We start from the raw sequence: 112,558 nt of genomic DNA, 5'->3' as shown, positions 1-112,558 counted from the left end.
GCGCGGCTCCATCACGGCGTCGCCCATGGTCTGCGCCACCAGAAGCACGTTGCCGGCGTTCCACGAGGCCTGGCGCGCGCCCTCGATGGCGACGACGGCTTCCGGGCTGGTGGCGAGCTGGTCGACGGCGAAGCCGATCACCCCGTCCAGCCCGTCGAAGGCGCTGGCCGGCGCCTTCAGTGCCGAAAAGGCCGGCGCACTATAGCCCAGCGCGCGCGCCGCCTCGATCACCCGCTCGCGCGTCTGCCGCGACAGTTTTATGCCAGGCGAATTGTTGAGCACGAAGGAAACAGTCGCCTGCGAGCAGCCGGCGGCGCGCGCAATGTCGGTCATGGTGACCCGGCCCTTGGGCTTCACCGGCGCCTTGCGGCGCCTTGCCGTCGCGATATCGGTGGTCTCACTCATGCTGTTCGTGTTCCCCGGCCTGTCCGGCCTGCCCGGCGACCATCAAGGCCGCGCCGGTTTATAGAAGTATCGGCTGACTTATATCTATTAGCAGGCGACCGGTCTACTGGCTAAGGGGCTCGGGCAGCTTAAAATCACAGCATATGAGCCGATTATCCCTTTTGCGCCAAACCCTTGCGTTCTCGGCAAAGCCAACGGCGTCACCGCCGGCGCGGTCGCCATCGAACGCAACTAATACCGTTTACTAATACGAAAATGCGCTGTAACGTCGGTCCGTCGCGTCCGTTTTCCCTGGGGCGCGGTGCATGCGAATGGCCCGATGGCAAGCGGATAGTACCCCCGCGAAGCCTTGTCGCGGACATGTGATATGTCTGACAAATCGGACTATTTACGAACGGGGGATGAGTCTCTAAAGTCCGTCGCCGTGGCTGGAACGACGCCATCTTCAGTGCCGGGAACCCTTGAGGAGGAGGGCGTCCAAGCCGCGAACGGCAAATCAGACAAGTGCAGGATCGGCCGGTCCGACGACCGGCCAAAACGGGAGGTTGAACATGAAATCCTTGATACGCAATGCATCCGTGGCCACCGCGGCGCTGCTGCTTGGCCTGACGGCGAGCACGATCGCGCGCGCCGACGACAAGCCGACGCTGGCCTTCGTCGTCAACGGCGCTTCCGACTTCTGGAAGGCGGCCGAAGCCGGCGTCAAGAAGGCGCAGGGCGAACTGCCCGACTACAATCTCGAGCTGAAATATCCCGAGCAGTCCTCGGTCGCCATCCAGCAGCGGCTGATGGACGATCTGGTCACCGCCGGCGTCAAGGGCATCATGGTTTCGGCCGTCGATCCCAAGACCTCGACCGACGGGCTGAACAAGATCGCCTCGGAAACGGCGCTGTTCACCACCGACAGCGACGCTCCGCAGACCAAGCGCGTCGCCTATATCGGCTCGTCCAATGTCGATGCCGGCAAGCAGGCGGCCGAAATCGCCAAGAAGGCGATGCCAGACGGCGGCAAGTGCCTCGGCTTCGTCGGCCTGCTCGGCGCCGACAATGCCAAGGAGCGCATCCAGGGCATGAAGGATGGCCTGGCCGGCACCAAGATCGAGCTCGTCGACGTGCGCGGCGACGACATCGACCAGGCCCGCGCCAAGAAGAATGTCGAGGACGCGCTGGTCGCCAGCCCCGACGTCACCTGCATGGTCGGCTTCTACTCCTACAACACGCCGCGCATCTATGAAGCGCTGCGCGATGCCGGCAAGCTCGGCTCGATCACCGTCGTCGGCTTCGATGACGATCCGATCACGCTGGGCGGCGTCAAGGAAGGCACCATTGCCGCCACCGTCGTGCAGCAGCCCTTCGAGTGGGCCTATCAGGGCATGAAGCTGATGGCATCCTATCTCAAGGGCGACAAGTCGGGCATCCCGGCCGACGGCCTCATCATCATCCCGACCAAGATCATCGGCAAGGATGACGTCGACGCCTACGCCGCCAATCTGAAGGCGATGGCTGGAAACTAAGACCGAAGGCAGTTCAGCCGGCTCAACGTCGCTTGAGCCGGCTGCTCTCGCATTGACGAACCCTTCGAGGCCAGTCAGTCTACCAAGAGGTCGGCCCGCCAACGCTGTCAGGCATGATGAATTATTCCGACACATCCATCGCCGCGACCACCCCGTTCCTCAGTCTCGAGAACGTGCGCAAGACCTATCCGGGCGTCGTCGCGCTCGACGGCTTCTCGATGGAGGTCAGGCCGGGCGAGGTCATCGGTCTCGTCGGCGAGAACGGCGCCGGCAAATCCACCTTGATGAAGATCCTCGGCGGCGTGACGCGGCCCGACAGCGGCACCGTCACCGTCGACGGCACCGCCCATGACGGCCTGAGCGTCGAGGGCAGCCTGGGCTCCGGCATCGCCTTCGTCCACCAGGAACTCAACCTCTTCGAGAACCTCGACGTCGCAGCCAACATCTTCTTCGGCCGCGAACCGCTGCGCGCCGGGCCGCTCAGGCTCGTCGACCGCGCCAGGCTGCGCGCCATGGTGGCGCCGCTCCTAAAGCGCGTCGGCGCCAATTTCTCCGCCGACACGCCCGTCGCCGAACTGTCGCTCGCTCAGCAACAGATGGTCGAGATCGCCAAGGCGCTGTCGATCAAGGCAAGGCTGGTCATCCTCGACGAACCGACGTCGAGCCTGCCGATCGCCGAGACCGACAAATTGCTCGACGTCATCAGGGCGCTGAAGGCGGACGGCATCAGCGTCATTTTCATTTCGCATCGCCTGCACGAGGTCGAGCGCGTCGCCGACCGCGTCATCGTGCTGCGCGACGGCATGCTGGCCGGCACCTTGCCCAAGCGCGACATCAACCACGACCAGATGGTCAAGCTGATGATCGGCCGCATGCTGAAGGAGCGCGAGAAGGCTTCCGAGGCGGCCCGCGCCCCCGGCGCCGTCGCCCTGTCGGCCAAGGCCATCCGCACCCCGACCTATCCCGGCCGCCCGGTAGATCTCGACGTCAGGCGCGGTGAAATCCTCGGCCTTGCCGGCCTTGTCGGTTCCGGCCGCACCGAGCTGGCGCGGGTGTTCTTCGGCATCGAAAGCAGCCTTGGCGGCACGCTCGAGCTCGCCGGCAAGCCGCTCGCCCTGGGCTCGGCGGCCGATGCCGTCGCGCACGGCATCTTCCTAGTGCCGGAGGACCGCAAGCTGACCGGCATCCTGCTCGACCTTTCGATCGCCCAGAACATTTCGCTGCCCAACCTGCCAGCGCATGCCAAGCGCTCCTTGGTGTCGACCAGCGCCGAAACGGCAACCGCCGAGAAGCAGAAAAAAGATCTCGGCATCAAGGCGCCCTCGGTGCAGACGCGCACCGGCACGCTGTCGGGCGGCAACCAGCAGAAGGTCGTGCTGGCCAAATGGCTGGCGATGAACCCCAAGGTGATGATCCTCGATGAGCCGACGCGCGGCATCGACATCGGCGCCAAGGCGGAGATCTACGGGCTGATGCGTGCGCTGGCCGACGCCGGCGTCGCCGTGCTGATGATCTCCAGCGACATGGAGGAGGTGATCGGCGTGTCCGACCGCATCGCCGTCATGCATGAGGGCCAGATCTCGGGCATTCTGGACAAGGACCAGTTCAGCCAGGAAAACGTGCTGCTGCTGGCGGTAGGCAAGCAGCCGAAATAATTCTGCCGCCGCGCCGCGGAAGCGCTCGGGCCGGCATTGGGGAGAAGATGATGAGCAAGAAAGATCTCGGCCTGCTGATCCTGATCCTGGTGGTCGGCGCCATCGTCGCCATCATCAATCCGCGCTTCCTGCTGCCGATCAATCTCGCCAACACCTCGAACCTGATCGGACTGTTCGGCATCCTGTCGATCGGCCAGGCCTTCGTCATCATCACCGGCGGCATCGAATTGTCGGTCGGCTCGCTGGTGGCGCTGCTGGGAACGCTTTTCATCGACTTCATCGCCGTGCGCGGCATGGAATGGCCGCTGGCCTTCGTGCTCATCCTGGTGCTCGGTGCCATCATCGGCCTGGCGCATGGCTGGCTGATCACGCGGCTCAAATTGCAGCCCTTCGTGGTGACCTTGTGCGGCCTTTTGATCTATCGCGGCGTCGCCCGCTTCTACACCGCCGACGGCACCGCCGGCTTCGCCTTCGGCCAGAATTTCCCGGAGCTCGAATTCTTGACCGCCGGCCGCTCCTGGGGCGTGCCGAACTCCTTCTTCGCCCTGATCGTCATCGCCATCGTCATGTGGGTGGTGCTGCACCGCTCGGTGTTCGGCCGCTATCTCTACGCCATCGGCAAGAACGAGGAGGCGGCGAAATATTCCGGCATCCGCACCGGGCGTGTCGTCATGGCCGCCTACGTCATCTGCGGGGTACTGACGGCGCTGTCGGCGATCTATTTCGCCATGTACACGCGCTCCATCTCGCCAGCCAGCCACGGCCAGTTCTACGAGCTCTACGCCATTGCCGCGGCCGTGCTCGGCGGCTTCTCGCTGCGCGGCGGCGAGGGCTCGCTGATTGGTGTCATCCTCGGCACCGTGCTGTTGCAGGAGCTGCAGAACCTCGTCAATCTGCTCGGCATCCCGTCCTCGCTCAACTTCGCGGTGATGGGCGGCGTCATCCTCATCGGCGTGCTGATCGACCAGCAATGGGGTGTGTTCCGCGCGCGGCGGCGCATGGTCGACGCCAGCCGCAAGAGCATCGCCGGCGCAGCGGCGGAATAGTCAGGGGCAAAAAGCCACCATCCGCCGTGGCCGTCGAAAGATAACGCCGCTCTATCTCGCCCGCCCCGCAATTCCGCTCGATCTGTTGTCGGCCGTATCTGTGCGGCCCCAAGTGACTTGAGTGCAAAAGGGGGGCGGCATCGCGAAAACGGTCTTGCGAGCTTCCATCCGGATTGGAACGAAACCCTTGTCTGGGCGTTGTTCAAAGCTTTTCTATTCGGAGGCATTGTCATGGCCGCGAATCCGCTAAGCACCGCCAAGGTGGGAGGTCATCCCATCCATCCGATGCTCATTCCCTTTCCTGTCGCGTTCCTTGTCGGCGCGTTTCTCACCGATTTGATGTTCTGGGGGACTGCCGACGCCTTTTGGGCACGCGCGTCGATGTGGCTGATTGGAGCAGCCATCGTCATGGCTCTCCTGGCGGCGATTGCCGGCTTTATCGATTTCCTGAGCGAGCCGCGCATCCGCGCGCTGACGGACGCCTGGTACCATATGGTCGGCAATTTGACCGCCGTCGTTCTGGCGCTGATCAATTTCTATCTTCGCTACAGCCAAGGCGCCGAAGCGGCAGTTCGCCCATGGGGAGTGCTGCTTTCATTGATCGTTGTCTGCATCCTGCTGTTTACCGGCTGGAAAGGCTGGGAAATGGTGTACCGCCATCACGTCGCGGTTCTGGACGCGCCGACACAACCTTCGGCAACGCCGTCGGCCGGCACGCGTCGTGCCGACCACGACCGGCACGCGGCATAGAACGAAGGTGCATTCGATATTCAGGTCAGGCGGGCGCCACCTGACCATCAACACCTTTAGTCGATCAGCCCCGACATGTCGGAGAACGCCATCGCCTTGCGCAGCACCTCGGCAAAGCGCTCGCCTGCCGCTTCGCGCGAACCGCTATTGTCGATCGAGGTGACGCCGGGTCCGGAGAGCGTCACAGGCGCGCTTCGCGCCAGGCGTGCCAGAACCTCCCCGCGCGACTCGCGGCCACGCATCGCCAGCCGCCCGGCCAGCACATCGGGCGAAGCGGTGATCTCGACGATGACCAGATTGGCATAGCGCTTTCGCAAGGCAGGGATGATCGAGCGCGATACATTGGCGACAGCGACATGGCCGTTGGCCACTGCCCAATCGACCTCGGCCGGCAGGCCGTAGCGCAGGCCGTGCGCCTCCCAGGAGACGGCGAAGGCGCCGTCGGCTTCGGCCTCGATGAAGGCGGCATCGGCCAGCGTGTCGTGATCCTCGCTTGCCGTGTCGCTCGGTCTGGTGATGACGCGGCGCACGAACTCCAGCCGCGTCTCGTCGGCGAAAAGCGCCTTGGCATGGCCGATGATCGTATCCTTGCCGGCGCCGCTCGGGCCCACCACGGCAACGAAGACGCCGTCGCGTATCGGAAACGCCTCGGCCGACAGTTCACGCTCGATCAATGCCGAAGCCATCACGCGACCCGCCGCCCCTGCCGCCAGACCGTGCGCACCACTGGAACGTGGTCGTCGAGGCGCACGCGCACCAGGTCGGCCCGGCGGCCCTCTTCGATGACGCCGCGATCGGAAAGACCGACGGCCTCGGCCGGGTTCTTGGACACCATCGCCACCGCCTGCGGCAGGGAAATGCCGTCGACGACGTCGCCAAGAAAGAAGGCGGACTGGATCAGGCTGAAGGGGATGTAGTCGGACGACAATATGTCGAGCAGGCCGTCGCTGGCCAGCGTGCGCGCCGAGACATTGCCCGAATGCGAGGCGCCGCGCATGACATTGGGCGCGCCCATCAGCACGCCGAGCCCGGCATCCTTCGAAGCTCTGGCGGCCTCCTCGGTGGTCGGGAATTCGGCAACGCGCACGCCTTGCTCGATGGCTTCGTCGACATGGCCCGTCGTCGCATCGTCATGGCTCGCAAGCACGATGCCGCGCTCGTGGCAGGCGGCGGCGATGAAGACGCGGTTCGTGGCCGAATTCCGGGCCGATTCGCCCATCCGTTTCTCGCAGAATTTCTGGAAATTGTGATCGGTCAGCTTCAGCTTGCGCTGATAGTAGTAGGCGTAGGTTTCGAGGTTGACGAACTGGCGCTGGCCTGGCGCATGGTCCATCAGCGAGGCGAGCTTCACCCGTTCGTCCGTCTCGAAATTGGCGAAGGCCCTGAGGCAATCCGGCGCCGAGACCTCGCAGCGTAGATGGATGAAATGATCGGCCCGCAATCGATCCATCCGCACGCTGTCCTCGATCGCGTCGGCGAGCTTGCGGATGTCAGCGGCGTTGAGATCGGCATCCTCGTCCATGCCGACACGCAAGGCATCGAGCACGGTGGTAATGCCGGCGGTCGCCACTTGCGCGTCATGGGCGAGCACGGCGGCGATCGGATTCCAACGCACCTTGGGCCGCGGCGCATAGTGGCCTTCCAGGTGATCGGTGTGCAGCTCGACCAGTCCCGGAATGATGAAGTCGCCAGCCATGTCCTCGCCGGCTCGCACGGCGCCGGCGGATATGTCGGCGATCAGACCGTCACGCATCACGAGCGAGCCGTCGATGATCTCGTCGGCAAGAATGATGCGGGCGTTGCTCAGAATGGTCTCGGCGGTCATTTCAGGCAGTCCTTGGTTTTTTCTGGCCTTTACGGCTTGTTGCTTCAGGCGGTTTTTCTGGCCGGACGGCGCCCGAGCGCGTGCTGGGAAAGCACCATGAACGGGGCGCCGGGTTCGGGCTCGATGAACAACGTCAGCGCGTCCACCGGAACCGGCTGGCGCAGCACCTCGGCGAACAGGCCCTCGATTGCCAGGCGAAGACGAGGGCTTTCCTGTGGCCCGGCCCTGCCGGACAGCGTCATGTGAAAGCGGAAGCTCTCGAAGACGTAAGGATAGCCCCATTGGCAGAGATTGCGGAATTCGCCCGGCTTCAGCGAGTCCGGGCTGCGCCGCTCGATCTCGGCCTCCGTCAACGGCGCGCGAAAGCGGTCGAAATCGCGCACCACGTCATCGGCGAAGCGACTGAGCGGAGGCAATGGCGCCTCCGGCACCAGTGCGAAGAAACCGTCGATCTGGCTGACGACGAGACGCGGGATCATCACAACGGGCGTCGCCTCGGCAAAGGCGTCGAGCGCTGCGCGCAACGAGGCTTCGGTTTCGTTGGCCGCTAACCGGAAAGGGGCTTTCAGCGTTGCGTGAAAACCATAGCGCCGTGCCGATGCGGTGTGGAAGGCGACTTCCGCCGCCGACAAATCGCCCACCGCCTCCACCGGTCGCGTCGCGGCGCCGAACGGGTCACGGCCCAGCCAGTTGGCGGCGATCCGCGCCAATTTTTCGTCCTGTTGGGGGGTGAAGTAGATGGCGTAGCGCATCGAAGATCCTCGTCAGCCCGTTGCCATAGGTGATTTCCATGACGGATTGACGAAGCTTTGAAGGGTTTTCGAAGGCAAATCGACCCCGCCGGTCCTTAGCCGACGATTTTCCTGATCTGGACCAACAGGTTCAGCCGTGAACGCGCAACGGTCAGGCCTTCATCAGCCATTCGTGCTCGGGCGCATTGTGGAATTTCCACGTCCGCTTCGGGCCGGCCATGACGTTGAGGTAGTAGAGGTCGTAGCCATGACAAGCCGCGCAGGGGTGATAGCCCCTGGGCACCAGCACGACATCGCCGTCCTCGATCGCCATCGCCTCGTCCAGATCGCGGGAGCCGTCCTTGTCGGCGTCGGTATAGACCCGCTGGAAAGCAAAGCCCTGCGGCGGGTTGAGGCGGTGGTAATAGGTCTCCTCGAGATAGGACTCGGCAGGCAGATTGTCCTGGTCGTGCTTGTGCGGCGGATAGCTCGACGTGTGGCCGCCGGGCGTGATGACCTCGACCACCAGCAGCGAATCGGCCGGCTTGCCCTCGGGCAGGATGTTGGTGACGTAGCGTGTATTGGTGCCCTTGCCGCGTACCTCCTGGCCGAGGTCGTCAGGCCCGATGACGCGAACTGGCAGGCCGCCGCTCAATCCCGGCGCCGAGCAGACCGCCAGTTCCAGTCCGCTATCAGCCGTCACCGACCAGTCCGATCCCTGCGGCACATAGACCGACCATGGTTTGCCTTCGAAGGGCGACATGCGCTGGCCAAGCAGGCCGAGATCCTTGCCGCCGGCCGTGACCGTGCCCTTGCCGGTGACGAACACCAGGCAGACTTCGCGATCGTCCGTTGTTCCCGAAGCCGTTTGCCCTGATTTCAGCCGATGCAGGTCGAACCCGACATAGGTCCACCCGGCGCTTTGCGGGGTGACATGCGCGACACGGCCATGGCCCTTGTCGGCTTTGACCAGCAGCTTCGACATCCGGTTACTCCTTCGGTTCGACTTCGGCGGGCGCCTTGTTCTCGTCGGCCGGCTTGTAGAGATAAAAAAACTGCCAGACGCCATAGCCGGCGAAGCCCAGCGCGATCACGCCCCAGAACGGCGTGCCGCTCGCGAATTCGATGATCGACCAGATGACGCACACCGCGACGACGGCGACACGCCGCCACAATGGCCGGAAGAAGGGGTGCTCGGAATCTTTCATCGCGGCAACCTACAGCAAGCCCGGCCTGGCGAGAACCCGATCAGACATCGGGGAAGCCCTGCGTCTCGACCGTATAGCCGGCCGCCGTCATCACCCGCATCAACTCCTTGTGGCCCACCTGCGCCATCTTGAGCGGCGGGTTCTTCTTCGGGTCCTGTTCGGCCTCGACCACGAACCAGCCTTCATAGCCATGGTCGGCGAAACGCTGCACGATGGCGCCGAAATCCAGCGAGCCGTCGCCCGGCACGGTGAAGGCGCCGAGAGCCACCGCATCGAGGAAGGACTGCCTCGTGCGGTCGAGCTTCTCGATCACACCCATGCGTACATCCTTCACATGCACATGGCTGATGCGCTTGTGGTGATTGTCGATGGCGCGCAGCACATCGCCGCCGGCAAAGGCCAGATGTCCAGCGTCGAGCAGCAGCGGAATGCCCGCTCCGGAATGGCGCATGAAGGCGTCGAGCTCCGCCTCGGTCTCGACCACCGCCGCCATATGGTGATGATAGGAAAGCGGCATGCCTTGCTCGGCGCACCATTCGCCGAATTCGGTCAGGCGCCTGGCATAGGCCTTCATCTCGTCGCTCGAGAGTTTCGGCTTGGTGGCGAGCGGCTTCGAGCGGTCGCCCTGGATCGAACGGCCAACCTCGCCATAGACGATGCAAGGCGCGTTGACCGCCTTGAACAGGTCGATCATCGGCTGGATGCGATCCTTGTTCTTGCTCATCTCCTCGTCGACCAGCGTGCCCGAGAACCAGCCGCCGCACAGTGTGACGTCAGCCGCCTTCAGGATCGGCAGCATCACCTTGGGGTCCTTGGGAAAGCGCCGTCCCATCTCCATGCCGGTGAAGCCGGCCGAACGCGACTGGCGTAGGCACTCCTCCAACGACACGTCGTCGCTGAGTTCCGCAAGATCGTCGTTCCACCACGCGATGGGGGACATGCCCAGTTTGGCTTTCAAGTCGTCACTCCGGTTCTTGTTCACCCTCCCCCTTGTGGGGAGGGTCGCTGCGAAGCAGCGGGGTGGGGGTGCGGCGCCAGACCCCACCCGGACCTTCGGTCCGACCTCCCCACAAGGAGAGGTAGGGGGTGGGCAGCGCCGAGATCAATCGCCGACGCTCTGCATCCGCCGCTTCTCGTCATAGACCTTGCGCGCCGCGTTCACTTGGCTGCGCTCGGAGACTTCCGGCACCGCCACGTCCCACCAGTGGCCGCCGGCATCGGTGGAGACCAGCGGATCGGTGTCGATGACCAGTACCGTGGTGCGGTCGTTGCCTTTCGCCTGAGCCAGCGCCGTCTCCAGCCCTGCGATCGACGAAACCTTCTCGGCGATCGCCCCCATGCTCGCGGCGTGCGCGGCAAAGTCGACGTCGGGCAGCACCTCGTGGCGCGCATCCTTCAGGAGATTGTTGAAGTTGGCGCCGCCGGTCGCCATCTGCAGCCGGTTGATGCAGCCAAAACCCCTGTTGTCGAGCAGCACGATGGTCAGCTTCAGGCCGAGCATCACCGAGGTGGCGATCTCGGAATTGAGCATCAGGTAGGAGCCGTCGCCGATCATGACGACGACCTCTTCCCCGGGCTTGGCCATCTTGGTGCCGAGCCCGCCGGCAATCTCGTAACCCATGGTCGAGAAGCCGTATTCGGCATGATACGAGCCGGGCGCGCCGGCCTGCCAAAGCTTGTGCAATTCGCCCGGCAGCCCGCCGGCGGCGTTGAGCAGCGTCACGCCGGAGCCCATGGCGCGTTGCACGGCGCCGATCACCTGCGCGTCGGAAGGGTAGGCGGCATTGGTCGACGCCGTCACCTTGGCGGCTTCGGCCTGCCATTCCTTCTTGCCGGCTGCCGCATTGTCGGTCCAGGCGGATGGCACCTTCCAACCCTTCAGCGCGGCACCGAGTTCGGCCAAGCCTTCGGCCGCGTCGGCGACCAGCGTCGATGCCCGATGCTTGCCGGCATCGAAAGGCTGCACATTCAAGCCGATGATGGTCTTGCCCGAATTCTTGAACAGCGCCCATGAGCCGGTGGTGAAATCCTGCAGGCGCGTGCCGATGGCGAGCACGACATCGGCCTCTTCCGCCAGCCGGTTGGCGGCCGACGTGCCGGTGACGCCGACCGCCGCCATGTTGAGCGGATGATCGTCCGGCAGCGAGGATTTGCCGCCCTGCGTTTCGCAGACCGGAATGCCGGCGACTTCAACGAATTTCGCCAGTTCGTTCGAGGCCTGAGAATAGAGCACGCCGCCGCCGGCGATCACCAGCGGCTTGCGTGCGCTCTTCAGCGCTGCAACCGCAGCCGCCAATTCAGCCCGATCCGGGCGCGGCCGGCGCTGGCGCCAGACCCGTTCGGCAAAGAAGCTCTCGGGATAGTCATAGGCCTCGGCCTGCACGTCCTGGCAGAGCGACAAGGTCACCGGCCCGCATTCGGCCGGGTCGGTCAGCACGGCCATGGCGCGGTTCAGCGCCGGGATGATCTGCTCTGGCCGCGTGATACGGTCGAAATAGCGCGACACCGGACGAAAACAGTCATTGACCGTCGCCGTGCCGTCGGAAAAATCCTCGGCCTGCTGCAGCACCGGGTCGGGAATGCGGTTGGCGAAGACGTCGCCCGGGAGAAACAGGACAGGCAACCTGTTTACATGCGCAAGTGCCGCCGCCGTCACCATGTTGAGCGCGCCGGGTCCGATCGAGGAGGTGGCGGCCATGAAGCGGCGGCGGAAATTGGCCTTGCCATAGGCGATCGCCGCATGCGCCATCGCCTGTTCGTTGTGGGCGCGGAAGGTCGGCAGTTCGTCGCGCACCTGGTAGAGCGCCTCGCCGATGCCGGCAACATTGCCGTGGCCGAAGATGGCCCAGACGCCGCCGAAGATCGGTACCTTTGCGCCGTCGATCTCGGTCTTCTGTTTGCTCAGGAAACGGGTCAGCGCCTGCGCCATCGTCAGGCGGATTGTCTTGCTCATTGGTTTCCTCCGCAGTCCCTGTGCCCGTGCCTTCTTATGCTGCTTTACCGCCGCGCGCGGCAAGCCATGCCTCGGTCAGTTGCTCGAAGCGCGATGCCATATCGGCAATCGCTTCGTCGTCCGACATCCTGCCGGAAAGCCATTGTTCGGCGGCATTGATGAAGATGGTGCGGCCGACCGCGAAACCCTTGACGATAGGCGCCTTGGCCGTCGCTGCGAAGGCGGCCTCCAACTCGTCCTGCGGGGCTTCCAGGCCGAGCAGCACGACGCCGCGGCACCAGGGGTCGTTCTTCAGGATCACGGCCTCGATCTTCGTCCACGCGCCTGCGGATGCCTGCGGTTCGAGCTTCCACCAATCCGGCTTGATGCCGAGCGCATAGAGTTCCTCAAGCGCACGCGGGATGGTCGTGTCGTCGAGCTTGCCGTGCTTGCCGGCGATGATCTCGATGAGAAGCTCCCTGCCCACTTTCCGCGCGGCCTCGAACAGTGCGCGCAATTTCTGCTGCTGTTCCTCCTTCAAGCCCGGCGGATCGTCGGGATGATAGAAGCAAAGGCATTTGATGCAGTGGTCGACCGGCCATTCGGTGAGCTGGGAGCCGATGTCCTGCGAGAATTCGAAGCGCAGCGGCCGCGAGCCCGGCAGCTCCACCGGCCGCCCGAGCCAGGCAAAGGAATGCCTGGCGAATTCGAACATCGCCTCGCGGCCATGCCTCTCGTCGAGCAACATGCCGTATCCGTCGCGCCCGGCGGCGACCTTGGCCGCCGCTTTCACCGTCAGCACCTTGAAATCCTCGATGCGCGACGCGTCAGCGCCAGTCTTGGCCGCCACGTCCTCGAGCTGCACCCGGTGGTCGCAGGCGAATGCCATCAGCGAGGGAATGTCGTGCCGGCGCGTCGTTGCCCAATGGATGTGGTTGATCGCCTCGTCCTTGCGCAACGCCAGATGCCTGCTGCCGAGTTTGAGGAAGAACTGCAATTCCTCGAAGGTCGGATATTCCGGCGCACACAACAGCCGCGACACGGCGAAGGCGCCGCAGGCATTGGCCCAGGTCGCCGCCGTGGCAAGGCTTTCGCCGCCGAGCCAGCCGCGCAGGAAGCCCGACATGAAGGCATCGCCGGCGCCAAGCACGTTGTAGATCTCGATCGGAAAACCCTTGCCGACCACGCCGTCCTCGAGATCGTCGCTGATCGGCCCGTCATAGACGATGCAGCCCATGGCGCCGCGCTTCAAGACGATGGTGGCCGAGGACAGCGAACGGATCGTCTTTAGCGCGCTCAGGCAGTCGTCCGCGCCCGAGGCGATCATGATCTCTTCCTCGGTACCCACGACGAGGTCGCAATCGGGCAGCACCGTCTTCAACTGCGCCGAGACGCGGTCGGACTTGACGTAGCGCTCAAAACCCTCGGCGTGGCCGCCCAGGCCCCAGAGGTTCGGCCGGTAGTCGATGTCGAACACGACCTTGCCGCCCTTGGCCTTCATGATGCGGATCGCCTTGCGCTGGGCGGCATCGCTGTTGGGCCGGGAAAAATGTGTGCCGGTGACGACGACCGCGCGAGCCGAGGAAATAAACGCCTCGTCGATGTCCTCCTCGGCCAGCGCCATGTCGGCGCAGTCGGAGCGGTAGAAGATCATCGGCGAAACGCCTTCGCTCTCGACCGAAAGCAGCACCAGCGCGGTCAATCGCTCCTTGTCGGTCTTCAGCCCGTCGGTGTTGACGCCTTCGCGCTTCAATTGTTCACGGATGAAGCGCCCCATCTGCTCGTCGCCGACGCGCGTCAGGAGCGCCGAACGCAGGCCGAGCCTGGCCGTGCCGACCGAGATATTGGCGGGGCAGCCGCCGACCGACTTGGCGAAGGAGGTGATGTCCTCCAGCCGCGAGCCGATCTGCTGGCCATAGAGGTCGACGGAAGCCCGGCCGATGGTGATGACGTCGAGCGCAGCGTATTTCGCGTCCACGGCTTCGCTCATTGGAACCTCCCGTCGGGCCTGTTATGTTGGGGTACACGCGCGAGCGGCAGCGTGGCGCCGAAAAATATGAAATAATAATTCCAATCCATAGTCAATATGGAATGAGCATTCCCCGATCTAAAATCGCCTTTTGCCTTCCGCTCAGGCCTTGCGCCCTTTGCCGGGGTTGCGCCGCTTCTCGCCGACGCCAACGGTCAGCGCCATGGCCAGCGCCATCGTCGCCGATAGCGAGCGGAAGCCGGCAAAATCCGCCTCGGCAACCTCGAACCAGACGCTGGCGAACTGAGCAAGCGGTGAAAACGAGCTGTCGGTGATGGCAATGATCGGCACGCCCTGTTCCGAAATCGTGCGCGCCTCCTCGATCGTGGCCGGCGCATAGGGCGAGAAGGAAATGGCGACGACGGCATCCGCGGGCGTCGCAAAGCTGACCATCTCGGCGTTGAGGCCGGCGGCTGATTCGATCAGCTGGTTGCGGATCTTCAGCTTGCCAAGCGCATAGGCGATGTAGGACGCCACCGGATAGGAGCGCCGCTTGGCCAGCACATAGATGGTCTGTGCCTTGGCCAGCAGGGAAATCGCTTCTTCCAGATGCGCGTCGTCCAGCGTGCGCGAAATGTCGTTGAGCGAGGTGCTGGCGGCGGCGACGAAGCCGTCGAAGATCGCCCGGTGGCCGGCGCCGCCCTCGGCCTTGGCGCGCAGCGCCTGCAGCCGTTCGTCATAGGAGGAGTTGCGCTCGCGCAGCCGTTCGCGAAACACCTGCTGCAGGCTGGTGAAGCCGTCAAAGCCGAGCTGCTGGGCAAAGCGGATCAGCGTCGAGGGCTGCACGCCGGCCGAGGCGGCGATGCTGGCGGCGGTGCCGAAGGCGATATCGTCGGGATTGTCGAGCGCATAAGCGGCGATCTGGGCGATGCGCTTGGGCAGGCTTTCGCGCCGATCGAGGATCGTGGCGCGCAGCGTCTCGAAGTCGCGAGGTACCCGTTCGTCCATCGTCGGCCCGTCCAAGCTCATCGGTGAAGCGTCCTCTCTGCCCCATCATAGCGAGGCTGCGCAAGAACACCATAAAAAATGAGGCAGACATTCCATTCCGAACAAAAATGGACTAATTCATCCACGTAGCATCTATGACGGTGGAGGAACGGAAAATGGTCGGCGTCGGTCTTATCGGCACGGGATTTATGGGCAAGTGCCACGCCATCGCGTGGAGTGCCGTCGGCGCCGTCTTTCCAGACATGACCAAACCGCGGCTTGTCCATCTCGGCGAGGTCAATGAGGATCTCGCCAGGCGCAAGGCCGGCGAGTTCGGTTTCGCCAGGGCGTCCGGCGACTGGCGCGCCGTCGTCAACGATCCCGAAGTGGACGTCGTCTCGCTCACCACGCCCAACCAGTTCCATCCGGAAATGGCCATCGCAGTTCTCGAGGCCGGCAAGCATTTGTGGTGCGAAAAGCCGATGGCGCCGAGCTTCGCCGAAGCCGAGGCGATGGCGGCCGCGGCGAAGAAATCCGGCAAGGTCGCGGCGCTCGGTTACAATTACATCCAGAGCCCGGCCATCCGCCACATCGGCGCGCTGCTCGACGAAAACATCATCGGCGAGGTCAACCATCTGCGCATCGAGATGGACGAGGATTTCATGGCCGATCCCGAGGCGCTGTTCTTCTGGAAGCACGAGGCATCTTCCGGCTATGGCGCGCTTGATGATTTCGCCGTGCATCCGCTGTCGCTGGTGTCGACCCTGTTCGGCCGCGTCGCCAGCGTCATCTGCGACATGGCCAAGCCCTATGCCGACCGCAAGCTGGCCGCCGGCGGCCGCCGCGCGGTCGAGACCTACGACATTGCCTCCGTGCTGATGCATCTGGAGAACGGCATCGCCGGCACGCTTCTGGTCAACCGTTCGGCCTGGGGCCGCAAGGGCCGCATCGCCGTCCAGATCTTCGGCTCCAAGGGCTCGATCCTGTTCGACCAGGAGCGGATGAATGAGTTCCAGCTCTACCTCACATCGGATCGCCCGACCGAACAGGGCTATCGCACCATCCTCGTGTCGCCACAGCACAAGCCCTACGACCTGTTCGTCCCCGCGCCCGGGCATAGTCTTGGCTTCAATGATCTCAAGATCATCGAATGCCATGAACTGCTGACCCGGCTCGCCGGCAGACCGGCGCGGCTCATCGAATTCGACGAAGGTCTGGAGATCGAGCGCACCGTGCATGCGATGGCGCGATCGTTCGAGGAGAAGCGCTGGGTGGATGTAAGGTAAGGTTCGCTCCGCTGGTCGGTTTAGCCGGCGGCCGCTGCGTTGACTTCCCACCCATTGACCCAGATCTGCCGCAACCGATCGCCTTCGCCCTTGAAGCGCAGTCCGGTCGGCCGGCAATCCTCGATGCGGTCGCTGCGGAAATTGCGGATCGCCTGGCGTAGCTCGCACCAGGCGACGATGTTGGCGGTCTCGGCATAATAGATCAGCGCGATCGGGCGGATGAGGCGCTCGGAAGCGCGGCCAAGCTCGTCGCGATAGGAGAGGTCGAGCTTCTCCTCGTCGCGTATGGCGCGGCGCACCAGCGCCAGGTCGATCGCACCTGCAGAGGGCGCGGCGAATCCCCACGCATGCAGCGCATTGGCGTCGAGCGTCTGGCGCAAAGGCGGCGGTACCGCGCCGGCGATCTTGGCGCCGACGCGCTTGGCTGCCTGCTTGAGCTCGTCGTCGCCCGTGCGCTCCAGCAGCGCCAGTGACAGCACGATCGCCTCCATCTCCTCGATCGAAAACATCAGAGGCGGCAAGTCGAAGCCGGGGCGCAGGATATAGCCGATGCCCCTCCCGCCCTCGATCGGCACGCGCATGGCCTGAAGCGCTGCGATGTCGCGATAGATCGAGCGTATCGTCACCTCCAGCTGCGCGGCTATCATTGCCGCCGTCACCGGCTGCCGCGCCAGCCGCAGGATCTGGATGATCTCGAACAGGCGCGACGCCTTGCGCATTTCTCACCCGTTGCCGATCACAACTGACACATCATCGTCAGTTGGTTCGGCCTATAGGATCGTCTATCGGATTGAAAATCAACAGGTTCCGCTGCGGCTGGGCCGAGCGAGGCGACAGGCTACTGACATGAGCTATGCTGAAAATCTCTGGCTGTTCTTTATCCTGCTGTTCGGCATCATCGCCGTTCCGGGCATGGACATGCTGTTCGTGCTGGCCAATGCGCTGACGGGCGGGCGCGACAGGGGCCTTGCCGCGACCGGCGGCATCATGGTCGGCGGCATGGTGCACACGCTGAACGGCGCGATCGGCGTCGGCCTGCTGATGCATTTTTTGCCGATCCTGTTCAAGCCGCTGTTGATTGCAGGCGCCGCCTACATGGGCTTCATCGGCATCACGCTGATGCGCAGCTCCATCACTGTCGGTCGCGACGGGCCCGCCGGCAGCCGCTCGGCATGGAAGGCGTTTCGCCAAGGCCTTGTGACCTGCCTGATCAACCCGAAGGCCTACCTGTTCGTCCTTGCCGTCTATCCGCAGTTCCTGAAAACGGACTACGGCCCGATCTGGATGCAGGCGACGGTGATGGGCCTGCTGACCGTGCTGACGCAGGCCGCGATCTATGGCGGGATCGCAATATCGGCCGGCCGCAGCCGCAAGCTGCTGATCGCTAATCCGCGAGCGACCATCCTTGCCGGCCGGGCGGCCGGGCTGCTGCTCTTCGCGGTGTCCGTGTTCACCGCATGGGAAGGGCTGAGGGCGGCGTAATGCCGGGCTAGACCGGACCGCCGCCCTTCTGGCGCCGGCCGGATCAGGCGGCGCCCTGCTGCGTGGCGAGAAGCTCGTCCAGCTGCTCGAACGTCTCGGACATCGCATCCGCCGCCCCGGCGCCGGCGTCGAGGGCTTCCTTCGAGGGATAGAGCTCGCGCATGACCAGCAGCGTCTTGCCGCCTTTTTCCTCGAAGGTCACCGTGGTGACGGGTCCACCCTCACCCCCTTCGTCATTGGTCCAGACGAGGCGCGAGTGCGGTGTCACTTCGAGATACCTGCCGAAGAACTCGGCAGGGTTCGAGCCGTCATGCCCGAACACCAAACGGTACCCGCCTCCCACACGAACATCCATCTCGCAGGAACGCAGGAACATGCCCATCGACTTCGGCACCCACCACTGCTTGAACAGCTCAGGCTTGGTCCACGCCTCGAACACGATGCGCGCAGGCGCGTCGAAGCTTCGCGTAACGACCAACTCCCGGTCGGACCTCCGTTCCACCGTCGTGCGTTTGGCCTCACTCGCTCTTCCTGCGTCCATCGACTTCCTCCTTGCGTTTCAATTCCTCGATAACCTTGTCCAACTCGTCGAAGCGTGCGGCCCAGAGCTGCCGGTATCTCTCGATCCATTCCGCCTCATCCTCCAGGCGACGCAGGCCCAGCTTGCAGGTCCGCACGCGCCCGACCTTCCGCGTCGTGACGAGTCCCGCCTGCTCCAGGACGCCGACATGCTTCTTCATGCCCGTGAGGGTCATGTGGAATTTCTGGGCCAAGTCCGTGATCGAAGCGTCCGCACGGCCGAGCTGCTCCAGAACGCCGCGCCGGGTGGCGTCCGAAAGCGCGGCGAACGAGGCATCCAGGCGGGTCGCGGAATACTGAACCATTTGGTTCAGTATGTAGCACGCGGGTCGGAGGCGTGCAAGTGAGGTGGAGCGCTGCGGGCCCTAGGGCGGCGTGGTCCTGGGCTGAAACCGGAAACGCCGCCCTTATGCTCCAACCGGATCAGGCGGCGCCCTGCCGGCTCTCCACCAAGGCGCGGCGCGCCGACCGGCGCCATTCCACGGCGCCGGCAAGGCCGTGCAGCACCGTCTCCGTGGCCGCCCAGTCGATGCAGCCATCGGTGATGCTCTGGCCGTAGACGAGCTGCTTGCCCGGCACGACATCCTGCCGGCCGGCGACGAGATTGCTCTCGATCATGACGCCGATAATGCGCTCGTCCCCCGCCGCGACCTGTCCTGCCACGTCAGCCGCGACCTTGGGCTGGTTCTCCGGCTTCTTGGCTGAGTTGGCATGGCTGACATCGATCATCAGGCGGGGCGCGATACCGATGCGGGCGAGTTCGACCGAGGCGGCCTCGACGCTTGCCGCGTCATAGTTGGGCTGAACGCCGCCACGCAGGATGACATGGCAATCCTCGTTTCCGGTCGTTGCCGCGATCGCACTGCGTCCGCCCTTGGTCACCGCCATGAAATGATGCGGCTGGGCGGCGGATTTCACCGCCTCGGCAGCGATCCTGAGATTGCCGTCGGTGCCGTTCTTGAAGCCGACCGGACAGGACAGGCCCGAGGCCAGCTCGCGATGGATCTGGCTCTCGGTCGTGCGCGCGCCGATCGCGCCCCAGGCGACGAGGTCGGCAATGTATTGCGGCGTGGTCATGTCGAGGAATTCGGTCGCCGCCGGCAGGCCCAGATTGTTGACGGCCGACAGCACATTGCGGGCCATCCGCAGCCCCTTGTCGATGTTGAAACTGCCGTCGAGGTCGGGGTCGTTGATCAGGCCCTTCCAGCCGACCGTCGTGCGCGGCTTTTCGAAATAGACCCGCATCACGATCTCGAGCCGGTCGGACAGAGCTTCGCGCAGCGCCGCCAGACGGCTGGCATAGTCAACGGCCGCGACCGGATCGTGGATGGAACAAGGGCCGACGATGACAACAAGTCGGTCGTCGGCCCCGGTCAGGATGGAGTGGATGGCGTTGCGCGAGGCGGCAACGGTGCGCGTCGCCGTGAGTGAGCGCGGTATCTCGCGCATCACCTCTTCCGGCGTGCTCAGCAGTCTCAGTTCCTTGACCCGAAGGTCGTCTGTGGTGGTCAACACGGCTTCTGCTCCTGGTTGGGAGACCTGCCGGCTGAAAACAAAAAAGCCGCCAGGTCTGGCGGCTTGTCGGACTGTTTGCTGCAATCTTCAGATCGAGCGCAATCCTCCCGCCGCCAGCGAGCTGCTAAAGTACCAATAGGTGGCGGTCAGGTGGATCATGCGGCTCATATAGTCGAAGCGGCGGCGTTTGTCACGTACCCTGGTAGCAAGCAATTTCAGGTGAGGGCCGAGCCTTTGCGATTTCGTCATTCTAGAGCGAAGCTCCGTCGCGGAGACCCTGGGATCCATGCCGCGACCTAGATGGGAGAGTGCTGCGGTGCAGAATCTTGCGCCGTAGCGACGGCCCGGAAGTCGCGGCATGGATCCTCGGGTCTGCGCCGCGTCGCTGCGCTCCTTGCTCCGCCCGTGGATGACGACCTGGTTAACGGTTTCGCTTACGCGGTCGCTATTCCGGCGACGCCCCAGCGATGCTCTGGTCGTAGTCGACCAGCGAGCCGGTCATCACGCCGGATTGCGGGCTGACCATGTAGCTGATCAGTCGGGCAAGCTGGTCCGGCTTCACCAGCTGCCCCATCGGCTGCGCAGCCTCGGCCTTCTCGAGCCAGTCGTCGGGTGCGTCGTGCCATTTCTTCTGCACGATATCCTCGCCCTCGGTGTCCATCCAGCCGGGCAGCACGGCGTTGCAGCGGATGCGATTGAAGCGATAGGCGTTGGCGACATTCTTGGTCAGCGTCATCAGCGCGCCTTTGCTGGTCGAATAGGGCGTCAGGAACGACTGGCCGGTATGCGCCGACATCGACAGCACGTTGACGATCGATCCGGGGGCCTTTTTTTCAAGCAGATGCGCCACCACGCCCTGCATCAGGAAGAAGGGTCCTCGCACATTGGTGTCGAAGATGGTGTCGAAGAGCTCCTCGCTGGTCTCCACCAGCGAGCCGCGCGCGGATGTGGCGGCGGCGTTGACCAGGGCGTTGATGGTGCCGAAATGCGAAAGCGCGGTGGCGACGGCGCGCTTGCAGTCGGCCACCTTGGAGACATCGGCGCTGATGAAGATCGCGTCGACGCCCGACTTCTTGAGGCTGGCGACTGCCTTGTCGCCCTTTTCCTGCGAGCGGCCGATCAGGGCCAGCGCCCGGCAGCCTTCGTCCGCCAATGCCTCGGCGACCGCGAAGCCTATGCCTTGTGCGCCGCCGGTGACGATGGCGCGCGTTTGTGAATTGCGATCGGCTGATGCGCTCATCGCTCTGCTCCTGTGCTTTAAGTCGTTACTTGTCGAGGCGGACGGTCTGGCCTGATGTCGCCGATTTCAGCGCCGCATCCGCCAGCCGAAGTGCGATGAGCCCGTCCGTCCCGCTCGGTGCTGCCTTCTTGCCCGACGTCGCGGCGGCGATGAAGGACGCAATCTCAATGGCATAGGCATCGAGATAGCGGGTCATGAAGAAGTCGTGCAGCGGCGGGCGCGTATAGCCCTTCTCATTGGCCAGTTCGATCGACACCGGCCGCTGGTTCTCGGCCGCGACCATGCCTTTCGAGCCATGCACCTCGATGCGCTGGTCGTAGCCATAGGTGGCGCGGCGCGAATTGGAGATGACGGCCTGCTTGCCGGAAGCCGTTTCGAGGATAACGCTGACCGAGTCGAAATCGCCGGCCTCGCCGATCTTCTTGTCGACCAGCACCGAGGCATGCGCACTGACCGCCACCGGCTCTTCGCCGAGCAGGAAGCGCGCCATGTCGAAATCATGGATGGTCATGTCGCGAAAGATTCCGCCGGAGCGCGCGATGTAGTCGATCGGCGGTGCGCCCGGATCGCGCGACGTGATGGTCACCATCTCGACCGTGCCGATGGCGCCGTCATCGATTGCCTTGCGCACCGCAGCGAAGTGCGGGTCGAAGCGCCTGTTGAAGCCGACCATCAGCGTCGCCTTGGCCTTCTCGACCACGGCCAGGCACTGCTCGACCCGCTTGACGTCGAGGTCGATCGGTTTCTCGCAGAAGATCGCCTTGCCGGCCTTGGCGAAGCGCTCGATCAGGTCGGCATGGGTGTCGGTCGGCGTGCAGATCACGACCGCGTCGATGTCCCCGGATTTCTCGATGGCATCAATGGTGCGCACCTCGGCGCCGTAGGCCGTGGCGAGTTCGCTCGCCGCCTTCTCGAAAGCGTCGGCAACGGCGACCAGTTTGGCCTGCGGATTGGAGCCGACGGCGCGGGCGTGGACCTTGCCGATGCGGCCGGCACCGAGGAGGGCGAAGCGGAGAGTCATGGAAATTTCCTCTGGGGAATGGTTCGAAGGTTGGCGGGGCGCCGGTCATGCGCGCAGGTGTTTTTCCGGTCAAGACAAGATCGACAGGGAGGCGATTACCGCCGCCTCCGCGCCCGGCCTAGGCCGCGAGTTCGGCCTCTCCGGTCTTGGCGCCGGTGATGTAGGAAACGATATCGTTTCCGTCGGTGTTCTCCTTGCGCAAATTGGCGACGATGCGGCCGCGCCGGAAGACGACGATGCGGTCGCAAAGGTCGAACACCTGGCGCATATTGTGGCTGATCAGGATCAGCGGCTCGCCATTGTCCTTCAGCGTGCGGATGATGTTCTCGACCTGCGCGGTCTCCTGCACGCCGAGTGCTGCCGTCGGCTCGTCCATGATGATCAGCTTGGAGGCGAAGGTCGCGGTTCTGGCGATCGCCACGCATTGCCGCTGGCCGCCCGACATATGGCGGATGGTGTTCGACAGGTTTGGGATTTTCACCGCCGTGCGCACCAGCGCCGCTTCGGTCGCCTTGCGCATCCCCCGGCGGTCCAGGATCGAAAACGGTCCCAGATTGAACAGCACTTTTTCTCGGCCAAGGAACAGGTTCGACGGCACGTCGAGGTCGTCGGCCAGCGCCAGGTTCTGGAACACGGTCTCGATGCCGGCCTCGCGCGCCTCGATAGGGCCCGAAAAATTGACTTGCTTGCCGTCGAACCAGATCTGGCCGCTGGTCGGTTGCTCGACGGCGGTGATCTGGCGCACGAAGGTCGACTTGCCGGCGCCATTGTCGCCCATGATGGCGACGTGTTCGCCCTTGCGCAGCTCGAAATTCGCGCCTTCCAGCGCCTGCACGCCGCCATAGCGCTTGGTCAGGTTTTCGGTCTTCAGGACGATGTCTGCCATGGTCAAGCCCTCAATGCCCGCAGGCGTTGGCGCCACTGGTCGAGAACGACGGCGCCGACGATGATCACGCCCTTGACCATCTCCTGGTAGTAGGCGTCGAGGCGCAGGAAGGTGAAGCCGGAGATGATGACGCCGAAGATCAGCGCGCCGATCACCGTGCCGATGATCGAGCCGCGGCCGCCCGACAGCGATACGCCGCCGATGACCGCCATGGCGATGGCGTCGAGTTCGTACATCACGCCCATGCCGGCCTGGGCGGTGAGGTTCTTGGAAGACAGCACCACCGCGGCGAGCGCCGCGAGTATGCCGGCGATGACGTAGACCAGGATCTTGTGGTTGGCGATCTTGATGCCGGACATGCGTGCGGCGTCCTCGTTGGAGCCGATCGCGTAGCAATGCTTGCCGTATCGTGTGTAGGTCATGATCAGCTGGAACAGCACGGCCAGCGACAGGAAGATGATGACGGGCATCAGGCCCTTGCCGATGGCGGCGAAGCTCTCGGTCGGGAACGAGATGGGCTGCCCCTTGGACCACCATTTGGCGATGCCGCGCGCGGTCACCATCATGCCCAGCGTGGCGATGAAGGGCGGAATGCGCGTGTAGGCGATCAGGGCGCCGTTGACCAGGCCTGCCAGCAGCCCGCAGCCGATGGCGACCAGCAACGGCACGATCACCGGCAGGTCGGTCCAGCCCTGAGCCAGGAACATCGCCTTGGGATTGGGGTTGCCGTTGACCGTCGCCACCTGGGCGAAGCTCATGGCGATCATGGCGGTGGCGCCGACGATCGAGCCCGACGACAGGTCGATGCCGCCCGATATGATAACCTGCGTCACGCCGATGGCGATGATGCCGACGATCGATACTTGCAGGATGATGATCTGTAACCGCGCCTCGTTGAAGAGGCCGCCGACATTGCTGCGGGTGTTGAACAGGAAGCTGTCGCCGAGAAAGACGCGGCCGATCAATTCGAAGATGACGACAAGAATGACGAGCGCCAGGAAGACGTTGAATTCCGCCGGCCATATGCGCTTCTTCGCATCATAGCTGACCCCGCCGACGCCATGAGATGTCTGTGCCACTCGTCTATCCTCCGTCAGCCGCGGTCGCTCCTGGCGCCATGAAAGCGCCGAGAGGAGGAGCGGCGCCCGGTCCTTTGAGCGCCGCCCCGAGGTGAACCGTTCCGCCGCTCAGTTCTTCTTCAGGAACTTGTCGATGTTGGCCGGCGTCACCAGTTGGAAGGGCACGTAGACCTTGTGTTCGACCTTCTCGCCCTTGGACAGTTTCAGTGCCGCGTCGAGCGCGCCGGCGCCCTGGCCAGCCGCGTCCTGGAACACGGTGGCGTCGAGGTCGCCTGCCTGCATGGCGGCGAGCGCGTCCTGCGTGGCGTCGACACCGCCGACGACAACCGTCTTCATGTCGACATTGGCGGCCTTCATTGCCTGGATGGCGCCGATGGCGCTTTCGTCATTGTTGGCGATGACGCCGTCGAACGGCTTGCCGGTCGACAGCCAGTTGGTCACCAGGTTCTGGGCCTCATCGCGGTTCCAGTTCGACGTCTGCTTGTCGATGATCTTGATGAAGCTGCAATCCGGCGTTGCGATCACCTCCTCGATGTCCTTGGTGCGCTGCACGGCTGCCTGGTTGGAAAGCTCGCCCATGATCACATAGACATTGGCTTCCTTCTTGCCGGCTTCCTTGAACAGGCGGCAGACCTCCTTGGTTTCGAGCGTGCCGGAGTCGGCCTCGTTCGAAGCGACGAAGGCCTGGTTGTCAGGCAGCGTGTCGACATTGACCGGTTCGCGGTTGACATAGACCAGCGGGATCTTGGCGGCGGCCGCGGCATCCGACATCGCCTGCGTGGCCGAGGTGTCGACCGGATTGACGATGATGGCGTCGACGCCCGATGCGGCGAAGTTCTTGATCTGGTCGAGCTGTTTGGCGACGTCGTTCTGCGCGTCCTCGACCTGCAGCTCCACGCCGCTCATGCCCTTGGCCTGCTCGATCATGCCGTTGCGCAGCACGGTCAGGAAATTGTCGTCGAACTTGGCCATCGACACGCCGATCTTGGCGGCCATGGCGGACGAACTCATCAGCGCCGCGAAAGCGACGCCCAAAATCATTTTCTTCATTGTATCTCTCCTCCACTTTGGGTGTCCGGTCGCACCGATCTATCCGGAATCCCCGATCTCCCCGGGGAATCTCTCCCTGATATCATTTCGTTCCAACGCGGTTCACCCCTGGCTGGAACGCCGAACTGCCTGCTCGAACCAGATGTTGTCGGAACGAAAGAACCAAAATGCACAGTCAGTGAAATATTTATTCCATTTCGAATCGGGGCGTCAAGGGAAATTCCGAATTCGGGCGTGCGATTTTCGGCTGTCTCTGATGGATTCTATCATTTCAGGCGGCTGGTTTGCGGCAGACCGGGCTGCCCGAGGGTTTTATCGTTTCAATGAAACGCCCTACCTTCCGCCCTGACGCGACCTGGACGGAAAACCGCTGCGCGCATTCCTGAAATGGCTTCAGATGTTTTCCGGCAAATAGATGTCGAAGGGGAGGAATGTCTGGCCCGGCGCATTGGCCGCGCCGGTTTCGATGGCGTGCGCCATCCGATCGACGAGCTCGCGACAGAGCGCAGCAAGGGGCGTCGAGATCACCATCGTCAGGATGTTGTCGGCAAGCGCGGCGCGCGATTCGGCGTTGATCTCGTTGCAGACGACCACCGGCATGCTTGCGGGCTTCGCTGTCCGCAGCGCCGAGACGGCGCCTTCCATGCCGCCGCCGGCGACGTAGCAGCCGACAAGATCCGGATATCGCGCCAGAAGATCGATCATCGCATCATGGGTCACCTGGTTGGCCTCCAGATTGACCAGCGTCTCCAGCACGTTGAAGTCCGGCGCATGCTCGCGAAAGAAGGAGCGGAAGCCGATCTCACGCAGCTCATGGCCGTGGAAGCGATGGCTGCCGACAAAAAGGGCGACCTTGCCGGGCTTCCTCGCAGCCTTCGAGATCATCCAGGCGGCGGTGCGGCCGACCTTGCGGTTGTCGAGCCCGACATAGCCTTCGCGGATGCCGGCGGCGAAGTCGGACAGCAGGGAGAAGACCGGCTGCCCCCTGGCCTTTAGCGCCTCCACGACCGCCGTCAACGTCGGATGATCAGGGCCGACCACGGCGATCGCCCGCGATTTCGCCGCCAGCCTGCGCATCTGGGCGGCGATCTCATCCGGGGCCAGGGAACTGGCGAAATCGATGGTTGCGACGCCACGGAAGCGCTGCGATTGTGCGACCGCGAGTTCGAGTTCCCGCGCGAAATCGCCATAGAAAACGTCATTGCCCCGAAGCAGCAGGAAACCCAGCCGATACTCGGGCAATTCCTGGCGCATACGCTGCTTGATCAGGCCTGCGGCGTGATAGCCGATCTCGGTCGCGGCGTCATAGACGCGGCGCGCCGTTTCCTCGCGCACAGGCAGGCGGCTGTTGAGCACCCGGTCCACCGTGGCGACGCTGACGCCGGAGATGCGCGCCAGATCTGATATGGTCGGCCGTTTCGCCATGTCTGTCCTCATTTGACCGTGCATCTTTCCTACATCTTGATGATAGGAAATGATAGAAACTATCTTTATGATGTTGAGTCTATCATGAGCTAGCGTTATTTTCAGCCTCGAAGTCAGGAGATGTCGGGCATTCGCGTGGCGGATGCCCTTGCCGAGGGAGGCAACCGTGCATGCTGCGCCGTCCCGGCGTGACTACAGCCTGATCGGCCGCGACGCCAGGCTGGCCGTCGAGACCGGCCTGTCGGCGGCCGAATGGTATCACACCGACATTCCCCGCAAGCAGATGAAGGAGCTGATGCAGCGCTCCGACGCGCCCGCGCTCCGCGACACGGCGATCTGGATCGCCGCGCTCATCGTCAGCGGCGCCGGCGGTGCCTGGTTCTGGGGCACCTGGTGGTGCGTGCCGTTCTTCTTCGCCTATGGCGTGCTCTACGGCTCGTCCACGGATTCCCGCTGGCACGAATGCGGCCATGGTACGGCCTTCCGCACGCAGTGGATGAATGATTGGGTCTATCAGGTCGCCTGCTTCATGATCATGCGCAACCCGGTGACCTGGCGCTGGAGCCACACGCGCCATCACACCGACACCATCATCGTCGGCCGCGACCCGGAAATCTCGGTTATGCGGCCGCCGGACCTGGTGCGCGCCATCCTCGGCTTTGTCGGCGTGCTCGACGCCTGGCATGCGATGTCAGACATGCTGCGCAACGCCGCCGGCAACATCAGCGCGGCCGAAAAGACCTTTATTCCCGAGCAGGAACAGCCGAAAGCGATCCGCATCGCCCGCATCTGGACCGCGATCTATGCCGCAACCATCGCGCTGGCGCTCTATACCGGCTCGTTCCTGCCCTTGATGCTGGTCGGCCTGCCCAGGCTCTATGGCGCCTGGCACCACGTCATGGTCGGCCTGCTGCAGCATGGCGGTCTTGCCGACAACGTCACCGACCATCGGCTGAACAGCCGCACCGTCTACATGAACCCGATCAGCCGTTTCATCTACTGGAACATGAACTACCACGTCGAGCATCATATGTTCCCGATGGTGCCCTACCATGCGCTGCCGAAGCTGCATGAACTGATCAAGCATGATTTGCCGGCGCCGACGCCGTCGATCCTGGCCGGCTATCGCGAGATGCTGCCTGTCTTCTGGCGCCAGTTGCGCAACGAGGATTATTTCCTCAAGCGCGAGCTGCCGCCAACGGCCAGGCCGTATCGCGAGGATCTGCACAACGACAATGCTGCCTTCAACGCCGCGGCGGAGTGATATCCGCCCGTGAGGCGCGATCGGGAAATTTCGCGGGAGAAATGTATGAGCGACTGGGTCGAGGCCTGTGCTGTGGGAGACATCGACGAAGAAGATGTGATGCGGTTCGATCACGGCGGCCGCAGCTACGCCATCTATCGCAGCCCCGATGACGAGTATTTCGCCACCGACGGCCTGTGTACGCACGAAAAGGTGCATCTCGCCGACGGGCTTGTCATGGACGACATCATCGAATGTCCCAAGCACAATGGCCGCTTCAACTACAAGACAGGCCAGGCCAAGGGCGCGCCGGTCTGCGTCAATCTCAGGACCTATCCGGTCAAGGTCGACGCCGGCAGCGTCCTCGTCCAGATCGGATGACCGGTATGACGCGCGGAATGGTCATCATCGGCGCCGGGGAATGCGGCGGCCGGGCAGCGCTTGCATTGCGTGACCTCGGCTATGAGGGACCGGTGACGCTGGTCGGCGACGAGCCGCATCTGCCCTATGAACGGCCGCCTCTGTCCAAGGACGCCATGGCCGGCGGCGTGCCCGAGATCAAGGCGATCGCCAGCGACGAGATCCTCGCCGAAAAGTCCATCCGGCATATCCATTCCATTCAGGCTGCAGCGATCGATCGCGCCGCGCATACTGTGCGCCTGTCGGACGGTTCCGTCCTGCCCTACGACAAGCTGCTGCTGGCGACCGGCTCGACGCCGCGCAAACTGCCGATGCCCGGCCTTGGCGGGCGCTGCGTCTACCTCAGGACCTTCGCCGATGCGCTGGCTATCCGCGCCCATCTCAAGGCGGGTAACCGCATTGCCGTCATCGGCGGCGGCTTCATCGGCCTCGAGCTCGCCGCGGCGGCCCGCAAACTCGGTGCTGCGGTCGCCGTCATCGAGGCGCAGCTGCGCATCCTGATGCGCGGCGTACCGGCCGAGATCGCCAAGGTCGTCCATGACACCCACGTCGCCGAAGGCGTCGACATAGCGTGCGGCGAAGGCATTGCCTTGATCGCCGACGACGGCAGGCAGGTGCGCATCGCGCTTGCCGGCGGCCGCGAAATCCTCGCCGATCTCGCCATCATCGGCATCGGCGCCGTGCCGGTGACGGCTCTTGCCGCCGAAGCGGGACTGGCCATCGACAACGGCATATCAGTCGACGCCGAACTGCGCAGCAGCGACCCCGACATCTTCGCTGCCGGCGACTGCTGTTCGTTCCCGCTTGCCGTCTATGGCGGCCGTCGCGTGCGGCTGGAGGCCTGGCGCAACGCCCAGGAACAAGGCGCGCTGGCGGCAAAAAACATGCTCGGCGCCGGCGAAGCACATGCGGCGGTGCCGTGGTTCTGGTCGGATCAATATGGCCTGTCCCTGCAGATCGCGGGGCTTTCCGACGAAGGCCGCAGCACGGTGCGCCGCGATCTCGGCGAGGACGCCTTCATCCTCTTTCACCTTGCCGAGGACGGCAGGCTGGTGGCCGCCAGCGGCATCGGGCCGGGCAATGCGGTCGCCCGCGATATCAGGCTGGCGGAGATGCTGATCGGCAAACGGGCGAGGCCGGCGCCGGAAGCGCTCGGTTCGCAGGCGGTGAAATTGAAGTCGCTGCTGGCGGCGTAGGATGCAACGCCAATTGTCAGGGTCTGCGGCGCAGGCGTTGGCAAATTAACGTCAGCGCGCCTGAGCTCCCTAAAACAGCGCCTTCAGCTCCGGTAGTTTGTCATTGACCAGCCAGCCGTAATAATTCTCCTCCGGCAGCTTCACCGGCTCGCCGGCGGCGCTGCGCTTGTCGTTCTCCGCCTTCAGCGCATAGGCGCGCTGCTCGGGATTGCCGACATTGTAGAGCGTGGCGGTCAGGCCCGGATTGCTCGAAATGTCGAAGCCGGCGATGCTCTTGTAGGCGTCGATCGATTTCCGGATCGTCGCGGCGACGTAGGGCAGCGTCAGGTCGGGATCCATGATGGTCTTGTAGACCGCATTGGGATCGCCGACGTCGAGCTTGGGCAGGCCGGAAACCTTGTGCACGAGATCGCTCATCTGGAGCGCGGTCAGCGGATTGAGCTGGCCGAGACCAAAGGTCTGGCCGGCATAGTAGGGCTGGAAGAAAGTGGCGCCGAAACGGTCGTTGGGGAAATCCTCGCCGCCCACCGTCTTTCCGCGAAACGAACGGTTCCACACCTGCTCGCGGCATTCCCATAAATCGTAACTGTCGGACATTCCGGCGCATTTCCTGAATTCCGGCCGCTGCACGAAATCCGTGATGTCCTCGCCGTCATAGGCGAAGGACAGCTTGCTGGAGAGATAGGAGATCGCCTTGACGTAGTAGGTCTGCAGCCGGTCGTAGGCGTCGACATTGTAGGTGTGCTCGCCGACGATGGCGCCGACAATGTGCATTGGATCGATGCCGTAGACGCTTGCCGCCTTCTTGATCTTGCCGCGCAGGTCGGCGTCGTTCTGCAGCAGCGCATAGACCTTGCGGTATTTTGCCTGGAACGTGGTGTTGGTGGCCTGCGTGCGCCGGCTCGAGGCTCCCGGAATGCTGGGCTGCTCGGCATTGCGGTTTCCCGGCGGCACCAGGGTTGCCGCGTCGGCGCCGAACAGCGTTGCCGCCAGCGTCAAGCCGAGAATGACTGGGATGAGTTTTTTCATGCGCCCCGCCGCCTAGAGAATTGCCGCGCAAACTAGGTAAAGCTCCTGGTCGAGTCGAGAGCGGCCCTGCGCTCGGCAGAACGAAAGGTGGCCGAATGATACCATCCGGCCACACATGATCCATTCGCCCGACAGGCGCCGGAACGATCCGGCGCGCGCCTGCTCAAAGAATGAAGCGCGACAGATCGGTGTTCCTCGACAAGTCGCCGACATGTTTCTCCACATAGGCGGCGTCGATGGTCACCGCAGTGCCGTTGCGGTCCGGCGCGTCGTAGGAGATCTCGTCCAGCACGCGCTCCATCACCGTCTGCAAACGCCTCGCGCCGATGTTCTCGACGCTGGCGTTGAGGTCGACGGCGATGCCGGCCAGGGAATCGATGGCGTCGTCGGTGAAGTTCAGGTCGACGCCTTCGGTCTTCATCAGCGCGATATACTGCTTGATGAGGCTCGCTTCCGTCTCGGTCAGGATGCGGACGAAGTCCTCTTTCTCCAGCGCGCGCAATTCGACGCGGATCGGCAGGCGGCCCTGCAGCTCCGGCAAGAGGTCGGACGGCTTCGAGACGTGGAACGCACCCGATGCGATGAACAGGATGTGATCCGTCTTCAACGGCCCATATTTGGTCGCCACCGTGGTGCCTTCGACCAGCGGCAGCAAGTCGCGCTGCACGCCTTCGCGCGAAGGGCCGCCGGAGATGTCCGACCGGGCCGCAATCTTGTCGATCTCGTCGAGGAAGACGATGCCGTCATTTTCCGCGGCGTCCAGCGCCCGGCGAACCACCTCGTCCTGGTCGAGCAGCTTGTCGGACTCGTCGTTGACCAGCAGGTCGTAGGATTCCTTCACCGTCGTCTTGCGCAATTTGGTCTTCTTGCCGCCCATTGCCTTGGACAGCATGTCGTTGATATTGAGCACGCCGATATTGGCGCCCGGCATGCCGGGAATCTCGAAGCCGGGCATGCCGCCATTGCCGGTGTCGGCCACTTCGATCTCGATCTCCTTGTCGTCGAGTTCGCCCTCGCGCAGCTTCTTGCGGAAAGAATCGCGCGTCGCAGGGCTGGCAGTCTTGCCGACCAGCGCCTCCAGCACGCGTTCCTCGGCGTTGACATGGGCGCGCGCCTTGACGTCCTCACGCATCTTCTCGCGCACCAGGCCGATGGCGACCTCGACGAGGTCGCGCACGATCTGCTCGACATCGCGGCCGACATAGCCGACCTCGGTGAATTTGGTTGCCTCGACCTTGACGAAGGGCGCACCGGCCAGCCGCGCCAGGCGGCGCGAGATTTCGGTCTTGCCGACGCCGGTCGGCCCGATCATGAGAATGTTCTTCGGCATCACCTCTTCGCGCATCTGGCCTTCCAGCTGCTGGCGGCGCCAGCGGTTGCGCAAGGCGATGGCCACGGCACGCTTGGCGTCCTTCTGGCCGATGATGAAGCGGTCGAGTTCCGAAACGATTTCGCGGGGAGAAAATGTGCTCATATCACTAAATTCCACTTTGCCACTGCTTGATGGCCTCGAACGGATGCAGCAGCATGATCACGTTGAGTGTCAGATTGTCCCGGATAAGGTAGCCCGTACCCAGTTCGAAAAGGATGGCGAGGCTGACGATCACCCATATAGGTAGCCTTCGCGCCATCACAAATCCCAGCACCATGGCCAGCGTGTCCGACACCGAATTGATGATGCTGTCGCCGTAATAGTCGAGCGAGATGGTGCCGGCGCGGTAGCGCTCTATGATGAACGGGCTGTTCTCGATCAGCTCCCAGCCGCCTTCTATGAAGACGGCGAAAGCCAGCCGCAAGCCGACCGGCGAACGCGGAAACAGGAACCTGGCCAGCGCATAGAACAGGAAGCCGTGGATGATATGCGAGAACGTGTACCAGTCCGATATATGCTGGGAATTTTCGGAACTGTTCACCACGCCGTGCCAGAGCTTGACATAGCCACAGGTGCAGATCGGCGGATGCCCCATGCCATAGAGGGCTCCAGCCTGGAAGATGATCAGGGCGAGCACGAGCAGAAGCCCCATCCGCCAGCTGTCTTCATAGGCCGAGAGCGTTCTGTCCTCGCCAACTGCGTTCATCCGTCAGTTCCCCGCTTCCGTGTCGCCCGCTTGCCTCTCGTGCGCATCGATTGCCATCAGCAAGACGTCGCCATATCTGGATTGCCGGCGATCAATTGCGCGGAATCCCGCCTTTTCATAGGCGCGGATGGCGCGGCCATTGGATGGGTCGGGATCGATGATGACGCGCGGCACGCCTTCCTCGAATAACTGCTCGACGAACTGGCGCACCATCGCCGAGCCATGGCCGATGCCGACCAGTTCCGGCCGGCCGATCGACAGGTCGATGCCGAGCGTCCCGAACGGCTGGTCGGCATAAGGGTGGTCTTCTTCCAGGTGTGGATCGTAGCTTTGCAGGTAAGCGATCGGCGTGCCGTCGAGTTCCACGATCAGCGGCTCGACGGAAATCGAATCGATATGATCGCGAATCTCGGCGATTTCCGTCTCTGGATCGTCCCACCACTGAGCGACATGCGGTTCGGCGAGCCAGCCGGCGATCATCGGCAGGTCCTTCTGGGTCACCGGCCGAAAATCGTAGCTATGTTCGTGTCTTTCCATGATCTTCTCCGAAGCCGGCCTCCATTTTTCGCTTGCGCGGTCTTTCGGATCGGGATCATGGACGCCGGCCTGTTTCAGGCGGCATCGAGTGTTTCGACGACGAAATTGTTGTTGGTGTAGACGCAGATGTCGGAGGCGATCTGCATCGCCTTGCGCGCGATCTCCTCGGCATCCTTGTCGCTGTCCATCAAGGCGCGGGCCGCAGCCAGCGCATAGTTGCCGCCTGAACCGATGGCCATGACGCCATGCTCGGGTTCGAGCACGTCGCCGGTGCCGGTCAGCGCCAGCGAGACCGACTTGTCGGCCACCAGCATCATCGCTTCCAGCCGGCGCAGATAGCGGTCGGTGCGCCAGTCCTTGGCGAGTTCGACGCAGGCGCGCGTCAACTGGTCGGGATATTGTTCGAGCTTGGCTTCGAGCCGCTCCAGAAGCGTGAAGGCGTCCGCCGTGGCACCGGCGAAACCGGCGATCACGTTTCCGCCCTTGCCGATGCGGCGCACCTTTCTCGCGTTGCCCTTCATGATGGTCTGGCCAAGGCTGACCTGGCCGTCGCCGGCGATCACCACCTTGTTGCCCTTGCGCACCGTCACGATAGTCGTGGCGTGCATGGTCAGTTCATTGGACATTTGCTGCTCCGATTCGCGCCATCCCTCAAAAGGCGATCGGCGCGGTACGAGTGACTTTGATCGGCCCATATGTATGCATGGGGGCGGTGATTGCAAACGCTCGATACCGACCCGGATGGCAACTGGCAATCGCCGGATCATGCTGCTAGAAGGCTTTCGTTTTCAAGCAGGCGAACGCCTGAAGCGCTTAAACTCACGGACAAGGACAAGGCCATGTCGCCCCGTTCCGCCGAAATCAGCCGCAAGACCAGGGAAACCGACATTGCCGTGTCGGTCCATGTCGACGGCTCCGGCAAATCGGACATCGTGACCGGCGTCGGCTTCTTCGATCATATGCTCGACCAGCTTGCGCGCCATTCGCTGATCGACATGACCGTTCGGGCCACGGGCGACCTGCACATAGACGACCACCACACGGTCGAGGACACCGGCATCGCGCTCGGCCAGGCGCTGGCCAAGGCGCTGGGCGAGCGGCGCGGCATCATGCGCTATGCCTCGATCGATCTTGCCATGGACGAGACGCTGACGCGCGCGGCAATCGATGTCTCCGGCCGTCCCTTCCTGGTGTGGAACGTTTCGTTTTCCTCGCCCAAGATCGGCACCTTCGACACCGAACTCGTGCGCGAGTTCTTCCAGGCGCTGGCACAGAACGCCGGCATCACGCTGCATGTCACCAATCACTATGGCGCCAACAACCACCACATCGCCGAAACCTGCTTCAAGGCGGTGGCGCGTGCGCTGCGGACAGCACTGGAGCGCGATCCGCGCCAGCCGGACGCGGTTCCCTCCACCAAGGGATCGTTGAAGGGATAGGTCATGGCCAGCTATGTCGTGATGGAACCGCCGGCCCCTGGCGAAAAGGCCGATGCGACGGCGCTTGTCCGCGACGGCTTCACCTGGCTCGGCCTGCTGGTGCCGCCGCTGTGGTTCGCCTGGCATCGGCTGTGGATCGAAGCGGCACTCACCTTCATTGTCATGGCGGTGCTTTCGATGCTTGGCGAAAGGCTCGGTCTCGGGTTGGCCGGTTCGCTGCTGTCCCTGCTTGTCTCGCTCTATGTCGGCTTGGAAGGGCAGGCGCTGCGCATCGCGGCGCTCCGCCGCCGCGGCTGGCGCGAATGCGGGGTGGTCGAAGCCGGTTGGCTCGACGATGCCGATGCGCGCTTTGCCCTGGAGGCCGAGCGGCATGCGGATGAAGCCGAGCCTGCGCCGCGCATGGTGCCGGACGCCGCCCTGGCGCGCCCGGCGCAGCCGGGCATGGCGCTGGGGCTGACCCACATTCCGGGAAGGCGCTGACATGCGCGTTGCGATCATCGATTACGGCTCGGGCAATTTGCGCTCGGCCACCAAAGCCTTCGAGCGCGCGGCGCGCGAGGCGGGCATCGCCGCCGGCATCGACCTGACCGCCGACGCCGAGCGGGTGCGCACGGCCGACCGCATCGTGCTGCCCGGCGTCGGCGCCTATGCCGATTGCGCCGCCGGCCTGCGTGCCGTCCCCGGCATGTGGGAAGCTGTCGAGGAAGTCGCCATCGCCAAGGGGCGTCCTTTCCTCGGCATCTGCGTCGGCATGCAGCTGATGTCGCAGCGCGGCCTCGAAAAGACGATCACCGATGGCTTTGGCTGGATATCAGGTGACGTGAAGGAGATCACGCCGGCCGATCCGGCACTGAAGATCCCGCAGATCGGCTGGAACACGATCGAGCTGATGCGCAAGCATCCGCTGTTCTCCGGCGTTCCAACCGGGCCAACCGGCCTGCACGCCTATTTCGTCCATTCCTATCATCTCGATGCGCGCAAGCCCGACGAGGTGCTGGCGATCGCCGACTATGGCGGCCCGGTAACGGCGACCGTCGCCCGCGACAATCTCGTCGGCACGCAGTTCCACCCAGAGAAGAGCCAGGCGCTGGGCCTCGCCCTGATCACCAATTTCCTGCGCTGGAGGCCTTGAGGAGCCATGAGCAAGAAGGGCTATTGGATGGCGATGATCGATGTTCGCGATCCCGATCTGTACAAGCGGTATATCGAGGCGAATGCCGTTGCCTTCGCCAAGTACGGCGCGAAATTCGTCGTGCGGGCGGGACGCCACGAGAGCCCGGAAGGGCCAACCGGCAACCGCCACGTCCTGGTCGAATTCGAATCCTACGCCAAGGCCGTCGAATGCTATCATTCGCCGGAATATCAGCAGGCCTCTAAATTCCGGCTTGCCGCCTCGACCGGCCATTTTGTCATTGTCGAAGGCGCCTGAGAAAATGATCCTGTTTCCGGCAATCGACCTCAAGGACGGCCAGTGCGTGCGCCTCAGGCACGGCGACATGGCGACCGCGACCATCTACAACGACGACCCGGCCGCCCAGGCAAAGGCATTTGAAGAGCAGGGCTTCGAATGGCTGCATGTCGTCGACCTCAATGGCGCCTTCCAGGGTCAGAGCGTCAACAGCGCCGCGGTCGGCGCCATCCTCAAGGCGACCAAGAACCCGGTGCAGCTCGGCGGCGGCATCCGCACGCTCGAGCAGATCGAGGATTGGCTCGACCGCGGGCTTGCCCGTGTCATTCTCGGCACCGTGGCCGTGCGCGATCCGGACCTGGTCAGGCAGGCCTGCAAGGCCTTTCCGGGCAAGGTCGCCGTCGGCATCGACGCCAAGGGCGGCAAGGTGGCGGTCGAGGGCTGGGCCGAAGCGTCGAGCCTCGGCGTCGTTGAGCTAGCCAGGAAATTCGAAGGCGCCGGCGTCGCCGCCATCATCTACACCGACATCGACCGCGATGGCGTGCTGACCGGCATCAACTGGGATTCCACGATCAGCCTCGCCGACGCCGTGTCGATCCCCGTCATCGCCTCTGGCGGCCTCGCCTCGGTCGCCGACATCGTGCGCATGACCATGCCCGACGCGCAAAAGCTCGAAGGCGCGATCTCCGGCCGCGCGCTTTACGACGGCCGCATCGATCCGGCCGAAGCATTGGCGATCCTGAAAGGCGCGCCCCCGGTGGAGATGCGATCTTGAAAGTCTCGATCATCCTGGCCTCCTATGACAGCGGCCATTATCATGGCGGCATGGGCCAGGGGCCGGACGCGCTGATTGCGGGCGGATTGGTCGAAGCCCTGACCATGGCCGGCCACGATGTCGCGGTCGAGGACATCGGCAAGGTCGGCGATGCCCAGGAGCGTGAGATCGCCACCGGTTTCGCCGTCTGCAACGCCGTTTCAGGCGAGGTCCGCATCGCCCGCGACAGGGGACGTTTTCCCATCGTGCTGGCCGGAAACTGCCTGACATCAGCCGGCGCCGTCGCCGGCGAGGGCGCGGACGCGATTATCTGGGCCGACCAGCATGGCGACCTCAACACGCCCGAGACATCCACATATGGCTTTCTCGACGGCATGGCGCTGGCCACCGTGCTTGGCCTGTGCTGGCGCCCGATGGCGGCGGCAATTCCCGGCTTCCAGCCGATCGATCCGTCGCGCTGCGTGCTCGTCAACGCTCGCGATCTCGACCCGGACGAGAAACAGCTTCTGGAGGCATTGCCGGTGATCCGCACGGAATGTCCGGGAGCGGCAGCGGCAACCGCAAAACTCAAGGTCGCCGGCGCTAAACGCGTGCACTTGCATCTCGATCTCGACGTGCACGACCCTGAGGCGCTGCAGGCCAACCGCTATGTAGCGCCGGGCGGGCCGAACCCGGAACAATTGCGCGACGCGACCTGCGCTATGGCGCTTGCGGTGCCGATCGTCGGCATCACCGTTTCCGCCTACGATCCGGCTTTCGATGCGCAGGCCGATGTGCCGCCGCTGGTCGGGCAGCTGCTCAACGATCTCATAGCCACGATAGAAGGCCGCTGATGCTGAAAGCCCGCGTCATCCCCTGTCTCGACGTCAAGGGCGGCCGCGTCGTCAAGGGCGTCAACTTCGTCGATCTCGTCGATGCCGGCGACCCGGTCGAGGCCGCCAAGGCCTATGACGCGGCCGGCGCCGACGAGCTTTGCTTCCTCGACATCACCGCGTCATCGGACAATCGCGAGACCATCTTCGATGTCGTCGCCCGCACGGCCGAGCAATGCTTCATGCCGCTCACCGTCGGCGGCGGGGTGCGCCAGGTTGCCGATATCCGGAAATTGCTCCTGGCCGGCGCCGACAAGGTGTCGATCAACACGGCGGCGGTGAAGAACCCGGATTTCGTCGCCGAGGCCGCCGACAAGTTCGGCAACCAGTGTATCGTCGTCGCCATCGACGCCAAGAAAGTGTCAGGCGCCGGCGAGGCCGACCGCTGGGAGATCTTCACCCACGGCGGACGGGAAAAAACCGGCATGGATGCGGTCGAATTCGCCCACAAAATGGTCGATCGCGGTGCCGGCGAGATCCTGTTGACCTCAATGGATCGCGACGGCACCAAGGCCGGTTACGACATCGCGCTGACCCGCGCGGTATCGGACGCGGTGCGCGCCCCGGTGATCGCTTCGGGCGGTGTCGGCACGCTCGACCATATGGTCGAAGGCATTCGCGACGGTCATGCAGGTGCCGTGCTGGCGGCCTCCATCTTCCATTTCGGTACCTATACGATCGCCGAGGCCAAGGCCCATATGGCGCAAGCCGGCCTGCCGATGCGGCTGGACTCCTCGGGCGATCGGCCCTAGAGGCTTGCGGCTAAGAAACAGGGCCAAGGCGCCATGACTGAGTTTTCACTCTCCGACCTGGAGACAATCATCAGCGAACGCGCCCATTCCGGCGATCCGGACTCGTGGACCGCCAAGCTTTACGCGCGCGGCATCGAGAAGGCGGCGCAGAAGCTCGGCGAAGAGGCGGTCGAGACGGTGATTGCCGCCATCAAGGGCGACAAACAGGCGCTCGTTTCGGAAAGTGCCGATCTTATATATCATTGGCTCGTCGTTCTCGGCATTTCGGGTGTGCCGTTGGACGACGTGCTTAGGGAGCTCGAAAGCCGCACCGGGCGTTCGGGTATCGCCGAGAAGGCGTCACGGTCCAAGCGCTGACCGCGAGGAGGGCAGGAATCTCGATGGATCAGCTCGCACCGACCGAGAAATATTCCCCTTTTCGTTTCTTCTCGGCCGAGCAATGGTCGCAATTCCGCGCCGACACGCCGCTGACGCTGAGCGAGGATGAATTCCGCCGCCTGCGGTCGCTGAACGATCCAATCGATCTCGAAGAGGTCAAGCGCATCTATCTGTCGCTGTCGCGGCTTCTGTCGGCGCATGTCGAGGCCAGCCAACTGCTGTTCCGGCAGCGCCAGGCTTTCTTCAACGCCTCGGACGTGGTCAAGACGCCCTTCATCATCGGCATCGCCGGTTCGGTCGCGGTCGGCAAATCGACCACGGCGCGCGTGCTGAAGGAGCTGCTCGCGCGCTGGCCGTCCAGCCCCAAGGTCGATCTCATCACCACCGACGGTTTCCTGTTGCCCAACGAGGTGCTGCGCCGCGAAAACCTGATGGAGCGCAAGGGCTTTCCCGACAGCTACGACGTCGGCGCGCTGCTGCGCTTCCTCTCGGGCATCAAGTCGGCGCTGCCGGATATCCGCGCGCCGGTCTATTCGCACCTCACCTATGACGTCATCCCCGGCGAGTTCGTCACCATCGACCGGCCCGACATCCTGATCTTCGAGGGCATCAATGTGCTGCAGCCGGGCAAGCTGCCGCAGGACGGCAAGATCGTGCCTTTCCTGTCCGACTTCTTCGACTTCGCCATCTACATCGATGCCGACGAGAAGCTGATCCACGAATGGTACATTTCCCGCTTCATGCGGCTGCGCGAGACCGCTTTCCGCAATCCGGAATCGTTCTTCCATCGCTATTCGCAACTGTCGGAGGATTCGGCACGGGCGATTGCCGAAGGCCTGTGGACCAACATCAACCTGAAGAACCTGCGCGAAAACATCCTGCCGACACGCGCCCGCGCCGACTTGATCCTACGCAAAGGCGCCGACCACCTCGTCGAGGAAGTGGCGCTGCGCAAGCTTTAGCTGGCGCGATTAACGGCACTTTAGGCTATCCGAGCTAGTTTCCGATGCAATCTTAATGGGATCGCAAGCAGCTATGCCTCTGTCCCAGTTTCGATCATGACCTTTAATCTTTTGCGGAGGCTCGTCCTTTTAGAGGCAATCATATGAGCTTGTCGGGCGCAAGAACGTTCGATGCGATGGTCGCATCCCAGTACCGTATCGGCAGTCTGCGGCAATTCTCGCTCGTTGGACTGGTCGTCGTGATCTCCTTTTTCATGCCTTGGACAGCGGGTGACAACACCGATGTGAGTTGGATAATCATTATCTGCGAGAAGATTTTTTCTGGTCAGAAACTCTATGTCGACATTTTAGAAACCAACCCGCCTTTTTCGGTCGCTCTGTATATCGGACCAGTGTGGTTGTCCCATAGGTTGGGAATTTCGCCGGAATTGGCGATCGAATATTTCATCTATCTTATCTTCGTCGTTTCGATTTTGTTGTCGGCCCTTGTGATCGAGAAAGGCAGGATCTTTGTCGATCTCAGAACCCAGTGGGTCTATCCCATGCTCGCGGTTCTGCTTCTGATCATGCCAGGGAATATTTTCGGACAACGCGAGCATATCGGTATGATGCTGTTCATGCCGATGCTGTTCCTGATGATGTGGCGTTCCAACGATAGTCCAGGCCAGCATATACCAGTTGCACTTGCATTCACCGTTGGGCTGGCGGCAAGCGTGTTGCTGCTCGTTAAGCCCCACTGGGCACTTGGCATCGCACTGCCTTATCTTGTCATCGCCTGGCGAAGGCGGTCGCTTCTGGCCTGCCTGACTGTTGAGAATATCGTCATAGGCGCGATCTGCACGGGGTATCTCGCCAGCGTGCGAATATGGTTCCCAGAATTTCTTGATACATTCTTGCCTTTGCTGATGCGCTACTATGTCAGTCTGCGGGCCAACATAAATATTCTGTTGGCGCTGCCGACCTTTGCGGTGTTCGTCGTTTTTATAGCCTTCCAGATGCGGAAATCTGCTTGGCGAAGTGATGTGGCAATTGCGGTAACAAGTGGCGCAGGCTTCTTTGTCTCAATGGCATATCTTGGCAAATATTGGCCCAATCACCAGTATCCGTATCAGCTTGCGTTGCTGGTCGCGATGCTGTTGGCTGTTGCATCGCGACGGCAAAAAGTGCTCGCGCTTTCAGGAGAAGAAGCGGCCTCGGAGCGCGCCAATGCGAGACTTCATTCTAGCGCCGCCTTTGCTGTGGTTGTCGCTCTCACGGTAACGCACCACCAGTTTTACCAGATGCCGGAAAAGAGCCTGGTCGATGCAATCAAGGCCCGATACTCCTCGCCGTCCATTGTTCAGGTCAGTTCGGATCTTTCCGTCGGGAATCCGCTGGCGAGGATGGTCAATGGCCGTTGGCTTTCAGCCTACGCTCATGATTGGGTTGGCGCCCATGCGCTTTGGGGTTTGATGAAAGGCAACTATCACGGCGAAGACGAACGAATAGCGCGGCACGACCTCGACAACTATACGCTTTATGTCAACTCCTTGATCCGCGACAACAAGCCGGACATCATCCTTGTCGATCGCTTGGACAAGAAGAAATCCGTGTTGTCGTTGGCGGCGAATTATCCTCCAATATGGACTACCTGGATGCGTCAGAACGCTGACTTCCAGGCCTTGATGAGCAATTACGAAGAGATCGCGCTAGGAGACTACATCGAGGTCTATGCGCGGCGCAGCAGTGCTCACTGACCCCTCGTCACCCGCCGCAGCGTCAGATTGATCCTGCCGCCATTTTTCAGCAGCGCCGAGGTCGAGGGGTAGATGCGGTCGACGCCGTGAAAGCAGAGGCGTCCTTCGCCGCCGAGCACGACGACGTCGCCGCTCTTCAGCCGGAACGACCGGGTCGCCCCCTCGCGCGTCGTCTGGCCGACCCTGAACAGGCAGTCGTCGCCCAGCGAGACCGAGACGACGGGTGCTGAGAAATCCTCCTCGTCGCGGTCCTGATGCACACCCATCTTCGCATCCGGCGCGTAGAAATTGACCAGGCATGCCTGCGGCGGATGCGGGTAGGCCGAGACCTCTCGCCACAACCGCATCAGCACATCCGGGATCGGCGGCCACGGCGTCCCTGTCACGGGGTGCGTCGGCTGGTAGCGATAGCCGCGTTCCTTGTCGGTGACCCAGCCGAGCGGGCCGCAATTGGTCATGCGCACGCTCATTTCCTTGCCGGTGCGCGGCATGGCCGGCACGAATAGCGGCGCCTGCTGGACGATGCCTCTCACATCCTCCACCAGCGCCTCCTGCACGTCGCGGGACAGATAGGCCGGCATGTGGCGGACGCCCTTGGGCAGAACGAGCATGAGGTCGGTCGCTAGCTCCGTTTCGTCGGTTCGAGCATGCCATCTGAAAATGAAAACGGCGACCCGAAAGCCGCCGTTCCCGAAAAATTCGCGTCTCCCTTGATCAGGTGAGGTCTGGAATGCGCAGGACCTGCCCCGGATAGATCTTGTCGGGATGGGTCAGCATCGGCTTGTTGGCCTCGAAGATGACCGTGTTCTTGGCGCCCTTGCCCTTGCCATAGCTTTTCTCGGCGATCTTCCAGAGATTGTCGCCCTTCTGGACGGTGTAGAAAGTCGGCTCCTTGGCCGCGGCCGCCGCCGAACCGGAGGCCGGCGCGACCTGCAACTCGTCCGCCTGCACCTTGGAGACGCCTAGCGTGTTGCCGACGGCGATGACCGCCTTTTCGAAAACCGACTGGTCCTTGACCACGCCCTTCAGCACCGCCGTGTCGCCCTGGACGACGACCTGCACGCCGTCGGTACCGAGCTTGTGCGAATCGAGTTCTTTCTTGAGCGTATCGGCGCTGGGTGCCGCTTCCTCGTCACCGCCTATGCCGAGCTTTTTGCCGACGCTCTTGACGAAATCGAACATACCCATCTCCAGGTCTCCTTGCTGTGGCAATGAGTAAACCTTGCATCTGCAAAGCGAAATTGAAAGCGGGTTCACGCGCGCGATTGGTGTGTTGCTTAATCGTTCTCTACCCGGCCGCGCAGTTTCTTGATGGTGCCGCGTCCGGCCTTGCTCTTCAGCCGCCGTTCGACCGCGCCTTTCGACGGTCTCGTCTTCTTGCGCGGCGGCGGTGGCGGCTCGGCCGCCTTGGCGACCAGCGCCGTCAGCCGCGCCCGTGCATCCGCCCGGTTCTGCTCCTGCGTGCGGAAGCGTCCGGCTTCGATGACGATGACGCCGTCCTTGGTGGCGCGCTGGCCGGCAAGCCTGATCGTGCGTTCGCGCACGCGCTCCGACAGGCCGGGTGCGTTGCGTGCATCGAAGCGCAGCTGCACCGCCGTCGCCACCTTGTTGACGTTCTGCCCGCCGGGGCCGGAGGAGCGGATGAAATCCTCGTGGAGATCACCCGGATGGATCACGGCATCGTCGGCAATGATGATTGTGTCGTCGCTCGTCATGCCGCAGTCATGGCGCGGCGCACGAAAAAAGAAAAGGCCCGATCGGGACCGGGCCTTGCGAGGATGGCTGAGCCTGGCGGGCGATTATTCCGCCGCTTCCCGCATGTGCGGCGCCGCGCCGAGGACGGAGGCGTCGACATGGTTTTCGAACTTCTCGAAATTGACGGCGAACATGCCGACCAGCCTTGCCGCTTGCCGGTCATAAGCGGATTTGTCGGCCCAGGTCGATCGCGGGTCGAGGATGGCGGCGTCGACGCCCGACACCGCCACCGGCACCTCGAAACCGAAATTGGCGTCGGTACGGAAACCGGTCGTCTTCAGAGAGCCGTCGAGTGCCGCGGCAAGCAGCGCGCGCGTCGCTTTGATCGGCATCCGCCTGCCTGTGCCGTAGGCGCCGCCAGTCCAGCCGGTGTTGACCAGCCAGCAATCGGCACCGTGCTGCGCGATCAGCTCGCGCAGCAGATTGCCATATTCCGAGGGATGGCGTGGCATGAACGGCGCGCCGAAACAGGTCGAGAACGTCGCTTCGGGCTCGGTCACGCCCTTCTCCGTTCCGGCCACCTTGGCCGTGTAGCCGGACAGGAAATGATACATCGCCTGCGCCGGGGTCAGTCGTGCGATCGGCGGCATCACGCCGAAAGCGTCGGCGGTCAGCATGATGATGTTCCGGGGATGGCCGGCGCGCCCCGTCTTGCTGGCATTGGGTATGAAGTCGAGCGGATAGGCGCAGCGCGTGTTCTCGGTGAGCCGGCCGTCGTCGAAATCCGGCACGCCATGGGCGTCGAGAACGACGTTCTCCAGCACCGTGCCGAAGCGCTGCGTGGTGGCGAAAATCTCAGGCTCCGCTTCCGCCGACAGCTTGATGGTCTTGGCATAGCAGCCGCCTTCGAAATTGAAGATGCCGTGCGGCCCCCAGCCGTGCTCGTCGTCGCCGATCAGCGTGCGCGACGGATCGGCCGACAGCGTCGTCTTGCCGGTGCCCGACAGGCCGAAGAAAATCGCGGCGTCGCCGCCAGGGCCCTCATTGGCCGAGCAGTGCATCGGCATCACGCCCTTGGCCGGCAGCAGGTAGTTCAGCATTGTGAACACCGATTTCTTCATCTCGCCGGCATAGGAAGTGCCCCCGATCAGGACGATCTTGCGGGTGAGGTCGACGGCGATCACGGTTTCGGTGCGGGTGCCGTGGCGGGCGGGGTCGGCGCGGAAGGAGGGCAGGTCGATGATCGTCATCTCGGGCACGAAATGGTCGAGCTCCGCAGCTTCCGGACGGATCAGCAGGTTGCGGATGAACAGCGAATGCCAGGCAAACTCGGTGATGACCCTGGTGGGCAGCTTCAGCTCATGGTCTGCGCCGCCGACAAGGTCCTGCACGCAGAGATCCTTGTCCGCGGCGTGCGCCCGGAACTCTTCGAGCAGCGTCTCGAACTGGTCCGGCGAGATCGCCTTGTTGTTGTCCCACCAGATGTCATTCTCGGTGGCGCCGTCGCGGACGACGAACTTGTCCTTGGGCGAACGGCCGGTGTGCTGGCCTGTTTCGGCGACCAGCGCGCCATGTGCGGTCAGCCGCGCTTCGCCGCGCCTGATTGATTCCTCGTAGAGGGCGGGCGCCCCGAAATTGTAGCGCACCAGGCCAGAGGTTCTGAGACCGATACGATCGATCGCGCAGGCAGGATTGCGTTTGCCGACTTCCGACATGGATGACCCTTCTCCGATTTGCGCATCTTTGCCGGCGCCTTTCCGGCACGCCCACTACGCGAGCTTAGATGGTCAGAACCAGAAAAGCCGAATGATATCAAATCATTAATCGATTTAAATATTTTGAAAGTTGTTTAAATCGTTTATATGTGCAAAAAGTTTCGTGGTTGCCCAAAGGATTGGCGGCGCTGGTTCGTCCAATCCATATCGAGGTGCGATCGTGGCCGCCGGCATGCCGCCCGTGACAGCGGCGAAGGCCTATGCCACATTTTGTACCTAATTTGTCCTGCAAAAGCCCCTTCTCTACCAAAGAAGGGACAGCTCATGAGGGAGCCGCTTGAAATGGCAACAATCGCGCTTGTCGATGACGACCGCAACATTCTGACCTCGGTGTCGATCGCCCTCGAATCGGAAGGCTATCGCGTCGAAACCTACACGGATGGTGCGTCCGCGCTGGAAGGCCTGGCGGCGCGCCCGCCGAATCTCGCCATCCTCGACATCAAGATGCCGCGCATGGACGGCATGGAACTCTTGCGCCGGATGCGCCAGAAATCCGACCTGCCGGTCATCTTCCTGACCTCCAAGGACGACGAGATCGACGAGCTGTTCGGCCTCAAGATGGGCGCCGACGACTTCATCCGCAAACCCTTCTCGCAGCGTTTGCTGGTCGAGCGGGTGCGCGCGGTGTTGCGTCGTGCCAGCGCCCGTGAGGCCGCGGCAAAAGCGCCCAGCCAGCAGGCGCGCTCGCTCGAGCGCGGCCAGCTCGTCATGGACCAGGAACGCCACACGTGCACCTGGAAAGGCGAACCGGTGACGCTCACCGTCACCGAATTCCTGATCCTGCATTCGCTGGCACAGCGCCCCGGCGTCGTAAAAAGTCGTGATGCGCTGATGGATTCGGCTTATGATGAGCAGGTCTATGTTGACGACCGTACCATCGACAGCCACATCAAGCGGCTGCGCAAGAAGTTCAAGGCCGTCGACGACGACTTCGAGATGATCGAAACCCTTTACGGAGTCGGATACCGGTTCCGCGAGGCGTGAATAGGCGGGTAGACAATAGGGAATAGTCGGTAGTCAGTTTTGAATGGTGCGAGCGGCCACCCGTGCATCGCCGCGATCTCAGCCAACCATTTCTCTATTCGCTACCCGCTACTCACTAATACTAAGCAGGGAACTGCTGTTCGATGGCAGTGGAAGCACAGCGGAGCAGATCGGCGGGCGTTGCAAGGCGGCCGGCGCGCATCATGCCCGCGTTCCTGTCGAAGCTCACCGTGCCCATGCGCCGCTTCCTCGGCCATCACATCTTTTCCAGCCTGACGCGGCGTATCCTCTTCCTCAATCTCGCCGGCCTCGCAGTCCTGGTCACCGGCATTCTCTATCTCAACACCTTCCGCGACGGGCTGATCGACGCCCGCGTCGAAAGCCTCATGACCCAGGGCGAGATCATCGCCGGCGCGATCGCCGCCTCGGCGACGGTCGAGACCGATTCGATCAGCATCGATCCGGAAAAGCTGCTTGAGCTGCAGGCCGGCGAAAGCCTGGGACCGGGCTCCGACCAGCTCGACAATCTGGATTTCCCGATCAATCCCGAGCGCGTCGCCCCGGTGCTGCGCCGGCTGATCTCGCCGACCCGCACCCGCGCCCGCATCTACGACCGCGACGCCAATTTGCTGCTCGATTCGCGCCATCTCTATTCGCGCGGCCAGATCCTTCGGTACGATCTGCCCCCGGTCGACGAGGAAGAGCCCGACCTTGTCGAACGCATCCAGAAGTTCATCTTCGACTTCTTCCGCAACACCGATCTGCCGGTCTATCACGAGCAGCCCGGCGGCAATGGCGCCGCCTTCCCGGAAGTGGTCAAGGCGCTGACCGGCAGCCCGTCGACCATCGTCCGGATCAGCGAACAGGGCGAGCAGATCGTTTCCGTCGCGGTGCCGATCCAGCGCTTCCGCGCCGTTCTCGGCGTGTTGATGCTGTCGACCGAAGGCGGCGACATCGACAAGATCGTCGCCGCCGAACGCAAGGCGATCCTGCGCGTCTTTGGCATCGCGGCGCTCGTCACCGCCATCCTGTCGATGCTTCTGGCCTCCACCATCGCCAATCCGCTGCGCCGGCTGTCGGCGGCGGCCGTGCGGGTACGGCGCGGCGTCAAGAGCCGCGAGGAAATTCCTGATTTCTCCGACCGTCAGGACGAGATCGGCAATCTGTCGATTGCCGTGCGCGACATGACGAACGCGCTCTATGCGCGCATCGAGGCGATCGAGAGCTTCGCCGCCGATGTTTCCCATGAATTGAAGAACCCGCTGACCTCGCTGCGCAGCGCGGTGGAGACCTTGCCGCTGGCCAAGAACGACAATTCGCGCAGCCGGCTGATGGAGATCATCCAGCACGACGTCAGGCGGCTGGACCGTCTCATCACCGACATTTCGGATGCCTCCCGTCTCGACGCCGAGCTGGCGCGGGATGACGCGGGGACCGTGGACCTGAAGAAGTTCATCACCGACCTCGTCGCCGTCTCGCGTGAAACGACGCGCAACAAGAAGGCGGTCGAGATCGAGCTCAGGGTCGCCAAGCTGCCGCAGGGCGTCAAAGGCTATTTCGTCGTCGGCCACGACCTGCGCATCGGCCAGGTCATCACCAACCTGATCGAGAACGCCCGCTCCTTCGTGCCAGAGGAGCGCGGCCACATCATCCTGTCGCTGGCGCGCACCGGCAAGTTCAACATCCTCACCGTCGATGACAATGGTCCCGGCATCCGTGCCGACAACATCGACCGCATCTTCGAACGTTTCTACACCGACCGGCCCGCCGGCGAGGCGTTCGGCCAGAATTCAGGCCTTGGCCTGTCGATATCCAGGCAGATCGTCGAGGCCCATGGCGGCACGCTGACCGCCGAGAACATCCCCGGCACCAAGCCAGGCGAGATCAAGGGCGCCCGCTTCGTGGTTACGCTGCCGGCCGAAGCATGATCCCGAAAAGTGGGAACCGGTTTTCGGATCAGATCATGCCTCATGCAAAAATGATCCCGGATATCGCGGCCTTACGGCCGTCATCCTCGGGCTTGTCCCGTGGATCCGCCGCACAGCGGGACTATGGTGCGAACACTATTGAAAGGCCTGCAGATTCTCGAGATGACGGGGTTGGATCAGGATTTCCGAAATGCATAAGCGGGCACGCTCATGCAGCCTGAAAACATCCACGCAACGGCCATCCTGATCGGCGAGCGCGGCGTTCTCGTCAGCGGCGCATCCGGTTCGGGCAAGACGACACTGGCGCTGGCGCTCATTGACCATTGCCACCCGCGAGGCTTGTTCTCACGGCTCGTCGGCGACGACCAGCTTTTCGTCATGGCACATGCGGGACGGCTGGTGTGCCGCGCGCCCGCCGCGATCGAGGGCCTGGTCGAGGTGCCCGGGCGTGGTCCGCGACCCGTGCCGTTTGAGGCGGGCGCCGTCATCGATCTGCATGTCAGGCTTTTGCCGGCCGGCGAAGTGGCACGCTTTCAGGAGGATGCCGACGACAACATCGCCGGCTGCCTGGTGCCGCGGATTGACGTGGCGGAACGCAATATTGCCGCTGCCTTGCCCGCCGTGATGGCGCATCTGTCGATCGCGCCTTTTCTATGATGCGACCGGGGTTTTTTGCTGCAATGCGTCAAAATGGCATGGGCCGGCGCAATTTTGGGCTTGTCAACGAGCCGCGCGTCGACAAGATAGCGCTCCCGCCGCCTGGAATGGCTGGCGAGCATAAAATGCGCCTGTGAAGCGGCGATGACGGGAGCCACCAAAGAATGATCGGACTCGTGCTTGTAACGCACGGTCAACTGGCCACCGAGTTCCGACATGCCGTGGAACATGTCGTCGGGCCACAAGACAATTTCGAAACCGTGGCGATCGGGGCTGACGACGATATGGAGCAGCGCCGGCGCGACATCGTCGATGCCGTCGCCCGTGTCGACACCGGGACGGGCGTGATCGTGTTGACCGACATGTTCGGCGGCACGCCTTCGAACCTTGCCATTTCCGTGATGGAGTCCGGCCGCACCGAAGTCATCGCCGGCATGAATTTGCCGATGCTGATCAAGCTCTCCTCGATTCGCAAGGGCGACAACATGGCGGCGGCCCTCGACGAGGCGCAGGCGGCGGGGCGCAAATACATCAATGTCGCCAGCCAGCTCCTGAGCAGCAAATGAGCACGATGTCGTCGGAAAAGGACCAGATCGTCCGTGAATTTCCGATCGTCAACCAGCGCGGCCTGCACGCGCGCGCCTCGGCCAAGTTCGTACAGCTCGCCAGCGGCTACAACGCATCGGTCCATGTCGAGAAGGACGGCGTCAAGGTCGGCGGCACCTCGATCATGGGCCTGATGATGCTGGCGGCAAGTCCGGGCTATTCGATTCGCGTCACCGCCAGCGGTCCCGAAGCGCTTGAGGTCATGAATGCGCTGGAGCAGCTGGTCGCGTCCCGCTTCGGCGAGGAATGCTGATCCTTTACCTCCGCATGAAAGACATGCAGGGATAAAGATTTCTTTATATCCCATTGTCGTCTTGACGCCGATCTGCTAGTCAGGCGGGCAATTCGCGCCCTTCGACGCGCCTGCCGGCGCGGGCGCATCCGCAAACAATTCAATAGCGTAACAATTCGCATCGGAGCACTGCCATGACGGGTAGCAAGGATTATGTGGTCGCCGACATCTCGCTTGCCGGCTGGGGCCGCAAGGAAATCGAGATCGCCGAAACCGAAATGCCGGGCCTGATGGCCTGCCGCGAGGAATTCGGCTCCAAGAAGCCGCTCAAGGGCGCGCGCATCACCGGCTCGCTGCACATGACCATCCAGACCGCGGTGTTGATCGAGACGCTGAAGGCGCTCGGTGCCGATATACGCTGGGCTTCCTGCAACATCTTCTCGACCCAGGACCATGCCGCTGCTGCCGTCGCCGAGGCCGGCATCCCGGTCTTCGCCGTCAAGGGCGAGACGCTTGAGCAGTACTGGGACTACACCGACAGGATTTTCCAGTGGGCCGACGGCGGCACCTCCAACATGATCCTCGATGATGGCGGCGACGCCACCATGTACATCCTGATCGGCGCGCGCGCTGAGGCCGGCGAGGACGTGCTGTCCAATCCGCACAGCGAGGAGGAGGAATATTTCTATGCCCAGGTCAAGAAGCGCATGAAGGCTTCGCCCGGCTTCTTCACCAAGCAGAAGGAAGCGATCCGAGGCGTCACCGAAGAGACGACCACCGGCGTCAACAGGCTCTACCAGCTGCAGAAGAAGGGCTTGTTGCCTTTCCCGGCCATCAATGTCAACGACTCCGTCACCAAGTCGAAATTCGACAATAAATATGGCTGCAAGGAATCGCTGGTCGACGGCATCCGCCGCGGCACCGACACCATGATGGCCGGCAAGGTCGCCGTCGTCTGCGGCTATGGCGACGTCGGCAAGGGCTCGTCCGCCTCGCTGAAGGGCGCCGGCGCCCGCGTCAAGGTCACCGAGGTCGATCCGATCTGCGCCCTGCAGGCGGCGATGGACGGCTTCGAGGTCGTCACGCTCGAAGATGCCGCACCCACCGCCGACATCGTCATCACCACCACCGGCAACAAGGATGTCGTCACCCTCGACCACATGCGTTCGATGAAGGACATGGTGATCGTCGGCAACATCGGTCACTTCGACAACGAGATCCAGGTGGCATCGCTGCGCAACCTGAAATGGACCAACGTCAAGCCTCAGGTCGACATGATCACCTTCCCCGATGGCAAGCGCATGATCTTGCTGTCGGAAGGCCGCCTGCTCAACCTCGGCAACGCCACCGGCCATCCGAGCTTCGTCATGTCGGCGTCCTTCACCAACCAGGTGCTGGCGCAGATCGAGCTATTCACCAAGGGCGAGCAGTACCAGAACCAGGTCTACGTGCTGCCCAAGCATCTCGACGAGAAGGTCGCGCGCCTGCATCTCGACAAGCTCGGCGCTCGCCTGACCGAACTGTCGGGCGAACAGGCAGCCTATATCGGCGTGACCCCGCAGGGTCCGTTCAAGCCGGAACACTACCGCTATTAACCAAAGCTGAATTTACTACCAGATATTGACGCCGGGCGATTGACTTTTCGCCCGGCTTTATTTTTGCGCCGAATGATTCTTCACGCCGATTCCAGCAGGCGCTATTGTTGTGATTCGCGGTCCGGGGACGAGGACCGGCGTACGCATCAGGGCGGTCTTGCATTCAGGCGGCGAAGAGGACCAAGACATGCCGGGGGATAACCCGCTTTGCGCGGGACGGGCCGTTTCCGGCGGCCATGACGATTCGAGGATTACCGGCACCGCCACGCGAGGCGGGCGCCCTTCATGGCGCGCGCGCGCCGGACTTTTCCTTGCCGGCTCCGCACTTGGCTGGCCTTTGGCCGGCACGGTGGCCCACGCCCAGGCTGCTGCTGCGGAGGCTGCAAGCCTATCGGTGAGCACGGTCGAGGTCGTGCAGCTTGCCGTCTTTGTCGGAGTGATGGGAGCGGCATTCCTGTCGGCCATCGTTCTGATCCGGGAGAGAGCGCGCACCTCGGCCGAAAATGTCGAGCTCAGGAGCCGCATCGCGGACATCAACGCGGCGCTGCGCCGTTCGGAGGCGCTGCTCAACTTGCGCGACCAGCGTGTCGTCGTCTGGGCCTCGGAGAACAAGAAACCCGAGCTCATCGGCACGCTGCCGGTCGAAAGCGGCGCGCCCGAGGAGCGGGCCGCCTTCCTTGCCTTCGGCCGCTGGCTGATGCCGCGCTCGGCTGCGGCACTCGAGCATGCCGTCGCGGGGCTGCGCGAAAGAGCCGTGTCCTTCGACCTCGTCATCGAAACGCAGACCGGCGCTCCGCTGGAAGTGCATGGCCGCAAGAGCGCGGCGCATGTGCTGGTGCGGTTCGTTTCCCTTTCCGAGACGCAACGCAGCCAGGCCCGGCTGAAGATCGAAAACCAGCGGCTGGCCGCCGATCATGATACGATGATCGGCCTGCTCGAGGCGCTGAAGATGCCGGCATGGCTGCGCGGCGAGGACGGCCGCCTGAGATGGGTGAACCGGGCCTATGCCGAAGCGGTCGAGGCCGAAAGCGCGGAGATGGCCGTCCGCGACGCCAAGGAATTCCTCGGCGGCCAGGCGCGCGAAGCGATCGCTGCCCAGCACAAGTCCCATCCTGTCTTCGAACAGACGCTTTCCACGGTGATCGAGGGCGACCGCCGCGTCTTCGCGGTGACCGATTTCGCCGGCGCCGACGGTTCGGCCGGGCTTGCCTGCGACACCAGCGCCATCGAAACGATCCGCAGCGAATATGAGCGCACCGTGCGCAGCCACGCCGACACGCTCGACCAGCTCAACACGGCGGTCGCGATCTTCGACACCGACGAGAAGCTGCGCTTCTTCAACCAGGCTTTCCAGAAGCTCTGGGGCCTCGATGCAGGCTTCCTGCACAGCGCGCCCGATAACGCTTTGCTGCTGGATCGGCTGCGCAGCGAGGGCAAGATCGCCGAGCAGCCGGAGTGGCGCCGCTGGAAGGAAGGCCTGCTCGGCGCCTACCGCGCGGTGGAATCGCAGGAGCATTGGTGGCACCTGCCCGACGGCAAGACCATCCGCGTCGTCGCCAACCCGCAGCCCAAGGGCGGCGTCACCTGGGTGTTCGAGAACCTGACCGAGAAGATGGACCTCGAAAGCCGCTACCGCACCGCGGTGCGGGTCCAGGGCGAAACACTCGACAACCTCGCCGAAGGCGTGGCGGTGTTCGGTCCCGACGGCAGGCTGCGCCTGTCGAACCCGGCATTTGCTACTTTGTGGGGCCTGGACGCCGAAACCGCCCGGCCCAATGTCCATGTTTCCGCAATCCGTAAGCTTTGCGACCTGCAAGCGATCGACAGCCCGTGGGGCAGCTTCGTCGCCGCCATCACCGGCTTCGACGACGAGCGCCGCGACCGCCACGGTCAGACCGAGCTCAACAACGGCACCGTGCTGCGCTACGCCGTGATCCCCCTGCCCAACGGGCAGGTGATGATGACCTTCGTCGACGTTACCGACAGCGTCCGTGTCGAACGCGCGCTCAAGGACAAGAACGAGGCGCTGGAGAAATCCGACCAGCTCAAGAACGAATTCGTCCAGCACGTGTCCTACGAACTGCGCTCGCCGCTGACCAACATCATCGGCTTCACCGAACTGCTGTCGCTGCCGGCCACCGGTCCGCTGACGCAGAAGCAGCGCGAATATGTCGAGCATGTCGGCTCGTCGTCCTCGGTGCTTTTGACCATCGTCAACGACATACTCGACCTGGCCACGGTCGATGCCGGCATCATGCAGCTCGACATTTCCGAGGTCCATGTCGACCGCACGATCGCCGCCGCCGCCGAGCTGGTTGCCGACCGGCTGGAAGAGCATTCAATCAGGCTCGAGGTCGATGCCGCCGCGGCGCCGAAGACCTTCCACGGTGACGAAATCCGCATTCGCCAGATCCTCTACAACCTGCTCAGCAACGCCGCCAACTACGCGCCGGAGGCCAGCGCCATCCGGCTCGCCTGCCGTCAGTTGGCGGACGGGGTGGAATTCTCGGTCCATGACGATGGACCCGGCATGCCGCCCGACGTGCTTGACTCGGTGTTCCGCCGCTTCGAGCCGCGCGCCAATGGCGGCCGCCGGCGCGGCGCCGGGCTCGGACTGTCGATCGTCAAGAGCTTCGTCGAGCTGCATGGCGGCAGCGTCCGCATCGAAACCGGCAAGGACAAGGGCACGACCGTCATCTGCACCTTTCCCGACATGCCGGGCATCCGCGCCGCGGCCGAGTAGCGCACTCGATGGCCGCATTGATGCTCGAGCGTTTACTCGCCGACGAAACACAGACAGCGCGGCTGGGTGAGGATCTGGCGCTGGCGTTGCGCGCCGGCGACGTCCTGGCGCTGAAGGGCGATCTCGGCGCGGGCAAATCGACGCTGGCGCGGGCGCTGATCAGGGCCTTGGCTGACGATGCCGGTCTCGACGTGCCGAGTCCTACCTTCACCCTTGTGCAAAGCTACGATACGCGCATCCCGGTCCATCATTTCGACCTCTACCGCCTGTCCTCGGCAGCCGAGCTCGATGAACTGGGCTTCGACGAGGCGTTGGCGCAAGGCGCGGCCCTTGTCGAATGGCCGGAACGGGCCGAGGGTTATTTGCCCGGGACCGCCGTGTTGATCGAACTCGTCCAGCATGGCGATGGCCGATTGGCGAGACTGTCCGGGCAAGGCGCTGCCTACGATCGGGTGGCGCGGTCGCTCGCCATGCGTGATTTCCTCGAAGGCGCTGGATGGGGCGAGGCCAGCCGCCGCCATTTCATCGGCGATGCCTCTGCCCGCTCCTACGAAATTGTCTCGCTTCCAGGCCACGCCGCGAGGGTGCTGATGAACTCGCCGCGGCTGGTGCTGGGCCCGCCGGTGCGCGACGGCAAGCCCTATGGCGTCATCGCCCACACCGCCCAGTCGGTGTCAGCCTTCGCCGCCATCGACCGCGCGCTGCTCGCCGCCGGGGTCAGCGTTCCCGAAATCCATGCGCAGGATCTCGACCAGGGATTCCTGCTGCTCGAACATCTGGGCTCCGAAGGTTTCCTGGACGGGCATGGCAGGCCGGTCGCCGGGCGCTATGAGGCGGCGGCCGAACTGCTCGCCATGATGCATGGCAAGACCTGGCCCCACCGGATGGAGGCCGCGCCCGGCCTGTTTCACGATGTGCCGCCCTTCGACCGCGACGCCATGCTGATCGAGGCGGACCTGCTGGTCGATTGGTACGTGCCGATGCTGACGGGCGCTCCGGCGGGCGATGCCTTGCGCGTCGGCTACCACAAGGAGTGGAACGCGGTTCTCGACCGCCTCGCTGACAGCCAATACACGCTGATGCTGCGTGACTTTCATTCGCCGAACATCATCTGGCGCGCTGAGCGCTCCGGCCATGACCGGCTCGGTATCGTCGATATCCAGGACGCGTTGATCGGCCCCGCCGCTTACGACGTGGCCTCGCTGGCCATGGACGCGCGCGTCACCATCCCGCCAGGCATCGAGAAACGCACGCTCGATGCCTATGTCGCCGCCCGCCACGCGGCCGGCCCATTTGACGAGGCGGCATTCCTCGAGGCCTATGCGATCATGGCGGCGCAGCGCAATTCCAAGATCCTCGGCATCTTCGTCCGGCTCGAAAAACGCGACGGCAAGCCCTATTATCTGAAGCACTTGCCGCGTATCCGCGACTATCTGCGCCGGGCGCTGTCTCATCCTGCCTTGGCCGGCCTTCGCGAGTTCTATACCGCTCACGGTCTGCTGGAGGAGCAAACGCCGTGACATCGATACCGGACGCAGCGAGCGTGCCCAAAACTGCGATCGTGCCCAAAACTGCGATAGTGCTTGCCGCAGGGCTCGGCAAGCGCATGCGGCCGATCACCGACACGATCCCCAAGCCGCTGGTCAGGATCGCCGGCAAGACGCTGCTCGACTGGGGCCTCGACAGTCTCGCCGCGGCCGGCATCGGCAAGGCCGTCGTCAACGTGCACTATCTTCCCGAACAGATCGTCGCCCATCTCGGCGCGCGCCATGCGCCGCGGATCGTCATTTCGAACGAGAGCGAGCGGTTGCTCGATTCCGCCGGCGGCATCGTCAAGGCGCTGCCGGAGCTCGGCCAACAGCCCTTCTACATCCTCAACGCCGACACCTTCTGGATCGACCAAGGAACGCTCAATCTCAACCGTCTCGCCCTTGCATGGGACGCCGCGAAAATGGATATTCTGCTGATGCTGGCGGATCTCCATCAGGCGACCGGACACTGCGGCAGCACCGATTTCCTGGTGGCGCCGGACGGCACCCTGCGGCGTTCCAAGGGCGATCCGGCGGGCCTGATCTATGCCGGGGCGGCGATCGTCCATCCGCGCATCTTCAAGGGTGCCCTGCCGGAACCTCATTCGCTTAACGCCTACTTCGACAAGGCGATCGCCGCCGGCCGGCTGTCCGGCATGCCGATGCATGGCCATTGGATCACCGTCGGCACGCCTGACGCTATTGCCAGCGCGGAAGCGGCGGTCGCGGGCGCGCTAGCCGAGTTGCAATGAGCGGCCCGGGCCGCGTTTTCTCCATTCCGCCCGGTGCGCCGTTTCTGCCGACGCTTGCCGAGGCGCTGCTGGCCGGGCGTCTTGTTCCGGGCTTTCGCTTCGATGGCGACCCGCTCGCTTTGGCCGATGTCATCATCTATGTGCCGACGCGCCGCGCCGCGCGCGCCTTGCGTGGCGTCTTCGTCGACAGCCTGTCGGCGAGGGGCGGCGGCGGTTCGGCGATTCTGCCAGTCATCCGGCCGCTCGGCGAGTTCGATGAGGACGAGGCCGCGTTCGAGACGGAAGCGTCGGCCGCCATCGACCTCGCGCCGCCGATCGCGGCAACCGAACGCCTGTTGCTGCTGGCGCCGCTGGTGCGTGCCTGGAAACGCCGGCTGCCGGCGCATGTGGCGGCGCTTTTCGACGAGGAGATCGTCATTCCGGCCTCCGCCGCCGATGCGATCTGGCTGGCGCGCGATCTCGCCCGGCTTATGGATGAGATCGAGACGGAAGGCACGGACTGGACGCGGCTCGCCGATCTGGTGAGCGGCAATCTCGCGGGATGGTGGCAGGTCACGCTCGATTTCCTAGGCATCGTCACCGAAGCCTGGCCGAAATTCCTTGGGGAACGGAACCTCTCCAACCCGGCCGCGCATCGCAGCGCCCTGATCCGGCTGGAAGCGGCGCGGCTGCGGCGCAATCCGCCCGCCGGGCCGGTTATCGCCGCCGGTTCCACCGGCTCCATCCCCGCCACGGCAGAGCTGCTGGCCGCAATCGCCCGCTTGGCGGGAGGAGCCATCGTGCTGCCAGGCCTCGACCGGACGATGGATGAGCCGTCTTTCCAGGCCATCACGGCGCCGGGCGCACGTCCGGCCGTGCTCGGCCATCCGCAATACGGCCTCGCCAAGCTGATCGGCACCATCGGTGTGCTGCGCGGCGATGTCGAGGAGATCGGCGCGGCCGGACATGAACTCGCGCTTCGCGCCGCCCTCGTCGGCGAAGCGCTGCGGCCGGCCGAGACCACCGAATTGTGGGCCGAGACGCGCAGCGGCTTTTCCCCCTCCGACATCGAGCAGGCGTTCTCCGGCGTGAGCCTGCTGGAGGCAGCCAGCGAACGCGATGAAGCCGTGGGGATCGCCGTCGCGCTCAAGCGCGCAGTCGAGCAGCCCGGCCAAAGAGCGGCCCTCGTTACCGGTGACCGTGCGCTGGCGCGCCGCGTCTCGGTCGAGCTCGCTCGCTTCGGCGTCGTCGCCGACGATTCCGGTGGTGTGCCGCTTTCCAACACGCCCGCCGCCGGCCTGCTTGGCCTGGCGTTGCAGGCGGTGTTCCGTCCCGGTGACCCGGTCGGCCTGCTGTCGCTGCTCAAGCATCCCCTGCTTGCCCTTGGCCTGGACCGGACGAGCGTTCGCCATGCGGCGGAACTGATCGAACTGGTGGCGCTGCGCGGCGGCACCGGCCGCCCCGACATCGCGTCGCTGCCGGACCTGTTCGAAGCCCGCCTGGTTGACCTCGGCGCCGACAGCAGGCGGCCTTTCTGGTTTACCCGGCTGACCGTGCGCGCCATCGAAGGCGCGCGGAATTTGCTCGGACGTCTCAACGAAGCGCTGGCGCCGCTTGCCGCCTTTCGCGGCCAGGCCGACGCCGGTCTTGTGGCGCTGGTCGAGGCCAGCGTCGTGGTGCTGGAAAATCTAGGCCGTGCGGCCGATGGCGGGCTTGGCGCACTCTATGCCGGCGATGCCGGAGAGAAACTGGCCGACCTGTTGCGTGGACTGGTCGCGGCGTCCGTGCCGCTGTCGTTTGCCGCCGACGAATGGCCAGATGTCATGGCGGCGCTGATCGCGCCCGAGACGGTCAAGCCGGCGCAAGGCACAGACAGGAACATCGCCATCTGGGGGGCGCTGGAAGCCCGCTTGCAGAATGTCGACACGCTGGTCATCGGCGGCATGAACGAAGGCGTGTGGCCGCGCAAACCCGAAAGCGATCGCTTCATGTCGCGGCTGATGAAGACCGGCATCGACCTGGAGCCGCCCGAACGGCGCATTGGGCTTGCCGCGCATGATTTCCAGATGGCCATGGGGGCGGCGAAGGTGGTGCTGTCGCGCTCCGCACGCGCCGGTGACGCGCCCGCCGTGCCCTCGCGCTGGCTGCAGCGCATTCTCACTTATATCGGCAAGGACCAGGCAGCCAGGCTTGCCGAACGCGGCGACGAACTCATCGCCTGGGCGCGCGCGCTCGATACCGGCCCGCGGCGGGACTTCGCGCCGCGCCCGCAGCCGAAGCCGCCGGTCGCGCTGCGTCCAACCCATTTCTCGGTCACCGAGATCGAGACGCTGCGTCGCGATCCCTACGCCATCTATGCCAGGCGCATCCTCGGCCTGCTGCCGCTCGACCCGGTCATCCGCGACCCGGGTGCGGCCGAGCGCGGCACGCTGTTCCACGCCATCCTGCATCTGTTCTCGGGCAGCGTGGCCGATCCGCGTGCTCCCGATGCGCTGGCCGGCCTGCTCGCCGCCGGCCGGACCTGCTTCGCCGAGGCAGCACTTCCCACCGATGTCGAGGCGGTCTGGTGGCCGCGTTTCGAAAAACTCGCCGCCAGCATCATCGAATGGGAACGCGGCCGCGCTGGGGCCGTGGCCCGGCGCCACGCCGAGGCGCGAGCGGGCAAGACCATGGTCGGCCAATCCGGGATCACCCTGTCGGGCTATGCCGACCGGGTCGATCTTCTCCATGGCGGCATGGCCGACATATTGGACTACAAGACCGGCTCCTCGCCTTCCAAGGCCCAGGCGCACACGCTGCTGTCGCCGCAACTGGCGCTGGAGGGCGCGTTGCTCAGGCGCGGCGCTTTCCAGGAACTCGGCGCGCGCGAGCCCTCGCAATTGGCTTTCGTCAGGCTGAAGCCGAATGGCGAGGTTTTCGAGGAATCGATCCTCGAATACAACCGGCAGCCACGCACCGCCACGGACCTCGCCGAGGAGGCCTGGGCGCGGCTGGAGAAATTGCTCATCCACTATGCCGATCCGGCGGCCGGCTATCTGTCGCGGGCACTGCCGTTCCGCGAAGGCGAGACCGACGGCGACTACGACCATCTCGCCCGCGTGCTCGAATGGTCGGCGGGCGGCGATGCGGACGATGAGGGAGGGGAGGCATGAAGAAAGCCTATCCCATCCCCGGCGAAACCGCCGCTAGGCAGGCCAGCGCCTCGGATCCGAGGAATTCCGCCTGGGTGTCGGCCAATGCCGGGTCCGGCAAGACCCATGTGCTGGCCCAGCGCGTCATCCGGCTCCTGCTTCGCGGCACCGATCCGTCGAAGATACTGTGCCTGACCTATACGCGCGCCGCCGCCGCCAACATGTCGAACCGGGTTTTCTCGACATTGTCGGAATGGACCGCGCTCGGCGATGCCGAATTGGCGGTGAGGGTCGAGGCGCTCGATGGCCGCCGGCCCGACCGCGAAACCATGCGCCGCGCCCGCCGCCTGTTTGCCGAGGCGCTGGAAACGCCCGGCGGCCTGAAGATCCAGACCATTCATGCCTTCTGCGAATCGGTGCTGCACCAGTTCCCGCTGGAAGCCAACATCCCCGCGCATTTCGAGATGCTCGACCCGCAGATGGAGGCATCGTTGTTCGCCGCCGCGCGCCGTGAAATGATTTCGGGCAGCGCGGCGGATCGGCCGAACCTCGCCGAAGCTTTCGCCGCCGTGCTCGAGCGCGGTGGCGAGGCCGGGCTCGACGCTTTGCTGGGTGAGATCGTCCGCAAGCGCGACGAACTGGGCGCCTTCATCGGTGAAATCGATCGAGGCGGCCCGAACTTCCAGACGCTGTTCGACGAATTCCAATTCCGCCCCGGCCAGACCGCCGAAGGCATAGCGGCCGCCATCTGGCCGCTGCCCGGCTTCCTGCCGGATTATTTTGCCGGCTTCGCCCAGGCGGCGGAGGCCGCCGACGCCAGGACGGTGCTCAACAACATCTTGCCTCATGCGCGCCTGGCTTTCGCGGAAACCGACCCCGTGCGCCGCCTGCAGCTGCTTTCGCGGGCTTTCCTGAAGGCCGACGGCGACGTCTACGATCCAGCCAAGGCCTTCAAGAAGGCGCTGCTCGACCGGCTGCCGGACCTGGCGGAGCGCTATCTCTCGGCGACCACCGCAATCGTCGAGACGGTCGACCGGCTCGCCCTGTTCCGGATGCTGGAGGGCACGCGCGCCGCGCTGACGCTGGCCGACTGGCTGATCGCCCGCTACGAGCAGTTGAAGCGTGGCCGCGGGTTCCTCGACTTCAACGACCTGATCACCCGCACCGTCAGTCTCCTGGCCAGGCCCGATGCCGGCCCGTGGGTGCAATACAAGCTCGACCAGGGCATCGACCACATCCTGCTCGACGAGGCGCAGGACACCAGCCCCGACCAGTGGGAGGTGGTGAAGCGGCTGGCCGAGGAATTCTTCGCCGGCATCGGCGCCCGCGACACCGCGCATCGGACGATCTTCGCTGTCGGTGACGAAAAACAGTCGATCTATTCCTTCCAGGGAGCGGCGCCGGATTCCTTCGCCGACAGCAGGCTCCTGTTCGCAAGCAAGGTGCGCGACGCCGATGCGCCCTTCGCCGATCTGAAGCTCACCTGGTCGTTCCGCTCGACCGACGATGTTCTGGCCGCTGTCGACCGTGTCTTCGCCGATCCGGTCGTGCGGCGCGGCATCAGCCATGACCCCGACCCGCTGAGCCACAAGGCGATACGCACCGATGCACCGGGCTATGTCGAGGTCTGGCCATCCATCGGCGCCGATGTCGTCGACGAGCCGGACGACTGGACGCAGGCAGTCGACCATGCCCGCGCGCCGGCGGTTCGGGTTGCCGAAAACGTCGCCGCCACCATTGCCGGCTGGATCGGCAATGGCGAGGTCATCGAAGGCCGCGGCAAGAGGCTGCGCCCTGGCGACGTGCTGGTGCTGGTGCGCAAGCGCGATCGCTTCGTTCATGCACTGACGCGTGCCCTGAAACGTCGTGACATCCCGGTCGCCGGCGCGGACCGGTTGAGCCTGCCCGGCCACATCGCGGTCAAGGACCTGATCGCGCTCGGCCATTTCCTGATCCAGCCGCAGGACGATCTGTCGCTCGCCGCCGTGCTGCGGAGCCCGATCTTCGATCTGTCGGAAGAGATGCTTTTCACACTGGCCGCGCAAAGACCATCCGGCCTGTCGCTGGCCGGGTCCCTGCGCCAGCATGCCAGCCAAAGCGAAGCGCTCGCGGCGGTCGCCGCTCAACTCGACATCTGGGCCAACGAGGCCGTCTTCAAGCCGGTGTTCGAATTCTATGCCGGCCTGCTGGCACGCGGTGGCGTGCGCCGCAAGATGGTTGCGCGGCTCGGGCCGGAAGCCGGGGACATTCTCGACGAATTCCTGAGTTTCTGCCTTGCCGAGGAGCGGACCGGCTTGCCCGGGCTGGAAGCCTTCCTGTCGACGCTGGAGAGCGCCGGCCCAGAAATCAAGCGCGAGATGGACCAAACCCGCGACGAGGTCCGCATCATGACCGTGCATGCAGCCAAGGGGCTCGAGGCGCCTGTCGTCTTCCTGGTCGATGGCGGTTCGGCTCCGTTCAGCGATCAGCACCTGCCGCGCCTGATGCCGTTCGAGGGTTCCGGGCTGAACTGGAGCGGCAAGGGCTTTCTCTGGCGTTCGACCAGCGACGTCGCCAACGGGATTTCGAAGGCTGCCGCGGCCAGGGCGCGCGATCTCGCCGATGACGAGTACCGGCGGCTGCTCTATGTCGGCATGACCCGGGCCGAGGACAGGCTGATCGTTTGCGGTTATCACGGCAAGCGCGCACCGAACGCCGGCACCTGGCATTCGCTCGTCAGCCGTGCCCTGGTCGGGGCGCCGGAGAGTGCCGAGTATCCGCATCCGGCCGGCGGCGGCGTCTCAGTGCATCGCTTCCAGGTGACCGGATTGCCGCCGTTTGCACCGGTCGCCGAGAGCGAAGCCAGGCAGACGCGGGACTTCGGGCCGCCGCCCGAAATCTTGTTCAAGCCGCTGCCCCCATACGAGGACCTGCCGCGCCCGCTGTCGCCATCCGGAACCTCCGCCCTGATCGACGAGGGCAAGGAAAGCGTCATCGACACCGGCTCGCCGGTGCTGGATGGCGACGCCGAACCCGGCTTCGCCGTCATGCGAGGCCTGGCGCTTCACAAACTGCTGCAGATGCTGCCCGGCGTGGCGCAAAACGAACGCCAGGGCGCAGCCGAACGCTATCTCGCCCGCGCCGGCGCGCAATGGCCGGCCGGCGAGTGCGAAAAGGCGGTCGCCTCGGTGATGGCGATCCTTGCCGATCCGCGTTTCGCGCCGCTTTTCGGACCCTCTTCGCGCGCCGAAGTGGCGGTCATGGGCAGCCTCGACGTCAAGGGCACGAAACGCTCGATTTCCGGCAAGATCGACAGGGTGGCGGTGACGCCGGACCGCGTATCCATCATCGATTACAAGACCAATCGGCCGGCGCCCGCCTCGCTGGGCGAGGTTCCGCCCGCCTATCTGCTGCAGCTCGCGCTCTATCGCGCCTTGCTGCGGCCGCTCTATCCCGGCCGCGAAGTCACGGCGGCCTTGCTGTTCACGGAGGCGCCGCGGCTGATCGAACTGCCGGCTCGGGCCATGGATGACGCTCTTGCCCGACTCACGCGAGCGTGACACAAGAACTGCTTGAAGAAGGGCGCGGCAACCACCACATTTGGTGCGACGAAAAATTTCGAAAGGATTTCCGCATGGCTACCGTCAAGGTCGACAAGAACAATTTCCAGACCGCTGTGCTCGACGCCAAGGAGCCGGTCGTGGTGGATTTCTGGGCGGAATGGTGCGGTCCCTGCAAGATGATCGCGCCGGCGCTGGAAGACATCGCCAATGAGCTCGGCAGCAAGGTGAAGATCGCCAAGCTCAACATCGACGAGAATCCCGAACTGGCAGCGGAATTCGGCGTGCGCTCTATCCCGACGCTGATGATCTTCAAGGGCGGCGAAAGAGCCGATGTGAAGGTTGGCGCCGCGCCCAAGACCGCGCTGTCGCACTGGATCAACGGTAATCTCGCCTGATCAATCCGAAATTCCTGACATCAAGCCCGGCCGATCGCGCCGGGCTTTTTGTTGGCGTCATTGGTCCTCCGCTCTGGCCCTGACGTCGGGGGCCTCCATGTCTTCTGCTGGCAGCAGATGTAGGGAGAGGAAAAATGACCGGATCCGCCAAGGCCACCGTCTTCATCGACAATGAGCGCGTCATCGTCACGGAATACCGCTTTCAGCCGGGCGACAACACCGGCTGGCACCGCCATGGCCACGACTATGTTGTCGTGCCGCTGATGGACGGCAAGGTAAAGCTTCTGACCAAGGACGGCGAATCCTTCGCCGAAATGAAGAAAGGCGCGCCCTATTTCCGCAGGGAAGGCGTCGAGCACGACGTCATCAGCGCCAATGACGGCGAATATGCCTTCATTGAGATCGAGCTGAAATAGCGGCGTTCGCCTCGAATACCGCAGCGGAAATCGGTATATATGTCTTCCAACAACGGAGTTTGAGATGGCCGAACCTCAGCTCTCGGTCCGTAGCGCAAAAGCACGCGACCTGGCTCATAGACTTGCTCGTCGCGAAAATCGCTCGATAGCAGATGTCGTCGAGCGAGCGCTTGAATCGTACGAGATCCGTGAGGCGGGACGCGAGCCCGCCACCACCTTCTACGCCCGCCTCACGGCCAGTTGTGGCGTCGATATCGATCTGAAGGAAATCATCCGCGACGGCCGCCTGGTTCATGCTGGACCCGAGCTTTGATTTTCGTCGACACCGATGTGATTTCAGAGACACTCAAGAAGGCACCGGACGAAGCCGTTCTGGCCTGGCTTGTCCGCAACGATGCTGAATTGGCCCTTCCCACGGTGACGATTGCTGAAATCGCTTTCGGCATTCACAAAATCCGACCTGATGAGCGTGCGGATCGCCTGGAGCAGGGGCTTTCTCAATGGCGCCGTCGCTTCGCCGGCCGGATTTTTGGGCTGACGGAAGAGGCTGCGCTGGCTTACGGGGAGATTATGGGAACCGCCAGCCGCCTGGGCCGTGGAATGTCGGCTCCCGATGGCATGATCGCCGCGATCGTGCGTGTAAGTGGTGGTCGGCTGGCGACGCGCAACCTCAATGATTTTGGCGCGGCCAACCTCGACCTGATCTCACCGTGGGATTTCTAGCGTTGAAACGGATTCACGCGAAGCGTCTTTGATACGTTGTGCCATGACGTTTTCCCAAGCCGAGATCGTTTTCCGGCGGCGGGTAGGATAGATTTCCGATTATCGCCACGTCACGTCGGCGGCGTGCCGTTCTCCGCCAACACCGCGCCAGCCAGATAGAGCGAGCCGCCGATCAGGATTCGCGGCGGCGGGCCGTCCCAGGTGTCGCGCAGCAACATCAGCGCGCTGGCGACGGAACTCACCGGCTCGGCCGTAAGCCCGGCCTCCGTGGCGCGGGCCGCCAGTTCGTCGTTCGGCACGCTGGCGTCGCTCAGGCTCACCGGCACGGTATAGACGTGCCGGGCGAGGCCATTGAAGGCGCGGAAATAGCCGCTCTGGTCCTTGGTGTTGATCATGCCGGAGATGAGAAAAAGCGGCCTGGGGTTCTTCTCTTCCTGTTCGGCCAGCGCCTCGGCGACGACCACGCCGGCGCCCGGATTGTGGCCGCCGTCGAGCCAGATGTCGGCGCCCTTCGGCGCCAGTTCCGTCAGCCTGCCTTGCGACAGCTTCTGCATCCGCCCCGGCCAGGCGACAGTGGTCATCGCCTTCTCGGCGGCACGGTGGCTGATCTCGAAGCCGGCTGCCTTGACGGCGGCGATCGCGGCGGCCGCGTTGGCGAACTGGTGGCGCCCGGGCAGCCGCGGCGGCGGCAGATCCATCAAGCCATCATCGTCCTGATAGACCATGCGGCCGTTCTCCTCGAAGGCGAGGAAATCCTGTCCATAGATCAGGGTCGGGCAGCCGAGCCGCTCGGCGGTTTCGATCAGCACCTGCTGCGCCGCCTCGGTTTCCTGCGCCCCGATGACCACCGGGCAGCCGCGCTTGATGATGCCGGCCTTCTCGGCCGCGATCAGTTCGACGCGGTCGCCGAGATAGGCTTCGTGGTCCATCGACACCGGCATGATCACCGAGACAGCCGGCCTGGCGATGACATTGGTGGCGTCGAAGCGGCCGCCGAGACCGACCTCGACGATGGCGGCATCGGCCGGATGCTCCGAAAACAGGATGAAGGTGACGGCGGTGAGGATCTCGAAAACGGTGATCTTCTCGCCGCCATTGGCCTTGGCGACGCGGGCGATGGCCTCGGCGAAGATATCGTCCTCGACCAACCTGCCGCCGCCATCGGCCGCCAGCCGGTAGCGCTCGTGCCAGCTGACCAGATGCGGCGAGGTGTGCACGTGCACGAGCCGGCCGGACGCTTCCAGAAGCGCCCGCGAGAAGGCGGCGCAGGAGCCCTTGCCGTTGGTACCGGCGATGTGGATCACCGGCGGCAGCAAGTCCTGAGGATTGCCCAGCCGCTCCAGCAGCCGTGAAATGCGGTCGAGCGAAAGGTCGAAGCCTTTCGGGTGAAGCGCCATCAGCGCTTCGATTTCACGGTCGGCGGCAAGCGTGGTCATGTAGGAGTCCTAAGCGCGCGATGGATCGCGCGCAATCGCGGTTCGCGGCAAAGAGTGTCGCGTCAGGCCTGCGGCCGTGCTTCCGTCGCGACCACCGCCGGCGGCAGGATTTCCGGCTCCAGGGGCTTGTGCTCTTCCGGCATCTTGAGCAGCATCTTCAAGAGCCGCGCGATGGTCCGGCGCATCTCCAGTCGCGACACCACCATGTCGACCATGCCGTGCTCCATCAGATATTCGGAGCGCTGGAAGCCGTCCGGCAGTTTTTCCCGGATGGTCTGCTCGATGACACGCGGTCCGGCGAAGCCGATCAGTGCGCCGGGCTCGGCTATATGCACGTCGCCCAGCATGGCGTAGGAGGCAGTGACGCCGCCGGTCGTCGGATTGGTCAGCACGACGATGTAGGGAAGGCCGGCTTCCTTCAGCCGGTCGACGCCGACCGTGGTGCGCGGCAATTGCATCAGCGACAGGATGCCTTCCTGCATGCGCGCGCCGCCGGAAGCGGCAAACAGGATCAGCGGCCGCTTGCGCTGCACGGCCACCTCGAAGGCATGAACGATGGCGTCGCCCGCGGCCATGCCGAGCGAACCGCCCATGAAGGCAAAATCCTGCACCGTCACCACCACCGGCAGGCCTTCTACGGTGCCCAGCGCGTTGACGATGGCATCTTCCAGGCCGGTCTTGGCCTTGGCGTCCTTCAACCGGTCGGTGTAGCGCTTCTCGTCGCGGAACTTCAGCGGGTCCAGCATGACCTTGGGATTTTCGAGCTGTTCGTATTTGCCGTCGTCGAGGAAGTATTTCAGCCGCTCCTTGGCCGAGATCTTCATGTGATGGCCCGAAGACGGGATGACGAACTGGTTGGATTCCAGATCCTTGTGGAACACCATCTCCCCGGTCTCGGGATCCTTGATCCACAGGTTCTCGGGCATGTCGGTGCGCCGGCCGAGCATCGAATTGATCTTCGGGCGAACGTAGTTGGTGATCCAGTTCATCGCTTCGGCTCCTGTCCTGACGAAGAGTTAGAGCAATTCCAGGAAAAGTGTGAACCGGTTTTCCGACCGGAATTGCGATAAAGCAAAAAGATAGAGCGGTTCGGCGTTTCCGTGAAACGGCAAACCGATCCAGCGCATGCCGCCCGGGATGGCGACGTGCACAAGACCTGAGGTAGGAAAACTATTCGGCGGCAGCAAGGCGGGCCAACCGCACGCCCTGCGCGAGGCCGCTGACCAGCGTGGCGACGGCCTCGGCCGGGTCGGCGGTCTTTTCGCCCTTCGGCCCCAGCACATTCGCGACCGCATTGACGATCGCGGTGCCGACGACGACGCCGTCGGCATTGGCGCCGATGACGCGCGCCTGTTCGGCGGTCTTGACGCCGAAGCCGACGCAGACCGGCAGATCGGTATGGCCCTTGATGCGCTTGACCGCCGCAGCCACCTTGCCGGTGTCGGCCAGCGCGGAACCGGTGATGCCGGTCATCGACACGTAATAGACGAAGCCGGACGTGTTCTGCAGCACCTTGGGCAGGCGCTTGTCGTCGGTGGTCGGCGTCGCCAGCCGGATGAAGTTGATGCCGGCTTTCAGCGCCGGGATGCACAGCTCCTCGTCCATCTCCGGCGGCAGGTCGACGACGATCAGCCCGTCGATGCCGCTGGCCAATGCGTCCTTGAGAAAGCGGTCGACGCCGTAGATGTAGATCGGGTTGTAGTATCCCATCAGAACGATCGGCGTCTCATTGTCGCCGGTGCGGAAGTCAGCCGCCATCTTGAGCGTCTTGACCAGCGTCTGGCCGCCTTTCAGCGCCCGCAAGCCCGCGGCCTGGATCGCCGGGCCATCGGCCATCGGATCGGAGAACGGCATGCCGAGTTCGATGATGTCCGCGCCGGCCGTTGGCAGCGCCTTCATGATCGACAGCGAGGTCTGATAGTCCGGGTCGCCGCCCATGAAATAGGTGACGAGCGCCGGGCGGCCTTCGTTCTTGAGCTTTGCCATGCGGCGATCGATGCGGGTCACCATGATCAGATCTCCATGCCCAGCATCGAAGCCACCGTATGCACGTCCTTGTCGCCGCGGCCGGACAGGTTGACGATGACGATCTGGTCCTTGTCCATGGCGGGCACGATCTTCACCGCATGGGCGATGGCGTGCGCCGATTCGAGCGCCGGGATGATGCCTTCGACGCGTGTGGTCAGCTTGAAGGCCTCCAGCGCCTCGTCGTCGAGGATCGGCACATATTCGACGCGGCCAGAGTCGCGCAGCCAGGAATGCTCCGGGCCGACGCCGGGGTAATCGAGGCCGGCCGAGATCGAATGGCCGTCCATGATCTGGCCGTCGGCATTTTGCAGGAGATAGGTGCGGTTGCCATGCAGCACGCCCGGCGCGCCGGCGTTCATCGAGGCGCAGTGCTCGACGCCGTCGAGGCCACGCCCGCCGGCCTCGATGCCGATGATGCGGACATCCTTGTCGTCGAGGAACGGATGGAACAGGCCGATGGCGTTGGAGCCGCCGCCGACGGCGGCGATGATGGTGTCGGGCAACCGGCCTTCCTGCTCGAGGATCTGAGCGCGCGCCTCCGAACCGATCACCGACTGGAAGTCGCGCACCAGCTCTGGATAGGGGTGCGGGCCGGCGGCGGTGCCGATCAGGTAATAAGTGTCCTCGACATTGGTCACCCAGTCGCGCAGCGCCTCGTTCATGGCGTCCTTCAGCGTGCCATGGCCAGCGGTCACCGGCCGCACTTCGGCGCCGAGCAGCTTCATGCGGAACACGTTGGGGCTCTGGCGGGCAACGTCGGTCGCGCCCATATAGACGACGCAGGGAAACCCAAAACGGGCCGCGACCGTGGCCGATGCCACGCCGTGCTGGCCGGCCCCGGTCTCGGCGATGATGCGCGTCTTGCCCATGCGCTTGGCCAGCAGGATCTGGCCGAGGCAATTGTTGATCTTGTGCGAACCGGTATGGTTCAGGTCCTCGCGCTTGAAATAAACCTTTGCGCCGCCCCCGATGCCCTTCGCCAAGGAAACCTCACGAAGATGCCTGGTCAGTCCTTCGGCGAAATAAAGCTTCGACGGCCGCCCCGCATAATGGGTCGAAAGATCGGTGAGCTCGGCCCTGAAATCCGGATCGTCCTTGACCTCGTTCCAGTGCCGTTCGAGGTCGAGGATCAGCGGCATCAGCGTTTCGGCCACGAAACGACCGCCGAAAATGCCAAACATGCCCTGTTCGTCGGGTCCGGTGCGGAAGGAATTGGGTGTCGCCGGCTTGTTCATCGCCGATCTCCTGGCATCTCGATTTTCTTGAGCATGTCCTGTCGAAAACCGGTTTCCACTTTTCCGGGACATGCTCGGGTTTGAGGCGGTCAGGCGGCGCGGTCGTCTCGCACTGCCTTGACGGCCCGGAAAAACTGCTCGATCAGCGCCGGATCCTTGACGCCCGGCGCGCTTTCCACGCCTGAGGAAATATCTATTCCGGGCGGGCTGGCAAGCCGAAGGGCATCGCCGATATTGGCGGCGTTGAGCCCACCGGAAAGCATGTAATCGAGCCCGGCGTCAAGGCCGGTCAGGATGCGCCAGTCGAACGCAACGCCATTGCCGCCCGGCAACTCGGAGCCCTTCGGCGGCTTGGCGTCGAACAGGAACCGGTCCGCGACCCCGACGAACGGTTTGATGCGCTCGAGATCGGCGGCTTCGCTGAGCGGCAGCGCCTTCATGACCGGCAGGTCATAGCGGGCTTTCAGTTCGGCCACCCGTTCGGGCGTTTCCGAGCCGTGCAGCTGCAGCATGTCCGGGCGCATGCTGTCGATGATGTCGTCCAGGAAGGTGTCGTTGGCGTCGACGGTAACGGCAACCGCCAAAGCCTTGCCGCGCGCCGCTTCGCGCAACCGCCCGGCTGCAGCCGGTTCGATGTAACGCGGGCTCTTGGCAAAGAAAATGAAGCCGACATGGCTGGCGCCGCCGGCCAGCGCCGCGGCCATTGCCTGGTCGGTCTTCAAGCCGCAGATTTTGACGTCGAGTGCCATGGCGCGGGAATTGACATGAAATCGAGGCAGAGTCGAGAAAAAGCATGTTGTTTGCCGGCAGGGCCAAAGGCGCTACCTATCATGGGAAAGCATGCAAGGCGGGAGAACATCATGACTGACAGAACCGTTGCCGAACTCAGGCAGAAGATCGCGCAGGCGCGCGAGGTGATCGCGCATTTGATGGACAAGGCCGCCTTCAACGGCGCCGAGGCGCATCGGGCGCTCGATTATTTCGACACCGACGCCTTCGATCGGAATTTTTTACCGTGGCCGCATCATAGCGAAGAGGGGCTGCGGCCTGAAGAGTTGAACGCCGCGAATGACGATTGAGTTCGTGCGCCCAGTAAGAACGTAGACGCTGGCGGGACCGGAGGTGTGAAGCATCACCGCGGAAAAGCTTATTTTCTGGCGCCGTACGACGCTTCATTGCGCTACTCGAAAACGATCGCCTGCAAGGCCCCGCCATTGCGCTTCAGCCAGTCCTTGCAGCGGTCGGTGTCGGGGCAGAGCTTTTCGCACAATTTCCAGAATTTCGGGCCGTGGTTCATCTCTTTCAGATGCGCTACTTCATGCGCGACGAGGTAGTTGATGACGGGCGGCGGCGCCATCATGATGCGCCAGGAAAAGGACAAATTGCCTTCGGAGGTGCACGAGCCCCAGCGGCTGGACGTATCCTTGTAGCGGATCGCCTTGGCGCGCTTGCCAAGCGCTTCGGTGTGCCTGGCCACCAGCTTCTCGATCTCCTTCTTGGCCTCGCGCTTCAAAAAATCGGCGATGCGGCGCGGCAGGTGGATGCGCTCGCCATGCACGATCAGCAGCGGGCCGCGTTCGTCGCGCGACACGGTGACGGTGCCGCGCCTTGACGGCTCATGCACGATGCGGTGCGGCACGCCGCGGATTGGTATCTTGATGCCTGGCCGTACCTGCGGCCGTGTCGGCACCTTGGCCAGCCGCTGCTCCAGCCAGTCCTGATGACGATCGAGGAACCGCTCCACCTCGCCGCGGCGCAGGCCCGGCGGCACGGTGATACGCAGGCCCTGGCCGCTGGAATCGATGCGCAGCGTCAGACGCCGCGCCCTGGCGCTCTCGACGATCTTGAGCGGCAGCGTGCGGCCGGCAACGCAGTATTCTCGCTCCACGACAGGCGTGGGCTTGGGCTTCGTCAGATTGCGGAAGAATCCGAGGGTCATGGCCGGACGATACGCGATTCGAGAAAAACGAATAGAACAAAAAAGAAACGGCGCCGCTCGCGCGACGCCGTTTTTTCACGATCGGGCCTGTCGCTCGGCCTCAGTCGTCAAGCAGGTTCGAGCCTTTGCCACGCTTGGTGGAGGTCGTGCCTGTGCTCGGGTCGCTCTTTGCCGGAGCGGTCGACTTGTTGCGGTTCGCCATGAAGCGATCGAACTCGTCCTGGTCCTTGGCGCGACGCAATTCGCGGGCGTAGTCGTCGAACTCGGTCAACATATCGTCGAGCTTGCGGCGTTCCTCGGCCAGGCGTTCAAGCTCCTTTTCGCGCCAGTCGTCAAACGCGACGTTGCCGGTCCGGGCGGAGCCGTGGCCCCAGCGCGCGGCTTTGTCGGAACCGCGGCGGCAGCCGGCGAAGATGCCGTCGGTCGCGCGGTTGACGTCACGCTTGAAGCCCTCGAGCCGGTCGCCCCAGATGATGTAGGCGAGCATGGCGAAGCCGAGCGGCCAGAACACCATGAAGCCGATCACCATCAACGCGATGGTTGCCGGCGTCCAGGCCGGGCGGATCAATGCGGATGTGTTCATTTTCTCCCATTCCTTCGGTTGGAGACAGCCAGGACCGGCTGCGTGGAATCGAAATGGGAAGGCAAAAACAGCGATTCAAGACAATGTCGGCTAAAACCGGACAAGCTGCTGAAATGATTATCGCTTTTTGAGCATATCGAGAAAAAGCACGACCAGCCCGGCAATCAGTCCCCAGAATGCGGCGCCGACGCCGAACAAAGTCAGCCCGGAGGCGGTGACGACAAAAGTGACGGTGGCGGCCATGCGCTCGCTTTCGTCCTTGAGCGCGATCGCCAGCGCGTTGGCCAGCGAGGCCATCAGCGCAAGACCCGCAACCAGCACGATCAGGCTCTGCGGCAGGACGGCGAAGATCGCCACCAGGGAGGCGCCGAAAATCGCGAAGATCAGATAGGCAAGGGCATAGAACGGCCCTGTCTTCCAGCGCTCCGTTGGGTCTGGATGAACGTCGGGCCCGGTGCAGATAGCCGCCGAAATTGCCGCCAGATTGGTGGTCGAGCCGCCGAACGGCGCCGAAAGCAGCGAAAACAGGCCGGTGATGCCGATCAGCGGACCGGGTTCCGGATGGTAGCCGGCGGCGCGCAGCACGGCGAGGCCCGACAGGTTCTGCGAAGCCATGGTGACCAGGTAGAGCGGTACTGCCAGGCCGATTATCGCCTTGGCGGTGAACACAGGCGCGATCAGAGTGAGCGTCGACAGTTCAGGAGTGGGCAAACCGCCGACGCGGCCGGTGAGAAACGCGGCGAGACCGCCGCCGACCAGCACTGCCAGCACCGACAGCGCCGGATTGAACAGGCGGATGACGAAGAAGGCGGCGATCAACGGCAGGATCAGCCAGGGATCGGCGGGAACAGTTTTGACCGCATTAAGCGCGAAGGTGACGACAATGCCGGCCAGCATTCCTGAAGCGACCGAGGGCGGTATCCCCGAGATCAGTTTCGTCAGCGGCCGGAACAGCCCGGTGGCGACCAAAAGAATGCCGGTGACGATGAAGGCGGCGACGGCCTCGCCGATCGAAAAACCGCTCGACGCCGCCATCAGCGCCAGGCCCGGCGTCGACCATGCGGTGATGATGGGCATTTTCGTTCGCCAGGACAGCCACAGGCTTTCGACCGCCATGGCCAGGCAGATCGTGGTCACCCAACTCGCGGTCTGAATTTGCGTGGCCTCGACCGCGTGGGCGGCGGCAATGACGATGGCCAGCGTGCCGCCGAAGCCGACGATGGCCGCGACGAAGGCTGAGATCGGGATGGAAAGGCGCATCGTCACTTGCCCCGCGCGGCCATGTCGCCGACCGCCCGCACCAGCATGTCGAGATCCTGCGGCCGCGACAGCCGGTGGTCGCCGTCCGGGATCAGCGACAGCGTGACATCGTCGGCCGGCAGCAGGCTGACCAGCCTCAGCGCATGGCTCGACGGCACGTCCCGATCGGCCAGGCCCTGCAAGACGTGTACGGGGCAGTGCGTGTCGAGCGGGCCTGTCATGACCAGGTTGTCGCGCCCATCCTCGATCAGCGCGCGCGTGTAGATGTAGGGCTCGGTGGAATAGTCCGACGGCTCCTCGAAGAAGCCTTTTTTGGCAAGGTCGCGCTTCTGCGCTTTGGTCAGCACCGGTTCGACCAGTTCTGCGGTAAAATCCGGCGCCGGTGCTAGAAGCACCAGACCGACGACGCTTGCGTCGCCTGCCTTGCGCAATTCCTGCACCATGCGCAGGGCGATCCAGGCGCCCATCGACGAGCCGACCAGGATCTGGCTGCCGCTGGTGAAATGCCGGAACACGGCCAGGCTTTGCGAAAGCCATTTCGAGATCGTGCCGTCGGCAAAGGCGCCGCCGGATTCGCCGTGTCCGGAATAGTCGTGGCGCAGGAAGGCGCGGCCTTCTTTTGCCGCCCAGTCCGAAAGCGCTTCAGCCTTCGTGCCCAGCATGTCCGACTTGTAGCCGCCGAGCCAGACGACGCCAGGCGTCGCGCCCGCAATATGGCGCACCGCGATGCTCGATCCGTCGACATCCAGAAAGACAGGGGCAGTCATGGCTTTTTCCTCACGCCGACTTTCGGCGCAGGGTCTTGTGACACAGCCAGTGGTGTGGCGAAAAGTGCTCGCGATCTTTCTTTGTTTGCCGCAGGCAGCGATCAGGTGATTTTCTGTCAATGCTGTGCTATTGACTCCGCCCGCGCGCTCACCACATTGGCGCGTCCACATATCAACACCTGCAAATCCAGAACGAAACGGCCAAGGAGACCACGACCATTCGCAGACCTTTCAAAGCAGCGGCGCCGACCAAGGATGGGCCGCGCTCCAATCGTGACATCCGGGTTCCCCGGGTCCAGCTTATCGACGCCGAAGGCCAGAACCGTGGCGATGTTTCCATCAACGACGCATTGCTGCTCGCCGAAGAGGCAGGGCTCGATCTCGTCGAGATATCGCCCAACGCGCAGCCGCCCGTCGTAAAAATCCTCGATCTCGGCAAGTTGAAATACGCCAACCAGAAGAAGGCGGCCGAGGCGCGCAAGAACCAGAAGGTCATCGAGATCAAGGAGATCAAGATGCGCCCGAACATCGACAGCCACGACTACGAGACCAAGATGAAGGCGGTGCGCCGCTTCTTCGAGGAAGGCGACAAGGTCAAGCTGACATTGCGCTTCCGTGGCCGCGAGATGGCGCATATGGAGCTCGGCATGCAGCTTCTGAACAAGGTGCGTGAGGAAGTGGCTACCATCGCCAAGGTGGAAGCGGAGCCGAAGCTCGAAGGCCGCCAGATGATGATGGTGCTGGCGCCGCGCTAGATCACGATAAGGTTAGCGCGACCGACGCGCTCCAATTCCGCCTGAATTGTGCTACAGGGCGTCCCGGCGATCGGCGGGACGCCCATTTCTCGGCCATAGCTGCGGTCGCCGGCTAAGCTCTCGACGATCGGATTCCTCCCTTGGACAAAAAACTCAAATACGGGCTGGGTGGCTACCAGCGCACGCGCAGGCTGGTGCTTGCCGTGCTCGTGGTGGTGCTGTTCGCAGCCCTGCTGTTCGGGCAATCGAGCTTTCCGCCTGATACGGCGATGCATGAAACGATCGAGATGTTCGGCGTGCTGCTGATTTTCCTAGGTATCTGCGGCCGCCTTTGGTCGACGCTCTACATAGGTGGGCGCAAATCTTCCGAAGTTGTGACGGGCGGGCCTTATTCGATCACCCGCAACCCGCTCTATGTGTTCTCGACTGTGGCCGCGGCCGGCGTCGGCGCGCAGATCGGCTCGTTCTCCGGCATCATTCTGTTCGCTGTCCTGTGTGCGGGCGCCTTCCATATCGTCATCCTGCGCGAGGAGAAATTCCTTAAGGAAGCGCTCGGCGAGCCCTATCAGGCCTATCTGGCAAGAGTGCCGCGCTTCTTTCCGAAGCTTTCCCTTTACCAGGAAGGCGACACCGGCAGCTTCAAGCCGCGCCTGCTGTTGACAACGCTTCTCGACGGCCTGGTGTTCCTCATCGCGCTGCCGGCCTTCGAACTGATCGACGGCGCCCAGCAGTCGGGTATGCTGCCGGTGTTGTTTACGCTCCCTTGAAGAAGGACCGGGCGCCGCATCCCGGCGTTCGGGGAAACGCGCGGCGCGGTGGGTGTTGCACAGTCGCCTGCTTTGACGTATAGGACCGCCGTTCCAAGAAAACCGCCCGGCAGGGCATGCCGTGGCGGTTTCATTTGCTTTTCGGGCTTTGGTCGGCCCGAAGCGAACAAGAAGCGCGATGGTGCGCCACAATACGGAGTAGCAAAATGCCCAAGATGAAGACCAAATCGGCCGCCAAGAAGCGGTTCAAGATCACCGGTACGGGTAAAGTCCTGTCGGCTGCGGCCGGCAAGCGTCACGGCATGATCAAGCGTTCCAACAAGTTCATTCGAAATGCCCGCGGCACGATGGTTCTGGCTGAACCGGATGGCAAGAAGGTCATCAAGAATTTTCTGCCGAACGGCCTCTGAGCATTCGGCCGGACACGAATTTGTTTTACGCAATTCCGAACGGAAGACCGCAAGGCACTTTTCCTGGAATTGCTTTTAAGGAGATCATGACATGGCACGCGTAAAAAGAGGCGTCACCTCGCACGCCAAGCACAAGAAGGTCCTGAAAGCCGCGAAAGGCTTCTACGGCCGCCGCAAGAACACCATCCGCATCGCCAAGCAGGCGGTGGAAAAGTCGCTGCAATACGCCTATCGCGACCGCAAGAACCGCAAGCGCTCGTTCCGCGCGCTGTGGATCCAGCGCATCAACGCCGCGACGCACGAGCACGGCCTGACCTATGGCCGTTTCATCGACGGCCTCAACAAGGCTGGCATCGAGATCGATCGCAAGATCCTGTCGGATATGGCCATCCACGAGCCGCAGGCTTTCGCCGCGCTCGTGGCCAAGGCCAAGGTTGCTCTTGAGTACCTCAAGAACACCACCCCGAATGCTTTTGAAAGCGCTGTCGCCTAAGACCAGCGCTTCCCAAGCATTCGAAATTCTGATTTGGGGAACCCGCGCTGGCACGGCTGGCGCGGGTTTTTCTTATGCCTGATGTAACCAAATTGGTGACACGCCCGGTGATGGTGGGTTGCCCGATCGAGAGAGTTTCGCCGTGAACGCCACCGCTGGAAATCTTGAAAGCCTGGAAGCTTCGCTGCTCGCCGACATAGCGTCGGCTGCTGACGAGGCCGCGATAGAAGCCGTGCGCGTGGCAGCCCTTGGCAAGAAGGGGTCGATCTCGGAAATGCTGAAGACGCTCGGCTCGATGAGCGCTGAGGAGCGCCAGGTCAAAGGCCCCGCCATCAACGGCCTCAAGAACCGCGTCACCGATGCGCTCACCGCGCGCAAGGCGGAACTCAGGGATGTTGCCATCACTGCCCGCCTCGCCGCGGAGAAGGTCGACGTGACGCTGCCGGTGCGGCAGTCGCCGGCCGAGCGCGGCCGCATTCATCCGATCAGCCAGGTCATCGACGAGATCGCGGCGATCTTCGGCGATCTCGGCTTCGCCATCGCCGAAGGGCCCGACATCGAGACCGACTATTACAATTTCACCGCGCTGAATTTCCCGGAAGGCCATCCGGCGCGCGAGATGCATGACACCTTCTTCTTCCAGCCGGACGAGAAGGGCGAGCGCAAGCTTCTGCGCACCCACACCTCGCCGGTGCAGATCCGCACCATGGAGAAGCAGAAGCCGCCGATCCGCATCGTCATTCCGGGCAAGACCTACCGGCAGGATTCCGACGCCACCCACTCGCCGATGTTCCATCAGGTCGAAGGGCTGGTGATCGACAAATCGGCCAACGTCGCCAACATGAAGTGGGTGCTGGAAGAGTTCTGCAAGGCCTTTTTCGAGGTGCCGTCGGTCAAGATGCGCTTCCGGCCGTCCTTCTTCCCGTTCACCGAGCCAAGCCTCGAGGTCGATATCCAGTGCGACCGCTCGCGGCCAGGCGAGGTGCGCTTCGGCGAAGGCTCCGACTGGATGGAGATCCTTGGCTGCGGCATGGTGCACCCCAACGTTCTGCGCGCTGGCGGGCTCGATCCCGATGAATATCAGGGCTTTGCCTGGGGCATGGGCATCGACCGCATCGCCATGCTGAAATACGGCATGCCGGATCTGCGCGCCTTCTTCGATGCCGATGTGCGCTGGCTGTCGCATTACGGCTTCCGGCCGCTCGACATGCCGACTTTGTTCGGGGGCCTGAGCGCGTGACGGTCAAGACGATTCCTGCTGCGATACATTACGGAACAGCATCATGAAATTCACCCTCTCCTGGCTCAAGGACCATCTCGAGACCGACGCCTCGCTCGGCGAGATCGTCGAGCGGCTGACCTCGATCGGCCTCGAGGTCGAGCATGTCGACGACAAGGCGAGTCTGAAGCCCTTCGTCATCGCCAGGGTGCTGACGGCGGTGCAGCATCCCGACGCCGACCGGCTGCGGGTGCTGACCGTCGACACCGGCGACGGCAAGCCGCCGGTGCAGGTCGTCTGTGGCGCACCCAATGCGCGGGCGGGCATGATCGGCGCCTTCGCCGCGCCCGGCACTTATGTGCCCGGCATCGATGTGACGCTGACGGTTGGCAAGATCAGGGGCGTCGAAAGCCACGGCATGATGTGTTCCGAGCGCGAGCTGGAACTTTCCGACGAGCACAACGGCATCATCGACCTGCCCGAAGATGCGCCGGTCGGCACCAGCTTCGCCGCTTACGCGCATCTCGACGATCCGGTCATCGAGATCAATCTGACGCCAAACCGGCCTGATGCCACCAGCGTTTACGGCATCGCCCGGGATCTCGCGGCGAGCGGTCTCGGCCGCCTCGTCGGCGGCGCGATCATGCCGCATGTCGGCAATGGAATGTGCCCCGTCAAGGTGACGATCGAAGCGCCGGAACTCTGCCCCGGCTTCGCGCTCAATCTGGTCAGCGGCGTCAGGAACGGCCCGTCCCCGAAATGGCTCCAGCAGCGGCTGATCGCCATTGGGCTGAGGCCCATCAGCGCGCTGGTCGATATCACCAACTACGTCACCTTCGATCGTGGCAGGCCGCTGCATGTCTTCGATGCCGGCAAGGTCGCCGGCAATCTTGTCGTGCGTCGCGCCAGGGATGGCGAAAAGGTACTGGCGCTCGACGGCCGCGAATACACGTTGACGCCGGAGATGTGCGTCATCGCCGATGACAATGGCGTGGAATCGATCGCCGGCATCATGGGCGGCGAGCGTTCCGGCTGCGACGAGAACACGACCGACGTGCTGATCGAATCCGCACTCTGGGACCCGATCACCACGGCCCGCACCGGGCGCGCGCTCGGCATCATCACCGATGCCCGCTATCGTTTCGAGCGCGGGGTCGACCCCGAATTCATGGTGCCGGGCGTTGAGCTTGCGACCCGGCTGGTGCTTGATTTCTGCGGCGGCACGCCGACGGAAATCGAGGTGGCCGGCTATGCCGGCCATCAGCCCAAGATCGTCTCCTTCCCGCTGTCGGAAGTGAAGCGGCTGACCGGCATAGAAGTGCCGAAGGCGGAAAGCCTCGATATTCTCACGCGCCTCGGCTTCAAGCCTGAGGGTTCGGGCGATGTCGTCGAAATCGCCGTGCCGTCCTGGCGTCCCGATGTCGACGGCAAGGCCGACCTGGTCGAGGAGGTGATGCGCATCCACGGCGTCGACAACATCGCTTCGCAGCCGCTCGGCGCGCATGACGCGGTCAACGGCAAGATCCTGACGACGCTGCAGATCCGCACCCGCGCGGCCAAGCGGGCGCTGGCCGTGCGCGGCATGATGGAGGCAGTCACCTGGTCGTTCATCCCCGCCAGGCACGCCGAACTGTTCGGCGGCGGGCAGGCTTCGCTCAAGCTCGCCAACCCGATCGCCGCCGACATGTCCGACATGCGGCCCTCACTGCTGCCCGGCCTGATCGCAGCCGCCCAGCGCAATGCCGACAAGGGCATTGGCGACGTGGCGTTGTTCGAGGTCTCCGGCACCTATGAGGGCGACGGCGCCGACCAGCAACGGCGCGTTGCCGCCGGCGTGCGGCGCGGCACCGCCAAGCTCGACGGTTCCGGCCGCAACTGGGCTGGCAATTCCGGTCCGGTCGGCGTGTTCGACGCCAAGGCTGATGCCATCGCCGCACTCGAAGCCTGCGGCGCGCCGGTCGAGCGGCTGCAGATCGAGGCCGGCGGCCCGTCCTGGTACCATCCTGGTCGTTCCGGAACGATCAAGCTCGGACCGAAGACGGTGCTCGGCACGTTCGGTGAATTTCATCCAAAAACGCTGGAAGGGCTCGACGTCTCCGGCCCGCTCTGCGGCTTCGAAGTGTATGTCGATGCCGTGCCCGAGCCCAAGGCAAAGCCGACGAAAACCAAGCCCAGGCTGGATCTCTCCGCCTTCCAGACGGTGAAGCGCGACTTCGCCTTCGTCGTCGACAAGGCGGTCGAGGCCGGCACGCTGGTACGCGCGGCGCTCGCCGCGGACAAGAAGCTGGTCACCGGCGTCTCGGTCTTTGATGTTTTCGAAGGTGCGGCGCTCGGCGAGGGCAAGAAGTCCATCGCCATCGAAGTGTCGATCCAGCCGGTCGAGAAGACGCTGACCGACGAGGATTTCGAGGCGTTGGCCAGGCGCATCGTCGAGAATGTCGGCAAGCAGACTGGAGGCGTGCTCAGGGCATAGCCTCTTTCCGGGATTGCGGGAGCACGGCGAATCGCCCTCCAAAGAGCGATGGACCATTTGCACTATTCCGGGCTCCCGTTCGAAGCACAACGCGCTGCGTTTCTCGACATCCTGCTGTCGGATGCGCTCGTGCGCCAGGCGCTGGTATGTGCCCGCACGCTCGATCTTCCGGACTGGCTGGTGGTCTCCGGCGTGCTCTATAACTCGGTCTGGAACCATCTGACGGGGAAGCCGTCGGGTTATGGCATCAAGGATGTCGACCTGTTCTATTTCGACGATAGCGACCTGTCCTACGAGGCCGAGGACGCCGTCATCCGCCGGGCGGCGAAGCATTTCCAGGGGCTGCCCGTCGAGGTGCGCAACCAAGCGCGGGTGCATTTGTGGTACCCGCAGAAGTTCGGGCGGCCCTGTCCGCGCTACACGAGTTCGAGCGAGTCGGTCCGGTTTTTTGCGTCGAAGACACATGCGGTCGGGGTGCGATACGACGCGGATTGTCAACTGGAACTGCTGGCGCCGTTCGGTCTCGACGACGTCTTCTCATTCCGCGTCACGCCGAACCGGGCGATGGACAATCAGCGGACGCATGAGGCGAAGGGCCAGCGGGCGCGGGAGAACTGGCCGGAGGTTACGGTCGTGCCATGGTAGGAAATGCGGGTGCGAGACACCCCCCTCTGGCCTGCCGGCCATCTCCCCCGCAAGGGGGGAGATCGGCTCTGATCCGCTTTCGCGAATTACAGACGGCATAAGGTAGACGAGACAGCGAAGCTGCCAATCTCCCCCCTTGCGGGGGAGATGTCCGGTAGGACAGAGGGGGGTGTTTCACGCGGGCGTCTGGCAATCTTTTATGCCGCGCGGCATCGAAAAGGGGGGCAGGAGCACCCCTTTTCGGTTCTCTTGGGATTGCCAATCACCCATTCACCAGCGCCAGCAGCTCCTCTGTGTAGCGCTTGCCCATGACCTTATCAGGCGACAGTGCATCGCCGATGGTCTGTACCTCTGCGGCACTCAGCTCGATATCAGCCGCCGCCGTGTTCTGCTCGAGATGGCGGATCTTTCGGGCGCCCGGGATGGGGACAATGAAATCGTCCTGGTGCAGTACCCAGGCGAGCGCCAGCTGTGCCGAGGTCACTCCCTTTTCGGTCGCCAGTTTCTCCAGCGTGGCCACGACCTTGGCATTGGCTTCCATGGCGTCAGCCTGAAAGCGCGGCAAGGTGCGGCGCCAGTCGTCGTCATCAAGCGTCTCGGGCTTGGCGATCGTGCCGGTCAAGAGGCCACGGCCGAGCGGGCTATAGGGAACGAAACCGATGCCGAGTTCGCGGCAGACGGCGAACACCTCGTCTTCCGGGTCACGGCTCCACAGTGAATATTCGCTCTGGACCGCCGCGATCGGATGTACGGCATGTGCCCGGCGGATGGTGGCGACACTTGCTTCCGAAAGGCCGAGCGCGCGCACTTTGCCCTCGCGCACCAGCTCGGCCATGGCGCCGACCGTGTCCTCGATCGGCACGTTCGGGTCGACGCGGTGCTGGTAATAGAGATCGATCACGTCGGTGCCCAGCCGCTTCAGTGACGCCTCTGCGACGGCCTTGACGTGTTCGGGGCGGCTGTCGACGCCCGCCATGCGGTCGGTGCCGGTGCCTTCCTCCAGGATCTTGAAGCCGAACTTGGTTGCGATCGTCACCTGATCGCGCACCGGCTTCAGCGCCTTGCCGAGCAGGATCTCGTTCTCGTAGGGCCCGTAGACCTCTGCCGTGTCGAAGAAATTGACGCCGATCTCGACGGCGCGGCGCAAGGTGGCGATCGCCTCGGCTTCCGGCTGGCCCCCATAGCCAAAGCTCATGCCCATGCAGCCGAGGCCGACCGGGAAAACTTCCAGTTCAGTACCGAGTTTGCGGGTTTTCATCACGCGTCTCCTTGTTGCGATGCCCAGGAAATAGCGCCTTGCCTTATGTTCGATAATCGGCTCATCTGTGCACGGGGCGTTCTAGAAAATAGATCAATGAACCGGGCACATCTTTCACAGCTTGCGGTGCTGGCAACTGTTGCCCAATGCGGCAGCTTTCGCGGCGCGGCCAGGGAACTGGCGATCGCGCCGTCGGCGGTCAGCCATGCCGTGTCCAGCCTTGAGGCGCGGCTTGGCGTGCGGCTGTTGGCACGCAGCACCCGCAGCGTTGCCCCGACCGAAGAGGGCGCGCGGTTGCTGGAACGATTGCGGCCGGCGCTGTCGGAGATCGACCTGGCACTGGAGACGGCGGTCGAGGCGCGCGACCGGCCGGCCGGCAATCTGCGGCTCAGCGTGCCGCGCACGGCAGCCCATCTGGTGCTGACCCCGCGGCTCGGCGCCTTTGCCGCGGCTTACCCCGATATCGTGCTGGAGATCGTCATCGAGGACCGCTTCACCGACGTCGTGGAAGGCGGTTTCGACGCCGGCGTGCGGCTTGGCGAAAGCCTGCAGCGCGACATGATCGCGCTGCGCATCGGGCCCGATATCCGCGGCGCCGTGGTCGGCTCGCCCTCCTATTTCGACACCATGCCGAGGCCTCGCCACCCGCGTGACCTGTCCGACCATCGCTGCATCCGCTTCCGCTTCTCCAGCGGCATCCTCTACCGCTGGGAATTCGCCAGGGATGGCGAGGAGATCGAGATTGCCGCGCAAGGACCATTGATTCTCGACGAAGACCATCTGATCGCCCAGGCGGCGGTCGACGGGGCCGGGCTTGCCTTCGTCTTCGAGGATTATGTCCGCGAGCCGCTCCGCGATGGCCGGCTGATCCGCGTGCTGGAGGATTGGTGTCCGTCCTTCGAGGGTTTCTTCGTCTACTATCCGAGTCGCCGCCAGATGCGGCCTGCGCTCAGGGCCTTCATCGATTTCTTCAGGGTGAGCGGATAGGCTGCCCTCTCCCTTGTGGGAGGGTGGAAGAAAGCCGACGCGACATTCGTTCACCTTCCATGCGAGCTTCGATCATAAATACCCCGACCCGCTACGGTTGGGCGGCAATCCTGCTTCATTGGCTGATCGGCCTTGCCTTCATCGGCCAGTTCGCGCTCGGTTTCGCGATGGTCCGCATCAGCAGCCAGCGCACGGCTTTCGAGCTCATCCAGCTGCACAAATCGCTGGGCTTCCTGCTGCTCGGCCTGATCATCCTGCGCATCGCCTGGCGGCTCGGCAATGCCGCGCCGGCCTTGCCATCCTCGGTCGGATCCCTGGAGCGCCGGGCGGCGCCGCTCGCTCACCTGGCGCTCTATGCCTTCCAGATCGCTTTGCCTCTGTCCGGCTGGGCGCTGGTTTCGGTCTCGACGCTGGAAATTCCAAGCATGCCGTTCAACCTGTTCGTGATGCCCAACCTGCCGCTTGCGGAATCCCATGCCGCCGAGAGTTTTTGGGCGGCAGCGCACTGGTACCTTGCCTATGCCGGCGCAGCACTTGTGGCGCTGCATGTCACGGCGGCACTGCGCCATCATTTCCGACTGAGGGACAATGTGCTTACACGCATCGTCACGCCTTCCTCAGGCGGGGAATAGAACGGGGTTCGGCCTCGTTTGTAAGCGAGGACGCGAAGAGCGTTGCCTCCGAAGAAGGAAATAATCTCATGTATGCGCGACTCCTCGGATCGGCGGCCCTTGCCGCTTGCCTTGCCGTGCCTGTCTGGGCAGCAGTTGTCCTCGATGATGCCGCCGGCAGTTACACGATCAGCCAGGCTGACTCCTCGATCCGCTTCACCATCGGCAAGGCCGGCGGCGGCGGTTTCGATGGTGCGTTTGCTCACTTCAAGGGCACGATCCGCATCGACAATGACGACGTCAGCCGCTCGAAGGTCAACCTCACCATTTTTCCCGAAAGCGTCGGCACCGGCCAGGGCCGCATCGACGCTTTCCTGCGTTCAGACGCCGTGTTCGATGCGGCCAACAGCCCCGAAATCCAGTTCCGCTCGACCAGCGTGACCCGCACCGGCGATACGACGGCGCTTGTCACCGGCCGGCTGACGGCGCGCGGCAAGACGTTTGCGGAAAAGTTCACCGCCGAGCTCGATGGCCTGAAGTCCGGCACGATCGGGTTCCACGTCACCGGCAAGGTGCTGCGGTCGCGCTACGGAATGGATGTCGGCACGCCGATCTATTCCAACGTCGTCGGTTTCGACATGAGGCTGACGGGGAAGAGGGGTTGAGCCATCGCTCCCCGCTCGTGGGGCGAGGAACTTGGCCCCCGCATTGGCTTTTGCCCCGATTTCAGGCAAACCTCCTCGCCTGTAATCGAGAGGAGAAGCCTGATGTTCCGATGGGGTGTGTTATCGACGGCCAAGATCGGTCGCGAGCAGCTTTTACCTGCGATCGTGGAGGCGGAAAATGGCGTGCTGTCCGCAATCGCCAGCCGCGATCAGTCGAAGGCCCGTGGGTTGGCCGATCGCTTCGGCGCGCCGCATGCTTTCGGTTCCTATGAGGAGTTGCTCGCCTCGAACGAGGTCGACGGCGTCTATATCCCGCTGCCGACATCGCAGCATGTCGAATGGACGGCCAAGGCCATTCAGGCGGGAAAACATGTGCTGGTCGAAAAGCCGTTGGCGCTCGACGCCAAGGACATTCCGCCGCTGATCAAGCTGCGCGATGCCAGCAAGGTGTTGGTCTGCGAAGCCTTCATGGTCGTCTACCATCCGCAATGGATCAAGGTGCGCGACCTGATCGCCAGCGGCGTCATCGGCCGGCTGCGCCATGTGCAGGGCGCGTTCTCCTATTACAATGTCGATCCCAACAACATGCGCAACCAGCTCGACCTTGGCGGCGGCGCGCTGCCCGACATCGGCGTCTACCCGACCGTGTCGACGCGCTTTTCCACCGGCAAGGAGCCGCTGCGCGTGCAGGCGACGATCGAGCGCGGCAAAAAATTCGGCACCGACATCTATTCCTCGATCCGCGCCGATTTCGGCGACTTCGAACTGTCCTTCTATCTCTCGACCCAGATGGCCGCGCGCCAGGTGATGGTGTTCCATGGCGAGAACGGGTTCATCGAGGTGTTTTCGCCGTTCAATGCCGGGCTCTACGATCACCACCGCGTCGAGTTGCACAATCAGAACCACACGGAGGCGCAGGTGTTCCGCTTTCCCGGTACGCAGCAGTACCGGCTCGAGGTCGAGACCTTCGCGCGGGCGGCCCAGGGCGGCAAGGAGCGCGTTTTTACGCTGGAGGAATCCGTGCTCAACCAGAAGGTCATCGACGCCATCTTCCGCGCCGGCGGCAAGGACGGCTGGGAGGCGGTCTGACCATCATTGACATAATTCCGGTTCGAGATTCATACGGTAGCCAGCTAACGGGAGGGGAAATTGGCTGACGACGCGGATGTCATCATCGTCGGCGCCGGCCTTGCCGGGCTGGTCGCCGCCGCCGAACTGGCCGAGGCCGGCAAGAAGATCGTCATCGTCGACCAGGAACCGGAGCAGTCGCTGGGCGGCCAGGCCTTCTGGTCGTTCGGCGGTCTGTTCCTCGTCGATTCGCCCGAGCAGCGGCGCATGCGCATCCGCGATTCGCACGAGCTGGCGCTCGAGGACTGGCTGGGCACCGCCGCTTTCGACCGGCCGGAGGATCACTGGCCGCGCAAATGGGCCGAGGCCTATGTCGGCTTCGCCGCCGGCGAGAAGCGCTCCTGGCTGCTGGAGCGCGGGATGAAATTCTTTCCCGTGGTCGGATGGGCCGAGCGCGGCGGCGGCAATGCCATTGGCCATGGCAATTCCGTGCCGCGCTTTCACATCACCTGGGGCACCGGTCCCGGCGTGCTCGAGCCCTTCGTGCTGCGCGTGCGCGAGGCCGAGAAGCGCGGATTGATCCGCTTCAAGTTCCGCCACCGCGTCAACGAATTGATCCGCACCGGCACGAGGATCGACGGGGTGCGCGGCGACATCCTGCAACCAAGCACCGTCGAGCGCGGCCACAAGAGTTCGCGTGAGATATCAGGTGATTTCGAGGTTCATGCGCAGGCCGTGATCGTCGCCTCCGGCGGCATCGGCGGCAACCACCAGCTGGTCCGGGAAAACTGGCCGAAGCGTCTGGGCGCGGCGCCGAAGTCCATGATCACCGGCGTGCCCGACCATGTCGACGGCCGCATGCTGGCGATCACGGAACAGGCCGGCGGCAGCGTCATCAATCGCGACCGCATGTGGCACTATGTCGAGGGCATCAGGAACTGGGCGCCGATCTGGACCGATCATGCCATCCGCATCCTGCCCGGTCCGTCGTCGCTGTGGCTCGACGCCAGGGGCAAGCGCCTGCCGGTGCCGCTTTACCCCGGTTTCGACACGCTCGGCACGCTCAGCCACATCATGAGCACCGGCTTCGACTATTCCTGGTTCATCCTGACCAAAAAAATCATCCAGAAGGAGTTCGCGCTCTCGGGCTCCGAGCAGAACCCGGACCTGACCGGCAAGAGCTGGCGCCAGGTGCTCGGCCGCGCCACGTCGGGCATTCCGGGCCCGGTCAAGGCGTTCATGGAGAAGGGCGAGGATTTCATCATCGAGGCCGAACTGCCCGATCTGGTGGCGCGCATGAACAAGCTGGCCGGCGGCGAACCGCTGCTCGACGTCGCCCATGTCGAGCGCGAGATCCGCGCCCGCGACCGGCAACTCGACAATCCCTTCTCCAAGGACATGCAGGTCGCCGCGCTGCGCGGAGCGCGGGCCTATCTCGGCGACCGGCTGATCCGCACGGCCAGGCCGCACAAGATGCTCGATCCCGCGAACGGCCCGCTGATCGCGGTTCGCCTCAACATCCTGACCCGCAAGACGCTGGGTGGCCTGCGGACCGATCTCGAAAGCCGCGTGCTGGGGAGCAATGGCGAGCCGGTTCAGGGCCTCTATGCGGTCGGCGAAGCCGCCGGTTTCGGCGGCGGCGGCGTGCATGGCTATGCGGCGCTCGAAGGCACGTTCCTGGGCGGCTGTATCTTCTCCGGCCGCAGCGCCGGCCGGGCGGCGGCTCGTTCGGTAGGCTGAGCGCCGAACGGCTTGGCAGTCGCTGGGTTGATCATCTTCTGTCGATTGTCATGCGAGGAGGCCCTCACCAGATCCACTCGCTTTTGCCGAGCGCCGACACCGCCTCGACGATGCGGGTAAAGCTGGCGCGGGCGCGGCCGACCGTGTGCCTCGCCCTGAGATAGCCGTGCACAAGCCCTTTTTCCTCGAACCAAGTGGCTCGCCCGCCGCCCGCCACGATGCGGTCGCGATAGGCCTCGCCGTCCGACGACAGCGGATCGCACTCGGCGGTGATCAGCACGGTCGGCGGCAGGTTGGCGAAATCGGCGTCGGCCAGCGGCTGAAGCGTGATGTCGCCGGTCTGGTCCACGCCGCCGGTACGGATGTGCTTGTAGAATTCGAGGTCGCGCGTGGTCAGCATAGGCGCTTCGGCATGCTTCAGATAGGAGCCACGCGAACGGTCGCCGCCGAGCCCGGGATAGATCAGCACCTGCCCGATCGGTTTCTTCGCATGGCCGCGCGTCGCATGGCTGACTGCGGCGCAGAGATTGCCACCGGCGCTGTCGCCGCAGAGCAGGACGGGATGATCGCGGGTGGCTGCCGCCCACTCGAAGGCGTTCATCGCATCGTCAAACGCAGCCGGATGCAGATGCTCCGGCGCCAGCCGGTAGTCGACCGAGACGACGTCATAGCCGGTGCGGCCGCAAAGCTCGGCGCAAACGTCGTCATGGCTGTCGAGCCCGCCAAGGATGAACCCGCCGCCGTGGTAATAGAGCACCGTTGCCACTGCCTGCGGGGCGCTGCGATAGATGCGGATCGGGATATTGCACGCCTGTGCGGCAATAGCGGTGGTTTCCGCTGTCACCCCCTCGGGATAGCCGGCAAAGAACTCCCGGCACATGCGGGCGTAGATCTCGCGCTGCTCGGCAATCGTGTAGTCGATCGTATCCGGCGGGTAATAGGAATTGGTCCGCTCGATGAAGGCCCGGGTCTCGGCATCAATGAGTTTGCTGTAGTCGGTCATGGCCGCGCCGACTGTGAACGGCGAGCCCAGGCACCCCCCTCTGTCCTGCCGGACATCTCCCCCGCAAGGGGGGAGATTGGCAGTTCAATCGACATCGCCCTTATTGCAGCGTTGACGATTGGCGAAAGCGGAAATGACATCCAATCTCCCCCCTTGCGGGGGAGATGGCCGGCAGGCCAGAGGGGGGTGCCTCGCGCCGTCATCTCTGGCATTGCTTTACTTCCCCTTCCACACCGGTTCCCGCTTCTCCGCAAAAGCCCGGAACCCTTCCATATTGTCCTCGGAACCGTACAGCGCATCGACCGTCGGCAACTGCCGGCGCGTCACCCTGTTCATCGCGTCCTGGAAAGTCAGCGCTTCGGCCACCCGCGCGGTTTCCTTGATCGCGGCGAAGACAAGCGGCGGGCCGCTGGCGAGCAGGCGGGCGATCTCCCAGACGCGGTCCTCCAGCTTCTCCTTCGGCAGCACCTCGTTGACCAGGCCCCAGCGATGCGCCTCGGCAACGTCCATCCAGCGGCCAGTGAGCAAAAGGTCCATGGCGACATGATAGGGAATGCGCTTCGGCAGCTTGATGGTCGCGGCGTCGGCAAGCGTGCCGGCGCGGATCTCGGGCAATGCGAAGGAGGAGTGATCGGAGGCGTAGATGAGATCGCAGGACAGCGCCAGCTCGAAGCCGCCCCCCACCGCCATACCGTTTACGCACGCGATGACAGGCTTGTTCAAGTCGCGCAGTTCCTGCAGCCCGGCAAAGCCGCCGACGCCATAGTCGCCGTCGACGGCGTCGCCGCCGGCGGCGGCCTTCAGGTCCCAGCCGGCGCAGAAGAACTTGTCGCCGGCGGTCTTGACGATGGCGACGCGCAAGCCGGGGTCGTCGCGAAACGCCTTGAAGGTCTCGCCCATCAGCCGAGAGGTCTTCAGGTCGATGGCGTTGGCCTTGGGCCGATCGAGCGTGACCTCGAGGATCGAGCCTTCACGGCGGGTCGAAACGACGTCAGGCATTCTTGTTCTCTCCCAGCACCAAAAGCGCATCGGCGATCCAGGCGCCCTTGCCCTCGCTGCAGACGATCAGCGGATTGATGTCGAGTTCCTCGATCTCGCCGGCATTCGTCTGCACGAAGGCAGCAATGCCCGCGATGGCGTCGATGGCAGCTTGGACGTCGGCCTTCGGCCGACCGCGATAGCCTTCGAGCAGCGGGAACAGTTTGAGACCGCGAAGTGCTGCCTCGATGTCGTCGCGGGTCGCCGGCAGCATCAAGGTGACGCTGTCGCGCAGCAATTCGACCAGCACGCCGCCGGTGCCCAGCGTCATGACAGCGCCGAACATCGGATCGCGGGTGAAGCCGACGATCAGCTCGGCGACGCCGTCGCGCACCATGCGCTCGACATAAAGGCCGGTGCCGAGCGGCAAAAGGTCGTGCGCGGCGGTGCTGACGGATTCGGCGTCCCTGAGGTTGAGCCTGACAGCGCCGACCTCGGATTTGTGGGTGACACCCAGGGCCTTCAGCGCCACCGGGAAGCCGAGCGCCATGGACGAGATCACCGCCTCGACGGCACTGTCGGCGCGCTCGCCCTTGGGCACCGGCAGCCCGGCCTTGATCAGCCGCGCCTTGGCTTGCGCCTCGTCAGGCGTGACATGCTCGCCGCCGGCAGCGCCGGAAGCGGAGGTGTCGACCGGCTGCGCCTGCGGCTCGCGCCAGGCCCAGCCGATGAAGGCGGCCGCCTGGGCGGCATCCATCGCTTCGGAAATGCCGAACAGCGGCACCATGCCCCGCGCCATCAGCTCGGCGGTGTATTCCTCGGGCAGGTTCTCGGGCAGCGACGAGACGATCGCGCCATGCGCCTTGTTGGTCTTGAGCGCCGATTCGAAGGCGCGCAGCGTCGCCCACCAGTCGGTCACCGAGCAGCGGTCCGGGCGCGGGAAGTCGAGCACCAGCATGTTGAGGTCGAAGCCGCCCGACACCATGGCGGTGAAGGTGGCGGTCATCGCCGGCTCGTTGTTCCAGATGAAGGTGTGGTAGTCCAATGGATTGGCGACCGCGACCAGCGGCCCGAGCGTCGACTTGACGTGGGCACGGTGTTCTTCCGTCAGCACCGGGAAGTTGACCCAGCGGCCTTCGGCGCTGTCGGCCATGACCGAAGCCTCGCCGCCCGAACAGCTCATCGATGACAGGCTGTAGCCGGGCAGCGGACCGGTGACATGCAGCAGCTTCAGCGCCTCGATGAAGGCGGGGATGGAATCGACGCGCGCGATGCCGAGCCGTTTCAGGAAGGCCCCGGACGCTGCGTCCGAGCCGGCGAGCGACGCGGTGTGCGAGACGGTCGCTTGCCTGGCCTGTTCGGAGCGGCCGACCTTCATGGCGATGATCGGCTTTTTCAATTCCCTCGCCCGTGCCGCCAGCCGCTCGAAGCCGGCTACCGAATCGAAAGCCTCGATGTGCAGGCCGAGCGAGGTGACGCGCTCGTCCTCGATCAGGCCGAGCGCCATTTCGGAGAGGCCGGTCTGCGCCTGGTTGCCGGCGGTCATCAGGAAGGCGATCGGCAGGCCACGCTTCTGCATCGTCATGTTGATGGCGATGTTGGACGACTGGGTAATAATGGCCACCCCTTTGCCGCCGTCGGCCAATCTTATGCCGCCATGCTGGTCGGGCCACAAAAGCGCGCCGTCGGCATAGTTGATCAGGCCGTAACAGTTCGGCCCGATGATCGGCATCTCGCCGGCGGCGGCGACGAGTTCGGCCTGCAGGCGCTCGCCATCCGCGTCATAGGCTTCGGTTTCGAGAAAACCAGCGGCAAAGCAGACCGCGCCGCCAGCGCCGCGTTCGGCCAGGGCCTTGATCACGTCAATGGTCAAGTGTCGGTTGACGCCGACAAAGGCGGCGTCCGGTGCGCCGGGCAGGTCGGCGACCGAACGATAGGCCTTGCGGCCGGCGACCTCGTCCTTGCTCGGGTGCACCGGCCAGATCTCGCCGGCAAAGCCCATCTTGATCGACTGCGCCACGACCGCGGCGGCCTGCGCGCCGCCGAACACGGCGATCGATTTAGGGCGCAGGAGACGTTCGAGTTTATGCATGGATCAGGCCCCGAACGGGCGCAGCAGCGCTCGCGAAATGATGTGGCGCTGGATTTCCGACGTGCCTTCCCAGATACGCTCGACGCGCGCATCGCGCCAGATGCGCTCCAGCGGCAGGTCGTCCATCAGCCCCATGCCGCCATGGATCTGGATCGCCTCATCGGCGACGAAGGCGAGCATTTCGGTGGCCTTCAGCTTGGCCATGGCCATGTCCTGGTCGGTGACGGTGCCCTGATCGTACTTCCAGCCGGCTTCGAACACCATCAGGTCGGCGGCCTTGAGCTCCGTCGCCATGTCGGCGAGCTTGAACGACACGCCTTGAAACTTGCCGATCTGCTGGCCGAACTGCTGCCGCTGCGCGGCGTACTCGACCGCGTGACCGAGCGCGCGTTCCGCGCGGCCGAGGCAGGTGGCGCCGACCTGCAGGCGGGTGGCGCCGAGCCAGGAATTGGCGACGTCGAAACCCTTGTGGACTTCACCCAACACCTGGCTTGCCGGAAGGCGGCAGTCGTCGAATTCCAGGATGGCGTTGGTGTAACCGCGATGCGAGACGTTGCGGTAGCCCTCGCGCACCGTGAACCCCTTGGTGCCCTTGTCGACGAAGAAGGCGGTGATCTTCTTGCGCTTGCCGCGCGGTGAATCCTCTTCGCCCGAAGCCATGAACACGATGGCAAAGTCGGCAAGATCGGCGTGGCTGATGAAGTGCTTGGTGCCGTTCAGGACCCAGTCGCCGCCATCCTGAACGGCTGTCGCCTTCATTCCGCGCAGGTCCGAACCGGCGCCCGGTTCGGTCATCGCCAGGCAATCCCATTTCTCGCCGCGGATGCAGGGAAACAGGTATTTTTCGCGCTGCTCCGGCGTGCCGGCCAAAAGGATGTTGGAGGGGCGCGCGACGCAGGTCCAGTGCAGCGCGTAGTTGGCGCGGCCGAGTTCCTTCTCGTAGAGCAGCCAGGTCACCGTATCGAGCCCCGCGCCGCCGACATCGGCCGGCATGTTGGCGGCATAGAGACCGGCTTCGATCGCCTTGGCCTTTAGCTCCTCGATCAGTTCGCGGCGCAGCACGCCGGTGCGCTCGACCTCGCGCTCATGGGGGTAAAGCTCATTCTCGACGAAGGCGCGCGTCGTCTCGACAATGAGCTTCTGTTCCTCCGACAGACCGAAATCCATGGTCTCAGCCTTTCTTCTTTTTCTTCGGTTTTTCGGCTTTCTTCACCGGCTTCGATGCCTTCGCCTTCTCGGCCGCCTTGGAGGCGGCCGGCTTTTTCGCCGCCAGCTTGGCCAACTGCTTCGTATAGTCCCTGTGCAGGGCGCCGGCTCCCCAGCCCTTGCCCTTGTTCTGCTTCGAGAGCGCATCCATGATGGCGACCAGATTGTCGTCGCGGATCTTTTCCAGTTCGCGGATCGACAGGCCATGCGCCTGGTCGTCCGACTGCGTGGCGATCAGGTCGACCAGTTGGTCGTTGAACTCCGGTACGTCCATCAGCTTGGTCCACGGCCATTTCAGGCAGGGGCCGAACTGCGCCATGAAGTGGCGCATGCCGGCTTCGCCGCCGGCGACGCGATAGACCTGGAACATGCCCATCTGCGCCCAGCGCAGGCCAAAGCCATAGCGCATGATGTCGTCCAGTTCCTCGACGGTGCAGATGCCGTCCTTGATCAGCCACAGCGCCTCGCGCCAGGCGGCTTCCAGCAGTCGGTCGCCGACGAAGGCCTCGATTTCCTTGCGGATGACGACAGGCTTCATGCCGATCGAGGCATAGATTTCCCGGGCAACCTCGATCGCCTCCGGAAAGGTCTGGTCGCCGCCGACGATCTCGACCAGCGGCAGGAGATAGACCGGGTTGAACGGGTGGCCGACGACCAGCCGCTCCGGATGCTTCTTCATCGCAATCTGCATGTCGGTCGGCTTGATGCCTGATGTGGACGAGCCGACGATGGCGTTGGCCGGCGCGTGAGTGTCGATCTCGGCCAGCACCTTGTGCTTGAGGTCGAGCCGTTCCGGCACGCTTTCCTGGATGAAATCGGCGTCGGCCACCGCGTCGGCAATGGTCTTGGCGAAGGTCAGTCTGCCTTCTTTCGGCAGGCCGCCCGGAACCATCTGCTTGTAGGCGCGGCGCGCGCCCCTCATCACTTCTGAGACCTTGCGCGAGGCCTCGGGATCGGGATCGAAGATCGACACGTCGATGCCGTTGAGGAGCAGCCGCGCCACCCAGCCGGCGCCGATGACACCGCCGCCGATGGCGGCCGCCTTGTTGATGATGCTCATTGTCAGGCTCCGGTTCTTTTGCTGGCTGTTTGTGGATCCGTCAGAGGCACGCGCTCGCCCGTACGGATCACCGATGGGTCGTAGGCCTTGCGGGCAAAGACTTCGAGCGCGAAGGGCCGGAAGAACTCGATCGGCAGCGTCTCGTAGTCGGGGTCGAAGCTCGACTGGTCCCAGCGTTCGCAAAACTGGTCGCAATCGTCGAAATAGGCATGGCCGGCGAAGCGGTCGCGCGCGTGGCGATTGCCGCCGAGATGATGGGCGTAATAAAGGCGCTGGAAATCGCCGTGCTTTTCCACCACCCAGGTGCATTGCTCGCGCACGAAGGGTTTCAGGATCGACGCGGCATATTCGTCGTGATTGTAGGGCGCGTAGATGTCGCCGATGTCGTGCAGCAGCGCGCAGGCGATCCAGTCGGTGTCGGCGCCATCACGCCAGGCGCGCGTCGCCGCCTGCAGCGAATGGCCGAGCCGGGTGATCTTGTAGCCCGACAGGCCCTCGTCGAGCTGCACCAGCGCGTCGAGCAGCCGCTCGCCGATCCTGGCTGCATAGTCGATCTCGTGCGCGGTCAGGAATTCGTAGTCTTCCCTGTCGCCATCCTTCATTGCGGTGAATTTGACGGTGGCCATCTGAAGCTCCCCTCTCTATGCCGCGATCGGCGGCCGCTTGGTGAGGTTGAGCTTCCTGCGCACTTCCTCCGGCCCCAGAATCCTGGCGCCGAGATTGGTGACGATGCTGGCGGCACGTTCGACCAGCTGCGCGTTGGTGGCAAGCACGCCCTTGTCGAGCCAGAGATTGTCTTCGAGACCGACGCGGACATTGCCGCCGGCCAGCACTGCGGCGGCGGCATAGGCCATCTGGTTGCGGCCGATCGAAAAGGCCGACCAGCTCCAGGTCGACGGCACGTTGTTGACCATGGCCATGAAGGTGTTGAGGTCGTCAGGCGCCCCCCATGGCACGCCCATGCAAAGCTGCACAAGCGCATCCGGCTTCAGAACCTGTTCCTCGACCAACTGCTTGGCGAACCACAGATGGCCTGTGTCGAAGGCCTCGATCTCCGGCTTGACGCCGAGCGCGGTCATCATGCCGCCCATGGCGCGCAGCATGCCGGGTGTGTTGGTCATGACATAGTCGGCCTCTGCGAAGTTCATTGTGCCGCAGTCCAACGTGCAGATCTCCGGCAGGCACTGGCGTACATGCTCCATGCGGTTGGTGGCGCCGCCCATGTCGGTGCCCTTCTCATTGAGCGGCAGCGGCGCTTCGGGCGAGCCGAACACCATGTCTCCACCCATGCCGGCGGTAAGGTTCAGCACCACGTCGACGTCTGCCTCGCGGATGCGCTCGGTCACCTCGCGGTAGAGATGAACGTCGCGCCTGGGCTTGCCGGTTTCGGGGTCGCGCACATGGCAATGCACGATCGCCGCCCCCGCCTTGGCCGCGTCGATGGCCGAATCAGCGATCTCTTTGGGCGAGCGCGGCACATGCGGGCTGCGGTCCTGCGTGCCGCCGGACCCGGTCACGGCACAGGTAATGAAAACCTCACGGTTCATCGCAAGCGGCATGGAACTCTCCTCCCAGTCGAAACAGGCGCCAAGCATCGCCCGGCTTGCCGAAAACTGCTTTGCGTTTTACGAAGCTTCCATGACTAAAGGCGAAAAACTGACGATCTTTCGCGCCGAGCGTCTGCCGCTCAAGGTGACGATGCTGGTGTTTTCCGGCTCGTCCATCATGTGCGTGGCCTCGGCGGTCGACCCGCTGCGCGCCGCCAACCGCATCTCCGGCGAGACATTGTTCGATTTCAAGCTGGTTTCCGTAACCGGCGAGGCGCCGGTCACCACTTGCGGCCTGCCAGTGGCGGTCAGCGGCCGCTTCGACGCGGCCGAACCGACCGACGTTCTTGTCGTCGTCGCCGGTTTCGGCACGCAGAATTATGCGACGTCGGCTCTGCTCTCGGGCCTGCGCCGCGCCGCCCGTTCGGCGCGCGCCTGCGGCGGCGTCGAGGCCGGTACATGGCTGGTCGCGCGGGCCGGCTTGCTCGAAGGCCGCAGCGCCACGACCCATTGGGAAGACATGGAAGATTTCTCGTCGGCCTTTCCGGGCGTCGACGTCCGCCCGGACCGTTACGTCATCGACGGGCCGGTCTTCACCTCCGGTGGCGCCTCGCCCACCTTCGACCTGATGCTGCACCTCGTTCGCACCCGCCTCGGCATGGCCGTGGCGCTCGATGTGGCCAGCGTCTTCATCTACGATCAGGCCCGTGCGGCCACCGACGCTCAGCCCCTGGTCTCGCTTGGCCGGCTCGACGGCTATGATCCGCGCCTGGCGCAAGCCATCCGGCTGATGGAAGCGCATGTGGACCAGCCGTTGACGGTCGCCGCCGTGGCAAAGCGCGCCGGGGTGACGGCACGGACACTGGAGAGCATCTTCCGCAAGTCGATCGGCGAGACGCCCGGCGCCTACTATCTCAGGCTGCGCCTGGGTGCTGCGCGGCGGCTGGTGATCGACACCAGAGTGGCCATGGCCGACATTGCCGGGCGGACCGGATTTTCATCCGCCGCGGCATTTTCGAGGGCGTTTTCAAGAGCTTTCGGTGAAGCCCCGGTCAGGCTACGCCGGGGTTGATGTACATGTCGTCCAAAGCATGCCCACGGGCTTGACCCGAGGGTGGGAGGCGGTTGATCAGGCAGCGTTCTGCCGGTCGCCGCCACTATCGATCTGCGAGCGCATCTGTCTTGCCAGATGGGTCTCGAAACGGCTGGCAACGGCGCGGTCCCATTCGTTGGAGCGGCGCGCACCATCCTTCGGATGCGGCATTGCCATCAGCCGGTCGATAATCGACCCGGCCTCGCCATTTGAGAGCAGGGCGTCGATTTCACGTTCGTTCTGCATATCGGTTCGCCTCCTTCTTCCTCTCCCGCCACGAGCACCTTCTTATAGGAGATTCGTGACGGCAGTTTGAAGGCAAGAGAGAGGCGATTGAGGGGCGTCAGTGGGCAAAACCTTGTCGTCGATTCCGCACTGGCGCAAAGCCCTTCACCCGGTCTCGGCGCCACCCTCGTCCGCCCGCCGGCACCTTTTCCGTTCAATGGCGAACAGGGCGGCAGGCAAATAAGCGCGACGCCGGGAACTTCTCCCCGCGAAGCGCGTGGGTAAGCGGAGCGGCGGCTGAACGAGCCGCCGCCCGCCTTTCATCCCTTACACGTAGCGGTTGACGATGTTTTCCAGCAGTTCCTGACGGCCGGAGCGCGGCTGCGGTTCGATCTTCTTCTTCACCACGCGCTCGGCGATGTCCTCCAGCGTGCGCTTGCCGGCAAGCATCGCCTTGGCCTCGCCGCTGTTCCAGCCTGCGTAGCGCTCGGCGAGTGGAGCCGACAGCGCCTTGTCTTCGACCATCTTGGCGGCTGCCTTCAGGCCGCGCGCGCAGGCATCCATGCCGCCGATATGGCCGATCAGCAGGTCCTGCGGATCGAGCGACTGGCGGCGCAGCTTGGCGTCGAAATTGGTGCCGCCGGTCTTGAAGCCGCCCGCCTGCAGGACCTGGTAATAGGCCAGGGCCATCTCCGGCACATTGTTGGGGAACTGGTCGGTGTCCCAGCCCGACTGGTAGTCGTTGCGGTTCATGTCGATCGAGCCGAAGATGCCGAGCGCATTGGCCAACGCCAGCTCGTGCTCGAAGGAATGGCCGGCGAGGATGGCGTGGCCCTGCTCGATGTTGAGCTTGACCTCCTTCTCCAGGCCGAAGCGCTTGAGGAAGCCATAGACGGTCGCGACATCGTAGTCGTACTGGTGTTTTGTGGGTTCCTGCGGCTTCGGCTCGATCAGGATCGTGCCTTTGAAGCCGATTTTGTGCTTGTAGTCGACGACGAGGTTGAGGAAACGGCCGGCCTGCTCCTGCTCGCGGGCAAGGTCGGTGTTGAGCAGCGTCTCATAGCCCTCGCGTCCGCCCCAAAGCACATAATTCTCGCCCTTCAGCCGCTTGGTGACGTCGATGCAGCTCTTCACCGTCGCCGCCGCATAGGCAAACACATCCGGATCGGGGTTTGTCGCGGCACCCGACATGAAGCGGCGGTGCGAGAACAGGTTCGCCGTGCCCCACAAGAGCTTGACGCCAGTCTGCTTCATCTTGGTGGCGAAATAGTCCGCGATCTCGTCGAGGCGCGCGGAACTTTCCGAAAAATCCTTGCCTTCGGGCCGCACGTCGGCATCGTGGAAGCAGAAATAGGGCGCGCCGAGCAGCGAGAACATCTCGAAGGCGACGTCTGCTTTCAGTTTTGCCAGTTCCATCGTGTCGATGCCGCCGGCCTTGGGGAACCACGGCCGATCGAAGGTCTGGCCGCCGAACGGATCGCCGCCCGGCCAGGCGAAGGAATGCCAGTAGGCGACGGCGAAGCGCAGATGGTCTTCCAGCCGCTTGCCGGCCACCAGCTCGTCCGGGTTGTAGAACCGGTAAGCCAGCGGATTGGCCGAGTCCGGCCCCTCATATTTGATCTTCTGGATGTCGCCGAAAAAGCCGCTGCTCATGGATTTCCTTCCTCTCCGAAATGGCTCCGCCTGATTACCTCAGGCGTAATTGGTTCCGTTCGTCCGTTGGGTGAAAAGGGTCATGTCAAAGCCAACGAAGGAGACAGATCATGACCGATCTCAACAAGATCGCCGAAAGCTACATCACCGCCTGGAACGAGAGCGACGCCGCGCGCCGTCAGGCGCTGCTCAAGGCGACTTTCACCGAAGACGTCAGCTATCGCGATCCCATCATGCAGGGCGACGGCCATGAAGGCGTCGCGGCGCTGATCGACGGCGTGCAGCAGCGCTTTGCCGGCTTCCGCTTCTCGCTGAAAGGCACACCGGACGGGTTTGCCGACAAAATCCGCTTTTCCTGGAACCTCGGCCCGGAGGGCACACCGTCCATCATCGAAGGCACCGATATCGGCGTCATCGAGAACGGCCGCCTGAAGAGCATCACCGGCTTCCTCGACAAGGTGCCGGCGCAGTGAGGCTTCACGGCTAAGGTAGGCGCCAGGCGCCCCCCTCTGGCCTGCCGGCAATCTCCCCCTCAAGGGGGGAGATTGGCTGATTTTTATACCTTCGCCAACCTCCGGCCTTGCAAGGCTAGCGTAGCCGCCAAAGCTGCCGATCTTCCCCCTAGAGGGGGAGATGCCCGGCAGGGCAGAGGGGGGCGCGTGGCGCCTGCTCACGCCGTTGCCGCCCTGATCGCCGGATAAAGCCCGCGGTAGCGCTGGTAGGCATCGGCAAATGCACCATCCAAGCCGGCATCCGGTTCGATCGTTGCATCGGTCCTCGGCGCCGTGCAGACATCGAGCGGATCAGTGTCCGTCGCTGCGATCAGGCCGAGCCGGGCGGCGCCGAAGGCGGCGCCGAAATCGCCGTCGGCGGGAATGTCGACAGGCAGCTGAAGCGCGGTGGCGATGGCCTTCAGCCAGTAGCGCGAGCGCGAGCCGCCGCCGATCGCCGTCACACGCATCAAGCTCGTGCCCGCAGTCTTCAACGCCTCGAGGCTGTCGCGAAAGGCGAAGGCCACGCCTTCCAGCACGGCCTGGGTCAGGACGGCGCGGCTCGATTCATGCGCCAGTCCGGTAAAGGAGCCGCGAATGACGGAATCATTGTGTGGCGTGCGCTCGCCCGAGAGATAGGGCAGGAAGGACACGCCGGTCGGCGCCTTCAGTGTATCGCCCAGTTCCGATGTCAACTCGCCTGCGCCCTTGCCGGTAATCTCGGACAGCCAATTGAGCGAATCGGTGGCCGACAGGATGACGCCCATCTGATGCCAGGTGTCAGGCAGCGCATGGCAGAAAGTGTGGACCGCGCTTGCCGGGTTGGGCAGATAGGAGGCATTGGCGGCAAACAGCACGCCTGACGTGCCCAGAGACACGAACGCATGGCCGGCACGGACCGTGCCCATGCCGCAGGCGGAAGCCGCATTGTCGCCGGCGCCGCCGGCAATCGGGATGCCGGCTTCGACGCCCCATTTCGACGCCAGCTCGCCGCGCAGCCCACCGGCCTTCTGCGTACCCTCGACCAGGGATGGCATGTGCTTTTCGTCGAGCGACGTGGCCGCGAGCAGGTCGGCGGACCAGCGCCGCTTCCCAACGTCGAGCCAGGAAGTGCCAGCCGAGTCCGACATTTCCGAAATATGTTCGCCGGTCAGCCACAGCCGCAGGAAATCCTTGGGCAGCAGCACCTTGGCCACTTTGGCGAAAATGGCGGGTTCGTTGTTCTTCACCCAGGCGAGCTTCGGCGCGGTGAAACCGGGAAAGACGATGTTGCCGGTCAGCTCGCGAAACCGCGGATCGGCGTCGAGCGCGGCTGCCTCGGCATGGCTGCGCGTATCGTTCCACAGAATGCAGGGGCGCAGCACCTTGTCAGAGGCATCGAGCAAGGTGGCGCCATGCATCTGACCGGATAGGCCAATGCCTTTCACCGCCGCGAACTGCCAGGGATGGGAGGCCTTCAGTTCGGCAATCGCGTCTTCGCAGGCGCGTAGCCAGTGGGCTGGATCCTGTTCGGACCAGCCGGGATGCGGCCGCGAAACGTCGAGCGCGCCATGGCCGGAACCGATGACGGTCTGTTCGGCATCGATCAGCAGCGCCTTGACGCCCGACGTGCCAAGGTCGAGGCCGACATACATGTTTTCCTCCCTTGCCATTATTTTTTTCGGAACTCGAAAAAATCTGGCCCAGGCAGTTTTTAAGCCAAGATCCGCCGCGGGTCAATTCTCTGACAATCGGCCGCGCATCACGAAAACAACGCCGACGGCGGGCTGTGTGGCCGCGCCAGCGTACGCGCCGCCACCAACACGCTTTGGAGGGTTGGCGAGACGCACGCCAAGCACCAATTCTGGCTCAATCAAAGCACAGCTCTGTCCGGCCCGTTTTCCAGTTCATCAACCATGACGGGCAGATTAGGCTTTGTAAAACGGAACGAATTGTGTCTTCATTGCGGCGTAGGGTGGGGGCTTGCAATCGCGAATCTTGGAGGGACGCGGTGCGGCGCTTTGAAAACAGGCTTCCGAATGGCGATTCGGAAGACATCGCTAAATTAGTTGTTCTGAAACGGCATATGCCGGTGATGTTTCTTCCTCGAATGCTTGGCGTTTTTGCCGCGACGTCGCTGGCGTTGCTGCCCAATTCCGCCGCCTTCGCCGCATGCCTGCTCGTTCCGACCGCCGGAAACGACACCTTCATCTGCGACAGCGGCGATTCGGGCGGCAGCCTCAACGATCTGAACGGCGACAACACGCTCACCTTTCCCGCCGGCGGCACCGGCCAGGTGAGCGGCAATGTCACCTTCGGCGTTGGTTCGGACCGCATCAACATGCAATCCGGTACCATCACCGGCACGGTCGACCAGGGCGGTGGCGCCGATTTCTTCACCATCGGCGCTGGCACCGTCATCGGCAATGTGCAGCAGGGCTCGGGCATAGACGACTTCAACATAAGCGGCGGCCAGATCGGTTCACTTAACCAGGGTGATGGCCTCGACACCTTCACCATGACGGACGGACGCATCGTCGATTTCTTCGACGACGGCGACCATGCGGTGATGACGGGCGGCCGCATCGGCCGCGTCAACATGAAGCTCGACCAGAACTACTTCAACATGTCCGGCGGCACCATCGACCGCAACCTGGTCACCGGCTTCGACAAGGACACGATCATCCTTTCGGGCGGCACGATCGGCGGCAACATCAGTGTCAGCGGCGGCAATGACAGCGTGACGATTACCGGCGGCACGGTCGGCGGCGACGTGCTGATGAGCTTCGGCGCCGACAGTTTCGTCTGGGACGGCGGCGGCATCATCTATGGCGCCGTCGACCTCGGCGCCGACAACGACACGGCAAAGCTGAGCAACCTGACCAATTCCAATATGGGCGGCGCCGACGCGCTGAATGGTGGCCTCGGCACCGACACGCTGAGTTTCGACAACGTCAAGCTCAAAGGCATCAGCCGGGTGCAGAACTGGGAGAGCATCGACGCCACCAACGACACCGAACTCACGCTGGACGGCAATCTGGTGCTGGGAGACAGCGGCACCGGCACGGGCTCGCTCAGCGTCGATGCGGCAAGCACGCTCTATGGCGGCGGCTTCAACGCGTCGATACAGGCCTTTACGGCGGGCCAGCTTGCGGACGTCGTCAATGCCGGCCGCATCGACCTGACCAATGGCAGTACAGGCGCGACGGATCGGCTGACGATTTCGGGCAATTACACCGGGCTTGGCGGCCTGCTGCTCATCCAGACGGAACTCGGCGATGATTCCTCGGCCTCGGACAGGCTGGTGCTGTCGGGCGGCACGGCTTCCGGCTCGACCGGCATCGGGGTGGTCAATGTCGGCGGCACGGGTGCCGAGACGACGCAGGACGGCATCATGGTCGTCCAGGCGGTCAATGGCGCCACCTCCAGCGCCAGCGCCTTCGCGCTCGACGCGCCGGTCGCGGCGGGCGCCTTCGAATATTATCTGTTCAAGGGTGGCGTCACCGCAGGCAGCGCGGAGAACTGGTATCTGCGCTCGTCGTTGATAACGCCGACATCGCCGGCCGCGGCGCCGCCGGGGATCGGACCGACGGCGGCGCCCGAGCCCGAACCTCCGGCAACCGAGCCGCCGCCGCCGCCTTCCCAATTGCCGCACGTGCCCGTGCCGTCCGAAGGCGACGTCAACAATCCGCCGGTCGATCCGACGCCGCCGGTGCAGGCCGGCGATCCGGAGCTCCAGCCCCCGCCACCCCCGCCGGCGGCACCGGCGGCTGATCCGCCACCGCCGCCCCCGCCCGTCCCGACTGCGGTGCCCGATCTTCCGACGCCCGCGGCAGGGGAGGAGATCCTGCTCTACCGTGTCGAGGTCCCGGTCTATTCGGCGGTTCCGCCGGTGGCCGAGCATCTGGCGATGACGACACTTGGCACTTTCCATGAACGGCGAGGCGAACAGAGCCTGTTGTCAAACACCGAACTCTCTCCGGTCTGGGGCCGTATCTTCGGCCAGGACGCGAAGATGGGCTGGTCGGGAACGGTTTCGCCGTCGTTCGAGGGCACCTTGTTCGGGTTCCAGGGCGGCTTCGACGTGCTTGGCCAGGAAACCGCTTCAGGTGGCGTCGATCGTGCCGGCCTGTTCATCGCCTATGCCAGCATGAACGGCGATGTGCGCGGCCAGGCACTGGGGCAGAACGATCTGGGCGTCGGCGACATCGATCTCGGCGGCACCAGCGTCGGCGGCTACTGGACCCGTATCGGTCCCGGGGGCTGGTACCTGGACGGGGTCGTCATGGCCACTTTCTTCAGCGGCGATGCGACCTCGACCCGCGACATCGGCATCGATGTCAAGGGAACCGGCGTCACCGCTTCGCTGGAAGGGGGCTACCCGATCGCGCTGGCGCAAGGCTGGACGCTCGAACCGCAGGCGCAACTGATTTGGCAGCATCTGTCGCTCGACGATGCCGAGGATCGCTTCGCGTCGGTTTCCTTCGATCTCGACGACAACGTCACCGGGCGCCTCGGCCTGCGCCTGCAGGGCGAGACGACATTGAACGGCACCGCGCTGCAACCTTACCTCAAAGCCAATCTCTGGCACGGTTTCGGTGGCACGGATCACGTCAACTTCGACACCACCGACATCTCGACCGAAAGCCGCTCGACCTCGTTCGAATTCGGCGGCGGCGTGACCGCCAAGGTGACGGACAAGGTCAGCCTCTTCGCCACCGGCGACTACACCACCAATCTCGGCGGTGACAAGCGGCGCATCCTTGAGGGCAATCTCGGCGTCAGCATCAAGTGGTGAGACGGCGAAGCTGGCGCTATTTTCGTGCGTAAAGTCGACGCCGCCCCTCATCCGCCGGCAGGCAGGTGAGGGGCAGCGCTAACGCTGTGCGTTGAGCGAATCCCCCTTGTTCAATTCCCTGAACGCATCGCCACTGTGGCGATGCCGGCGCCAACCAGCAGCGTGCCGCCGGTGCGGTTGAAGACGCGGATCGCCCTGGGGTTGCGCACAAGGTTGCGCGCTCGCGACGCGATCAGTGCGTAGCCGAAGGCGTTGGCGAAGGCGAGCGCCAGGAAGGTCGTCTCGAAGATCAGCATCTGCGTCCAGAAATCGGCGTGCCGGTCCAGAAACTGCGGCAGGAAAGCGACGAAGAAGGTGATGCTTTTCGGGTTGAGCGCGGTGACCAGCCAGGCATGCCCCATCATCCTGGCGGAGGACACGGCATCGGTGCGCGGCTCGGCCTTGAGCGCGCCGCCGGCCCGGAACAGTTTTACGCCGAGATAGACCAGATAGGCAGCGCCGATCAGCTTCAGGATCGTGAAGATGGTGGCCGAAGCTGCCAGCAGGGCGCCGATGCCCAGCATGGACAAGGTCATCGCCGTGAAGTCGCCCAGCGCCACACCGACAGCCATCGGCAGTGCGGTGCGCCATCCCTGGCCGAGGGCATAGGACACGACCAGAAGGATGGTCGGTCCCGGAATGACTAGGAGGATGGTCGACGCGGCAGCGAAGGCGGCCCAGTTTTCGAAGGACATGCTCGTCTCCTTTGAGCTCAAAGAAGAGGATAAATCCTTCGGTCCAGGAGAATGTAAAGCGGTTTGTTTCTACCCCCGCCAACGGCAGTTCGGCGTCAGTCGAGCCGCCCGACAGGTTCACGATCTCGGCGAGAAGCTTGAAATTGATCTTTCAGGTCTTGCACATGGAGGTCCCCCGCTTTTGACACGCTGGCGCCGGGATCATGACCCGCCCGAGGTGATTTCGTGCAGGGCACGCTGGTTGGCGATACCGGAGAGGGCGCAATGGCGCCCAGCCTGTTCGCAAATCCAGGCAGCGCAAGGCCTTCACGCTTTATCAACCATGAATGATGAAAATGCTCGTCATCCGGCCGGACCGTGCTTCCCGCCGACAGCGTAGGGTTTGGGTACATGCGTGAGTTGCCGCAAGGTCTGAGGCCGCCGCGAAACGGCGACGCAATCGAAACCGATAGTCTTGTCTCCCGCCGCGCCGTTTTATCCGGGGCAGGGGCGTTGGCCTTGCTTGGCGCCGCCGGCTGCTCGACTTCGGGCGGCGGCCTGCCGGCGCTTGAGCTCGACGACACGGTCACCGGCTCTGTGCGGCCGATCCGGCCGAGCATCAGCGTCGACAAGAACATCACCAGCCCCGACCTGATGTACGCGTCCCTGAGCGACGGCGGCTTCAACGTGCCCGAGGTGCCCTACCTCAAGATCAAGCCGGAATTCCGCCGCCAGATCGTCGTCGACCAGACGGGCGAAGCGCCCGGCACCATCGTCGTTCATCTCAATGAGCGCATGCTCTACCTCGTCCAGCCGGGGGGCGACGCCATCCGCTACGGGGTCGGCATCGGCAAGGACGGCTTCCGCTGGTCCGGCCGCGCCAACATCCAGTACGGACGGGAATGGCCGACCTGGACCCCGCCGCCGGAAATGATCGCCCGCAAGCCGGAATTGGTAAAATGGCAGGGCGGCCAGCCCGGCGGCCTCACCAACCCGCTCGGGGCGCGCGCTCTCTACATCTATCAGGACGGCAAGGACACCGGCTACCGCATCCATGGCTCGCCCGAATGGTGGAGCATCGGCCAGGCCATGTCGTCGGGCTGTGTGCGCCTGATCAACCAGGACATCATCGACCTCTACAGCCGCGTTTCCAAGAAGAACCCGGTCGTCGTCGTCTAGCTCAAGCCTCACCTCGCGGCCGCTGGCGCGGCCGGTCGTTTCTGCCGTTGCGCGATGGCCAAAGACAGGCGAAGGTGCCTGAAATTCAATCGCCCGGGAGAATTTCACCAATGGCCGGAACTTTCGTCATCGCGCAGGGCGGCGGCCCGACGGCCGTCATCAACCAGACCGTGGTCGGGGCGACGCTGGAGATCCGCAAGCGGCATCCCGGCGCCAAGGTCCTGGGCTCCATCCACGGCGTGCGCGGTATCCGCGACGGCAATTATATCGACCTCTCCGCCGTCCCGGAAGACCGCCTGCGGCTGATCGCCGGAACGCCGAGCGCGGCCCTTGGCTCGACGCGCGACAAACCGGATGCAGCCTATTGCGAGGTCGTCCTCGACGGCCTGAAGAAGGCCGGCGCGGATGCCTTCATCTATATCGGCGGCAATGACACGTCGGGCACGCAGCAGATCCTGACCGATGCCGCCGGGGGCAAGATCGCGTTCGTGCATGCGCCCAAAACCATCGACAATGATCTCGAGGAGAACGACCACACGCCGGGTTTCATCTCGGCGGCCGAGTTCGTCGCCGGCGCTTTCCTGTCCGTCGATCTCGATTTCCGCGCTCTGCCCGGCATCTATGTCGGCATCGTCATGGGCCGGCACGCCGGCTTCCTCACGGCCGCGGCCGCGGCTTGGCAGCTCGATCCCGACAGTGGTCCGCATCTCGTCTACGTGCCGGAGCGGCCGTTCTCGGCCACAGCCTTCATCGAGGACGTGCGCGCCACGCTCGACCGCCACAAGCGCTGCATCGTCGCCGTTTCGGAAGGGGTGAGCACCGCCGACGGCAAGGCGCTGGTTGAAAGCCTGGTCCCGCCCGAGAAGCTGGAGCGCGACCAGCATGGCAATGTCAAGCTATCGGGCAGCGACCTGCCGGCGGCACTCGAGCGGGCGCTCGCCGAAGGGCTGCCGGGCAAGCGCGCCCGCGTCGATGCGCTGGGCTACATGCCGCGCGGCTATGTCGGCGCCATCAGCGCCGTCGACGCGCAGGAGGCGTTCGACGCGGGAGCTTTCGCGGTCACCGTGGCCGAACAGGGCGGCGGCTCCGTGGCGCTGCAATATGACGGCACCAAAACCGTGCTGAAGAAGGTGCCGCTGAAGAACGTGGCCGGCAAGACCCGTCACATGCCCGAGAACTTCATGAAGCCGGACGCCAACCATCTGTCCGACGCCGGCATGGCTTACCTGAAGCGGCTGGTGCCGGAAAAATACAAGGTCGGAAAGCCCTTCGTCTGATGTCGGGACCATACTTGATTCCAGGATCACACCTGATGCGAGGCTCACACCTGATGCCGGGCTCACGCTTGATGCCGGGCCGCTTCTGATGGAGAACTGGTTCAGCAGGAGCATCGTCGACGAGAAGACGACGATGCTGACCGAGCCGTTCGTGCATGACTATGTGCGCGCCAACATCTGGCATCTCACCGGCCGCGACGCCGACCTTTTGGTCGATACCGGCATGGGCATCTGCCCGCTGGCGCCGGAGATCGAAACCCGGGCCGGCAAACCGCTCATCGTCGTCGCCACCCACATCCATCTCGATCATGTCGGCTCGCTGCATGAATTCGCGCTGCGCGCGGGACCCAGGGTGAGTGCCGCGCAGTTCGAGAACATGGATGAGGCGGCGACCTACGCCTACATGTTCCACGACCTCGACGGCGCCGTCTCGCGACTGCCGGCACCGGGCTGGAAGGCTGCGGATTACAAGATCCCGCCAGCGCCGCTGACGCGCACCCTCGACGAGGGCGATGTCGTCGATCTCGGCGACCGCCGCTTCCGCGTGCTGCATCTGCCCGGGCATTCGCCGGATTCGATCGCGCTGTTCGACGAAGCAGACGGCCTGTTCTTCAGCGGCGACGCCATCTATGACGACCGGCTGATCGACGACCTGCCAGACTCCGACAAGTCGGCCTATCGCCTCACCATGCGGCGTCTGCTCGACCTGCCGATCCGCATCGGCCATGGCGGTCACGGCCCGAGTTTCGACGGCGAGCGCATGCGCGAGATCGCCTCGGCCTATCTCAGCCGAGCGGCTGGTCCATAAGCCGGCTCTAAAATTAAATCTTCGTAAGGTCGCCCGAAAACCCTAAATCGGGCCAATCCGCGCCCTAGATGCTGGTTTGTCGATCCGGCCGGCTGCCATGCGCGGCGAGACAGGCAATCCGGCTGTCGACAGCCGACGGGTGTTTTTCCCCGAACCATCCGCGGCCCAGGTTCAACTCTCGCCCGGACAGAACGACCATGTCACCCATAAGCATTCTTCGTAGACATCGCGTCGCGGCCCTGCTGGGCGCTGCGCTGATCATTTCTCCTATCGTGGCCTCCTTCGCCGAAAGCCCGAACGACGTCCGCAACGCCGTCGGTACGACACAGACTCCCGTAGCCGGCGTAGCGGCCCCGAACGGCTCCTTTGCCCCCATCGTGGCAGCCGACAAGCCGGCCGTGGTGACGGTTACGACCGTCATGAAGGGGCAACCGGACGCCATGAGCGATGCCTCGCCCCTGGACGGCGGCGGCTCGCCTTTCGACGATTATTTCCGCCAGTTCTTCGGCGACCAGGGCGTGCCCGGGCCGAAAGCGCCGCCGCAGCAGTCGCAGCGCGCCGAAGCGCTCGGATCCGGCTTTATCGTCGGCGCCGACGGCACCATCGTCACCAACAACCATGTCATCGACGGCGCGAGCTCGATCAAGGTGACGCTTGACGACGGTTCAGAGCTTCCCGCCAAGCTGGTCGGCCGCGACGCCAAGAACGACCTTGCGGTGATCAAGATCAAGGCCGACAAGCCCCTGCCGACGGTAAAATGGGGAGATTCTGATAAGTTGATGCCGGGCGATCAAGTGCTGGCCTTCGGCAATCCGTTCGGCATCGGCACCACGGTCACCTCAGGTATCGTCTCGGCGCGCGGCCGCGATCTCCACAGCGGGCCGTTCGACGATTTCATCCAGATCGATGCGCCGATCAACCACGGCAACTCTGGCGGTCCGCTGGTCGATGTGAGCGGCAACGTCGTGGGCATCAACACCGCGATCTATTCGCCGAATGGCGGCAGCGTCGGCGTTGGCTTCGCCATTCCGTCCGACCAGGCGCAAAAGGTGGTCGCCAAGCTGATGAAGGGCGGCGAAATCGAATACGGCTATCTTGGCGTCCAGATCCAGCCGGTGACCCCGGACGTTGCCAGTGCCATAGGTCTCGATCACCCCGGCGGCGCATTGGTCTCCTCGGTCACCGAGGGCTCGCCGGCGGCCGCGGCCGGCATCCAGACGGGGGACCTCATCACCGGCTTCGCCGGCCAGGAGATAAAGGACCCCAAGGACCTGTCGCGTGCCGTCGCCGATGTCTCGCCCGGCAAGAAGGAAACGCTCGACGTCTGGCGCAATGGCAAAACCATGCAGCTTTCCGTCGACGTCGGCCGCAATGGCGACGATGCGCAGACCGCGTCGGTATCTGGTGATTCCGGCGCGCCGGGAAACGGGCAGGGCGCCCGCCTGCCGGCGATCGGGCTCGGCCTGATGGACATCACGCCCGATATTCGCCAGCAGATGAACCTCCCCGACAACCAGCGTGGCGCGGTGGTCGCCGCGGTCAATCCCAACAAGGCGGCGGCGGCTTCCGGCGTCCAGCCCGGCGACATCATTATCGCCGTCAACCAGATGCCGGTGAAGAGCGCCAGGCAGGCCACGCAGGCGATCGCGCAGGCCGGCAAGTCAGGCCGCAAATCGGTGCTGCTGCTGGTGGAACGAGGCGATGCCCAGATCTATGTCGCCGTGCCCTTCGCCAATGGCTGAGACATCGCGTTGACATGAATGCAGGGATGGCGGGCTTGTCGGTCGACGAGCCCGCCTCCCGGCCGGGGATTGACGCTTCAGGCCTTGAAATTCGAACCGCAAGGTAATACCTTCGGGAGACATGGTATTACCGAGGAACGAAGATGGCGACGACCGTTACAGCGAAGGGACAAGTGACCATCCCCAAACCGGTTCGCGATCTCCTGGAGATCGTCCCGGGAAGCAAGGTCGATTTCCGGCGCGCTGCCGATGGCAGCGTGGTGCTGACCCGTGCTGACAAAAAGCAGCCGGCGAGCCGCTTCGCCAGGTTGCGAGGTCATGCCGGCGAGGGGCTCACGACGGACGCGATCATGGCGCTGACGCGTTCCGAACGGTGACGCTCGTCGACACCAACGTTCTGCTCGACGTTGTTACGGACGATTCGAGCTGGGCGGATTGGTCGATCGCCCATCTCGAGGCAGCGAGCCTTGATGGGCCGTTGTTGATCAATGATGCGGTCTATGCCGAGCTTGCCGTCCGCTACGCACGCATCGAGGATCTCGAGGCGTTTGTCGAGGCGGCCGGTCTAGAAATGGTTCCGATGCCAAGAGCAGCCCTCTTCCTTGCCGGAAAAGCATTTACACAATATCGTAGATCGGGAGGATCCAGGACCGGCGTGCTGCCTGACTTTTTCATCGGCGCCCACGCAGCCGTCGGACGCCTTCCGCTGCTGACGCGTGATATCGGCCGCTACCGGACTTATTTCCCTTCTGTGACGCTGATCACTCCCTGAATGGCCGTCGGATTTCGCTCCAAAGCGTGTCGCATCGAATGGGCTCATGCGACGCGCTTTAAGCGGCGTTGCAGACCGCCGAGCGCCGCCGGTCACGCCTCGATGTCAAGCGCCGAAAGCGGCTTGGAGCAGCAGGCGAGGATGAAGCCGTCCTCGATCTCGTGATCGAGGATGCCGCCATTGTGGCTCATCTCGACCTCGCCCGAGAGCTTCTTGACCTTGCAGGTTCCGCACAGGCCGAATTCGCACGCGGCGGGGATTCTGACTCCCGAGGCGCGCGCCGTCTGCAGCACCGTCTGGCCGGCGACGCATGCGGCATCGACATCCGAAATCGAGAACCGGATCGGCGTCGCGGCTTCGACAGGAATGGCTGCGCCGTCTCCGGTCGGCGAGGCGAACGGCGCCGGGATTTCCTCCGCCAGAGGCGCTGCAAAGCTTTCCTGATGGTATTTCGCCATGTCGAAGCCGGCGGCTTCGAGCATGCCGCGCACGGCACGCATGAAGGGATCGGGGCCGCAGCAGAAGATTTCGCGCTCTCGGAAATCGGGCGCCAAAAGCGGCAGCCGGATGGCGTCGATGCGGCCCATATGGCCGAACCAGCCCTCCCGGCTCGACCGCTCCTCGATCATGAAGCCGAGCGACAGGCCGGGCATGCGGCTGCCGAGCAATTCCAGCTCCTTGCGGAAGATGATCTCTTCGGGCCGGCGCGCGCAGTTGACGAAGCCGACATCGGTCCATGGCGCGCAGTCGTTCAGCCAGCGCAGCATCGACATCATCGGCGTCACGCCGGAGCCGGCCGAGATGAACAGATATTTGGCTGCCGGGTGGCTGTGCAGCGAAAAGTCTCCGGCCGGCCCATACGCCTTGACGTGCGAACCAGGCCTCAAATGGTCGAACATCCAGCGCGTGCCGGTGCTGCCGGCCTGCGCCTTCACCGTCACCGCGATCGAGAACGGCCGCGAGGGCGAAGACGACAGCGTGTAGGTGCGCATCAGGGGCCCATCCGCTGTCGGCAGTTCCAGCGTCACGAACTGGCCCGGCTTGTAGCGGAACCAGGTCTGGTTGTCGGAGCGGAAGGTGAAGGTCTTTACATCAGGCGCCTCGTCGCTCACGCCGATCACTTCCAGCACCTGGAGCCTGTCGTTCCAGGGCGCCATCTGATCGAGATGGCGATAGAGGCCGAGATACGTCATCGCATTCATCCCTTACCTCTCAAGCAACGCTGCGCAGGGCCGGCCGGCCGTCTTCGGCGAGGCGCGGACCGATGAAACGCGCGTACCAGTCGACGAACTGGATGACGCCGCCTTCGTGCAGTTCGGAATAGGGGCCGGGTTCATAGGCCGGCGACAGGATGCCGAAGGCGTTTTCCTCGACGATGCGACGATCCTGGCCGTTGGTCTCGGTCCAGACATGGGTGAGTTCGGCAAGGTCGTAGTCGACGCCCTCGACCGCGTCCTTGTGAACCAGCCATTTGGTCGTCACCGCGGTCTCGGTGGCGCTGATCGGCAGCACGCGGAACGTGACGGCGTGGTCGCCAAGGATGTGGTTCCAGGTCGTCGGATAGTGATAGAGCAGCAAGGAGCCGATGCGGTCGGTGGCAACGCCGTCGGACAGGTTCTTCTTGACCGCGCGTTTTCCCGTCATCGTATAACTGACGGCATCGCGCAGCAGCGGCGCGCGGGTGGCACGGTACTGTCCGGCCGGGTCGATGCGGAACCTGCTCGGCAGGCCTGCCGCCTCGCACTTGGCCCAGTGCGCCAGCATCTCCGGGTCGCTGTCGGCGTCTTGTACGCCGGTCACGGTCGGCGCCTCCGGGAAGGTCTTGCAGAGCTCCGGATGGTTGCCGGCGCAATGATAGCATTCGCGGTTGTTTTCCCAGACCAGCTTCCAATTGCCCTTCTCGACGATGGTGCTCTCGAAGGCGACCTTTGCTTCGCGCAGCCGATGCGGCAGCAAATAGGGTTCGATCATCGTCCGCATCGGCGCGAAATCCGCCGGCTCGTCGGCGAGGCAAATGAAGATGTAGCCGCCGACGCTTTCGCAGGCGACCGGCTTCAGGCCGAACTGGCTCTTGTCGAAACCCTCGGCCATCTGCCTGGCGAACAGCAGCCTGCCGTCCAGTTCATAGGTCCACTGATGGTAGGGGCAGACGAGCTTCGCCGCCGTGCCCTTGTCTGTGTTGCAGACGCGGCTGCCGCGATGGCGGCAAGAATTGTGGAAGGCGTTGATGTTGCCCTTCTGGTCACGCACCAGCACCACAGGATAGTCGCCGATCTGCACGGTGATGAAGCTGCCGGGCCGGGGCAGTTCGCAATCATGGCCGATGAACAGCCAGTCGCGGTACCAGATCAGCTCCATGTCGAGCTTGAAGTAGTCGGGATCGGTATAGAAGGGCTGCTCGAGCGAGAAGCCGTCCCTGCGGCCTTGCAGCCGTTTCAGCATGTCGTTGCGCGCATCCATGTCCTGTCCTCGCATTGAAGTCCTGTCCTCGCATCGAAGGACTGAACGGAGGGGAGAGAGGAAGGATCAAGCCGCGCGCCGGCTTGCGCCGGACATGCACCATCCGCCTCTTGACCGCCCGCCGCGATCAGTCGAGTCAAACATCTCGGGCTGGTTTCCGGGCTCTGGAGCTGCCCTTGCGGACTGTCGCGACACCTTCCCAGGCCTCCGCCCAGTGGTCTCCCGTTGCGACCTGAACTCCACCACCGTTGCGGGGGCAGCGCCGGATTCTGACCGGCTTCCCAATTCTCCGCCTCGTCGTCACGCGGCGGCACCTGAGATGGCAGGATCTAACCATGATCGCCGGCTTGTCGTCGGCATGAAAACGACATCGCATCCATGCCGCGCGACACGCATTGGAAACGGCGCGGCCGCCGTTGCAGGGCAGAAAGCCTCAGGTCGCCGCCTCGGATTCCGTCTCGTGGCGGAGGCAAAAAAGGTTAACGGTTTCGAAAAGTGACTGTTAGCGCCCTCTAAAATCGAACCGAACGGTTCGTTTCTGTTGACGATGCGTGCAGGACGGTGTGAACACTGGGCCTTCGACACAGTTGGTGATCGCGCGACGCGTTTGCATAACCAACTGATAGTAAACAGAAAAAAACGAATGTTGAAGGCTCTGGCACAATTTCAAGTGGTGGAAACTTGGTCCACACGGAAAAACTTCGTGATTGGAAATGGCGGTATGGCTTTCCCACATCGGGGCTGTCCGAACGACGCGATTTCCTCCCAAGACACGCCGCTAGACGGACGGAAAAATACTGGAGTATCAAAAAATGAAAAAGATCATTCTCACTGCCGCCGCCCTTCTGGCTGTTTCCGGCAGCGCCTTCGCTAGTAGCGACCATTATGGTTCGAATGCCCCTGCGGCCACCGCCGTCGACAGCTCGTACACCGCTTCGACCAAGAAGTCGGAACCGGCTGCCCAGACGCCTGTCCAGGGTGCCGATCGCAACCTCTTCGGCAACAACTAACAGCCGATCTCCAGTTGACGGCGGGCCTTCCGCCGTCCTGG

110 protein-coding genes and 1 riboswitch (1 of these 111 cut by a window edge) are annotated in these 112,558 nt (G+C 63.9%); of the genes, 57 read left to right on the top strand and 53 right to left on the bottom strand.

Annotated elements, in window-relative coordinates:
* A protein-coding gene (locus tag FJ953_RS28005) for a LacI family DNA-binding transcriptional regulator (protein WP_181167260.1) crosses the window boundary here: on the bottom strand, positions 1–405 show its 5' portion. Its footprint begins 690 nt before the window's first position; 405 of the gene's 1,095 nt are visible here — the first part of the coding sequence; its start codon is at positions 403–405; its stop codon lies beyond the left edge, outside the window.
* 551 nt (positions 406–956) lie between these two features.
* Between FJ953_RS28005 and FJ953_RS28000 the strand changes: the two genes are divergently transcribed.
* The 4 genes from FJ953_RS28000 to FJ953_RS27985 all read left to right on the top strand — a co-directional run bounded on the left by FJ953_RS28000 (position 957) and on the right by FJ953_RS27985 (position 5,370).
* The gene (locus FJ953_RS28000) at positions 957–1,919 is read left to right on the top strand and encodes a sugar-binding protein (RefSeq protein ID WP_140491278.1); all 963 of its coding nucleotides are present in this window, start codon (positions 957–959) and stop codon (positions 1,917–1,919) included.
* Positions 1,920–2,035: 116 nt separating this feature from the next.
* Positions 2,036–3,574, top strand: coding sequence for a sugar ABC transporter ATP-binding protein (locus FJ953_RS27995; RefSeq protein ID WP_140493406.1), 1,539 nt, complete (start codon positions 2,036–2,038; stop codon positions 3,572–3,574).
* A 50-nt stretch (positions 3,575–3,624) separates the two neighbouring features.
* Positions 3,625–4,620 (top strand): ABC transporter permease, encoded by a 996-nt coding sequence (locus FJ953_RS27990; protein WP_140517717.1) that lies wholly within the window; start codon positions 3,625–3,627, stop codon positions 4,618–4,620.
* A gap of 231 nt (positions 4,621–4,851) precedes the next feature.
* Complete coding sequence (locus FJ953_RS27985; protein WP_140625522.1) at positions 4,852–5,370, top strand: DUF2231 domain-containing protein; 519 nt, start codon at positions 4,852–4,854, stop codon at positions 5,368–5,370.
* Positions 5,371–5,426: 56 nt separating this feature from the next.
* On the opposite strand, the gene phnN is transcribed toward FJ953_RS27985, so the two are convergent.
* From phnN to FJ953_RS27940, 9 genes are all read right to left on the bottom strand, one after another.
* A complete protein-coding gene (gene phnN, locus FJ953_RS27980) occupies positions 5,427–6,059 on the bottom strand; it encodes a phosphonate metabolism protein/1,5-bisphosphokinase (PRPP-forming) PhnN (RefSeq protein ID WP_181168533.1) in 633 nt (210 codons plus the stop codon).
* Positions 6,056–7,195, bottom strand: coding sequence for an alpha-D-ribose 1-methylphosphonate 5-triphosphate diphosphatase (locus FJ953_RS27975; RefSeq protein WP_140625521.1), 1,140 nt, complete (start codon positions 7,193–7,195; stop codon positions 6,056–6,058). Before FJ953_RS27975 ends, phnN begins: the two co-directional genes overlap by 4 nt.
* Before the next feature lie 44 nt (positions 7,196–7,239).
* On the bottom strand, positions 7,240–7,947 hold the full coding sequence (locus FJ953_RS27970) for a DUF1045 domain-containing protein (RefSeq protein ID WP_140625520.1): 708 nt from the start codon (positions 7,945–7,947) through the stop codon (positions 7,240–7,242).
* Positions 7,948–8,098: 151 nt separating this feature from the next.
* Complete coding sequence (iolB, locus tag FJ953_RS27965; RefSeq protein WP_140625519.1) at positions 8,099–8,911, bottom strand: 5-deoxy-glucuronate isomerase; 813 nt, start codon at positions 8,909–8,911, stop codon at positions 8,099–8,101.
* 4 nt (positions 8,912–8,915) lie between these two features.
* Positions 8,916–9,134 carry a DUF3329 domain-containing protein gene (locus FJ953_RS27960; protein WP_140491266.1) on the bottom strand — a complete coding sequence of 73 codons (219 nt, stop codon included), beginning with the start codon at positions 9,132–9,134 and terminating at the stop codon, positions 8,916–8,918.
* A gap of 40 nt (positions 9,135–9,174) precedes the next feature.
* Positions 9,175–10,092, bottom strand: coding sequence for a myo-inosose-2 dehydratase (gene iolE, locus FJ953_RS27955; protein WP_140524144.1), 918 nt, complete (start codon positions 10,090–10,092; stop codon positions 9,175–9,177).
* A gap of 144 nt (positions 10,093–10,236) precedes the next feature.
* The gene (gene iolD / locus FJ953_RS27950) at positions 10,237–12,087 is read right to left on the bottom strand and encodes a 3D-(3,5/4)-trihydroxycyclohexane-1,2-dione acylhydrolase (decyclizing) (RefSeq protein WP_140625518.1); all 1,851 of its coding nucleotides are present in this window, start codon (positions 12,085–12,087) and stop codon (positions 10,237–10,239) included.
* A gap of 34 nt (positions 12,088–12,121) precedes the next feature.
* Positions 12,122–14,056 carry a 5-dehydro-2-deoxygluconokinase gene (gene iolC, locus FJ953_RS27945; protein WP_140625517.1) on the bottom strand — a complete coding sequence of 645 codons (1,935 nt, stop codon included), beginning with the start codon at positions 14,054–14,056 and terminating at the stop codon, positions 12,122–12,124.
* A 141-nt stretch (positions 14,057–14,197) separates the two neighbouring features.
* Positions 14,198–15,043 (bottom strand): MurR/RpiR family transcriptional regulator, encoded by an 846-nt coding sequence (locus tag FJ953_RS27940; RefSeq protein WP_181165350.1) that lies wholly within the window; start codon positions 15,041–15,043, stop codon positions 14,198–14,200.
* Between the two features lie 155 nt (positions 15,044–15,198).
* On the opposite strand from FJ953_RS27940, the gene FJ953_RS27935 reads away from it, so the two are divergent.
* The gene (locus FJ953_RS27935; RefSeq protein ID WP_140491256.1) at positions 15,199–16,308 is read left to right on the top strand and encodes a Gfo/Idh/MocA family oxidoreductase; all 1,110 of its coding nucleotides are present in this window, start codon (positions 15,199–15,201) and stop codon (positions 16,306–16,308) included.
* Positions 16,309–16,328: 20 nt separating this feature from the next.
* On the opposite strand, the gene FJ953_RS27930 is transcribed toward FJ953_RS27935, so the two are convergent.
* Complete coding sequence (locus tag FJ953_RS27930) at positions 16,329–17,027, bottom strand: YafY family protein (protein ID WP_140625516.1); 699 nt, start codon at positions 17,025–17,027, stop codon at positions 16,329–16,331.
* A 127-nt stretch (positions 17,028–17,154) separates the two neighbouring features.
* Here FJ953_RS27930 and FJ953_RS27925 point away from each other — a divergent pair, with 127 nt between their 5' ends.
* Positions 17,155–17,790 (top strand): LysE family translocator, encoded by a 636-nt coding sequence (locus tag FJ953_RS27925; protein WP_140625515.1) that lies wholly within the window; start codon positions 17,155–17,157, stop codon positions 17,788–17,790.
* Between the two features lie 43 nt (positions 17,791–17,833).
* Here FJ953_RS27925 and FJ953_RS27920 read toward each other — a convergent pair whose 3' ends face one another.
* The 10 genes from FJ953_RS27920 to FJ953_RS27880 all read right to left on the bottom strand — a co-directional run bounded on the left by FJ953_RS27920 (position 17,834) and on the right by FJ953_RS27880 (position 26,585).
* Positions 17,834–18,331 (bottom strand): SRPBCC family protein, encoded by a 498-nt coding sequence (locus FJ953_RS27920; RefSeq protein ID WP_140524136.1) that lies wholly within the window; start codon positions 18,329–18,331, stop codon positions 17,834–17,836.
* Complete coding sequence (locus FJ953_RS27915) at positions 18,309–18,674, bottom strand: metalloregulator ArsR/SmtB family transcription factor (RefSeq protein ID WP_140491248.1); 366 nt, start codon at positions 18,672–18,674, stop codon at positions 18,309–18,311. Before FJ953_RS27915 ends, FJ953_RS27920 begins: the two co-directional genes overlap by 23 nt.
* A gap of 118 nt (positions 18,675–18,792) precedes the next feature.
* Entirely contained in the window at positions 18,793–19,884 is a 1,092-nt protein-coding gene (locus FJ953_RS27910) for a 3-deoxy-7-phosphoheptulonate synthase (RefSeq protein ID WP_140517730.1), read from the bottom strand.
* Positions 19,885–19,971: 87 nt separating this feature from the next.
* Positions 19,972–20,133 carry a hypothetical protein gene (locus FJ953_RS30640; RefSeq protein WP_181167258.1) on the bottom strand — a complete coding sequence of 54 codons (162 nt, stop codon included), beginning with the start codon at positions 20,131–20,133 and terminating at the stop codon, positions 19,972–19,974.
* Positions 20,134–20,329: 196 nt separating this feature from the next.
* Positions 20,330–21,124: an SDR family oxidoreductase gene (locus FJ953_RS27905; RefSeq protein ID WP_140517731.1), complete on the bottom strand. Its 795-nt coding sequence runs from the start codon at positions 21,122–21,124 to the stop codon at positions 20,330–20,332.
* Positions 21,125–21,149: 25 nt separating this feature from the next.
* A complete protein-coding gene (gene iolG, locus FJ953_RS27900) occupies positions 21,150–22,145 on the bottom strand; it encodes an inositol 2-dehydrogenase (protein WP_140563543.1) in 996 nt (331 codons plus the stop codon).
* A gap of 118 nt (positions 22,146–22,263) precedes the next feature.
* On the bottom strand, positions 22,264–23,031 hold the full coding sequence (locus FJ953_RS27895; protein WP_140517733.1) for an ATP-binding cassette domain-containing protein: 768 nt from the start codon (positions 23,029–23,031) through the stop codon (positions 22,264–22,266).
* Between the two features lie 2 nt (positions 23,032–23,033).
* Complete coding sequence (locus FJ953_RS27890; RefSeq protein ID WP_140582967.1) at positions 23,034–24,110, bottom strand: ABC transporter permease; 1,077 nt, start codon at positions 24,108–24,110, stop codon at positions 23,034–23,036.
* 108 nt (positions 24,111–24,218) lie between these two features.
* A complete protein-coding gene (locus FJ953_RS27885; protein ID WP_140625514.1) occupies positions 24,219–25,160 on the bottom strand; it encodes a sugar ABC transporter substrate-binding protein in 942 nt (313 codons plus the stop codon).
* A 393-nt stretch (positions 25,161–25,553) separates the two neighbouring features.
* A complete protein-coding gene (locus FJ953_RS27880) occupies positions 25,554–26,585 on the bottom strand; it encodes a LacI family DNA-binding transcriptional regulator (protein ID WP_140491231.1) in 1,032 nt (343 codons plus the stop codon).
* 166 nt (positions 26,586–26,751) lie between these two features.
* Between FJ953_RS27880 and FJ953_RS27875 the strand changes: the two genes are divergently transcribed.
* Genes FJ953_RS27875 through FJ953_RS27865 form a run of 3 tightly spaced genes read left to right on the top strand, consistent with a single transcriptional unit; the run spans position 26,752 to position 29,444 of the window.
* Positions 26,752–27,849, top strand: a complete 1,098-nt coding sequence (locus FJ953_RS27875) for a fatty acid desaturase family protein (RefSeq protein WP_140491229.1) — start codon at positions 26,752–26,754, stop codon at positions 27,847–27,849.
* A gap of 45 nt (positions 27,850–27,894) precedes the next feature.
* Entirely contained in the window at positions 27,895–28,209 is a 315-nt protein-coding gene (locus FJ953_RS27870; RefSeq protein ID WP_140625513.1) for a MocE family 2Fe-2S type ferredoxin, read from the top strand.
* Complete coding sequence (locus FJ953_RS27865; protein ID WP_181171664.1) at positions 28,206–29,444, top strand: FAD-dependent oxidoreductase; 1,239 nt, start codon at positions 28,206–28,208, stop codon at positions 29,442–29,444. Before FJ953_RS27870 ends, FJ953_RS27865 begins: the two co-directional genes overlap by 4 nt.
* A 69-nt stretch (positions 29,445–29,513) precedes the next feature.
* Here FJ953_RS27865 and FJ953_RS27860 read toward each other — a convergent pair whose 3' ends face one another.
* The 5 genes from FJ953_RS27860 to hslV form a co-directional block, all read right to left on the bottom strand.
* Complete coding sequence (locus FJ953_RS27860; protein WP_140625511.1) at positions 29,514–30,473, bottom strand: DUF1402 family protein; 960 nt, start codon at positions 30,471–30,473, stop codon at positions 29,514–29,516.
* A 163-nt stretch (positions 30,474–30,636) separates the two neighbouring features.
* A complete protein-coding gene (gene hslU / locus FJ953_RS27855; RefSeq protein WP_140491221.1) occupies positions 30,637–31,947 on the bottom strand; it encodes an ATP-dependent protease ATPase subunit HslU in 1,311 nt (436 codons plus the stop codon).
* A 4-nt stretch (positions 31,948–31,951) separates the two neighbouring features.
* Positions 31,952–32,551: a DUF2585 domain-containing protein gene (locus tag FJ953_RS27850; protein ID WP_140625510.1), complete on the bottom strand. Its 600-nt coding sequence runs from the start codon at positions 32,549–32,551 to the stop codon at positions 31,952–31,954.
* A 3-nt stretch (positions 32,552–32,554) separates the two neighbouring features.
* On the bottom strand, positions 32,555–33,088 hold the full coding sequence (locus tag FJ953_RS27845) for a GNAT family N-acetyltransferase (protein ID WP_140524120.1): 534 nt from the start codon (positions 33,086–33,088) through the stop codon (positions 32,555–32,557).
* A gap of 74 nt (positions 33,089–33,162) precedes the next feature.
* The gene (hslV, locus tag FJ953_RS27840; protein ID WP_140524119.1) at positions 33,163–33,714 is read right to left on the bottom strand and encodes an ATP-dependent protease subunit HslV; all 552 of its coding nucleotides are present in this window, start codon (positions 33,712–33,714) and stop codon (positions 33,163–33,165) included.
* Positions 33,715–33,927: 213 nt separating this feature from the next.
* On the opposite strand from hslV, the gene hisB reads away from it, so the two are divergent.
* The 10 genes from hisB (at position 33,928) to FJ953_RS27790 (ending at position 41,410) form a co-directional block, all read left to right on the top strand.
* On the top strand, positions 33,928–34,527 hold the full coding sequence (gene hisB / locus FJ953_RS27835) for an imidazoleglycerol-phosphate dehydratase HisB (RefSeq protein ID WP_140625509.1): 600 nt from the start codon (positions 33,928–33,930) through the stop codon (positions 34,525–34,527).
* A gap of 3 nt (positions 34,528–34,530) precedes the next feature.
* Positions 34,531–35,007, top strand: coding sequence for a DUF2628 domain-containing protein (locus tag FJ953_RS27830; RefSeq protein WP_140491211.1), 477 nt, complete (start codon positions 34,531–34,533; stop codon positions 35,005–35,007).
* A 1-nt stretch (position 35,008) separates the two neighbouring features.
* Positions 35,009–35,659: an imidazole glycerol phosphate synthase subunit HisH gene (hisH, locus tag FJ953_RS27825; protein WP_140491209.1), complete on the top strand. Its 651-nt coding sequence runs from the start codon at positions 35,009–35,011 to the stop codon at positions 35,657–35,659.
* A gap of 6 nt (positions 35,660–35,665) precedes the next feature.
* The gene (locus tag FJ953_RS27820; RefSeq protein ID WP_140491206.1) at positions 35,666–35,956 is read left to right on the top strand and encodes a DUF1330 domain-containing protein; all 291 of its coding nucleotides are present in this window, start codon (positions 35,666–35,668) and stop codon (positions 35,954–35,956) included.
* 4 nt (positions 35,957–35,960) lie between these two features.
* Positions 35,961–36,710, top strand: a complete 750-nt coding sequence (gene hisA / locus FJ953_RS27815; RefSeq protein WP_140625508.1) for a 1-(5-phosphoribosyl)-5-[(5-phosphoribosylamino)methylideneamino]imidazole-4-carboxamide isomerase — start codon at positions 35,961–35,963, stop codon at positions 36,708–36,710.
* Positions 36,707–37,543, top strand: a complete 837-nt coding sequence (locus FJ953_RS27810) for an arginase family protein (RefSeq protein ID WP_140625507.1) — start codon at positions 36,707–36,709, stop codon at positions 37,541–37,543. The genes hisA and FJ953_RS27810 overlap by 4 nt, the downstream gene beginning before the upstream one ends.
* Positions 37,540–38,334: an imidazole glycerol phosphate synthase subunit HisF gene (hisF, locus tag FJ953_RS27805; protein ID WP_181173428.1), complete on the top strand. Its 795-nt coding sequence runs from the start codon at positions 37,540–37,542 to the stop codon at positions 38,332–38,334. The genes FJ953_RS27810 and hisF overlap by 4 nt, the downstream gene beginning before the upstream one ends.
* 33 nt (positions 38,335–38,367) lie before the next feature.
* Positions 38,368–38,691 (top strand): phosphoribosyl-ATP diphosphatase, encoded by a 324-nt coding sequence (locus tag FJ953_RS27800; protein WP_140524106.1) that lies wholly within the window; start codon positions 38,368–38,370, stop codon positions 38,689–38,691.
* Positions 38,692–38,714: 23 nt separating this feature from the next.
* Positions 38,715–39,674, top strand: coding sequence for a type I pantothenate kinase (gene coaA / locus FJ953_RS27795; RefSeq protein WP_140491197.1), 960 nt, complete (start codon positions 38,715–38,717; stop codon positions 39,672–39,674).
* Positions 39,675–39,817: 143 nt separating this feature from the next.
* Entirely contained in the window at positions 39,818–41,410 is a 1,593-nt protein-coding gene (locus tag FJ953_RS27790; RefSeq protein WP_140524105.1) for a hypothetical protein, read from the top strand.
* Here the strand turns inward: FJ953_RS27790 and FJ953_RS27785 are convergent.
* The 4 genes from FJ953_RS27785 to FJ953_RS27770 all read right to left on the bottom strand — a co-directional run bounded on the left by FJ953_RS27785 (position 41,404) and on the right by FJ953_RS27770 (position 44,820).
* Positions 41,404–42,021, bottom strand: coding sequence for an alpha-ketoglutarate-dependent dioxygenase AlkB (locus FJ953_RS27785; protein WP_140625506.1), 618 nt, complete (start codon positions 42,019–42,021; stop codon positions 41,404–41,406). The two genes, FJ953_RS27790 and FJ953_RS27785, sit on opposite strands and share 7 nt — an antisense overlap.
* Before the next feature lie 103 nt (positions 42,022–42,124).
* A complete protein-coding gene (gene lysM, locus FJ953_RS27780) occupies positions 42,125–42,598 on the bottom strand; it encodes a peptidoglycan-binding protein LysM (RefSeq protein ID WP_140491191.1) in 474 nt (157 codons plus the stop codon).
* Between the two features lie 89 nt (positions 42,599–42,687).
* Entirely contained in the window at positions 42,688–43,125 is a 438-nt protein-coding gene (arfB, locus tag FJ953_RS27775; protein ID WP_140491189.1) for an alternative ribosome rescue aminoacyl-tRNA hydrolase ArfB, read from the bottom strand.
* Positions 43,126–43,209: 84 nt separating this feature from the next.
* Positions 43,210–44,820, bottom strand: a complete 1,611-nt coding sequence (locus FJ953_RS27770) for a phosphoenolpyruvate carboxykinase (RefSeq protein WP_140625505.1) — start codon at positions 44,818–44,820, stop codon at positions 43,210–43,212.
* A gap of 342 nt (positions 44,821–45,162) precedes the next feature.
* Here FJ953_RS27770 and FJ953_RS27765 point away from each other — a divergent pair, with 342 nt between their 5' ends.
* The 15 genes from FJ953_RS27765 (at position 45,163) to FJ953_RS27690 (ending at position 64,092) form a co-directional block, all read left to right on the top strand.
* Positions 45,163–45,864, top strand: a complete 702-nt coding sequence (locus tag FJ953_RS27765) for a response regulator transcription factor (protein ID WP_010912942.1) — start codon at positions 45,163–45,165, stop codon at positions 45,862–45,864.
* 143 nt (positions 45,865–46,007) lie between these two features.
* On the top strand, positions 46,008–47,792 hold the full coding sequence (locus FJ953_RS27760) for a sensor histidine kinase (protein ID WP_140491185.1): 1,785 nt from the start codon (positions 46,008–46,010) through the stop codon (positions 47,790–47,792).
* Between the two features lie 210 nt (positions 47,793–48,002).
* On the top strand, positions 48,003–48,449 hold the full coding sequence (locus tag FJ953_RS27755) for an HPr kinase/phosphorylase (protein WP_140491183.1): 447 nt from the start codon (positions 48,003–48,005) through the stop codon (positions 48,447–48,449).
* Positions 48,450–48,613: 164 nt separating this feature from the next.
* Positions 48,614–49,015 (top strand): PTS sugar transporter subunit IIA, encoded by a 402-nt coding sequence (locus FJ953_RS27745; RefSeq protein ID WP_027032585.1) that lies wholly within the window; start codon positions 48,614–48,616, stop codon positions 49,013–49,015.
* On the top strand, positions 49,012–49,308 hold the full coding sequence (locus FJ953_RS27740) for an HPr family phosphocarrier protein (RefSeq protein ID WP_140491179.1): 297 nt from the start codon (positions 49,012–49,014) through the stop codon (positions 49,306–49,308). Before FJ953_RS27745 ends, FJ953_RS27740 begins: the two co-directional genes overlap by 4 nt.
* A gap of 173 nt (positions 49,309–49,481) precedes the next feature.
* Positions 49,482–50,882, top strand: coding sequence for an adenosylhomocysteinase (gene ahcY / locus FJ953_RS27735; protein WP_140625504.1), 1,401 nt, complete (start codon positions 49,482–49,484; stop codon positions 50,880–50,882).
* 187 nt (positions 50,883–51,069) lie between these two features.
* Positions 51,070–53,625: a PAS domain-containing sensor histidine kinase gene (locus tag FJ953_RS27730; protein ID WP_140625503.1), complete on the top strand. Its 2,556-nt coding sequence runs from the start codon at positions 51,070–51,072 to the stop codon at positions 53,623–53,625.
* 8 nt (positions 53,626–53,633) lie between these two features.
* Positions 53,634–55,145: a tRNA (adenosine(37)-N6)-threonylcarbamoyltransferase complex ATPase subunit type 1 TsaE gene (tsaE, locus tag FJ953_RS27725; RefSeq protein WP_140625502.1), complete on the top strand. Its 1,512-nt coding sequence runs from the start codon at positions 53,634–53,636 to the stop codon at positions 55,143–55,145.
* Complete coding sequence (locus FJ953_RS27720; RefSeq protein ID WP_281405148.1) at positions 55,142–55,906, top strand: nucleotidyltransferase family protein; 765 nt, start codon at positions 55,142–55,144, stop codon at positions 55,904–55,906. The genes tsaE and FJ953_RS27720 overlap by 4 nt, the downstream gene beginning before the upstream one ends.
* Positions 55,903–59,037 (top strand): double-strand break repair protein AddB, encoded by a 3,135-nt coding sequence (gene addB, locus FJ953_RS27715; protein ID WP_140625501.1) that lies wholly within the window; start codon positions 55,903–55,905, stop codon positions 59,035–59,037. Before FJ953_RS27720 ends, addB begins: the two co-directional genes overlap by 4 nt.
* Entirely contained in the window at positions 59,034–62,555 is a 3,522-nt protein-coding gene (addA, locus tag FJ953_RS27710; protein WP_140625500.1) for a double-strand break repair helicase AddA, read from the top strand. Before addB ends, addA begins: the two co-directional genes overlap by 4 nt.
* A 74-nt stretch (positions 62,556–62,629) precedes the next feature.
* Entirely contained in the window at positions 62,630–62,953 is a 324-nt protein-coding gene (trxA, locus tag FJ953_RS27705) for a thioredoxin (protein WP_140491167.1), read from the top strand.
* Positions 62,954–63,087: 134 nt separating this feature from the next.
* Positions 63,088–63,369 (top strand): cupin domain-containing protein, encoded by a 282-nt coding sequence (locus FJ953_RS27700; RefSeq protein ID WP_140491165.1) that lies wholly within the window; start codon positions 63,088–63,090, stop codon positions 63,367–63,369.
* A 64-nt stretch (positions 63,370–63,433) separates the two neighbouring features.
* On the top strand, positions 63,434–63,682 hold the full coding sequence (locus FJ953_RS27695; protein WP_140524091.1) for a type II toxin-antitoxin system VapB family antitoxin: 249 nt from the start codon (positions 63,434–63,436) through the stop codon (positions 63,680–63,682).
* Positions 63,679–64,092: a type II toxin-antitoxin system VapC family toxin gene (locus tag FJ953_RS27690; RefSeq protein WP_140625499.1), complete on the top strand. Its 414-nt coding sequence runs from the start codon at positions 63,679–63,681 to the stop codon at positions 64,090–64,092. Before FJ953_RS27695 ends, FJ953_RS27690 begins: the two co-directional genes overlap by 4 nt.
* A gap of 110 nt (positions 64,093–64,202) precedes the next feature.
* Here FJ953_RS27690 and FJ953_RS27685 read toward each other — a convergent pair whose 3' ends face one another.
* The 5 genes from FJ953_RS27685 to FJ953_RS27665 form a co-directional block, all read right to left on the bottom strand.
* Positions 64,203–65,528 carry a folylpolyglutamate synthase/dihydrofolate synthase family protein gene (locus FJ953_RS27685; RefSeq protein WP_140517758.1) on the bottom strand — a complete coding sequence of 442 codons (1,326 nt, stop codon included), beginning with the start codon at positions 65,526–65,528 and terminating at the stop codon, positions 64,203–64,205.
* 62 nt (positions 65,529–65,590) lie between these two features.
* Complete coding sequence (gene accD, locus FJ953_RS27680; protein WP_140491161.1) at positions 65,591–66,517, bottom strand: acetyl-CoA carboxylase, carboxyltransferase subunit beta; 927 nt, start codon at positions 66,515–66,517, stop codon at positions 65,591–65,593.
* A gap of 181 nt (positions 66,518–66,698) precedes the next feature.
* Entirely contained in the window at positions 66,699–67,538 is an 840-nt protein-coding gene (gene trpA, locus FJ953_RS27675) for a tryptophan synthase subunit alpha (protein ID WP_140491158.1), read from the bottom strand.
* Between the two features lie 2 nt (positions 67,539–67,540).
* A complete protein-coding gene (gene trpB / locus FJ953_RS27670; protein WP_140625498.1) occupies positions 67,541–68,791 on the bottom strand; it encodes a tryptophan synthase subunit beta in 1,251 nt (416 codons plus the stop codon).
* 89 nt (positions 68,792–68,880) lie between these two features.
* A complete protein-coding gene (locus FJ953_RS27665) occupies positions 68,881–69,540 on the bottom strand; it encodes a phosphoribosylanthranilate isomerase (RefSeq protein WP_140554553.1) in 660 nt (219 codons plus the stop codon).
* Positions 69,541–69,651: 111 nt separating this feature from the next.
* Between FJ953_RS27665 and FJ953_RS27660 the strand changes: the two genes are divergently transcribed.
* Positions 69,652–69,870, top strand: coding sequence for a hypothetical protein (locus FJ953_RS27660; RefSeq protein ID WP_140491152.1), 219 nt, complete (start codon positions 69,652–69,654; stop codon positions 69,868–69,870).
* Positions 69,871–69,971: 101 nt separating this feature from the next.
* On the opposite strand, the gene FJ953_RS27655 is transcribed toward FJ953_RS27660, so the two are convergent.
* The 4 genes from FJ953_RS27655 to FJ953_RS27640 form a co-directional block, all read right to left on the bottom strand.
* Positions 69,972–70,730, bottom strand: coding sequence for a M48 family metallopeptidase (locus FJ953_RS27655; RefSeq protein ID WP_140491150.1), 759 nt, complete (start codon positions 70,728–70,730; stop codon positions 69,972–69,974).
* A 100-nt stretch (positions 70,731–70,830) separates the two neighbouring features.
* Complete coding sequence (locus tag FJ953_RS27650) at positions 70,831–71,313, bottom strand: DUF2852 domain-containing protein (RefSeq protein WP_140625497.1); 483 nt, start codon at positions 71,311–71,313, stop codon at positions 70,831–70,833.
* 117 nt (positions 71,314–71,430) lie between these two features.
* Positions 71,431–72,573: a benzoate/H(+) symporter BenE family transporter gene (locus tag FJ953_RS27645; RefSeq protein WP_140554552.1), complete on the bottom strand. Its 1,143-nt coding sequence runs from the start codon at positions 72,571–72,573 to the stop codon at positions 71,431–71,433.
* A 2-nt stretch (positions 72,574–72,575) separates the two neighbouring features.
* Positions 72,576–73,340: an alpha/beta hydrolase gene (locus tag FJ953_RS27640; RefSeq protein ID WP_140625496.1), complete on the bottom strand. Its 765-nt coding sequence runs from the start codon at positions 73,338–73,340 to the stop codon at positions 72,576–72,578.
* Between the two features lie 218 nt (positions 73,341–73,558).
* Here FJ953_RS27640 and infC point away from each other — a divergent pair, with 218 nt between their 5' ends.
* The 7 genes from infC (at position 73,559) to FJ953_RS27605 (ending at position 80,102) form a co-directional block, all read left to right on the top strand.
* Entirely contained in the window at positions 73,559–74,095 is a 537-nt protein-coding gene (infC, locus tag FJ953_RS27635; protein ID WP_140491142.1) for a translation initiation factor IF-3, read from the top strand.
* A 140-nt stretch (positions 74,096–74,235) separates the two neighbouring features.
* A complete protein-coding gene (locus tag FJ953_RS27630) occupies positions 74,236–74,862 on the top strand; it encodes an isoprenylcysteine carboxylmethyltransferase family protein (protein ID WP_140563505.1) in 627 nt (208 codons plus the stop codon).
* Between the two features lie 206 nt (positions 74,863–75,068).
* Positions 75,069–75,272 (top strand): 50S ribosomal protein L35, encoded by a 204-nt coding sequence (gene rpmI / locus FJ953_RS27625; RefSeq protein ID WP_006201248.1) that lies wholly within the window; start codon positions 75,069–75,071, stop codon positions 75,270–75,272.
* A gap of 91 nt (positions 75,273–75,363) precedes the next feature.
* Positions 75,364–75,765 (top strand): 50S ribosomal protein L20, encoded by a 402-nt coding sequence (gene rplT, locus FJ953_RS27620; protein ID WP_006201247.1) that lies wholly within the window; start codon positions 75,364–75,366, stop codon positions 75,763–75,765.
* A 142-nt stretch (positions 75,766–75,907) separates the two neighbouring features.
* Positions 75,908–77,005 (top strand): phenylalanine--tRNA ligase subunit alpha, encoded by a 1,098-nt coding sequence (gene pheS, locus FJ953_RS27615; RefSeq protein WP_140491135.1) that lies wholly within the window; start codon positions 75,908–75,910, stop codon positions 77,003–77,005.
* Positions 77,006–77,048: 43 nt separating this feature from the next.
* On the top strand, positions 77,049–79,457 hold the full coding sequence (pheT, locus tag FJ953_RS27610) for a phenylalanine--tRNA ligase subunit beta (RefSeq protein ID WP_140625495.1): 2,409 nt from the start codon (positions 77,049–77,051) through the stop codon (positions 79,455–79,457).
* Between the two features lie 48 nt (positions 79,458–79,505).
* A complete protein-coding gene (locus FJ953_RS27605) occupies positions 79,506–80,102 on the top strand; it encodes a nucleotidyltransferase family protein (protein ID WP_140554549.1) in 597 nt (198 codons plus the stop codon).
* Between the two features lie 262 nt (positions 80,103–80,364).
* On the opposite strand, the gene FJ953_RS27595 is transcribed toward FJ953_RS27605, so the two are convergent.
* Positions 80,365–81,360 carry an aldo/keto reductase gene (locus FJ953_RS27595; protein ID WP_140625494.1) on the bottom strand — a complete coding sequence of 332 codons (996 nt, stop codon included), beginning with the start codon at positions 81,358–81,360 and terminating at the stop codon, positions 80,365–80,367.
* Between the two features lie 96 nt (positions 81,361–81,456).
* On the opposite strand from FJ953_RS27595, the gene FJ953_RS27590 reads away from it, so the two are divergent.
* The 5 genes from FJ953_RS27590 (at position 81,457) to FJ953_RS27570 (ending at position 86,431) form a co-directional block, all read left to right on the top strand.
* Positions 81,457–82,347 (top strand): LysR family transcriptional regulator, encoded by an 891-nt coding sequence (locus FJ953_RS27590; protein ID WP_140517767.1) that lies wholly within the window; start codon positions 81,457–81,459, stop codon positions 82,345–82,347.
* 59 nt (positions 82,348–82,406) lie between these two features.
* A complete protein-coding gene (locus FJ953_RS27585; RefSeq protein WP_140625493.1) occupies positions 82,407–82,979 on the top strand; it encodes a cytochrome b in 573 nt (190 codons plus the stop codon).
* 68 nt (positions 82,980–83,047) lie between these two features.
* Positions 83,048–83,623, top strand: a complete 576-nt coding sequence (locus tag FJ953_RS27580; RefSeq protein WP_140491123.1) for a YceI family protein — start codon at positions 83,048–83,050, stop codon at positions 83,621–83,623.
* A 102-nt stretch (positions 83,624–83,725) separates the two neighbouring features.
* Positions 83,726–84,712, top strand: a complete 987-nt coding sequence (locus FJ953_RS27575; RefSeq protein WP_140625492.1) for a Gfo/Idh/MocA family oxidoreductase — start codon at positions 83,726–83,728, stop codon at positions 84,710–84,712.
* A gap of 60 nt (positions 84,713–84,772) precedes the next feature.
* Complete coding sequence (locus FJ953_RS27570; protein ID WP_140625491.1) at positions 84,773–86,431, top strand: FAD-binding dehydrogenase; 1,659 nt, start codon at positions 84,773–84,775, stop codon at positions 86,429–86,431.
* Positions 86,432–86,495: 64 nt separating this feature from the next.
* Here FJ953_RS27570 and FJ953_RS27565 read toward each other — a convergent pair whose 3' ends face one another.
* The 7 genes from FJ953_RS27565 to FJ953_RS27530 all read right to left on the bottom strand — a co-directional run bounded on the left by FJ953_RS27565 (position 86,496) and on the right by FJ953_RS27530 (position 94,329).
* Positions 86,496–87,434: an alpha/beta hydrolase gene (locus FJ953_RS27565; protein ID WP_140491116.1), complete on the bottom strand. Its 939-nt coding sequence runs from the start codon at positions 87,432–87,434 to the stop codon at positions 86,496–86,498.
* A gap of 216 nt (positions 87,435–87,650) precedes the next feature.
* A complete protein-coding gene (locus tag FJ953_RS27555; protein WP_140517770.1) occupies positions 87,651–88,433 on the bottom strand; it encodes a carnitinyl-CoA dehydratase in 783 nt (260 codons plus the stop codon).
* Positions 88,426–90,504 (bottom strand): acetate--CoA ligase family protein, encoded by a 2,079-nt coding sequence (locus FJ953_RS27550; protein WP_140625490.1) that lies wholly within the window; start codon positions 90,502–90,504, stop codon positions 88,426–88,428. Before FJ953_RS27550 ends, FJ953_RS27555 begins: the two co-directional genes overlap by 8 nt.
* Positions 90,505–90,507: 3 nt before the next feature.
* Entirely contained in the window at positions 90,508–91,671 is a 1,164-nt protein-coding gene (locus FJ953_RS27545; protein ID WP_140625489.1) for an acyl-CoA dehydrogenase, read from the bottom strand.
* A 4-nt stretch (positions 91,672–91,675) separates the two neighbouring features.
* On the bottom strand, positions 91,676–92,770 hold the full coding sequence (locus tag FJ953_RS27540) for a carnitine 3-dehydrogenase (RefSeq protein WP_140625488.1): 1,095 nt from the start codon (positions 92,768–92,770) through the stop codon (positions 91,676–91,678).
* A 2-nt stretch (positions 92,771–92,772) separates the two neighbouring features.
* On the bottom strand, positions 92,773–93,396 hold the full coding sequence (locus tag FJ953_RS27535) for an HD domain-containing protein (protein ID WP_140563489.1): 624 nt from the start codon (positions 93,394–93,396) through the stop codon (positions 92,773–92,775).
* Between the two features lie 15 nt (positions 93,397–93,411).
* On the bottom strand, positions 93,412–94,329 hold the full coding sequence (locus tag FJ953_RS27530; protein ID WP_140491102.1) for a 3-keto-5-aminohexanoate cleavage protein: 918 nt from the start codon (positions 94,327–94,329) through the stop codon (positions 93,412–93,414).
* Between the two features lie 79 nt (positions 94,330–94,408).
* Between FJ953_RS27530 and FJ953_RS27525 the strand changes: the two genes are divergently transcribed.
* Positions 94,409–95,389, top strand: coding sequence for a GlxA family transcriptional regulator (locus tag FJ953_RS27525; RefSeq protein WP_140491100.1), 981 nt, complete (start codon positions 94,409–94,411; stop codon positions 95,387–95,389).
* Positions 95,390–95,446: 57 nt separating this feature from the next.
* Here FJ953_RS27525 and FJ953_RS27520 read toward each other — a convergent pair whose 3' ends face one another.
* Positions 95,447–95,656 carry a hypothetical protein gene (locus tag FJ953_RS27520; RefSeq protein ID WP_140491096.1) on the bottom strand — a complete coding sequence of 70 codons (210 nt, stop codon included), beginning with the start codon at positions 95,654–95,656 and terminating at the stop codon, positions 95,447–95,449.
* Between the two features lie 306 nt (positions 95,657–95,962).
* On the bottom strand, positions 95,963–97,288 hold the full coding sequence (gene xylA, locus FJ953_RS27515) for a xylose isomerase (RefSeq protein WP_140491093.1): 1,326 nt from the start codon (positions 97,286–97,288) through the stop codon (positions 95,963–95,965).
* 110 nt (positions 97,289–97,398) lie between these two features.
* Between xylA and FJ953_RS27510 the strand changes: the two genes are divergently transcribed.
* Positions 97,399–97,761, top strand: a complete 363-nt coding sequence (locus FJ953_RS27510; protein WP_140525794.1) for a nuclear transport factor 2 family protein — start codon at positions 97,399–97,401, stop codon at positions 97,759–97,761.
* Between the two features lie 197 nt (positions 97,762–97,958).
* Here the strand turns inward: FJ953_RS27510 and xylB are convergent, their stop codons facing one another.
* Positions 97,959–99,413, bottom strand: coding sequence for a xylulokinase (gene xylB, locus FJ953_RS27500; protein WP_140563958.1), 1,455 nt, complete (start codon positions 99,411–99,413; stop codon positions 97,959–97,961).
* Between the two features lie 440 nt (positions 99,414–99,853).
* Here xylB and FJ953_RS27495 point away from each other — a divergent pair, with 440 nt between their 5' ends.
* Positions 99,854–102,556, top strand: coding sequence for an autotransporter outer membrane beta-barrel domain-containing protein (locus FJ953_RS27495; RefSeq protein ID WP_246674918.1), 2,703 nt, complete (start codon positions 99,854–99,856; stop codon positions 102,554–102,556).
* A gap of 110 nt (positions 102,557–102,666) precedes the next feature.
* Here FJ953_RS27495 and FJ953_RS27490 read toward each other — a convergent pair whose 3' ends face one another.
* Positions 102,667–103,290 (bottom strand): LysE family translocator, encoded by a 624-nt coding sequence (locus FJ953_RS27490; protein WP_140625486.1) that lies wholly within the window; start codon positions 103,288–103,290, stop codon positions 102,667–102,669.
* A gap of 390 nt (positions 103,291–103,680) precedes the next feature.
* Here FJ953_RS27490 and FJ953_RS27485 point away from each other — a divergent pair, with 390 nt between their 5' ends.
* From FJ953_RS27485 to FJ953_RS27460, 6 genes are all read left to right on the top strand, one after another.
* Entirely contained in the window at positions 103,681–104,448 is a 768-nt protein-coding gene (locus tag FJ953_RS27485; RefSeq protein ID WP_140501239.1) for a L,D-transpeptidase, read from the top strand.
* A gap of 110 nt (positions 104,449–104,558) precedes the next feature.
* A complete protein-coding gene (locus FJ953_RS27480; RefSeq protein ID WP_140558908.1) occupies positions 104,559–105,725 on the top strand; it encodes a diphosphate--fructose-6-phosphate 1-phosphotransferase in 1,167 nt (388 codons plus the stop codon).
* 88 nt (positions 105,726–105,813) lie between these two features.
* Positions 105,814–106,533: an MBL fold metallo-hydrolase gene (locus FJ953_RS27475; protein ID WP_140625485.1), complete on the top strand. Its 720-nt coding sequence runs from the start codon at positions 105,814–105,816 to the stop codon at positions 106,531–106,533.
* 197 nt (positions 106,534–106,730) lie between these two features.
* Positions 106,731–108,275, top strand: a complete 1,545-nt coding sequence (locus tag FJ953_RS27470) for a DegQ family serine endoprotease (RefSeq protein WP_140625484.1) — start codon at positions 106,731–106,733, stop codon at positions 108,273–108,275.
* 143 nt (positions 108,276–108,418) lie between these two features.
* Positions 108,419–108,652 carry an AbrB/MazE/SpoVT family DNA-binding domain-containing protein gene (locus FJ953_RS27465; protein ID WP_140501232.1) on the top strand — a complete coding sequence of 78 codons (234 nt, stop codon included), beginning with the start codon at positions 108,419–108,421 and terminating at the stop codon, positions 108,650–108,652.
* Entirely contained in the window at positions 108,649–109,047 is a 399-nt protein-coding gene (locus FJ953_RS27460; RefSeq protein ID WP_140625483.1) for a type II toxin-antitoxin system VapC family toxin, read from the top strand. The genes FJ953_RS27465 and FJ953_RS27460 overlap by 4 nt, the downstream gene beginning before the upstream one ends.
* A gap of 92 nt (positions 109,048–109,139) precedes the next feature.
* Here the strand turns inward: FJ953_RS27460 and FJ953_RS27455 are convergent, their stop codons facing one another.
* Both FJ953_RS27455 and FJ953_RS27450 read right to left on the bottom strand, forming a co-directional pair.
* A complete protein-coding gene (locus FJ953_RS27455) occupies positions 109,140–110,240 on the bottom strand; it encodes a hybrid-cluster NAD(P)-dependent oxidoreductase (RefSeq protein WP_140625526.1) in 1,101 nt (366 codons plus the stop codon).
* 19 nt (positions 110,241–110,259) lie between these two features.
* Complete coding sequence (locus FJ953_RS27450) at positions 110,260–111,507, bottom strand: aromatic ring-hydroxylating dioxygenase subunit alpha (protein ID WP_140625482.1); 1,248 nt, start codon at positions 111,505–111,507, stop codon at positions 110,260–110,262.
* 130 nt (positions 111,508–111,637) lie between these two features.
* A riboswitch (cobalamin riboswitch) is annotated at positions 111,638–111,840 on the bottom strand.
* A 479-nt stretch (positions 111,841–112,319) separates the two neighbouring features.
* On the opposite strand from FJ953_RS27450, the gene FJ953_RS27445 reads away from it, so the two are divergent.
* Positions 112,320–112,517 (top strand): DUF680 domain-containing protein, encoded by a 198-nt coding sequence (locus FJ953_RS27445; protein WP_140501224.1) that lies wholly within the window; start codon positions 112,320–112,322, stop codon positions 112,515–112,517.
* The last annotated feature ends 41 nt before the right edge of the window (positions 112,518–112,558 follow it).

This window comes from Mesorhizobium sp. B2-3-6 (assembly GCF_006442305.1).
Classification (GTDB): domain Bacteria; phylum Pseudomonadota; class Alphaproteobacteria; order Rhizobiales; family Rhizobiaceae; genus Mesorhizobium.
This window is presented reverse-complemented; position numbering and strand designations above follow the sequence as displayed.

What these genes read in the sequence shown, in the direction of transcription:
- FJ953_RS27605 (WP_140554549.1), top strand. Translation starts at nt 79,506, where the DNA reads ATGGACCATTTGCACTATTCCGGGCTCCCGTTCGAAGCACAACGCGCT.
- FJ953_RS27510 (WP_140525794.1), top strand. Translation starts at nt 97,399, where the DNA reads ATGACCGATCTCAACAAGATCGCCGAAAGCTACATCACCGCCTGGAAC.
- FJ953_RS27975 (WP_140625521.1), bottom strand. Translation starts at nt 7,195, where the DNA reads ATGACCGCCGAGACCATTCTGAGCAACGCCCGCATCATTCTTGCCGAC.
- FJ953_RS27785 (WP_140625506.1), bottom strand. Translation starts at nt 42,021, where the DNA reads ATGCTCGTTCTGCCCAAGGGCGTCCGCCACATGCCGGCCTATCTGTCC.
- FJ953_RS27445 (WP_140501224.1), top strand. Translation starts at nt 112,320, where the DNA reads ATGAAAAAGATCATTCTCACTGCCGCCGCCCTTCTGGCTGTTTCCGGC.
- FJ953_RS27550 (WP_140625490.1), bottom strand. Translation starts at nt 90,504, where the DNA reads ATGCATAAACTCGAACGTCTCCTGCGCCCTAAATCGATCGCCGTGTTC.
- FJ953_RS27650 (WP_140625497.1), bottom strand. Translation starts at nt 71,313, where the DNA reads ATGAACACATCCGCATTGATCCGCCCGGCCTGGACGCCGGCAACCATC.
- FJ953_RS27760 (WP_140491185.1), top strand. Translation starts at nt 46,008, where the DNA reads ATGGCAGTGGAAGCACAGCGGAGCAGATCGGCGGGCGTTGCAAGGCGG.
- iolC (WP_140625517.1), bottom strand. Translation starts at nt 14,056, where the DNA reads ATGAGCGAAGCCGTGGACGCGAAATACGCTGCGCTCGACGTCATCACC.
- FJ953_RS27525 (WP_140491100.1), top strand. Translation starts at nt 94,409, where the DNA reads ATGACTAAAGGCGAAAAACTGACGATCTTTCGCGCCGAGCGTCTGCCG.
- FJ953_RS27520 (WP_140491096.1), bottom strand. Translation starts at nt 95,656, where the DNA reads ATGCAGAACGAACGTGAAATCGACGCCCTGCTCTCAAATGGCGAGGCC.
- FJ953_RS27700 (WP_140491165.1), top strand. Translation starts at nt 63,088, where the DNA reads ATGACCGGATCCGCCAAGGCCACCGTCTTCATCGACAATGAGCGCGTC.
- pheT (WP_140625495.1), top strand. Translation starts at nt 77,049, where the DNA reads ATGAAATTCACCCTCTCCTGGCTCAAGGACCATCTCGAGACCGACGCC.
- hisA (WP_140625508.1), top strand. Translation starts at nt 35,961, where the DNA reads ATGATCCTGTTTCCGGCAATCGACCTCAAGGACGGCCAGTGCGTGCGC.
- FJ953_RS27870 (WP_140625513.1), top strand. Translation starts at nt 27,895, where the DNA reads ATGAGCGACTGGGTCGAGGCCTGTGCTGTGGGAGACATCGACGAAGAA.
- arfB (WP_140491189.1), bottom strand. Translation starts at nt 43,125, where the DNA reads ATGACGAGCGACGACACAATCATCATTGCCGACGATGCCGTGATCCAT.
- tsaE (WP_140625502.1), top strand. Translation starts at nt 53,634, where the DNA reads ATGGCCGCATTGATGCTCGAGCGTTTACTCGCCGACGAAACACAGACA.
- FJ953_RS27885 (WP_140625514.1), bottom strand. Translation starts at nt 25,160, where the DNA reads ATGAAGAAAATGATTTTGGGCGTCGCTTTCGCGGCGCTGATGAGTTCG.
- FJ953_RS27470 (WP_140625484.1), top strand. Translation starts at nt 106,731, where the DNA reads ATGTCACCCATAAGCATTCTTCGTAGACATCGCGTCGCGGCCCTGCTG.
- FJ953_RS27490 (WP_140625486.1), bottom strand. Translation starts at nt 103,290, where the DNA reads ATGTCCTTCGAAAACTGGGCCGCCTTCGCTGCCGCGTCGACCATCCTC.
- FJ953_RS27485 (WP_140501239.1), top strand. Translation starts at nt 103,681, where the DNA reads ATGCGTGAGTTGCCGCAAGGTCTGAGGCCGCCGCGAAACGGCGACGCA.
- FJ953_RS27540 (WP_140625488.1), bottom strand. Translation starts at nt 92,770, where the DNA reads ATGAGCATCATCAACAAGGCGGCCGCCATCGGCGGCGGTGTCATCGGC.
- FJ953_RS27580 (WP_140491123.1), top strand. Translation starts at nt 83,048, where the DNA reads ATGTATGCGCGACTCCTCGGATCGGCGGCCCTTGCCGCTTGCCTTGCC.
- FJ953_RS27465 (WP_140501232.1), top strand. Translation starts at nt 108,419, where the DNA reads ATGGCGACGACCGTTACAGCGAAGGGACAAGTGACCATCCCCAAACCG.
- FJ953_RS27530 (WP_140491102.1), bottom strand. Translation starts at nt 94,329, where the DNA reads ATGCCGCTTGCGATGAACCGTGAGGTTTTCATTACCTGTGCCGTGACC.
- FJ953_RS27755 (WP_140491183.1), top strand. Translation starts at nt 48,003, where the DNA reads ATGCAGCCTGAAAACATCCACGCAACGGCCATCCTGATCGGCGAGCGC.
- FJ953_RS27770 (WP_140625505.1), bottom strand. Translation starts at nt 44,820, where the DNA reads ATGTCGGAAGTCGGCAAACGCAATCCTGCCTGCGCGATCGATCGTATC.
- rpmI (WP_006201248.1), top strand. Translation starts at nt 75,069, where the DNA reads ATGCCCAAGATGAAGACCAAATCGGCCGCCAAGAAGCGGTTCAAGATC.
- FJ953_RS27495 (WP_246674918.1), top strand. Translation starts at nt 99,854, where the DNA reads ATGTTTCTTCCTCGAATGCTTGGCGTTTTTGCCGCGACGTCGCTGGCG.
- FJ953_RS30640 (WP_181167258.1), bottom strand. Translation starts at nt 20,133, where the DNA reads ATGACGAAATCGCAAAGGCTCGGCCCTCACCTGAAATTGCTTGCTACC.
- FJ953_RS27880 (WP_140491231.1), bottom strand. Translation starts at nt 26,585, where the DNA reads ATGGCGAAACGGCCGACCATATCAGATCTGGCGCGCATCTCCGGCGTC.
- FJ953_RS27740 (WP_140491179.1), top strand. Translation starts at nt 49,012, where the DNA reads ATGAGCACGATGTCGTCGGAAAAGGACCAGATCGTCCGTGAATTTCCG.
- FJ953_RS27940 (WP_181165350.1), bottom strand. Translation starts at nt 15,043, where the DNA reads ATGGACGAACGGGTACCTCGCGACTTCGAGACGCTGCGCGCCACGATC.
- FJ953_RS27595 (WP_140625494.1), bottom strand. Translation starts at nt 81,360, where the DNA reads ATGAAAACCCGCAAACTCGGTACTGAACTGGAAGTTTTCCCGGTCGGC.
- FJ953_RS27545 (WP_140625489.1), bottom strand. Translation starts at nt 91,671, where the DNA reads ATGGATTTCGGTCTGTCGGAGGAACAGAAGCTCATTGTCGAGACGACG.
- FJ953_RS27860 (WP_140625511.1), bottom strand. Translation starts at nt 30,473, where the DNA reads ATGAAAAAACTCATCCCAGTCATTCTCGGCTTGACGCTGGCGGCAACG.
- FJ953_RS27535 (WP_140563489.1), bottom strand. Translation starts at nt 93,396, where the DNA reads ATGGCCACCGTCAAATTCACCGCAATGAAGGATGGCGACAGGGAAGAC.
- FJ953_RS27585 (WP_140625493.1), top strand. Translation starts at nt 82,407, where the DNA reads ATGCGAGCTTCGATCATAAATACCCCGACCCGCTACGGTTGGGCGGCA.
- hslV (WP_140524119.1), bottom strand. Translation starts at nt 33,714, where the DNA reads ATGTCCAATGAACTGACCATGCACGCCACGACTATCGTGACGGTGCGC.
- FJ953_RS27915 (WP_140491248.1), bottom strand. Translation starts at nt 18,674, where the DNA reads ATGGTTCAGTATTCCGCGACCCGCCTGGATGCCTCGTTCGCCGCGCTT.
- FJ953_RS27790 (WP_140524105.1), top strand. Translation starts at nt 39,818, where the DNA reads ATGAGCTTGTCGGGCGCAAGAACGTTCGATGCGATGGTCGCATCCCAG.
- FJ953_RS27800 (WP_140524106.1), top strand. Translation starts at nt 38,368, where the DNA reads ATGACTGAGTTTTCACTCTCCGACCTGGAGACAATCATCAGCGAACGC.
- ahcY (WP_140625504.1), top strand. Translation starts at nt 49,482, where the DNA reads ATGACGGGTAGCAAGGATTATGTGGTCGCCGACATCTCGCTTGCCGGC.
- FJ953_RS27920 (WP_140524136.1), bottom strand. Translation starts at nt 18,331, where the DNA reads ATGGACGCAGGAAGAGCGAGTGAGGCCAAACGCACGACGGTGGAACGG.
- xylA (WP_140491093.1), bottom strand. Translation starts at nt 97,288, where the DNA reads ATGAGCAGCGGCTTTTTCGGCGACATCCAGAAGATCAAATATGAGGGG.
- FJ953_RS27575 (WP_140625492.1), top strand. Translation starts at nt 83,726, where the DNA reads ATGTTCCGATGGGGTGTGTTATCGACGGCCAAGATCGGTCGCGAGCAG.
- iolB (WP_140625519.1), bottom strand. Translation starts at nt 8,911, where the DNA reads ATGTCGAAGCTGCTGGTCAAAGCCGACAAGGGCCATGGCCGTGTCGCG.
- FJ953_RS27480 (WP_140558908.1), top strand. Translation starts at nt 104,559, where the DNA reads ATGGCCGGAACTTTCGTCATCGCGCAGGGCGGCGGCCCGACGGCCGTC.
- FJ953_RS27990 (WP_140517717.1), top strand. Translation starts at nt 3,625, where the DNA reads ATGAGCAAGAAAGATCTCGGCCTGCTGATCCTGATCCTGGTGGTCGGC.
- FJ953_RS27995 (WP_140493406.1), top strand. Translation starts at nt 2,036, where the DNA reads ATGAATTATTCCGACACATCCATCGCCGCGACCACCCCGTTCCTCAGT.
- FJ953_RS27895 (WP_140517733.1), bottom strand. Translation starts at nt 23,031, where the DNA reads ATGGCAGACATCGTCCTGAAGACCGAAAACCTGACCAAGCGCTATGGC.
- FJ953_RS27865 (WP_181171664.1), top strand. Translation starts at nt 28,206, where the DNA reads ATGACCGGTATGACGCGCGGAATGGTCATCATCGGCGCCGGGGAATGC.
- iolG (WP_140563543.1), bottom strand. Translation starts at nt 22,145, where the DNA reads ATGACTCTCCGCTTCGCCCTCCTCGGTGCCGGCCGCATCGGCAAGGTC.
- iolD (WP_140625518.1), bottom strand. Translation starts at nt 12,087, where the DNA reads ATGAGCAAGACAATCCGCCTGACGATGGCGCAGGCGCTGACCCGTTTC.
- FJ953_RS27925 (WP_140625515.1), top strand. Translation starts at nt 17,155, where the DNA reads ATGAGCTATGCTGAAAATCTCTGGCTGTTCTTTATCCTGCTGTTCGGC.
- FJ953_RS27660 (WP_140491152.1), top strand. Translation starts at nt 69,652, where the DNA reads ATGACTGACAGAACCGTTGCCGAACTCAGGCAGAAGATCGCGCAGGCG.
- FJ953_RS27455 (WP_140625526.1), bottom strand. Translation starts at nt 110,240, where the DNA reads ATGACGTATCTCGGCCTCTATCGCCATCTCGATCAGATGGCGCCCTGG.
- FJ953_RS27930 (WP_140625516.1), bottom strand. Translation starts at nt 17,027, where the DNA reads ATGCGCAAGGCGTCGCGCCTGTTCGAGATCATCCAGATCCTGCGGCTG.
- FJ953_RS27820 (WP_140491206.1), top strand. Translation starts at nt 35,666, where the DNA reads ATGAGCAAGAAGGGCTATTGGATGGCGATGATCGATGTTCGCGATCCC.
- trpB (WP_140625498.1), bottom strand. Translation starts at nt 68,791, where the DNA reads ATGAACAAGCCGGCGACACCCAATTCCTTCCGCACCGGACCCGACGAA.
- FJ953_RS27985 (WP_140625522.1), top strand. Translation starts at nt 4,852, where the DNA reads ATGGCCGCGAATCCGCTAAGCACCGCCAAGGTGGGAGGTCATCCCATC.
- FJ953_RS27555 (WP_140517770.1), bottom strand. Translation starts at nt 88,433, where the DNA reads ATGCCTGACGTCGTTTCGACCCGCCGTGAAGGCTCGATCCTCGAGGTC.
- FJ953_RS27935 (WP_140491256.1), top strand. Translation starts at nt 15,199, where the DNA reads ATGGTCGGCGTCGGTCTTATCGGCACGGGATTTATGGGCAAGTGCCAC.
- FJ953_RS27730 (WP_140625503.1), top strand. Translation starts at nt 51,070, where the DNA reads ATGCCGGGGGATAACCCGCTTTGCGCGGGACGGGCCGTTTCCGGCGGC.
- trxA (WP_140491167.1), top strand. Translation starts at nt 62,630, where the DNA reads ATGGCTACCGTCAAGGTCGACAAGAACAATTTCCAGACCGCTGTGCTC.
- trpA (WP_140491158.1), bottom strand. Translation starts at nt 67,538, where the DNA reads ATGGTGACCCGCATCGATCGCCGCATGGCAAAGCTCAAGAACGAAGGC.
- hslU (WP_140491221.1), bottom strand. Translation starts at nt 31,947, where the DNA reads ATGAGCACATTTTCTCCCCGCGAAATCGTTTCGGAACTCGACCGCTTC.
- FJ953_RS27565 (WP_140491116.1), bottom strand. Translation starts at nt 87,434, where the DNA reads ATGACCGACTACAGCAAACTCATTGATGCCGAGACCCGGGCCTTCATC.
- accD (WP_140491161.1), bottom strand. Translation starts at nt 66,517, where the DNA reads ATGAACTGGATCACCAACTACGTTCGCCCGAAGATCAATTCGATGCTC.
- FJ953_RS27655 (WP_140491150.1), bottom strand. Translation starts at nt 70,730, where the DNA reads ATGACCCTCGGATTCTTCCGCAATCTGACGAAGCCCAAGCCCACGCCT.
- FJ953_RS27845 (WP_140524120.1), bottom strand. Translation starts at nt 33,088, where the DNA reads ATGGAAAGACACGAACATAGCTACGATTTTCGGCCGGTGACCCAGAAG.
- coaA (WP_140491197.1), top strand. Translation starts at nt 38,715, where the DNA reads ATGGATCAGCTCGCACCGACCGAGAAATATTCCCCTTTTCGTTTCTTC.
- FJ953_RS27830 (WP_140491211.1), top strand. Translation starts at nt 34,531, where the DNA reads ATGGCCAGCTATGTCGTGATGGAACCGCCGGCCCCTGGCGAAAAGGCC.
- rplT (WP_006201247.1), top strand. Translation starts at nt 75,364, where the DNA reads ATGGCACGCGTAAAAAGAGGCGTCACCTCGCACGCCAAGCACAAGAAG.
- FJ953_RS27475 (WP_140625485.1), top strand. Translation starts at nt 105,814, where the DNA reads ATGGAGAACTGGTTCAGCAGGAGCATCGTCGACGAGAAGACGACGATG.
- FJ953_RS27850 (WP_140625510.1), bottom strand. Translation starts at nt 32,551, where the DNA reads ATGAACGCAGTTGGCGAGGACAGAACGCTCTCGGCCTATGAAGACAGC.
- FJ953_RS27695 (WP_140524091.1), top strand. Translation starts at nt 63,434, where the DNA reads ATGGCCGAACCTCAGCTCTCGGTCCGTAGCGCAAAAGCACGCGACCTG.
- xylB (WP_140563958.1), bottom strand. Translation starts at nt 99,413, where the DNA reads ATGTATGTCGGCCTCGACCTTGGCACGTCGGGCGTCAAGGCGCTGCTG.
- FJ953_RS27960 (WP_140491266.1), bottom strand. Translation starts at nt 9,134, where the DNA reads ATGAAAGATTCCGAGCACCCCTTCTTCCGGCCATTGTGGCGGCGTGTC.
- FJ953_RS27640 (WP_140625496.1), bottom strand. Translation starts at nt 73,340, where the DNA reads ATGACTGCCCCTGTCTTTCTGGATGTCGACGGATCGAGCATCGCGGTG.
- FJ953_RS27665 (WP_140554553.1), bottom strand. Translation starts at nt 69,540, where the DNA reads ATGGCACTCGACGTCAAAATCTGCGGCTTGAAGACCGACCAGGCAATG.
- FJ953_RS27645 (WP_140554552.1), bottom strand. Translation starts at nt 72,573, where the DNA reads ATGCGCCTTTCCATCCCGATCTCAGCCTTCGTCGCGGCCATCGTCGGC.
- FJ953_RS27590 (WP_140517767.1), top strand. Translation starts at nt 81,457, where the DNA reads ATGAACCGGGCACATCTTTCACAGCTTGCGGTGCTGGCAACTGTTGCC.
- FJ953_RS27970 (WP_140625520.1), bottom strand. Translation starts at nt 7,947, where the DNA reads ATGCGCTACGCCATCTACTTCACCCCCCAACAGGACGAAAAATTGGCG.
- FJ953_RS27450 (WP_140625482.1), bottom strand. Translation starts at nt 111,507, where the DNA reads ATGGATGCGCGCAACGACATGCTGAAACGGCTGCAAGGCCGCAGGGAC.
- addB (WP_140625501.1), top strand. Translation starts at nt 55,903, where the DNA reads ATGAGCGGCCCGGGCCGCGTTTTCTCCATTCCGCCCGGTGCGCCGTTT.
- FJ953_RS28000 (WP_140491278.1), top strand. Translation starts at nt 957, where the DNA reads ATGAAATCCTTGATACGCAATGCATCCGTGGCCACCGCGGCGCTGCTG.
- hisB (WP_140625509.1), top strand. Translation starts at nt 33,928, where the DNA reads ATGTCGCCCCGTTCCGCCGAAATCAGCCGCAAGACCAGGGAAACCGAC.
- addA (WP_140625500.1), top strand. Translation starts at nt 59,034, where the DNA reads ATGAAGAAAGCCTATCCCATCCCCGGCGAAACCGCCGCTAGGCAGGCC.
- FJ953_RS27905 (WP_140517731.1), bottom strand. Translation starts at nt 21,124, where the DNA reads ATGAGCGCATCAGCCGATCGCAATTCACAAACGCGCGCCATCGTCACC.
- lysM (WP_140491191.1), bottom strand. Translation starts at nt 42,598, where the DNA reads ATGGGTATGTTCGATTTCGTCAAGAGCGTCGGCAAAAAGCTCGGCATA.
- FJ953_RS27685 (WP_140517758.1), bottom strand. Translation starts at nt 65,528, where the DNA reads ATGACCACGCTTGCCGCCGACCGTGAAATCGAAGCGCTGATGGCGCTT.
- FJ953_RS27765 (WP_010912942.1), top strand. Translation starts at nt 45,163, where the DNA reads ATGGCAACAATCGCGCTTGTCGATGACGACCGCAACATTCTGACCTCG.
- hisH (WP_140491209.1), top strand. Translation starts at nt 35,009, where the DNA reads ATGCGCGTTGCGATCATCGATTACGGCTCGGGCAATTTGCGCTCGGCC.
- FJ953_RS27745 (WP_027032585.1), top strand. Translation starts at nt 48,614, where the DNA reads ATGATCGGACTCGTGCTTGTAACGCACGGTCAACTGGCCACCGAGTTC.